Annotated in this window: 82 protein-coding genes, 1 tRNA gene and 3 pseudogenes (1 of these 86 running past the window's edge); 44 read left to right on the forward strand and 42 right to left on the reverse strand. The window is 41.3% G+C overall.

Annotation, left to right across the window (positions count from 1 at the left end; genetic code table 11):
- Positions 1 to 95 precede the first annotated feature (95 nt).
- Entirely contained in the window at positions 96 to 911 is an 816-nt protein-coding gene (locus V7K45_RS31250; RefSeq protein ID WP_335009615.1) for an aliphatic sulfonate ABC transporter substrate-binding protein, read from the forward strand.
- A gap of 243 nt (positions 912 to 1,154) precedes the next feature.
- Here the strand turns inward: V7K45_RS31250 and V7K45_RS31255 are convergent, their stop codons facing one another.
- Positions 1,155 to 4,211, reverse strand: a complete 3,057-nt coding sequence (locus tag V7K45_RS31255) for a hybrid sensor histidine kinase/response regulator (RefSeq protein WP_335009617.1) — start codon at positions 4,209 to 4,211, stop codon at positions 1,155 to 1,157.
- Between the two features lie 496 nt (positions 4,212 to 4,707).
- Here V7K45_RS31255 and V7K45_RS31260 point away from each other — a divergent pair, with 496 nt between their 5' ends.
- Together V7K45_RS31260 and V7K45_RS31265 are read left to right on the forward strand one after the other, a co-directional pair.
- Entirely contained in the window at positions 4,708 to 5,001 is a 294-nt protein-coding gene (locus tag V7K45_RS31260) for a hypothetical protein (protein ID WP_335009619.1), read from the forward strand.
- A gap of 189 nt (positions 5,002 to 5,190) precedes the next feature.
- Complete coding sequence (locus V7K45_RS31265) at positions 5,191 to 7,389, forward strand: CHASE2 domain-containing protein (protein WP_335009849.1); 2,199 nt, start codon at positions 5,191 to 5,193, stop codon at positions 7,387 to 7,389.
- A gap of 232 nt (positions 7,390 to 7,621) precedes the next feature.
- Here the strand turns inward: V7K45_RS31265 and V7K45_RS31270 are convergent, their stop codons facing one another.
- The 4 genes from V7K45_RS31270 to V7K45_RS31285 form a co-directional block, all read right to left on the reverse strand.
- Complete coding sequence (locus V7K45_RS31270; RefSeq protein WP_335009621.1) at positions 7,622 to 8,368, reverse strand: hypothetical protein; 747 nt, start codon at positions 8,366 to 8,368, stop codon at positions 7,622 to 7,624.
- Positions 8,369 to 9,138: 770 nt separating this feature from the next.
- Entirely contained in the window at positions 9,139 to 10,122 is a 984-nt protein-coding gene (locus V7K45_RS31275; RefSeq protein WP_335009623.1) for an RNA polymerase sigma factor, RpoD/SigA family, read from the reverse strand.
- A 741-nt stretch (positions 10,123 to 10,863) separates the two neighbouring features.
- A complete protein-coding gene (locus tag V7K45_RS31280) occupies positions 10,864 to 12,594 on the reverse strand; it encodes an ATP-binding protein (protein ID WP_335009851.1) in 1,731 nt (576 codons plus the stop codon).
- 109 nt (positions 12,595 to 12,703) lie between these two features.
- Positions 12,704 to 13,498: a glutathione S-transferase family protein gene (locus V7K45_RS31285; RefSeq protein WP_335009625.1), complete on the reverse strand. Its 795-nt coding sequence runs from the start codon at positions 13,496 to 13,498 to the stop codon at positions 12,704 to 12,706.
- A gap of 873 nt (positions 13,499 to 14,371) precedes the next feature.
- Here V7K45_RS31285 and V7K45_RS31290 point away from each other — a divergent pair.
- On the forward strand, positions 14,372 to 15,196 hold the full coding sequence (locus tag V7K45_RS31290) for a fasciclin domain-containing protein (protein ID WP_335009627.1): 825 nt from the start codon (positions 14,372 to 14,374) through the stop codon (positions 15,194 to 15,196).
- A gap of 76 nt (positions 15,197 to 15,272) precedes the next feature.
- Here V7K45_RS31290 and V7K45_RS31295 read toward each other — a convergent pair whose 3' ends face one another.
- Both V7K45_RS31295 and hemL read right to left on the reverse strand, forming a co-directional pair.
- A complete protein-coding gene (locus V7K45_RS31295; RefSeq protein ID WP_335009629.1) occupies positions 15,273 to 16,193 on the reverse strand; it encodes a polysaccharide deacetylase family protein in 921 nt (306 codons plus the stop codon).
- An 851-nt stretch (positions 16,194 to 17,044) separates the two neighbouring features.
- Positions 17,045 to 18,343: a glutamate-1-semialdehyde 2,1-aminomutase gene (hemL, locus tag V7K45_RS31300; RefSeq protein WP_335009631.1), complete on the reverse strand. Its 1,299-nt coding sequence runs from the start codon at positions 18,341 to 18,343 to the stop codon at positions 17,045 to 17,047.
- 228 nt (positions 18,344 to 18,571) lie between these two features.
- Between hemL and hisIE the strand changes: the two genes are divergently transcribed.
- Positions 18,572 to 19,222 carry a bifunctional phosphoribosyl-AMP cyclohydrolase/phosphoribosyl-ATP diphosphatase HisIE gene (gene hisIE, locus V7K45_RS31305; RefSeq protein ID WP_335009633.1) on the forward strand — a complete coding sequence of 217 codons (651 nt, stop codon included), beginning with the start codon at positions 18,572 to 18,574 and terminating at the stop codon, positions 19,220 to 19,222.
- 18 nt (positions 19,223 to 19,240) lie between these two features.
- Here hisIE and V7K45_RS31310 read toward each other — a convergent pair whose 3' ends face one another.
- Complete coding sequence (locus V7K45_RS31310; RefSeq protein ID WP_335009635.1) at positions 19,241 to 20,500, reverse strand: MFS transporter; 1,260 nt, start codon at positions 20,498 to 20,500, stop codon at positions 19,241 to 19,243.
- A gap of 486 nt (positions 20,501 to 20,986) precedes the next feature.
- Between V7K45_RS31310 and V7K45_RS31315 the strand changes: the two are divergent.
- Positions 20,987 to 21,178 (forward strand): annotated as a pseudogene (locus V7K45_RS31315) (DUF2811 domain-containing protein); the annotation flags it as partial.
- A gap of 667 nt (positions 21,179 to 21,845) precedes the next feature.
- Here the strand turns inward: V7K45_RS31315 and V7K45_RS31320 are convergent.
- Positions 21,846 to 22,565, reverse strand: coding sequence for a response regulator transcription factor (locus V7K45_RS31320; RefSeq protein WP_094348795.1), 720 nt, complete (start codon positions 22,563 to 22,565; stop codon positions 21,846 to 21,848).
- Positions 22,566 to 23,213: 648 nt separating this feature from the next.
- Here V7K45_RS31320 and V7K45_RS31325 point away from each other — a divergent pair.
- Complete coding sequence (locus V7K45_RS31325) at positions 23,214 to 23,840, forward strand: CPP1-like family protein (RefSeq protein WP_335009637.1); 627 nt, start codon at positions 23,214 to 23,216, stop codon at positions 23,838 to 23,840.
- 154 nt (positions 23,841 to 23,994) lie between these two features.
- Here V7K45_RS31325 and V7K45_RS31330 read toward each other — a convergent pair whose 3' ends face one another.
- The 12 genes from V7K45_RS31330 to V7K45_RS31385 all read right to left on the reverse strand — a co-directional run bounded on the left by V7K45_RS31330 (position 23,995) and on the right by V7K45_RS31385 (position 36,218).
- On the reverse strand, positions 23,995 to 24,687 hold the full coding sequence (locus V7K45_RS31330) for an HAD family hydrolase (protein ID WP_335009639.1): 693 nt from the start codon (positions 24,685 to 24,687) through the stop codon (positions 23,995 to 23,997).
- 119 nt (positions 24,688 to 24,806) lie between these two features.
- Positions 24,807 to 25,865, reverse strand: a complete 1,059-nt coding sequence (gene hppD, locus V7K45_RS31335; RefSeq protein ID WP_335009641.1) for a 4-hydroxyphenylpyruvate dioxygenase — start codon at positions 25,863 to 25,865, stop codon at positions 24,807 to 24,809.
- Between the two features lie 106 nt (positions 25,866 to 25,971).
- Positions 25,972 to 26,676: an SDR family oxidoreductase gene (locus V7K45_RS31340; RefSeq protein WP_335009643.1), complete on the reverse strand. Its 705-nt coding sequence runs from the start codon at positions 26,674 to 26,676 to the stop codon at positions 25,972 to 25,974.
- 81 nt (positions 26,677 to 26,757) lie between these two features.
- The gene (locus V7K45_RS31345; protein ID WP_335009645.1) at positions 26,758 to 28,035 is read right to left on the reverse strand and encodes an IS1/IS1595 family N-terminal zinc-binding domain-containing protein; all 1,278 of its coding nucleotides are present in this window, start codon (positions 28,033 to 28,035) and stop codon (positions 26,758 to 26,760) included.
- Between the two features lie 186 nt (positions 28,036 to 28,221).
- A complete protein-coding gene (locus V7K45_RS31350) occupies positions 28,222 to 29,001 on the reverse strand; it encodes a phosphate ABC transporter ATP-binding protein (protein ID WP_335009647.1) in 780 nt (259 codons plus the stop codon).
- A gap of 419 nt (positions 29,002 to 29,420) precedes the next feature.
- A complete protein-coding gene (gene pstB / locus V7K45_RS31355; protein WP_322669961.1) occupies positions 29,421 to 30,200 on the reverse strand; it encodes a phosphate ABC transporter ATP-binding protein PstB in 780 nt (259 codons plus the stop codon).
- Between the two features lie 78 nt (positions 30,201 to 30,278).
- Complete coding sequence (gene pstA / locus V7K45_RS31360; RefSeq protein WP_335009650.1) at positions 30,279 to 31,160, reverse strand: phosphate ABC transporter permease PstA; 882 nt, start codon at positions 31,158 to 31,160, stop codon at positions 30,279 to 30,281.
- 77 nt (positions 31,161 to 31,237) lie between these two features.
- Complete coding sequence (gene pstC / locus V7K45_RS31365) at positions 31,238 to 32,212, reverse strand: phosphate ABC transporter permease subunit PstC (protein ID WP_335009652.1); 975 nt, start codon at positions 32,210 to 32,212, stop codon at positions 31,238 to 31,240.
- 177 nt (positions 32,213 to 32,389) lie between these two features.
- On the reverse strand, positions 32,390 to 33,433 hold the full coding sequence (gene pstS / locus V7K45_RS31370) for a phosphate ABC transporter substrate-binding protein PstS (protein ID WP_335009654.1): 1,044 nt from the start codon (positions 33,431 to 33,433) through the stop codon (positions 32,390 to 32,392).
- A 296-nt stretch (positions 33,434 to 33,729) separates the two neighbouring features.
- Positions 33,730 to 34,548 (reverse strand): DUF6745 domain-containing protein, encoded by an 819-nt coding sequence (locus tag V7K45_RS31375; RefSeq protein WP_335009656.1) that lies wholly within the window; start codon positions 34,546 to 34,548, stop codon positions 33,730 to 33,732.
- A 44-nt stretch (positions 34,549 to 34,592) separates the two neighbouring features.
- Positions 34,593 to 35,162, reverse strand: a complete 570-nt coding sequence (locus V7K45_RS31380) for a Uma2 family endonuclease (protein WP_335009658.1) — start codon at positions 35,160 to 35,162, stop codon at positions 34,593 to 34,595.
- A gap of 102 nt (positions 35,163 to 35,264) precedes the next feature.
- Entirely contained in the window at positions 35,265 to 36,218 is a 954-nt protein-coding gene (locus V7K45_RS31385) for a stage II sporulation protein M (protein WP_335009660.1), read from the reverse strand.
- Positions 36,219 to 36,298: 80 nt separating this feature from the next.
- On the opposite strand from V7K45_RS31385, the gene V7K45_RS31390 reads away from it, so the two are divergent.
- Positions 36,299 to 37,144, forward strand: a complete 846-nt coding sequence (locus tag V7K45_RS31390) for a hypothetical protein (protein WP_335009662.1) — start codon at positions 36,299 to 36,301, stop codon at positions 37,142 to 37,144.
- 45 nt (positions 37,145 to 37,189) lie between these two features.
- Positions 37,190 to 37,975: an RDD family protein gene (locus V7K45_RS31395; RefSeq protein ID WP_335009664.1), complete on the forward strand. Its 786-nt coding sequence runs from the start codon at positions 37,190 to 37,192 to the stop codon at positions 37,973 to 37,975.
- Between the two features lie 55 nt (positions 37,976 to 38,030).
- Here the strand turns inward: V7K45_RS31395 and V7K45_RS31400 are convergent, their stop codons facing one another.
- Positions 38,031 to 38,819, reverse strand: a complete 789-nt coding sequence (locus V7K45_RS31400; RefSeq protein ID WP_335009666.1) for a DUF1868 domain-containing protein — start codon at positions 38,817 to 38,819, stop codon at positions 38,031 to 38,033.
- Positions 38,820 to 39,054: 235 nt separating this feature from the next.
- Between V7K45_RS31400 and holA the strand changes: the two genes are divergently transcribed.
- On the forward strand, positions 39,055 to 40,044 hold the full coding sequence (gene holA, locus V7K45_RS31405) for a DNA polymerase III subunit delta (protein ID WP_335009668.1): 990 nt from the start codon (positions 39,055 to 39,057) through the stop codon (positions 40,042 to 40,044).
- 109 nt (positions 40,045 to 40,153) lie between these two features.
- The gene (locus tag V7K45_RS31410; protein ID WP_335009669.1) at positions 40,154 to 40,642 is read left to right on the forward strand and encodes a DUF4168 domain-containing protein; all 489 of its coding nucleotides are present in this window, start codon (positions 40,154 to 40,156) and stop codon (positions 40,640 to 40,642) included.
- Positions 40,643 to 41,155: 513 nt separating this feature from the next.
- On the opposite strand, the gene V7K45_RS31415 is transcribed toward V7K45_RS31410, so the two are convergent.
- The gene (locus tag V7K45_RS31415; protein ID WP_335009671.1) at positions 41,156 to 45,181 is read right to left on the reverse strand and encodes a PAS domain S-box protein; all 4,026 of its coding nucleotides are present in this window, start codon (positions 45,179 to 45,181) and stop codon (positions 41,156 to 41,158) included.
- A 186-nt stretch (positions 45,182 to 45,367) separates the two neighbouring features.
- Entirely contained in the window at positions 45,368 to 47,767 is a 2,400-nt protein-coding gene (locus V7K45_RS31420; RefSeq protein WP_335009673.1) for a glycoside hydrolase family 31 protein, read from the reverse strand.
- A gap of 478 nt (positions 47,768 to 48,245) precedes the next feature.
- Between V7K45_RS31420 and rsgA the strand changes: the two genes are divergently transcribed.
- Entirely contained in the window at positions 48,246 to 49,307 is a 1,062-nt protein-coding gene (rsgA, locus tag V7K45_RS31425) for a ribosome small subunit-dependent GTPase A (RefSeq protein ID WP_335009675.1), read from the forward strand.
- Positions 49,308 to 49,832: 525 nt separating this feature from the next.
- Here rsgA and V7K45_RS31430 read toward each other — a convergent pair.
- The 3 genes from V7K45_RS31430 to V7K45_RS31440 form a co-directional block, all read right to left on the reverse strand.
- The gene (locus V7K45_RS31430) at positions 49,833 to 50,840 is read right to left on the reverse strand and encodes an aldo/keto reductase (protein WP_335009677.1); all 1,008 of its coding nucleotides are present in this window, start codon (positions 50,838 to 50,840) and stop codon (positions 49,833 to 49,835) included.
- A gap of 390 nt (positions 50,841 to 51,230) precedes the next feature.
- Positions 51,231 to 52,289 (reverse strand): NAD(P)-dependent alcohol dehydrogenase, encoded by a 1,059-nt coding sequence (locus V7K45_RS31435; RefSeq protein ID WP_335009679.1) that lies wholly within the window; start codon positions 52,287 to 52,289, stop codon positions 51,231 to 51,233.
- A gap of 16 nt (positions 52,290 to 52,305) precedes the next feature.
- Entirely contained in the window at positions 52,306 to 52,716 is a 411-nt protein-coding gene (locus tag V7K45_RS31440; RefSeq protein WP_335009681.1) for a (R)-mandelonitrile lyase, read from the reverse strand.
- Between the two features lie 302 nt (positions 52,717 to 53,018).
- Here V7K45_RS31440 and V7K45_RS31445 point away from each other — a divergent pair, with 302 nt between their 5' ends.
- Together V7K45_RS31445 and nifH are read left to right on the forward strand one after the other, a co-directional pair.
- On the forward strand, positions 53,019 to 54,002 hold the full coding sequence (locus tag V7K45_RS31445; protein WP_335009853.1) for an AraC family transcriptional regulator: 984 nt from the start codon (positions 53,019 to 53,021) through the stop codon (positions 54,000 to 54,002).
- 1,235 nt (positions 54,003 to 55,237) lie between these two features.
- Positions 55,238 to 56,128, forward strand: coding sequence for a nitrogenase iron protein (nifH, locus tag V7K45_RS31450; RefSeq protein ID WP_335009683.1), 891 nt, complete (start codon positions 55,238 to 55,240; stop codon positions 56,126 to 56,128).
- A gap of 162 nt (positions 56,129 to 56,290) precedes the next feature.
- Here nifH and V7K45_RS31455 read toward each other — a convergent pair whose 3' ends face one another.
- Positions 56,291 to 56,587, reverse strand: coding sequence for a hypothetical protein (locus tag V7K45_RS31455; protein WP_322669940.1), 297 nt, complete (start codon positions 56,585 to 56,587; stop codon positions 56,291 to 56,293).
- A gap of 215 nt (positions 56,588 to 56,802) precedes the next feature.
- The gene (locus V7K45_RS31460) at positions 56,803 to 58,902 is read right to left on the reverse strand and encodes a TonB-dependent receptor plug domain-containing protein (protein ID WP_335009685.1); all 2,100 of its coding nucleotides are present in this window, start codon (positions 58,900 to 58,902) and stop codon (positions 56,803 to 56,805) included.
- 792 nt (positions 58,903 to 59,694) lie between these two features.
- On the opposite strand from V7K45_RS31460, the gene glgX reads away from it, so the two are divergent.
- Together glgX and V7K45_RS31470 are read left to right on the forward strand one after the other, a co-directional pair.
- Complete coding sequence (gene glgX, locus V7K45_RS31465) at positions 59,695 to 61,821, forward strand: glycogen debranching protein GlgX (protein WP_335009687.1); 2,127 nt, start codon at positions 59,695 to 59,697, stop codon at positions 61,819 to 61,821.
- A 139-nt stretch (positions 61,822 to 61,960) separates the two neighbouring features.
- A pseudogene (locus V7K45_RS31470) lies at positions 61,961 to 62,182 on the forward strand (Uma2 family endonuclease); the annotation flags it as partial.
- Between the two features lie 11 nt (positions 62,183 to 62,193).
- On the opposite strand, the gene V7K45_RS31475 reads toward V7K45_RS31470, so the two are convergent.
- Both V7K45_RS31475 and petJ read right to left on the reverse strand, forming a co-directional pair.
- Complete coding sequence (locus V7K45_RS31475; RefSeq protein ID WP_335009689.1) at positions 62,194 to 63,117, reverse strand: tetratricopeptide repeat protein; 924 nt, start codon at positions 63,115 to 63,117, stop codon at positions 62,194 to 62,196.
- A 176-nt stretch (positions 63,118 to 63,293) separates the two neighbouring features.
- Positions 63,294 to 63,629, reverse strand: coding sequence for a cytochrome c6 PetJ (petJ, locus tag V7K45_RS31480; protein ID WP_335009855.1), 336 nt, complete (start codon positions 63,627 to 63,629; stop codon positions 63,294 to 63,296).
- Between the two features lie 758 nt (positions 63,630 to 64,387).
- Between petJ and V7K45_RS31485 the strand changes: the two genes are divergently transcribed.
- Positions 64,388 to 70,012 (forward strand): trifunctional serine/threonine-protein kinase/ATP-binding protein/sensor histidine kinase, encoded by a 5,625-nt coding sequence (locus V7K45_RS31485; protein WP_335009691.1) that lies wholly within the window; start codon positions 64,388 to 64,390, stop codon positions 70,010 to 70,012.
- A gap of 194 nt (positions 70,013 to 70,206) precedes the next feature.
- Here V7K45_RS31485 and V7K45_RS31490 read toward each other — a convergent pair whose 3' ends face one another.
- Both V7K45_RS31490 and V7K45_RS31495 read right to left on the reverse strand, forming a co-directional pair.
- The gene (locus tag V7K45_RS31490; RefSeq protein ID WP_335009693.1) at positions 70,207 to 70,719 is read right to left on the reverse strand and encodes a GNAT family N-acetyltransferase; all 513 of its coding nucleotides are present in this window, start codon (positions 70,717 to 70,719) and stop codon (positions 70,207 to 70,209) included.
- Positions 70,720 to 70,882: 163 nt separating this feature from the next.
- Positions 70,883 to 72,055 carry an RpoD/SigA family RNA polymerase sigma factor gene (locus V7K45_RS31495; protein ID WP_335009695.1) on the reverse strand — a complete coding sequence of 391 codons (1,173 nt, stop codon included), beginning with the start codon at positions 72,053 to 72,055 and terminating at the stop codon, positions 70,883 to 70,885.
- A gap of 804 nt (positions 72,056 to 72,859) precedes the next feature.
- Here V7K45_RS31495 and priA point away from each other — a divergent pair.
- Positions 72,860 to 75,484: a primosomal protein N' gene (gene priA, locus V7K45_RS31500; RefSeq protein WP_335009697.1), complete on the forward strand. Its 2,625-nt coding sequence runs from the start codon at positions 72,860 to 72,862 to the stop codon at positions 75,482 to 75,484.
- Between the two features lie 833 nt (positions 75,485 to 76,317).
- A complete protein-coding gene (locus tag V7K45_RS31505; RefSeq protein ID WP_335009699.1) occupies positions 76,318 to 78,516 on the forward strand; it encodes an Ig-like domain-containing protein in 2,199 nt (732 codons plus the stop codon).
- Positions 78,517 to 78,875: 359 nt separating this feature from the next.
- Here the strand turns inward: V7K45_RS31505 and V7K45_RS31510 are convergent.
- A tRNA-Thr gene (locus V7K45_RS31510) sits at positions 78,876 to 78,947 on the reverse strand.
- A 366-nt stretch (positions 78,948 to 79,313) separates the two neighbouring features.
- On the opposite strand from V7K45_RS31510, the gene argF reads away from it, so the two are divergent.
- The 10 genes from argF (at position 79,314) to V7K45_RS31560 (ending at position 88,094) form a co-directional block, all read left to right on the forward strand.
- On the forward strand, positions 79,314 to 80,234 hold the full coding sequence (gene argF, locus V7K45_RS31515) for an ornithine carbamoyltransferase (protein ID WP_335009701.1): 921 nt from the start codon (positions 79,314 to 79,316) through the stop codon (positions 80,232 to 80,234).
- 209 nt (positions 80,235 to 80,443) lie between these two features.
- Entirely contained in the window at positions 80,444 to 81,049 is a 606-nt protein-coding gene (gene lexA / locus V7K45_RS31520) for a transcriptional repressor LexA (protein WP_335009703.1), read from the forward strand.
- A gap of 120 nt (positions 81,050 to 81,169) precedes the next feature.
- On the forward strand, positions 81,170 to 82,648 hold the full coding sequence (locus tag V7K45_RS31525) for a DNA phosphorothioation system restriction enzyme (RefSeq protein ID WP_335009705.1): 1,479 nt from the start codon (positions 81,170 to 81,172) through the stop codon (positions 82,646 to 82,648).
- A 337-nt stretch (positions 82,649 to 82,985) separates the two neighbouring features.
- Positions 82,986 to 83,159, forward strand: a complete 174-nt coding sequence (locus V7K45_RS31530; RefSeq protein ID WP_229556048.1) for a hypothetical protein — start codon at positions 82,986 to 82,988, stop codon at positions 83,157 to 83,159.
- Positions 83,156 to 85,228 carry an AAA family ATPase gene (locus V7K45_RS31535; RefSeq protein ID WP_335009709.1) on the forward strand — a complete coding sequence of 691 codons (2,073 nt, stop codon included), beginning with the start codon at positions 83,156 to 83,158 and terminating at the stop codon, positions 85,226 to 85,228. The genes V7K45_RS31530 and V7K45_RS31535 overlap by 4 nt, the downstream gene beginning before the upstream one ends.
- A gap of 12 nt (positions 85,229 to 85,240) precedes the next feature.
- A complete protein-coding gene (locus tag V7K45_RS31540; protein WP_335009711.1) occupies positions 85,241 to 85,810 on the forward strand; it encodes a Uma2 family endonuclease in 570 nt (189 codons plus the stop codon).
- 59 nt (positions 85,811 to 85,869) lie between these two features.
- Positions 85,870 to 86,106 (forward strand): hypothetical protein, encoded by a 237-nt coding sequence (locus V7K45_RS31545; RefSeq protein WP_335009713.1) that lies wholly within the window; start codon positions 85,870 to 85,872, stop codon positions 86,104 to 86,106.
- Positions 86,103 to 86,369, forward strand: a complete 267-nt coding sequence (locus V7K45_RS31550) for a type II toxin-antitoxin system RelE family toxin (RefSeq protein WP_335009715.1) — start codon at positions 86,103 to 86,105, stop codon at positions 86,367 to 86,369. Before V7K45_RS31545 ends, V7K45_RS31550 begins: the two co-directional genes overlap by 4 nt.
- A 200-nt stretch (positions 86,370 to 86,569) precedes the next feature.
- The gene (locus V7K45_RS31555) at positions 86,570 to 87,043 is read left to right on the forward strand and encodes a DNA phosphorothioation-associated protein 4 (protein WP_335009717.1); all 474 of its coding nucleotides are present in this window, start codon (positions 86,570 to 86,572) and stop codon (positions 87,041 to 87,043) included.
- Between the two features lie 73 nt (positions 87,044 to 87,116).
- Positions 87,117 to 88,094 (forward strand): HNH endonuclease, encoded by a 978-nt coding sequence (locus tag V7K45_RS31560; protein ID WP_335009719.1) that lies wholly within the window; start codon positions 87,117 to 87,119, stop codon positions 88,092 to 88,094.
- Here V7K45_RS31560 and V7K45_RS31565 read toward each other — a convergent pair whose 3' ends face one another.
- On the reverse strand, positions 88,095 to 89,693 hold the full coding sequence (locus tag V7K45_RS31565; protein WP_335009721.1) for a DGQHR domain-containing protein: 1,599 nt from the start codon (positions 89,691 to 89,693) through the stop codon (positions 88,095 to 88,097).
- 154 nt (positions 89,694 to 89,847) lie between these two features.
- Here V7K45_RS31565 and dndC point away from each other — a divergent pair, with 154 nt between their 5' ends.
- The 12 genes and pseudogenes from dndC (at position 89,848) to V7K45_RS31625 (ending at position 100,849) form a co-directional block, all read left to right on the forward strand.
- Positions 89,848 to 91,464 (forward strand): DNA phosphorothioation system sulfurtransferase DndC, encoded by a 1,617-nt coding sequence (gene dndC, locus V7K45_RS31570; protein WP_335009723.1) that lies wholly within the window; start codon positions 89,848 to 89,850, stop codon positions 91,462 to 91,464.
- Positions 91,465 to 91,539: 75 nt separating this feature from the next.
- On the forward strand, positions 91,540 to 92,160 hold the full coding sequence (locus V7K45_RS31575) for a Uma2 family endonuclease (RefSeq protein ID WP_335009725.1): 621 nt from the start codon (positions 91,540 to 91,542) through the stop codon (positions 92,158 to 92,160).
- A gap of 192 nt (positions 92,161 to 92,352) precedes the next feature.
- Positions 92,353 to 94,338 (forward strand): DNA sulfur modification protein DndD, encoded by a 1,986-nt coding sequence (gene dndD, locus V7K45_RS31580; RefSeq protein WP_335009727.1) that lies wholly within the window; start codon positions 92,353 to 92,355, stop codon positions 94,336 to 94,338.
- Positions 94,339 to 94,428: 90 nt separating this feature from the next.
- Positions 94,429 to 94,680, forward strand: coding sequence for a hypothetical protein (locus tag V7K45_RS31585; protein ID WP_335009729.1), 252 nt, complete (start codon positions 94,429 to 94,431; stop codon positions 94,678 to 94,680).
- A pseudogene (locus V7K45_RS31590) lies at positions 94,677 to 95,024 on the forward strand (type II toxin-antitoxin system PemK/MazF family toxin). Before V7K45_RS31585 ends, V7K45_RS31590 begins: the two are co-directional and overlap by 4 nt.
- Positions 95,025 to 95,054: 30 nt before the next feature.
- A complete protein-coding gene (gene dndE / locus V7K45_RS31595; RefSeq protein ID WP_335009731.1) occupies positions 95,055 to 95,441 on the forward strand; it encodes a DNA sulfur modification protein DndE in 387 nt (128 codons plus the stop codon).
- 51 nt (positions 95,442 to 95,492) lie between these two features.
- Positions 95,493 to 96,950 carry a DNA phosphorothioation-associated putative methyltransferase gene (locus tag V7K45_RS31600; protein ID WP_335009733.1) on the forward strand — a complete coding sequence of 486 codons (1,458 nt, stop codon included), beginning with the start codon at positions 95,493 to 95,495 and terminating at the stop codon, positions 96,948 to 96,950.
- A 277-nt stretch (positions 96,951 to 97,227) separates the two neighbouring features.
- Positions 97,228 to 98,529, forward strand: coding sequence for an AmpG family muropeptide MFS transporter (locus tag V7K45_RS31605; RefSeq protein ID WP_335009735.1), 1,302 nt, complete (start codon positions 97,228 to 97,230; stop codon positions 98,527 to 98,529).
- Positions 98,514 to 98,936: an ABC transporter permease gene (locus V7K45_RS31610; RefSeq protein WP_322665288.1), complete on the forward strand. Its 423-nt coding sequence runs from the start codon at positions 98,514 to 98,516 to the stop codon at positions 98,934 to 98,936. Before V7K45_RS31605 ends, V7K45_RS31610 begins: the two co-directional genes overlap by 16 nt.
- Before the next feature lie 200 nt (positions 98,937 to 99,136).
- Entirely contained in the window at positions 99,137 to 99,325 is a 189-nt protein-coding gene (locus V7K45_RS31615) for a hypothetical protein (protein ID WP_335009738.1), read from the forward strand.
- Between the two features lie 21 nt (positions 99,326 to 99,346).
- Positions 99,347 to 99,904 (forward strand): GNAT family N-acetyltransferase, encoded by a 558-nt coding sequence (locus tag V7K45_RS31620; RefSeq protein WP_335009740.1) that lies wholly within the window; start codon positions 99,347 to 99,349, stop codon positions 99,902 to 99,904.
- Between the two features lie 186 nt (positions 99,905 to 100,090).
- The gene (locus V7K45_RS31625) at positions 100,091 to 100,849 is read left to right on the forward strand and encodes a HEAT repeat domain-containing protein (protein ID WP_335009742.1); all 759 of its coding nucleotides are present in this window, start codon (positions 100,091 to 100,093) and stop codon (positions 100,847 to 100,849) included.
- Between the two features lie 260 nt (positions 100,850 to 101,109).
- Here V7K45_RS31625 and V7K45_RS31630 read toward each other — a convergent pair whose 3' ends face one another.
- The 7 genes from V7K45_RS31630 to V7K45_RS31660 all read right to left on the reverse strand — a co-directional run bounded on the left by V7K45_RS31630 (position 101,110) and on the right by V7K45_RS31660 (position 112,316).
- Positions 101,110 to 101,517, reverse strand: coding sequence for a phosphomannose isomerase type II C-terminal cupin domain (locus tag V7K45_RS31630; RefSeq protein WP_335009744.1), 408 nt, complete (start codon positions 101,515 to 101,517; stop codon positions 101,110 to 101,112).
- 174 nt (positions 101,518 to 101,691) lie between these two features.
- On the reverse strand, positions 101,692 to 103,035 hold the full coding sequence (locus V7K45_RS31635) for a PQQ-dependent sugar dehydrogenase (protein ID WP_335009857.1): 1,344 nt from the start codon (positions 103,033 to 103,035) through the stop codon (positions 101,692 to 101,694).
- A gap of 244 nt (positions 103,036 to 103,279) precedes the next feature.
- Complete coding sequence (locus V7K45_RS31640; protein ID WP_335009746.1) at positions 103,280 to 104,491, reverse strand: EAL domain-containing response regulator; 1,212 nt, start codon at positions 104,489 to 104,491, stop codon at positions 103,280 to 103,282.
- Positions 104,463 to 105,029 carry a hypothetical protein gene (locus V7K45_RS31645; protein ID WP_335009748.1) on the reverse strand — a complete coding sequence of 189 codons (567 nt, stop codon included), beginning with the start codon at positions 105,027 to 105,029 and terminating at the stop codon, positions 104,463 to 104,465. Before V7K45_RS31645 ends, V7K45_RS31640 begins: the two co-directional genes overlap by 29 nt.
- Positions 105,030 to 105,923: 894 nt before the next feature.
- The gene (locus tag V7K45_RS31650) at positions 105,924 to 108,743 is read right to left on the reverse strand and encodes a family 10 glycosylhydrolase (protein WP_442942087.1); all 2,820 of its coding nucleotides are present in this window, start codon (positions 108,741 to 108,743) and stop codon (positions 105,924 to 105,926) included.
- A 1,079-nt stretch (positions 108,744 to 109,822) separates the two neighbouring features.
- A complete protein-coding gene (locus tag V7K45_RS31655; RefSeq protein ID WP_335009750.1) occupies positions 109,823 to 111,148 on the reverse strand; it encodes a TIGR03279 family radical SAM protein in 1,326 nt (441 codons plus the stop codon).
- 343 nt (positions 111,149 to 111,491) lie between these two features.
- Positions 111,492 to 112,316 (reverse strand): undecaprenyl-diphosphate phosphatase, encoded by an 825-nt coding sequence (locus V7K45_RS31660; RefSeq protein ID WP_335009752.1) that lies wholly within the window; start codon positions 112,314 to 112,316, stop codon positions 111,492 to 111,494.
- 568 nt (positions 112,317 to 112,884) lie between these two features.
- Here V7K45_RS31660 and V7K45_RS31665 point away from each other — a divergent pair.
- The 3 genes from V7K45_RS31665 to nadB all read left to right on the forward strand — a co-directional run.
- Positions 112,885 to 113,664 (forward strand): DUF3120 domain-containing protein, encoded by a 780-nt coding sequence (locus tag V7K45_RS31665; RefSeq protein WP_335009754.1) that lies wholly within the window; start codon positions 112,885 to 112,887, stop codon positions 113,662 to 113,664.
- Between the two features lie 568 nt (positions 113,665 to 114,232).
- Positions 114,233 to 114,661, forward strand: a complete 429-nt coding sequence (psbU, locus tag V7K45_RS31670; RefSeq protein ID WP_292715556.1) for a photosystem II complex extrinsic protein PsbU — start codon at positions 114,233 to 114,235, stop codon at positions 114,659 to 114,661.
- A gap of 204 nt (positions 114,662 to 114,865) precedes the next feature.
- On the forward strand, positions 114,866 to 115,343 hold the beginning of the coding sequence (gene nadB / locus V7K45_RS31675) for an L-aspartate oxidase (protein ID WP_335009756.1). It continues 1,199 nt past the right edge of the window; only the first 478 of its 1,677 coding nucleotides appear in the window; the start codon lies at positions 114,866 to 114,868; the stop codon falls past the right edge of the window.

Genomic DNA, 115,343 nt, shown 5'->3' on the forward strand with positions numbered 1-115,343 from the left:
CACGCTCTAGTTTCAGAGGCAGGTCTTTTTCCATAATTGTGATACTCCACCTCCGATGTCACACTTGTCAATACCTCCTGACCTGAATCCTTACGGTGAATTGGGTTGGGCCATTTGCAGCAGGGCCGCAATTGATAAAAGCGTTGAATGAAGGTAAGGTGGATATCGGTAATGTCGGAGAGACACCTCCAATATTTGACCAAGCTGCACGCCCAGGCCTCATCCCTGAAGTTGTCTATCTTACTGGACGCACGCCCACGGATGGTACAAGCCAAGGTATTGTGGTGAAAGCTAATTCTCCCATTAAGAAAGTAGCGGATCTTAAAGGTAAGAAAATTGCTTTTCAGGTAGGGTCGAATGCACAGTATTTACTAGCAAAAGCGTTGCAAGAGGTAGGGTTAAAAATTAGCGATATTCAAATCGTTGCTTCGACTCCAACTGAAGCCCGCGATGCCTTTCTTCAAGGCAAGGCTGACGCCTGGGTGGGTGGCGATCCCCTTTTAGCTGCTGTGGAAAATACTACCCCGATTCGGAATCTGAGAAATGGAAAAGGAATTAACATTATCAACGGGTTTTATATTGGCAGACGTGCATTTGTCACCCAAAATCTGCAATTTGTGCGAGTGGTTTTAGAGGAAGCAGAGAAGGTAGGAGAAGCGCTTGAAAAAAACCCAAGCGATTATGCCAAAATTTTAGTTGATGAACAGAAATTAGATCCAGCAGTTGCACTAAAGGTGGCAAGCCGTCGTACTTATAAATTGAAAAAAATTACACCTGCGCTCATTGGCCTACAGCAGGGCGTTGCTGATTTCTATTTTGATCAAAAAGTTATCTCGCGTAAGATTGATATCAAACAAGGGATTCTTTCTGAGCTACAATATAAAGCAAGCATATCTGATAATATCAAGTAACGGTAAACAGGTAGAAGCAGGTTTATTCAGCTATTAACTTAGCTAGCTATTACACTGTAGCGGAAGTTTGCCTAACTTCAACAAGGGGCTTAACAAGTTGCTAAACTAACTTGTTAAGCCTATTGTCTGGTTAAGTAAAAACCGAACAAAGAACAAGCGATCGCAAATATTCTTACAGATATGATTTAAAACTGACAATTAGTTTTAACTGTATCAAGTAATGGCGAACAGGTAGAGGCAGGTTTATTCAGCGATTAAGTTAGCGATCGCATCTACTAACTCGCTTGGCTCTACTGGTTTGGCTATATGCTTGTTAAATCCAGCTTTTAGAACCTGTTGAGCATTCATTTCTCCAGCATAGGCGGTAAGTGCGATCGCGCGAATTTTTCCTCCCTGCTCTGGTGGCAATGTTCTCAACTGTCGCATGAACATACATCCATCCACTTCTGGCATCCCAATATCGCTTAAAAGTATATCTGGCAAGGATTGGGCTAAAGTAGCTAGGGCTTCATTGGCTGATGTTACTGCTGTCACATTTGCCCCATACTGCTCTAGTAAGAAGACAATAAATTCTCGCGTATCTGTATCATCATCCACTACTAAAATTTTGACATCATTCAAATTTGAAGATGGCTCAGAATTGCTACTGTCTTGTTTAATCTCTAATTGATTTTGGATTAACGGTAGTCTTACAGTGAAAGTTGCCCCCCGATCTTCGCCCTCACTTTCTACTTGGACTGTCCCGCCATGCAGTTCGACTAAGTGACGGACGATCGCTAATCCTAACCCCAATCCACCAAATTTTCTGGTGGTGCTGCTGTTCTCTTGGCGAAAATATTCAAACACGTAAGGCAGAAAATTGGGGTCGATACCTTTCCCTGTATCGCTGACTTGAATCAGTGCTGAGTTATGAGTGCTAGGTGCTGAGTTGGAATTTGATTTAGGACATGATGATAGTCGAATATCAACCCGTCCGCCTTCTGGTGTAAATTTAACCGCATTTGAGAGCAAGTTCCAAACGATTTGCTGCAATCGGTTGGAGTCTCCCAAAACTTGCCCCAAATTTGGTTCTAGACTAATGTGCATCTCAATTGATTTAGCTTCTGCCGATAGCCGCACTGTCTCCATTGCTGCCGAAATCACAGATGTCAGATCGACTGGGTAAATATTCAAGCTGATTTTACCTTGTAAAATTCGGGAGATATCCAGTAAGTCTTCAATCAGTTGAGCCTGTAATTTGGCATTTCGCTCAATAGTCTTCAGCGCTTGAGGAATTGTCTTTTCATCCAGTTTTTTGGTTTGGAGAAGCTTTGACCAACCTAAAATTGGGTTGAGTGGCGATCGCAATTCATGAGAAAGTACTGCCAGAAACTCATCTTTTATCCGGTTGGCATTTTCTGCTGCTCTCCGGGCGGTTTGTTCTGCCTCGTATAGACGGGCACGTTCCATCGCTTGAGCGCACTGCTGTGCTAGTGCCAGCATAAAGGCTCGATCGTCTTGATTAAACTTCTGAATTTCGGTAAAAGCAAGAGACATTCCACCAATAGCTCGTCCTTCGATGAGCAATGGAATCGAAATCCAAGCGCCGTAGTTGGACTGAGCATACTCCTTGGCAAGATTTGAGTAACGAGCAATCCTTGTTTCGGTTGGCTCTTCCCAAATAGGCTGCTTAGTTCTTACTGCTTCTGCCAGTGGCGCGGATGCATTAATCGAGAATCGACGCCATGAATCTACTATCTGTTGCTCGCCAACAGTGCGGATAAGTTCTAATTCAGTGCCGCTTTGAGTCAGTAGTGCGACAAAAACAGAACTAGCTCCCAAAGCTGCCATACCTTGCTCGACAATTACTTCAGCAACCTGTGTCGGAGTTAAAGATTCAGAAAGGGCGGCAGTAATTGCTTGCAGACGGGTAATGCGAGATGCTGCGTGTAAGGCCGCTTGTTGAGATTGCTGTGCTTCTCTGTAGAGTCCGGCATTATCAACAGCGATCGCTGCTCGGCTAGCTAACTCCTCAGCTAACATCAGGCTTTTGGTATCGTAGAAACGACCTGAAGAAGAGACCAAAGTCATTGCTCCCAGCACGCGTCCCCGAAGAATTAACGGTACAATCATCCCAGATGTTGGATTTAATTCTTGCAAGATTTGGAAGTGACTGGCGTTGTGGGTTAACCGTTGGAGCTGTTCCTCAGAAATAAAATGAGTAATTTGTGATTTGCCCGTCCGTATTACCTTCGCAACACCTGCTGTTTGTGCCAAATCAGGCGGATAATTTTGTAACTGTTCTACCAATTCTTGTTTCTCTGGATTAGCATGGGCTGTTGCAACCCGACGGACTAATTGATTGTCACAAATAATATCAACTAAGCACCAATCAGCGATTTCCGGCACTGCTAAACGTGCCAAACCTGCTAGGGTTATTTCGTAGTCCAATGATGCAGCCAAAATCCCACTAGCCTCAGCTAAGAAACGCTGCTCCTCTTCCACCTGTTTGCGCTTAGTAATATCTCGCGAAGACGCTTGCATCTCTAAAATTTCTTGAGTTTGGCGATCGCGAATAGCTCGAATAGTTGCTTCTAACCAGATATAATGCCCGTCTTTGTGACGAGCGCGGTGAGTAACGGTATAAATATCTGGTAAATCGGCATTCACTGGGTAATTCTTGGCAATCTCTGCCAAATCCTCTGTGTGAACTAACTCCTGGCTGTGATGACCGACTAGTTCTTCTGGTTGATACCCCAATACTGTGTAACAAGCTGGTGAAATATATAGAAGAGTTCCATCTACTGTGTGGCGGGAAATAATATCAGTTGAATTCTCAGCCAGCAGCCGAAAACATGCCTCACTCTCGCGCAATTTAGCCTCTGCCTGTTTGCGATCGGTAATATCGACGCACATTCCCACCCATTCGCGGATTTCGCCTGTTTCGTCGAGTATCGGCACACCGCGTATATTCATATAACGGTATTCGCCATCATGCCGTAGAACACGATACTCAGCAACTGCAACACTGCGTGTAGGAAACGCCTGTTGCCAAATTTCCACCATCGATGAACGATCTTCTGGGTGCAGTGCCTCAATCCAACCCCATCCTTTATATTGTTCGGGACTTTGCCCTGTGAACCCCTGCCAAGTTGGAATATCATCAACAACATTGCCCCAAGGAGCTGCCCTCCAGACAATGGATGCGCTGGCTTCTGCCAGTGAACGGTAGCGTGCTTCACTATCGCGCAGCGCAACTTGCTGTTGGCTCAAATATTGCTGCAAATCAGTAACCTCTTGAGCTTTCAGGTTCTCACTCATTTTAAAAGTATTTGGCTAAAAGCGACTCACTGGGTTCTCCCATCTGCTGTAATAGTATATTTTGATTTTTCTCATGCAATATAGCAGATGCTATGGCTCTAACTGCACCCATCTAAGGTTATAGAGGTTGTCAAGAAAAGGCAGGGGATCAGAGGGTAAGAACCCGGATTTCTCACGAATAGTGTAGGCAGAGAGGGAAGAGGAGTGTGGGGAGTGAGGGGAGAAAGATTTCTTCCCCATCCTCCCACCCTTCCCACACCTCCCACACCCCTTGGATTTCTCTCTTGTGAGAAATCCAGGAAGAAGATCGCCTAATAGGGGCGGGACTTGTACCGAAAATCATTTTTTTCCTCTGCCCCTCTGCTCCTCTGCTCCTTTGCCCCTCTGCCCCTCTGCTCCTCTGCTTTCTTGTAAGTTGGTGATTATGTATTACATCTACTATTATGCAAGCTATTTAAGCTAGTAATAGAATTGTTTCAATTCAGGGGATAAGAATATGAAGGTTTGGCTTGCTTGCTTTTTGGTGCTGTTTGCCTTAGCGGAACTGTTTGACTGGTTGCAAGAATTTAATCTGCCATTACCTATCTATATTTTGGGTGGCGCTTTTTTAGCTGTTGCTTCTAACTATGATAAAATTGTTGGTTCCTATTTTGATGATTCAAGCATTGAAGCATCACTTGAACAACCTCAGTTAGATTCACTAACTCCATCTACTAATCCGATTTCTTTCCCAATTAGCAGTTCTGTTGAAGATATTCAAACATCTCAAACATCTCCAACAGATGATTAAGGCTTGTCTGATTCTATGGTTGACGCTGGGCGTAAGCTTGCTTTCAAAGTAGGAATACGTCAAAGCCTCTAACTAACAAGTAAATTGTTACATTAATAGGAGCTTTAGGTTAATTAGCTTTAACCTAGATTCCCAAATTTGACTTCTGCGCCTACAACATCTACCCAATTAGGCTACCGCCTCAACGCCGTGATTAGTGGACTATTAGAAAAACTCCGCGTACCTTTTGTCAAAGTTCAGGATTCCCGTGAAACTTCTAAGAGCAAAAGTTGGCTACAAATTATTTTTGTTACCAGTATAGGAGTCACCGCCTTTATCTGGGGAGTTCGTGAACTCAAATGGTTACAGCCTTGGGAGTTAAGAGTTTACGATCAGATGTTGCGATCGCGTCCATTAGAAGCACCCGATCGGCGGATTTTGCTAGTAAAAATTACTGATAACGATCTCAAACGCGAGAAATGGCCTCTATCAGATCGGACAATCAATCAGCTATTAAAGAAAATAGAGTCTTATCAACCGCGAATTGTTGGTTTATATCTTTTCCGACCGGAAGACAATAATTTGGCGGCTAATTTCCAAAATCAAGATAACATTGTCACTACCTGTTTATTCAGCAGTTTGGGTAGAGATGAAATTCCCCCGCCGCCGAATGTCCCTATAGATAATGTCGGGTTTAGCGATGTGATTGCTGACAATGAAAACGACCAAAGTCTCCGCCGCACTTTATTATTTGCCAACTCTACAGACAAGAAATGTACAACACAATTTGCATTTGGTGCATTAATTGCAATTAATTATCTAGAAAAACAAGGTATTGAATACGATTTCACTAAAAAAGGAGATTTTATATTAGGTAAAATCCTGTTCCGGCGTTTACAACCTAATTCTGGTGGCTACCAACACTTGGATGCACAGGGCTATCAAATATTATTAAATTACCGTCACCCCAACAGCCTCGCCGACCAAGTAACCCTCACAGATGTTCTTAGCGATCGAGTCAACCCCAGTTTATTCAAAGACCGTTTGGTAATTATTGGTACTACAGCGACTAATATCCCTCCAGGTGGCTTTTATACGCCCTACAGCGCTTTACCAGATCAACCAGCTAGAATGCCTGCTCTATTGATTCATGCACAGATAGCAAGTCAATTCATCAGTACAGTGTTAGATGGGCGACCCTTGATTTGGTATTGGCCAAACTGGGTGGAACTTATTTGGATATGGGGCTGGTCGCTATTAGGTGGTGTTTTAGCATTACGGTGGCAAAATCCGCTGCTTTTGCTAGTGGTGGTAGGGATAACTCTATTTGGCTTAGTAGTAATCTGCGTTGCCTTGTTTTTGCAAGCTGGATGGGTGCCGTTAATCCCTCCTGCTCTTGCGTTGGCGATTAGTAGTATTTGTGTCATTACTTATACCAACTACCAAAATCAGCAGCAAACTCAGGTGATTATTCTGCAAGTTGAAAAACAACAAGAAGCGATCGCCCAATTAAATGTACTCTTAGAAGATAAAACAGCAATTCCCGACTCGTCTGTTGACTTTCCTCCCCCAGTTGATTCACCAGAAATAAAATCAGGTGATTTGCTTTTGAGTGGACGCTACAAAATCTCTCAAACTCTCGGTGCAGGTGGATTTGGTCGGACTTATTTAGCACAGGATACTCAACGACCCGGTAATCCTACTTGTGTAGTTAAAAAGTTAATGCCAGCCCGTCAAGATACACGATTTTTGCAAGTCGCTCGCAGGTTGTTTCGTAGTGAAGCTGAAATTTTAGAAATTTTGGGTAAACATCATCAGATTCCTGAACTGCTTGCTTATTTTGAAGATAATCAAGAATTTTATTTAATCCAACAATATATTGAGGGACATACCCTAAGTGAAGAATTACCACCCGTACAAAATGTGCAAAACGAATCATTTGTGATGGAAATGCTCAAACAAGTTTTAGAAGTTCTAGAATTTGTTCATCAACATCGAGTGATTCATCGGGATCTCAAACCGACTAATATTATTAGATGCGCTCAAAATAATCAGCTAGTATTGATTGACTTTGGTGCTGTCAAATTAATGCAACCGCCGAGTAGCGAGCAAACAGAATTAGCCACAGTAGCCATCGGGACGCGGGGTTATGCACCTCCAGAACAATTTGCCGGTCATCCCCGTTTATGCAGTGACATTTATGCTTTAGGAATGATTGCTATTCAAGCCATAACTGGAACACCACCGCAAGAACTCCATCCAGATCCAGAAACGGGGAATGTGATGTGGCGGCAAACAGTGCAAGTGAGTGAAGAATTAGCGGCAATTTTAGATAAAATGGTTTGCTATCATTTTAGCGATCGCTATCAATCAGCCACCGCAGTTTTACAAGATTTGAAACGGATGTAGCTCTGGCAATTCTAAATCGTGGCTACACATTAGACTTCTTGGCATGTGTCGGGAAAAGGGAAAGGGTAAAGGTTTTGTATTGTCCCTTTCCTTAACCTTTACCCTTTTCCCCAAGAATGCAAAAAGCACTTTTGCAAGAGGTCTATTACTTTCGTCCGCTCATACAAAAAATTAATGGTTTGCAATTCGCAGATACAGGTTTTATCTGTAATATCAAAAGTTTCTACTTGTATTAATTATTCATGCTATTCATTTTTGTCCCATATTGACCTTGTTTTTCTATAATCTGAGTCAAGATTTTGTGGCAATGACAGTCACTTCCACATTGATTTAATATGTCTTGTGGAGCAATGTTGCTAGAACCTAAAGCCAGAGAGATTTTTCCAGTACAAGTAAGCTTAAAATAGTCTCTTAAATTGCCTTGAGGAGGCAATTCGTTAATTTGATAATTTGTTAAAGATTCAATAAAGCCTAATACTCTTAAATGTCTCAATCGTTGCTCACAGGATTGTTCTTTTTTGTATGGAAACTGTCTTTGATCTTTTTCAGCATTAAATAAGTTTTCCAGAGTTGTTCGCTCTCCATCGTCTAACAGAGAGTCAAAAAACTTTCTCTGGTTTTCATCATCTTCTATTAAAGTTCCTAATAAGGCTAAAGCTTTTGATTCCTTTTGATTAGCCTCTATATTAGCTTTAATTTTACTATGTACTAGGTTAAGTTCTACTCCATTGCTACCAAATTGAAATTTTTCTATTCTTTCAAGAACTGAAGAGTTTAACAATAATATAATTGTTAAAAGTCCTACTTCTGTTGTCTCTAATCTCCTGCTTTTATCAACTCCTTTAAATGGAATAAAAATTAAGTAACCTAAAACCACAATACTTACGATCATCCTAGAGGCTAATGCCCATTTTTTAGCTAAGTTTCTGAGGTCGGGCTGAAAAGAATTTTTAATGTCTTCAACTATTTTCTGACTCATGCTACGTTTTAGATGAATATAATTAACTTTTCTTTGAGAGAAAGTAATTGCTGATAAGTAGGTTTAAAAAATAAATAGCTATTTACATCGAAAAATGACATAGCTTATACCATTTTGGATTTTAGACTTCGACTACGCTCAGTCGAACGATTTTAGATTTTGGATTGTGAAACATCCATTGGATAAGTGTTTCAGTTTTCCATCTGTCGCAATCATTTTTCAAATTGGTATTATTACCCTGTTATTATCTCTGGAATATTTGAAGATATTTACCTCAAATTATTGCAGAACTGATAACAGTTTACTTTTCATGCTATCTGAAAAACCTCTCTATAAATCTCTCTCTTCAAAGGAGAGAGACTTTGAATTTTTCCCCTTTCCGCATCGGGAAGGGAGTTAGGTTTTTCCAGATGACCTAAACCACAATGAGCAAGAAACTAACACCTATGTCTACATCCTGAATCTATAGTTTTTCGGAAACCTTCCCAGATTTCTGATTAACTGCCCAGTTAAAAATATTCGTAGGTTGGGTTGAGCGTAAACGTTACTCAACAAACCCCGCCAAATGTTGAGTTACTCTTCCCTTCGGGACGGTACGCGTAGCTTGCTTCCACGAAGTGGTACGGGAAGCAAGCTACATTCCTCAAACACGCATAGCGAATACCTGATTAACTGCGTTTCCTGATTTTCAGCAAAAAAAATCGCCCCCTGAATTCAGGAGGCGCATCACCAAGGTGGTGTAGAGACGCGAAACTTCGCGTCTCTTGTTTTTAGCTAGCAACGTACTCTTTGACATTGGCACGACGGCGACGCAGATGAGCCAAAGCTTGATGCTCTAACTGACGAACGCGTTCGCGGCTGAGATTCAATCTCTCACCCACTTTCGCCAATGACATTTCATTACCATCTTCTAAACCAAAGCGTAAAGCTACAACTTCTCGCTGTTGCGGGGTTAGTTCTGCTAGCAGGTTGTTCAAGTCTTGGCGTAAGAATTCCTGGTTGGTGTAATACTCTGGTGATGGGCCATCATCTTCGAGCATTTCTTGCAACTCAGTATCCTGGTTCTCGCCAACTCGCACATCCAAAGAAACTGGTTGACGAGCCATATTCAAGTACTCGCGAATCTGAGCAGGTTCTAGTTCCAGTGCTTTGGCAATTTCGGCTGGAGTCGGCGATCGCCCCAAGCTTTGAGCTAACTCGCGCTGCACTTTTTTGATTTTGTTCAGCTTCTCGGTAATGTGAATCGGTAAGCGAATAGTCCGACCTTGTTGAGCGATCGCCCGAGTAATTGCTTGGCGAATCCACCAGTAAGCGTAAGTCGAAAACTTATAACCCCTCATTGGGTCAAATTTCTCCACACCCCGCTCTAATCCTAGTGTTCCTTCCTGGATTAAATCCAGAAACTCCATATTTCGCTTTTGATACTTTTTAGCAATAGCAACAACCAAGCGCAAATTCGCTTCGATCATTTTTTGCTTTGCCCGCTTACCTTGCGCCACTGTTTGTTGCACATCGGTTTCCGATTGTTTAACGTGCTCGGCCCACTCTGAAATATCCGGTTCGCGTTGCAACTTCTTCGCCAAAGCTTCCTTGGCCTCGATCAGCGTCATCATTTGTTGCACTTGCTTCCCAAAGACAATTTCTTGTTCGCGGGTTAACAGTGGTACACGACCAATTTCTCGCAGATAGGTTCGCACCATATCAGCCGTGAATTTGGTGTTGAGGTTTTCCGTTTGGGTATTGACAGTAGGCATTGGTGCGATGTCCTCTACTTCGTAAAGATAATGTATGTTTTATTACTAAAATGGATGGGGAAAAGTAGTACATCTATCATGAAATATCGGGAGCTACCAAAAGAAATTAATTAATTGATACAGCCGTTCTGAAAACGGTAAGCCCCCAATTCTAGGTTCCTCTACCTTCCCTAAATTTTCAATCTTTTATAAGCACGCTGGTTATTTTTGAGAATTATTCTCTTGGACAGTTACTAACACCGAGTGGTAAATCCGAAGTCGGTATGAGTTCTACTTAACTTATAATACGATAAATCAGGCAAATAGTAAACTATCTTAAGATAAAACCTATTATTATAATTCAAAAGCAGCCGTTATAGAAAAAAAATTTAAATTTCCTTGAAATTACTGACTATATCTATAGTGACGCCAAAAACCCCTCTTCTGTTGCCAAAAACTAGCCGGATAACCGAACTTAATTTGCTGTGACAATGGAGGGATGTCACGAATTAGTCATTGGTCATTGGTCACTTGTACTGAGTTTCGACACAACGACTGCGCTCAGTGCATCGCTGCGCGGTAATCAAGCGACTTGTACTGAGCGTAGTCGAAGTAAGTCGAGATTCAACTACCGCGTAGTCATTAGCGGAGCGTCTCCAAGAGTTGTATTAGTCATTTGCAAAGGACATAGACGCACCAGCGGCTACTCTACGAGAACGCCAAAGGCGAACTTGCAGGGTAGGACAACTGACAAATGACAATCTAAAATCCAAGGTCAGCTTTAGCTAGTTCCGCAGCGGCGAATACTTCTGCGTCAGGTTTTTCTTCCCAAGCTGGCTCACCAATTTCTGCGTAAAAAGTTGCGTCGTAAGGACGGGTACGTACTACTACAGGCATGGGAACGGCGTGACCCAAAATTAAAGCTTGTTGCTTCGAGTCTAGCTTTGCCAATACCGATCGCAGTCCGCTACCACCAGATACACCTGTAAAAATCGCGTCTATATCTTTTTCATCATTCAGCAAAGCGGTAATGCGAGTCCCAATTTGGGACATGACTTCATTATCTATGCCTGATGGACGTTGATCGACTACCAAAAGTGTGACAAAATATTTCCGGAGTTCGCGGGCAATAGTCCCAAAGATAGTACTTTGGACGATAGCCGGGTCTAGGAAACGGTGCGCCTCTTCAATGGTAATCATTAATGGCGTGGGGCGATCGCTAGGGTTTTTGCTTTGCAGGAATTTATCTGCTTTCTTGACGTAATGCTCGTGAATACGTCGGGTGATCATATTCGTCACCAACATATAAGAGAGCATATTAGACTGGGAACCAAATTCTATCACAACATTCTTCCCAGCTTCCAGACATTGCACAATTTTACTAATGTAATTTTGGGGGCAAACTGCTCGCATATACTTCAAGCTATCCATCCGCAAAAGTTTGCGCTGCAATGCCATAATCGAGCCTTTGTGTCCGCGCTTCTCCTCGCAGAACATCTCGATTTCTTCGTTAGTCATATTCAGCAACTGGACAATCCAAGACTTGCCAAACTCGCTATACAGAATATTGGCGTTATCTAAAGCTGCGTCAGAGAGTCCTAAATCTCGGCTACATAACTTAATATCTTCAACTTCTATTTGCTCATAACTCAAATAAAGTTCTTGAGCATCACGCACACCCCGACGCTTTGTCGATTCTGGATCGAGGGTGTAAACTTCCACTTTACTAGGAAAAAGTTGCTTTAAACCTTTAACCGTATTAACGTTCTTACCTTCTGCAACGGCTTCCCAGCCATACTCAGAGTGCATATCAAAAATCAAGTTTACTGCCGCATTTTTACGGATAACGCCAGCTAAAAGTAGCCGAGTTAGAAAGGATTTCCCAGTACCAGATTTCCCAAAGACCCCATTACTCCGTTCTACAAAGCGATTCAAATCGATACAAACGGGTACATCCATATCCAAAGGTTTGCCAATGGAAAAGTTGCGCCTTTGGGGGTCATCTTCCCAACCAAATACCCGGCGAAAATCGTCAACACTTGCTTCGTAAACTTGACTAAAGTGGCTAGGAATTGTTTTCACTGGCAACAATTCTATCGTCGTGCTGGTTTGTGGGATAAATGAAGCTAAACCCGTCACCGATGGGAGGAAAGGATTGGCCGATTTGCCATTTGTTGGGGAGAAAGATTCTTCAGTTTCGGGAGTGAACATCAACATCGGCGCGAGGTTGATAGTACCATAAGTACCACTTCCGGCTAAGACATCTCGTAAAAAAGTGTCTTCCCAATTGGGGGGATTAGCAATAATTCGGGCATTAGCAGCTCCCAATGCTACATCTGTCAGCATACAAAAAAAACGCGATCGCATCCCTTGTACAACAAGAAATTTACCCACCCGCATATCTTCTACAGAAATGTCAGGATGCAATCGGACTTCTAAACCTTCAGTTAGAGAACCTTGAATGACCGAACCTAATGGCTGTGCCGAATTCATCTGATTAGTCATTTGTCATTTGTCATTTGTCATGGTCATTGGTCATTGGTCATTGGTCATTTGTTTTTCTTCTCCATCTCCTATGCCCAATTCCCCATGTCCAAATTATCTAATCAATCTGAATCGAGGTTGGCGCACTTCCCGTTGATGGAGTGGTACTAATTAACGGTTTGCGGAATTGGGCATAAAGGCGATCGCGCCAGGTGAAGAATGGTTCATAATCTATATTCTCGGCAAAGATTGGCAATCCTTTACCTCTGATAGAAGCTGGTAAATCTAGATAGGGGCCACGGGGGAACTTGAGTAATATCGATAAGCCAGCCACCGCTAAGTCAGCCAAAGTTGGCTCATCTCCTGTTAAATAAGGACTATCTGCCAATAATAACGTTAAGGCTTCCAAGTCTTGTTTTAAAGATGCGATCGCTGACTGTATCACATCTGGGCTGTAACCTACGCCAAAACCCAATACTGACAGTAAGTCGCTAGGTACTCCTTGAACCAGACTTTTAAATATATCTGGTGTTGAGGTGGGTAATAAAGACTTACGGAAATTTTGATCTTGACTTACGGCTGCAAATAGTGCTTTGCGACCTTTGATGCCTATGGACTCATCAGCCCATTCTTCTATTAATAAAGTTAAACCCCGTTGTTTAGGATCTTGCGGTATTATGGGGCGATCGGGATACTCTAAGTCTAAATACTTAGCTATTTCCGTAGAATCCGCAATATATTTATTACGATCTTTTAGTACAGGCACTTGTCTTTGACCAGTCAGCCGGAACAGTTCCACTTGTCCAATCCCAGGCGTGACCTCTATTTTACGGTAATCTAGTCCTTTAAAATCTAGAATTAGGCGCACTTTCTCTGAGTATTGAGAGAGTTCCCATTGGTATAATTCCAGCATGTGTTCTATCTCTTGTAACTGGTCAACTTATTAACTTTACAATTGTATCTTTAGTTTAAGTAATTTTTATTGGTTTTAGTTGGTTAGCTGTCTATTTAATTGACATTAAGGTTTAATCGATGCCTGATTTTTGGCGAAATTATCAATTTAAAAAAATATTGTTTTCTGATTGATTAAAATATCAAATAACTAAGTAATTTAATTCAGCATATATAGGACTCGTATTTGATTTTTGAAAAAAACTCAGTACAATTTTATTCCTTCTTCCCTGTTCCTGCGCTGCACTGAGCTTGTCGAAGTGTCCCCTCCCTACGCAAAGGATTTCTCCTAATCAAAGCAGATTCCTATATATAAATAGACATAACCCCTCATTCGTGGGTCTTCAACAGTTACTGCAATTTTTGTCAGCGTTAGCCTAAGTTAAAAGATTTCGGTAATTAATTTCTGTGCTTTTGCTGAATAATCAATGGTTAATTCTGAAATATAGCTTTCTTCTCTATGTAATTCAAGATTTATGAATCAACTATTAATTTACGTACACTTTTGTATATAAATTGTCTTTTAAGTATAATCTTTCTCGAAGCTCATCGTAACTCATAACTTGTAGGGGTGAGATTTTCACACTTTCTGAGAATTTACTTTACACCGAGTGGAATTTTTTTATTTTGGCGCGATCGAGAAAATTTGCTCAATTTACATGAAATATATGGTAGATATATTTCATACCTATCAGCGTGAATCGAGGTTAAATATTTTACCTCACTAGCACAAACTCTTCTAGAGAAAAATCTTACTTCCCTCTTGAGTTAGATTTTGTGCATAGCAAAATGTTATAAATCTTTATGTAATGTGTGGACAAAAAAAACAAAATTTATGAAGACAAATTACAGCAAATTTCTGACCACGTTGGCAGGCATAGCAGGATTTACTAGTTTCAGCGTCCTCATTACTTTACCATCTGATGCGAAAGAGGTACTAAATCCTAACCCCAGTATTTTCAACGAAGCTCCTTATAACCAAGGTCAACGCCTTCAAGCAAACACTCAATACGCACCTACTGAAGCCGTTTCCCAAATCGAAAAGGGCAATACCAAACGCAAACCAGTAGCACAGAAAAGTGGTGGAACTGTAAATCCCAGACCAAGTATTTTCAACGAGCCTCCTTATAACCGTGGTGGTGGTAGTGTTACCCCTAGTGAACCTACACCCATCACCCCAAGTACTCAACCCACTGAGACACCGACCACAACTCCACCAAAACCAGGGGCAAGTAGCAATCAAGGCAAAAACTTGTTAGCCTTGGCAGAGTCAAACGCTTCCTTTACCACGTTGACTAAGGCTTTGAAAGCAGCAGGATTAAGCGCAACTTTGCAAGGCAAAGATAACTTAACTATTTTTGCACCCACAGATGCAGCTTTTGCTAAGTTACCAGCAGATGCTTTGCAAGAATTATTAAAGCCAGATAACAAAGAAGTATTGCTCAAGATTTTAACTTACCATGTTGTGGCTGGTAAGGTATTGTCTACTGATTTAAAATCTGGCGAAGTTAAAAGCCTCGAAGGTGGCGCAATTAACGTTAAAGTCGATCCTGCTACCGGGGTAACTGTCAATGATGCTAAAGTGACACAAGCAGATATCACAGGTAGCAACGGCGTAATCCACGCAATCGATCAGGTGATTTTACCTCCTGACTTGTAGTTGTAAGGTATCAGCACAACTGGCAACATAACTAAATTGGCATAAAGTATTAATACGTTAAAATTCCGTTCAGATGTTAGTTTTGGACGGTTTTTTTGTTTGCAGTTAGCTTTTTATCTTTATCTTGCATTTCTAAAAGTTCAGGAATAGTAACAAACCTATAACCCTGTTTCCGAAAGTTGGCAATAATTTCTGGTAAAGCTTGCACAGTTTTAGAGCGATTACCACCACCATCATGCATTAGCACAATTCCACCTGGCTTGGCCCTCCTAAACACATTATTAATTAATTTTGGTACAGCCGGACGTGAGTAGTCTACAGAGTCAGATGACCAGAGAATGATGGCATATTTGCTATTTCTAGCGTAACTAGCCACCCCATTGTGCATGATTCCCCCTGGTGGTCGAAATAAATTTGTTTTAATCCCTGTCACTTGATAAATCAAGTCTGCTGTGTGGTCAATTTCATAGGCCGCTGCTTGTGGATTCAAGAATTGATACCAATGATGCCAAGTGTGATTACCAATTACGTGACCCTCAGCAATCTCCCGTTTGACTAAGCCTGGATAATTCTTTACGTTTTGCCCAATGAGAAAAAATGTCCCTTTAATTTGATTTTTTTTGAGAATATCTAGCACTTGCCCGGTACTTTCAGGCCATGGCCCATCATCAAAGGTGAGCGCAATTACTTTCTGTTCGGGAGTCAATTTTGCCGCATCAACTATTGCTCCTTGAAAACGTAGTGGCACAGTATATGAAAAACCTTTTATTTGTACTTGTTGCTGCCAACTTCTAAGCATCGTCGCTTTGAGTTCTTCAATCTGCTGCTGAATTCCAACTTTGCTTGGTTGATTGTTTACATTTATATTCTCTGTACTTTGAGCATTAGAGGAGCTTGACTTAATAAGCATCATCGTGCTGACACTCACACTCCCACTCAAGACAAGCAACGTAACTAATATTTTTTGCAGACCAAAAAATGACTTATTGTCGTCCACTTCATAGCTCCTCAAGGTTGAACCATCTTTTTTTCACAATACTTATGGCAGCTTTTTCTACTCTGTAAGCCTTGCCATACAAGCTACAGTTATGACTGTTATATTTTTTAAAGTTAGCTCCAACCCTGACTCTAAAAAAATACTTTATACCATTTTGGATTTTAGACTTCGACTACGCTCAGTCGAACGATTTTAGATTTTGGATTGTGAAACATTCATTGGATAAGTGTTTCAGTTTCCCATCTGTCGCAATCATTTTTCAAATTGGTATTACCCGATGGATAATTTAATATCTATAAGCACAACCCTCACTATAAAGGTGAGAACCTGCTTACGCATTAATTTTTGTAATCTATAGGGTATGAGTGAATTTCGAGAACTGTAAAAGGCAAGTAAAATAATTAATTTGTAATTAAGTTAAGTTTTGCAACGGAGAGCCAGACAAGAGCTACAAAACTTGACACTTCTTAGTTGCGAGGGACTTAACCCCCTAATAATTTATTAATCCTGCCTCATTAACTATGAATCTTAATGTAGGCTAAATATTGCATATTCTATTGACGAAGCCATTGCGAAATGATGACGAAGATGTGACCTTTCTTGAGTAATAACGGTAGAGAGCAAATCTGTTAAAAAATTTCTTCTATCCCCAGCAGCGTCAGAGGATTGAACACTATTAACTGCTGGAAATTCTGTAAATAATGCTTTTCAAGTGAGTCCGAAAATTCCGCATGCTTGTTTCTGTCTGAAAAAAGGGACTTCCTATAAATCATCCATTTTGTGGGGCAAGATGCCCACCCCACAAGAGTTAACAGGATACTTTTATTTGGAAATCCCTTATCCTTAAAAGGTTACAGACTAGACATTACATCCCGTGCAACAGTTAAAGTCTGCTCAATGTCTTCTTCTGTGTGAGCAAAAGATGTAAACCCAGCTTCAAATTGAGAGGGTGCTAAGTAAACACCGCGCTCTAACATCCCGCGATGGAAGCGTCCGAATTTGGCTGTATCAGACTTTTTCGCATCTTCGTAGTTATGAACTGGGCCGGCGGTAAAGAATAAGCCGAACATGGCGCTGATTTGACCCCCGCAAGCTGCATGACCAGTTTCTTTGGCAATTTGCAGCAAACCATCTGCTAGCTTTTTAGTAATCCGCTCAAGAGACTCGTAAGTACCTGGCTTTTGCAGCAATTCTAAAGTTTTAATACCAGCAGTCATCGCCAAGGGATTACCAGAAAGAGTCCCAGCTTGATATACGGGGCCGGCGGGCGCAACCATTGACATAATATCTCGACGACCACCATAAGCCCCTACTGGCAAACCACCACCAATCACCTTACCCAAAGTTGTTAAATCGGGAGTGACGCCAAATTTTTCTTGAGCGCCACCGTAAGCAATGCGGAAGCCTGTCATCACTTCGTCAAATACCAACAACGCTCCATACTCGTAAGTGAGTTCCCGTAACCCTTCTAGGAAGCCAGCATCAGGGGCGATAAATCCAGCATTGCCGACGACTGGCTCAAGAATGACGCCGGCAATCTCGTCGCGGTTTTCTTCAAATAAAGCTTTGACTGCTTCTAGGTCATTGAAAGGTGCGGTTAGAGTAGTGCTAGTTGCTGCTTTAGTTACTCCTGGTGAGTCTGGTAAGCCAAGTGTGGCAACACCAGAACCCGCCTTTACTAGAAACGCATCGGCGTGTCCGTGGTAGCAACCTTCAAATTTGATGATTTTCTCCCGGTTGGTGAAAGCCCGCATCAGCCGCAAAACTCCCATACAGGCTTCAGTTCCAGAGTTGACAAATCTGACCATTTCAATGCTAGGAACGGCATCAATGACCATTTCTGCCAAAACATTTTCTAGGACTGAGGGAGCGCCGAAACTGGTGCCTTTTTCTAAAGCTTCATGCAACGCTGCAATTACTTCTGGATGAGCATGACCACAAATAGCTGGGCCCCAAGTGCCTACATAGTCTATGTATTTATTGCCATCTACATCCCAAATATACGCGCCTTTGACACGATCAAAAACGATGGGTTGTCCACCCACAGATTTAAAGGCACGAACTGGAGAACTGACTCCTCCGGGCATGAGATTTTGAGCAGCGGCGAAGACTTCTTGTGATTTTGTTGTTTTAATTGTGGTATTTACCAAAGTTCTCTCCTAACAGTGGGCAATAAAACGCTCTATCTTAGAATAGGGTCAAACACTGCTTAGAATTTCTATCCTATAAAATTAGCGGAACCAAAAAAATAACATTATGTTATGCAAGTCCAATGAAGGCTTGACTTTAGATATTTAATTCAAAAAATATATCGGCTGCCCTATTTTGAATGGTATCGTGAATCCATAAATTATTCTCATTAGAGCAAACTAGCTGGTATGTCTTCTAACGATTCGCGATCGCTGCATTACACCATCCCGGTTGAGAAAATTCGCTACGATGAACGGGGTCTGGTGCCTGCAATTGTCCAAGACTATCTAGATGGTACTGTCCTGATGATGGCGTGGATGAATCAGGAGTCGTTACAAAAAACTTTAGAAACTGAAGAAACTTGGTTTTGGAGCCGTTCTCGGCAAGAATTGTGGCACAAGGGGGCGACTTCTGGGCATATTCAAAAAGTGCAGAGTATCCGTTATGACTGCGATAGTGATGCGCTGCTTATCGGGGTAGAGCAATTAGGAGATGTTGCTTGCCATACTGGAGAGCGCAGTTGTTTTCACCAAATAGAAGGAAAAATTGCCTCTCCTCCAGGTGATACATTGTCGCAATTGTTTCAAATAATATGCGATCGCCGTGATAATCCTACTGAAAGTTCTTACACTTGTAAACTATTCGCAGGTGGCGATAACAAAATTTTAAAAAAGATTGGTGAGGAAACCGCCGAGGTGGTAATGGCTTTTAAGGATGATGAAGCAGATGCGATCGCAGGTGAAGTGGCTGATTTGCTATATCATACTTTGGTTGCCTTAGCTCACCATCAAGTTGATTTAAAATCGGTATATCGCAAGTTGCAAGAACGTCGGCAATAGAGTAAAAAACAGATCGCTTTAATCAGCCAAAATTCGATTCAGGTATTGTAAAATTGCCACAGCGATCGCTACGCTCAAGATGAAGCCTAGCCAGTAAGTATTGGTAATAATTTGTGGTCGATCTAATGCCCATCCACCCAAGGGATGACCAATAAAAGAGCCAACAGCCCAACACAAAGCGTTGATGGAGAAATAAACGCCGCGTTGATTTTCTGGGGCTAACTCTGTCACTAAAGAGGCCGCAGATGGGGTATAAGAAACAATCGCTACAGCAAATACTCCCAATGCTAATGTTACCCAAAGCAGATGATGAGATGAGACTGTCCCGCTAACCCAAATTAGGCCGAAACCAATTGCCCAGAAAATGGCAGAAACAGTAAGCGCCAGTGTGTGAGAGCAGCGTTTTAAAATGCTGGTGACAGGCAACTGACAAATAATTGCGAACACCAGATGCCAAGCAAATAGTCCGCTAATGGTAGTTTCAGTAAATCCATTGGCAGTACTTTTGACAAGGACAAAGTTTTTGAAGTAAAGCGGTAGGGTGCTGTGGATTTGAGAAATATAGATTGTAAAGAATATATTAACTGCTATGTAGACCAGGAAACGCCAATCTTTTAATACTGCTATCCAAGCAGCAAAAAGTTCTATTTTTTCAGATTCCTCTATTTGCTGTTGTTCCGTTTCATTAATCCCTACATAGACAACTCCAAAAAATGCCATAAAAGATATGGCATCAATCACAAATAGCCATCGATAATTCCCAATTATCGCGATCAAAAACCCAGCCAGCACAATTCCGATCGCTAACCCCAGATTATCAGCTAGTCTGGCGATCGCAAAAGTTTCCCGGCGATTGTCAATTTGGCTAGCGTCAGCAACCACAGCTTCAGCCGCAGGCCAATAGAAACCTATCCCTAAACCGCTAATCAAGCTACCGATTACCAAAGAAGTGAAATTATCGGTTGCAGCTAAAACTAGAGAAGCAATTGCTGAAATCGCCGTCGCTAGCAACAAAGTGCGGCGGCGTCCCCAATATTCAGAATCAGCCAAAGAACCACCCGCAATCCGCCCTGCGATGCCGGAAATCGAGGCGCTACCCAAGGCTACCCCAACACTGGTTGCAGATAAACCAAGTTGATTGACAAAAAAGATGGGGGCGTAAAACAAGGTAAAGCCGGTACCAACTTCTGAGAGAAATCTACCAATTGCGAAAATCCAGACCTGGGGATGTATCGAGGGCAACCACGATGATAAATGAGATTGAGAAGCTAATTTCATGAGTTTAAATGTCATAGTTTGATGACATTTTTGTAATTCTTATCATTGGTTACTATTTTCCTCACTCATTCCACAGGGTTTCCACAGGGATTTTAGCAGTTTTCCACAGGTGCTATACGAGCTAATAGGCTTCTTGCTGTCTTACTGGGGATTGTTGATTACAAGTAGCAAAGAAGTTTAAGGACTGAGTTTTTGTGAAGTAAAGTAACAAAAAAATGCCTTAAATGCTTATTCTGTCGTTCGCATTTATTTTTTATACCATCATTTTTAACATTTCGCAGCATTGACAAACCCACCCCCTCTTGGCGCACAATGATGCGGCTTGCTTTTATAATCCTGTTCAACCACTGCTATCAAATTTGTAAAATATATTACTATTAGATGTAAGTGCAGATTGTCGGGATAGCGAAAGAGCGTGTAAAGCCCTAAACACCTTTACCGCAAGCAACTTGTCCCTCTTGATTATCCTCATAGGAGGAAAATCTCATGAAATCAACGGTTAGCATCTTTACAGAAATTCCTGAAACACTCCACGAATCATTAAAAAACTACTTAGAAACCCATCCCGATTGGGATGAAAACAGAGTATTGACGGCGGCACTATCATTGTTTTTACTCCAAAATGGAGATAGCGATCGCCGTGCTGCACGAGTCTATCTGGAAACTTTGTTCCACCACTCCTCAGTAGAAATGCCCTGTACCGACTCACCAGCAACAGCTAATTTACTAGACACCCCATAGGTACTGGTATGAAGGGCGTTATTCCCCTATTAATGGGGCACGGCATACCGTGCCCCATTAACGGGATCTTAAGCTAATAGCGATCGGCAATATTACAATAAAAAAGATCGGTAGATTCCGATCCATAAAAAAGTTCTAATAGTTTCTCTTAATTATTGCCAAAACTAGTTGGTAATAGGGCGGACTTTACCTTTGTTCTCAGTCTCAGACTGGGAATACCTATTTTGAGGCTATCGCCTCCCTGACTTACAGCAGCCCAATGAGCAGCATTTCCAGACATAGGCTAGAAATGGGGTTTCAAAAGGACTTTAGCTTAAGTTGGCTACCAATGCACAGCTATTTACCTTATGAACTCTAATCTCAGCACCGTTATATCTACCAAAACGGTAACATACCAAGAATTTTTTTCCAGTGGACTCTCTCCCCTGTCCACTATCTTAAATAGATAGATAAATAAATATCTCAAATCACTGTTTGGCGTGTATTTGAGGAATATCTACTTATTTTGATTATCTAAATTTGTCTGTTACTAAAGTTAAGAAAATTCACCAACCACTACCCCAATAGTCAACAGTCAAGAGTTAAAAAACTCTAGACTATAAACTTAGGACTTGGCTTCCAAATGCTGGGGATGAGCAGGAGATTCAAATTTATAGCCTACGCCACGTACAGTTTGAATTAATGCTGGCTGACTAGCATCAATTTCAATCTTCTTGCGAATTTGGCCGATATGAACATCTACAACCCGCTGGTCGCCGACATATTCATAATCCCACACCTCTTGGATTAGCTCCGCCCGGCGCCAAACTCGACCTGGATGACTAGCTAAAAAATGCAACAAGTCAAATTCCAGAGCAGTTAAAGGTACTGCTTGGTTATTAAGTGCTACCTCCCGTCGCACTGGATCGATCATAAGTTTTTCAAATACCAAGCGTTTCTGCTCGGCCGTAGTTATCACTCGCTGACGCCTCAAAATAGCTCCAACTCTGACTTCTAGCTCTCCTAGTCCAAAAGGCTTGGTGAGATAGTCGTCAGCACCTTTAGCAAAGCCGCGAATTTTATCAGCTTCGTCAGCACGGCTAGTCAACATCAAAACAAAAACACCATTACGACTTTGCATCTCTTGGCAGAGGTTAAACCCTGTGACATCTGGTAAATTCACATCTAGAATCACCAAATCAGGGTTAAATTGCTCAAATAGATTTAAGGCTGTCTTTCCGTCTTCGGCAGCCTCCACCTGATAGTTCTGTTTAATCAAAAAGCGTTGGATTAAATTCCGAACCGCAGGGTCGTCGTCAACTACAAGAATCTTGGCGGGAGCCATGACCATTACTTTGCACAAAAATTCGTAAGATTAACAAGAGAGTTGCGTAAAAACGCAGTTGCCACTTTAGGACTAACTAAGAATCTACATGGCTACGGTATAACAATCCCGATCGCTCAAAAATAAATACTGTAATCAGGATTGTAGGCAATTAGAAGGCGAAACTTCTGTTAGCCAACAGTATATAAGCGCTCTGACTTTAACTGCAACCGTTCTTGATAGCAAGACACCTTCTCGATCCCAGTTAGGTGGTAACTTAAAACGTTTCAATTTTAAATCGATATGTGGATATATACCACCAGCGATTATTCAGTATAATTAAAAAAAACTATTTTAGGGCACAGTAAGTTGCCAAATTTGAAATATTAAAGTTGATTTTTTCATAAAAACCATGACTTTTAGGTACTCTCCGTTCAAATTCTAGATTAGAGCCAGAATTAGACAACGACATGAGGGTATACACGGAGTTATAGCGATATGTTAAAGTGACTATAGTTGAAATTACAAAGTCGATCAAACTAACCCGTGCTACTATCCTGGTAGGGCATATAAATAGATCGAGACTTTAGTTTCGATCAAAATAAAACCTAAAGCTGTTTTTTTTCGATAAAAGACTGCCGCTGATTGAGGCTGAAGTAACAAACTCCCATGAGCGATCAAAATCCCTACGAAAAACTTGGGGTATCAGAAGAGGCTAGCTTCGATGAAATTCAGGATGCTCGTAATCGCCTATTCGAGCAACATAATGGCGACGCCAAGCATTTAGAAGTGATTGAGGCGGCTTACGATGCGATTTTAATGGATCGCTTACGGATGCGCCAGGAAGGTAAAATCAAAGTCCCTGAGCGGATACGGTTTCCAGAGTTGCGAGTGCAATCGCCTCCTAAAGAAAGTCCAACCCCTCGCGAGCAGTCACCCGCATGGCTGCAACGGATGCTGGATCAGCCAACGCCTGCGGATATACTCTTACCAGGAGCTTGGTTTCTCGGTTTGAGTTCTATTAGCCTGTTCTATCCAGAGGGAGGCGATCAGGTTTTGCAGTTAGCATTGGTGGTTGGCGTAGGCACTAGTATTTACTTTCTTAATCGCAAGGAAGGCAAATTTGGCCGAGCAGTTTTGTTCACCCTGGTCAGTTTAATAATTGGCCTAATCGTTGGGGGACTAGTTGCTAGTTGGCTCTTACCACAAATATCATTTATCACTCTGGAAACGAATCAGTTCTCTACTGTAGTGACGTTTATATTGTTGTGGTTAGTTAGTAGTTTTCTACGTTAAACCACTGCCGTAAGCAGGTTTCTATAAAGAAGACATGGTTTATGTGTGTTCTTCTAAGATAAAAAAGTCAGGAGTCAGAATAGCTATTCTGACTCCTATTTTAATTTGCAGCTCGAATGTTGATTAATTGAATATGTTGCACGTACAGAGCCTTTTAGACAAGGTGTTTAGCTTTTAGAACTAAATCTACAGCAGCGCTAAAATCCTGAACAATTAAGTCGGGGTGGTAAAGTTCTAGTTGGGTGCGATCGCGAATCCCGGATTCTACAGCCATCACCTTAACCCCATAATTTTTAGCTGCGGTGATGTCGGCTTCCGTATCGCCTACCATCCAGGTATCAGCAGCCGGAGGGAGTTCTTTTAATGCCCTAGCCATTAACAAGGGCTTATCTTCAATATCGCGAGTTTTAACGTAGTCGTTACTCAGACAATAACAACGATTTTCTGGGAAAAATTGGCCTAAATCATGTTTTTTAAAGGCATAATCTAGTTCTCGAACTCGGCGCATGGTCATAACTGCCAAATCAATTCCAGCTTGTTGTATTTTTAACAGTGCATCCACAGCACCAGGCGCGAGGGTGTCATAGTCAAAGTAGGGTTCTGTATGCACAGTTTGTCGTCGCAGTTGGGCAAATTCTTGGGCTTGAGCTTCGTCTAACCCGGAATTTAAGGCGATTTGTTTTTCGGGAACACGCGATCGCTTTAACTGCCAAAATTCCGCTTTCGGAAGTTCTTGCACTACTTGGTTTGGGCGACGGGTTTTATCTAAGCAAAATTGATAAACGCGGTAGTACCGTTCAGAAACATCAATAATTGGGCCGTCGAAGTCAGTAATAAGTCTTAGCATCGGCGGTAAAAGTTAATTTTTATTAAGTTTATCTCAGATGTATAGCTATTTTTTGAGGGTATCAAGTCTAGCTAAAGGTTTTTTTGTAAACTCTTTTTAAGAAAGTATCGACAATGACCTCATTGCAAAGTACCGCGTTTAATTTGTTCGCTTTCAATGGCTTCAAATAAGGCGCGAAAGTTACCTTCGCCAAAACCTTGAGCTTGGAAACGGCGTTCAATAAACTCAAAGAAAAATGTCGGCTGTTCAAATATTGGCTGGGTGAAAATTTGTAGTAATAAGGGTGCGGTATTTCCTCCTTCTACGAGAGTATCTTCTTGCCAGTCCACCAGTATTTCCTGTTTAGCGATCGCTTCTAGTTCTAGAGGTGATAGCGTGATTCCTGGTCGCTGTTTTAGCTGCGAGTAGTAGGTTTGCGGAACCGAGAGTAAGGATAAACCACTGGCACGAAATTTAGCGATCGCATTCACAAGATTAGTCGTCCGCAAGGCAATATGTTGAATTCCTGGCCCCCGATTGACATCTAGGAATTCCTGAATTTGAGAATTCTTGGAAGCAGGTTCATTAATTGGCAATTGGACGCTACCGTTGCGCGAAACCATCACCTGGCTGTGTAAAGCAGAGTGATTGGTTTTAATTTTAAATGCCTGCTGGGGTTGAAAATCTAGAATTTTTTCGTACCAAGCCACAGCACGATCCAATTCACCAACTGCTACGTTTAGCACTACGTGATCTATGGCGGTAAAAGTGTTGTCATTAGTCATTTGTCCTTTCTCAAAAACCGATGACCTTTCTATCAATGTATGAGTCAGTCCACCCCAAGCGGCAATTTTGCCACACTTGAGGGATGCCGTACCTATTTGGCGTTCCTGAATAGGTTTTAGGATTGTAGCACCGTGTTTTTGAGCTAGTGCGATCGCGCCTTCGACATCTTCGACAGCAAAAGCGACATCTGCCACACCAGGTGGATATTGACGCAGAAATTCAGCTACTGGACTTGTAGGCAACAGGGGTGAAGATAGAAAAAAGCAGACACTACCATTTTTCACCACTTCTGTACAAGTATGAAATGAACTGATGCGATGATCGGTTACTGCTTGAAAACCAAGATGGCGTACAAACCAATCTCGCCACACTTTGGCGTCTTCTACATAGAAATGAACGCGATCAATTTTCATAGGTATTGAAAATCAAGCATAACAGTTTATATATCTGTAAATTTTGCCTTTTTTGCTAGATTTTCACGTCCTTCCTAAGCAATAATTATGTACACGTACTCCCCCTTTAAAAGAACAGATGACTGTCAGGTTGAATATTAATTTCCATTGGTACAGCTTGCGGTTCGGCAGAAAGAGCAAAGAAAATCGCATTGGCAGCAGTTTCAGGACTAAGCATTTTTTTTCGATCTACTTTTAGGTTGACGTTATCCCAAAAAGGAGAATCTACCCCACCAAAGTAGAATAGCGTGAACTTGATACCAAAACGCTTGAGTTCCTCTGCCATGCACTTGCTAAAACCGACAACACCAAACTTAGAAGCCGAATAAGCCGCTGCCATCCCCATCGAATGCTTACCCAGAATTCCTACTACATTACAAATGTGACCAGACTTGCGCTTTTGCATTTCTTCCGCAGCCGCTTGAGTGGTGTAAAAGCTACCTTTTAAGTTGACATCTAACATCTTGTCTAAATCAGCGGGTTCCAGGCTGTTGTAGGACTTGAGTATACCAGCACCAGCTGCATTCACTAAAATATCAATTTGACCAAACTCAGCAATGGTCTTTTCTATCAAAGTATCTACCTGTTGGGGGTCAGTAATATCGGTGGGAACAGTCAAAACTTGTCCTGGTAAATCAGCAGCCAATGTGGTTAAACGAACTGTATCTCTCGCAGCTAGTACCAACCGGACTCCAGTAGGCGCAAGTTTTTGCGTTAAAGCTGAACCAATACCACCAGTAGCACCGACAATAACAACAACTTTATCCTGCATTGTATTATTTACATTTATTTACATGTTTTTACATAATACAGAATTACAGGCTCAGGTTGTGCGTAAACATTTAAAAAGTATCTATTGGGAGAGTAGCGGCATTACTTCATATTCCTTGCCATTCATTTTTAATGTAAATGTGGAAGATAATTCTAAATACTTGGTAAAAGTGGAACCTAACTTTAATTTTTTAATAATTGAATTAGGAGATTCTCCGGTTATTTTACGTAACTCTGAGCCTAGTTTAGATACAGATAATTTAGTTTGGGGAGACTTAATTTGTATATCTTGAATGATTTTTAAGAGTAATTTATCTAATGTTTTTTCATTAGTAATTTCCACAAAATCTTCTTCTAGAATAGATTGTACAGATAAATTATCTATAATAGGGAGAATTTCCTCCATTTCTGTTTGCTTGGGATGAGATTTATTAGTAATATTGGATCTTTCTTGAAATAGACTTGCAATAGTTGTTAACCTGTGTAATCGAGTATTAATTGAGTCTTGTTCATTTTTAATTAAATCTTGAATTTGCTCAACCACTTTTTCCAAAGATGGAACTTCTGTTGCCATTGCTAAAGAATAATGAGTTAATTTGCCAGTATTCCGGTTTTCTATATGCAAAGTTTGCCCTTGTCTACGTACCCAAGAGACAATTAATCCTTGGTTTTGGAGTTCATTGCAAAGGTGAATTAAAATTCCATCGCTAGAACAGACTAATATTTCTTTAACTGTTGAATAAAAACGTACAATACAAGCACCGAAAGCGATCATTTTTGCATCAGCACTATCCTTACCCTCTGGTACATGGACAAGTTGATAGCCACGGTTATATAGTTCAATATCTTGCTTTCCAATACTTGGATTTTTCCAGTTGGCAAATGCCATTTTAAACTGGAGGGGGTACTTGCAGATACTAGCTAAAAATAATTCCGAATTAATATCTAGTTTTAAGTTCTCTGCATCCAAAAGTAGAAGCGATATCCCTGTTTCTAATTGATCTTTTATTTCAGCTTTTTGTTGAATTTTTTGGATAAATTGGCTGAAAGCAGCAGATTCTAACCAACTAGGCGATAATATCGTTTGCAGCAGTTGTTCAGCTAATGTCAAACTAAAAGAGTTAAGGCTTTTCTCTGTGATTTTTTCTTCGGGTAGGTTTTTTACTAAAGAAAGTTCCGTCGTTTCGGCTGTAGATACTTTAGTATGTCCGTTACTGTTAGCAAGTAAGTCAGTTTCTAAGGAACGAGAGAATGCAGGTTCTAGGAATTGTTTACCACAATTTTTGCAGAGGTAATTCTGCTTGTCATTCCGACGACCATTTTTACGATATGAAGTAGATTCGCACCGGGGACATTTCATTTTATGATTTAGGTGGTCTAGAGCAAATACTTGTCTTTAAATATATAGTATAAAAACATACTGTCAATATCAGATTGCATTGCCTAACCCTAGAAAAATTGAAAGCAAGCGGAAATTCAATCTAATCCCTCATTTCCGCTTGCACTATGTATTAACCCTCTGAATAGCTAGAATTTAAGAAACGCTTCAACCGACGCGAGCGAAAACATAGTCGCGGGTGCGAGAATCGACAGGGTTAGTAAAGATTTTATTGGTAGTACCAAATTCAACCATTTGAGTAATACGATTTTCATTACTATGAAAGAAAGCCGTAAAATCAGATAGGCGAGTAACTTGCTGCATATTGTGAGTAACAATCACAATTGTCAACTCAGAACGCAAGTTATGGATCAAATTCTCGATTTTCATACTACCCATAGGATCGAGACCTGAACAAGGCTCATCCATCAAAAGAACATTCGGCTTGACCGCTAAAGCACGAGCAATACATAATCTTTGCTGTTGACCACCAGAAAGCTCTAAAGCAGATTTATGCAGCTTATTTTTCACTTCATCCCAAAGTTCGGCAGCTTTGATGGCAGATTCAACAATTCCATCTAATTCTACTTTCGGATGCCATCCAATTAACTTCACCCCATAAGCAACATTATCGTAAACGCTCATGGGAAATAGATTTGGTTTGGGAAAAACCATGCTAACTTGGCGACGTAAGCGATTGATGTTAACGCGACGCTCATAAATACTCTGCCCAAAAAATTCTACTCTTCCTTCAACTCTTACTTCTGCCTCTAATTCACTCATGCGATTTAACGATTTAAGAAAAGTAGACTTCCCACAACCACTAGAACCAATAATTGCCGTGACTTGGTTTTGGTAAATATCCATTGACACGCCTTCAACTATCTTTTGAGTGTCGTAAGAGAAGCTGAAGTTTTTGACTCTGATGGCTGGAATTAGTTTACTCATATTCCTAAAACGTGTGAAACAAAACTTGATTAAGTAAAATAGTACAAATCAGCAATGCTGTTTCACTATGTTACTGCCAAAATGAGATATTCATGGAAATTACGTACCTATACAGCAAATAAAGTGTTATTAAATATTTGTATCAAGATTGTGTTCTAAAGTTTATCGTTTACAGACTTTTTATACCCATCTTTTGCACCTTGACCTATATACCATCCTTGCTTATGAAAAAGGATTAGGTTTAGTTCGATTTAAAATATCTATGTAGAAATCAAGACATGAATATCATATATCTTCATGGATAGTGAGGAGTTATTTTTTTATAAAGATAAATTAGTAAATTTTTTAAATTACATTTTATGAGTATCTTTTACTGCAAGCTAGATCGACAAAATTAATAAGTCACGCTTGAAAGTATCTTAACCGAAACGCCCTGAAATGTAGTCGCGGGTGCGAGGATCGAGTGGGTTGTTAAAGATTTGCTCTGTAGCGCCAAATTCAACCATTTGACCAATCCGACTTTCATCGGTGCTAAAGAAAGCCGTAAAATCAGAAACGCGAGCGGCTTGCTGCATATTATGAGTAACGATCGCAATTGTCAACTCAGACTGTAAACTGTGGAGTAGTTCCTCAACTTTCATGGTGGCAATGGGGTCAAGAGCCGAGCAAGGTTCATCCATCAGCAGAACTTTCGGCTTGACTGCTAAAGCACGGGCAATACATAATCTTTGTTGCTGACCACCAGAAAGCCCTAAAGCTGATTTATCGAGCTTATCTTTGACTTCATCCCAAAGAGCAGCGCTGTGAAGTGCAGATTCGACAATTTCATCTAATTCTAATTTTGAATGCCTACCTGCTATTCTCATCCCGTAGGCAACATTTTCGTAAATGCTTATCCCAAAAGGATTCGGTTTTTGAAACACCATACCAATTTGGCGGCGTAACCGATTGATGTTGACACGACGATCGTAAATATTCTGACCAAAAAATTCTACATCTCCTTCAACTTTGACAGGCCCTTCTAATTCGCTAATGCGATTAAGAATTTTGATGAAGGTAGATTTTCCACAACCACTAGGACCAATAATTGCGGTTACTTGGTTCTGATAAATATCTATCGACACCTTTTCAATAGCTTTTGTTGTCCCGTAGTAAAAACTGATGTTTTTAACTTTGATAGCTGGAATTAGGTTACTCATGCTTGCCCAAAGTGCGAAATAAAAATTTATAAAAACAGAATTCAGGAGTAAGGATTCAGAATTCAGTATGAATATGCTTCAATTTCTTTTTCTCTGCCTAATAACTAAGCGAGAGAGAATACTGACAGATAAAATTAAGCTGAGTAGAACTATAGAAGTAGTCCATACCAATTGACTTTTTTGTGGATCGGGGTCGTTATAAAGGTTAAAAATCAATACTGGTAAAGAAGCTGTAGGACTTAACAATCCTTCTGACCAATCTAAACTAAATAAAGCAGTAAAAATTAAGGGTGCTGTTTCACCAGCCGCACGAGCTACAGCTAATAAAATACCTGTAGTAATTCCGGGGATTGCAGTAGTTACAACAATGCGAAAAGTAGTTTGGAAGCGAGTTCCACCTAAAGCAGCGGAGGCAAGGCGTTGAGATGTGGGAATCAGTTTTAAGGATTCTTCTGTTGTCAGTATAATTACAGGTAGCATAATCACGGCTAAAGCAAAACCACCTGCGATCGCACTAAATCCTTTAGTTACCAAAACTATCACACCATAAGCAAACACGCCGACAACAATTGAAGGCACGCCTGTCAGAATACTAGTAACAAAACGAACGATACTAGCAACTGGGTTAGTTTGACCAAATTCTGCTAAGAAAATTCCTGTCATGATACCTGTGGGAATGCTGAAAATAGCACCAATTGCCACCATGATTATGGTTCCCAAGATGGCATTGCCAAAGCCATTATCAATAACTGCTTTGACAAACATTTCTGATTTCAGTCCAGATATTCCTCGGATAAAAATTTCCCACAAAATTGATAATAAAGGAATGAGTACTAGACCTGTAAGACCAAAAGCGATCGCACTCATTGTATAGGTAAATATTACTCGCTTTCTTGGCAGAGGACTGCATAATTCTGCCGCCAAAGACTCATCTTTTTCTGACTGAATGTAACCACTCATAAGTTTGACAAAGTTTGATTGATAATTGTCTTTTTACACTGAGATATTTATAGAGATTTCAAAGCGATATAGTGTTTTTAATTTTTCCTGCCAACCCACTTTACCAAGATGACAGCGCCAATATTTACAGCTAAAGTCAACCCAAACAAAATCAATGCTAAATAGCTTAAAGCACCTATATGCAAACCCGGTTCAGCTTCAGCAAATTCATTAGCTAATACAGAGGGAATTGTATAAGCTGGATCGAGTAAAGAAGCGCTAATTTGAGCAGAGTTACCAATCACCATAGTGACGGCCATTGTTTCACCCAAAGCACGTCCTAAAGCAAGCATTGCTGCACTTACTATTCCAGAAAATCCAGATGGTAGCAAGACTCGAAAAATGGTTTCCCAACGAGTGCCACCCAAAGCCATAGATGCAGTACGTAATTCTTTAGGGATAGCCATTAAGACATCACGACTAATTGCTGCCATTGTGGGCAAAATCATGATGGCGAGGATAATTCCAGCAGTCAACATATTAGTCCCAGAAGGATCTTCTGTATTAAACAGTGGTATCCATTTAAAAGTACTAGCTAACCACTTTTGTAAAGGTTCTAGAACTGGAATAAAGACAAAAATCGCCCATAAACCAATAATGACACTGGGAATTGCAGCAATTAATTCAACAACAAATGCTAGGGTGATTCGCAGCGATGAAGGTAAGAAATTTTCACTTGTGACTAAGGCTACTGCAATTCCCACTGGGACAGCAAATAAAATAGCGATCGCACTACTGACCAAAGTTCCATAAATATAGGGTAATGCACCAAAAATTTGATTACCTGTATCCCAATCTTGTCCCCACAAAAACCCCATTCCAAACTGCTTAATGGCTGGTAGAGCTTCGTGTAAAATTACCCAACTCATCAAAAATAGTACTGCAACGGTAATCACAGCAAAAAAGTATACTAGCCGTGTAAAACCTTGGTCAAACCAAAAATTTGTGCCGCTGGTAGCGGTTAGATTGAAATTTTCATCGCCTAGATTTGAATCATCTGATAAATTTGCCATTACAAATCAGTAAAATAGATTTTTTATGACTGGTAGAGCGAGTTATTAACTCAGTCTATTAGAGGAAGTAATAAAATAATCCCCCTAAACCTCTTAAAAGGGGGATATATTCAAAGCACTCTTCCCTTTTTAAGGGAATTGGGGAATCTCTTTTGCGTAATTTCTAAAAATTACAAATTAAGGCTTGATAGAGCTATTCACTGTCTGAAGCACTCGATTTGCTACATCAGATGGAATTTTGGTGTAATTAAGATCGTCGTTATACTGTTGGCCGTCTTTCAATACCCAATTAATCCATTTCTTAATTGCATCAGCTTTAGCAGCATTAGCATACTGTTTGTAAACCATCATCCAAGTAAGACCGACAATGGGATAACCTTGTCCTGGATCTCCTATAAAAACGCGGTAGTTGTCTGGAAACGTGACAGTTGATAAAGCTGCATTTGCAGATTCTAAAGAAGGAGCAACAAATTCTCCGTTCTTATTTTGTACCAATGCTGATTTCAGCTTATTTTGGACAGCGTAGCTATATTCAACATAACCAATAGAACCAGGAGTACGAGCTACTATAGCAGCTACGCCTGGATTGCCTTTGCCTTTAAGGACATTTGGCAGATTCCATTTTGGAGCAGTGTTAGTTCCAACTCTGCCTTTAAAATAACCGCTGATGGCACTCAAGTGATTCGTAAAAATGAAAGTTGTACCGCTACCATCAGCACGAACAGCAAATTTAATTGTTTGATTTGGTAGATTAGCACCTGGATTATCAGCTTTAATTTTCGCGTCATTCCATTTGGTAATTTGACCTGAATAAATTGCTGGTAGTGTAGCGCGGGATAATTTAAGATCGTTAACGCCTGGAAGATTGTAAACAACAGAAACAGCACCGCCTGCTGTAGGTACTAAGATTGCACCATTCTTGACTTTAGCAATTTCATCATCTTTCATTGCAGCATCACTACCACCAAAGTCAACGGTTCCAGCGATGACTTGACGAATACCGCCACCACTACCAATTGCTTGGTAATTAATTTTTAAGTCTGGATATTTTTTCTTCACTTCACGAGCATAGCGTTCGTAAAGCGGAGCCGGAAAAGTTGCTCCTGCACCATTGAGAGTTTCAGCTTGTGCGATCGCACCAAAAAATGGACTAAGTGCAACAGAAGTTGTCACCATTGAAGTAGCAACAACACGATTCAATATGGCGGTCGAAAAAATCATATTACCTCTGATTAAAGGAATATTTTACTGCTGTTATTCCAGTCTTAAGTAGGCTACATTTTTTATGGTTAAATCTTATTTAACAATTGATAAGTAATAAATTAAGATATGTTTAAATATTAAGTTTAAGGATTTTATATTATTTATTTTGATTGACTAAATTATTTGATTAAAAATTAATAAAAATTTTGATTTAAATAATTAAAATTTAGTAAATCATGCAATTTAAAAATTTTCACTTCAGTAAAAAAGAGATAAACACAGATGTTTATCGGTGAGTCCCTGAAATTGCAAATCTAAACAGACTCAGGATCTTGCCCCTGATAATATCGCTCTTCTTGAGAAGGATGTCTTCCGTGGTAAGCATAAACACTATAGCCATCAGCAAATTGAAAAGCAGGTTCCCCTTCAGCATGAAGTATATTGTCTTCGTCAAAAGACAACTTACAAGGGCGATCGCAGACTATACAAACCTTTTCAAATTGGAATATAAAACCACAATGTTGCATCAACTCTTGAACTACATTCCATTTTTTCTTGTCGTGTTGAATGTTAAGAACTGAGATACAAAAATCTAACATACAACCCAAAATTGCCCGTTCTGCTGGTCTAGTCAGGTTATTTGTAAAGTATGAAATATCAGTAAATTCAAGTTCAAGCTTGTCGAGATCGGTAATTAGTTGATGTTCAAGACATCTCCCTGTATATGGAAAGTATGAAACTAGTGGATGACTATGAGTTGAGTAGTACGGATATTCAGGGTGTTGAACTTGGTTCCGCAATCTGATAAAGAGATGCTCGTCAAGTTGTTGCATTATTCCATGTAGAAGGTGATCTACTACTCTTTTAAGGAATTTGATGTGGATATCGCGCCCTAGATATACCTTAAAGTTCTCAATAGTAAGAATCTTCTTAATTGCCGTCATCGGACTGCTATAGAATAATATCTCAGGTTCAGGATAATCACTCACCGCATAAGCAGCTTTGATTATTGCTGCGACTTGTTCTTGCTCAATTGATTTAGTTGATATTTGTATCGATCGCCACTTATCTCTATAGATAGGAAGCATTGCCTCTTGTTCATCAGATAGTTCGGTGATGATGCGTTTTGGCATATTTTCAGTGACAAAATAGTAAGTTAGCTCGAACGAAATATTTATTACACAATCACCTTTAACCACCCAAAAATATCACCTACTGTCAACTGTAACCCCTGACAGAACTCTGGCATCGGTAAAACAGACTCAATTTCCTCAAAAGGTAAAGGTTGTTGTCCCACAGGATAAGCAGCAATGAATCGCTCATCAGGGTCAATTAACCAACCCATTTGAGTTCCGTGATTGAGAGCGTGTAAGATTTTTTTTGTAACTTTTGTATGGCTTTGTTCGGGGGAGAGAATTTCGATTATCCAGTCGGGTGCTAGAGTAAATGTATTGGCAATATCACCATTTTCGTCTACAGGAAGCCTTGCCCAAGAGAATACAGCGACATCGGGAACTATAGAGCGTCCTGCAAAAGTGCAACGTAATTCTGGAAAAGCCCAACCCATTTTTTGGACTTTGATAACAGAATTGATTGTCGGACAGAGTTCTCCTTGAATAGTGCTATGTTTTCCTTGAGGCATAGGTTTTGGAATAATTTGACCGTCGATGTATTCGCAATAAGGTTTAGTTTCTGGTAGGGCGAGAAACTCTTCTAGGGTCAATATTTTATTTGATGTTTGTACCATGATCATCCTAATTTCAACTTATGATGATTGTTTTACATAGTTAGTATTTACCTTATTCTAAAATATTTTTTAAATTTAGCAATTAGCTGCCATCTAAATATTTCATGCTTTCTTGCGGCTACAATACATTACCAAAAGTATAAATAATCCTATTCCTGCCAAATATTTAATTGCATCGGGTACATTAGGATTAGGGGAGAAAAAGCCTTCGATCGCACCAGCAATAATTAACATGGGTACAATTCCAAATACTAGCTGCACCGCTTGATATCCATAGAATTTCAGTGCATCTCCACGGCGATATTTACCAGGAAATAAAATTGCTCTTGCTAATAAAAATCCCGCACCCCCAGCAAAAAAGATCGCCGGTAATTCTAAGGAACCATGCGGAAATACAAAGGCCCAAAAAGGATAAGCCAGATTATTTTGACCGACTAAAGTACTAACAGCGCCAATTAATAAACCATTAAATACCATCAAATAGGCTGTGTATGCTCCACCTGTCATCCCACCGGCGACAGCGCCAAAAGACACCGACAAATTATTGATTGCGATCCCGCTGGATGCCAGAGGTTCAACGCCGACAATTGAACCCATCCATAATTTATGCTCATCTCGCACTTTGGTAATCAAGCTTTCAGGTACAATCAAAGGCATAAAACTGGGGTTTTGCCAGGAATACCACCAAGCCACTAGTGCGCCTAATAGAAACAGCGCCGTTGCCGCAGCAATATATACAAATGTTTTCTGGACTACAGATGGTAATCCCCAACGATAAAATTCTAGGATTGCCTGCCATTCTTGTCGCCGCGAACCTTGGTAAATCTGCGTGTAAGCACGAGTTGTTAAAGATTGTAAACTTTGGATTAAAGTATTGCCGATTTGCTGAGTGCGGGCACGTGCCAAATCTGCTGCTACAGAACGATACAAACTCGCTAACTCTCTAATTTCTGCTGCCCGTAAGGACTTTAACCCTTTTTTTTCTATCTGCCTTAACAGGGCATCCAAACGCTGCCAATTCGGTTCTCGTCGCGCAATCCAACGTTGAATATTCATGAATTTTGGGAACACTGAGTTTAACTTAGCTTAAGATAGCCTCAAATTCATCTCCGTAATTTCAAGGCAAATTTAGCATTATGTCTGAAAACTTTGGATCTTCCGGTCAGATACAACCACTGAGTATTGGTAACGTTGTCAGTGCTGCGGTAAAGTTGTATCGTTCTCATTTGAAGACTTATCTTAATCTAGCTGCGATCGCACACTTGTGGGTTCTAGTTCCTGTGTATGGTTGGGCAAAATATGCAGCCATTTCTGGACTAATTTCACGCTTGGCTTTTGGAGAATTGATTTACCAGCCTGAAGGTGTTCAAACTGCCAGAAGCCATATTAATCCACGTCTTTGGTCATTTTTAAGAGTTGCTTTCCAAGTAGGTATATCTTTACTGATAATTTATATTGGATTAGCGATCGTGGGCGGTGTGCTAGGTGCGTTGATCGGAGGAGTATTAGGAGGGATATTTGGCGTTAGTACAGGTATTACAGCCATAATTATAGGAGGAATTGTAACGGTAGTTCTTGTGCTGTTAGGACTAACCTGGTTCTACTCCCGTTGGATAGTAGCTGAAGTGCCCTTAGCAGTTGAGGAAAATATCAATGGTGGCGAAAGTCTTGCCAGAAGTTGGGAGTTAACTAAAGCCTCAGTATTTCGCATTCAAGGCATTGTTTTAGTTGGTTTTATCGTTACATTGCCGTTGGTGTTTGTATTAAACTATATACCTAGCTTATTCCTAATCAGGCTTGAGCCTGGTACTGCTATTTACTCGATTGTTAATCTTATTTCTGTAATTGGAAGCTTGATCGGTGGAGTTTTAGTCATGCCATTTTGGCAAGCACTAAAAGCTGTTTTATACTTGGACTTGCGTAGTCGGCGTGAAGGTCTAGGTTTGCAATTACGAGAACCTCCCTCGCAAGATTTTCGTTAACTCAACATCTTAATCCAACTCTATTAATTTTGAATTAGTTAAAATATGCGCTTTTTTAATCGCATCACATTCCAGACTCCAGAAAGTGTAGAGTTGGAATTCACTCTAGCGGGAATCGGTAATCGAGCTTTGGCACTCCTGATTGACTATACAGTGTTGGGTGTAACTTTGCTTCTGTTTGTCCTTACTTGGAGTGTCTTCTCAACACAGCTGTTAAATTTTGTTGAATATTATTTTAAAAATTTAATAAGTTTAGATATTTGGTTGTTAGCAATTTTCTTCATTATCGCCTTTGCAATTTACATCGGCTATTTTGTATTTTTTGAAACCTTATGGTTTGGGGAAACTCCTGGTAAACGGTTTGCTAAAATTCGTGTAGTTCGAGATGATGGTAGACTCATCGGGTTACAACAGGCAACGCTACGTGCTTTACTGCGACCCTTTGATGAAACTTTATTTATTGGCGCTTTTTTAATTATGTTGGGTAGCCGCGAAAAGCGCTTAGGTGATTTGGCTGCTGGCACAATTGTCATTCAAGCCCAAACACCGACTGCATCTGCAAGATTGACAATTTCAGAACAAGCAAAAGGACTTCATGAACAGTTAATCGAAATTGCTGATTTATCGCAATTGATGCCAGATGATTTTGCTGTTATTCGTGAGTATTTACTGCGGCGTGGTGCAATGTCGTTAAAGGCAAGAGCATCACTATCTCTAAAGCTAGCCGAGCAAGTTAAAGCTATTATTAATTTAGAAAAATTGCCAGAAGCTGTTACGCCTGATGTATTTTTAGAAGCAATTTACCTCGGTTATCAACAACCGAAATTTTAAGCTAATTAAGAAGGAGTAGTCAGTAAGTGCAAACTACTGACTACTAACTAATTACTTAAAAATCTAAAATCGGCCAGTCTGGTTCACGATAATAGTGTGTCATGTTGTCAAACTTTCGTAATTCAACACGATCGATCAAAAATTCCGGCAAATTCAACAGCCATTCTTCATTCAATTGAGAAAGCATAGTGCTGAAGTTTGTGCGATCTAAGTCAGATGGAACCTCCCCAAAATAGGCTAATGTAACATGGGCTGTGAAGTGATAATGCTGCTCAATACCCAAGGCAATTAACTTGGGATTTTGATAAATTGTTCGGCGAAATTGAATAATTTCCTCGTAACAGCGTTCATCTTGGGGGACTAAACAAATGGCTACAGCTCTTGGCATCAGTATTAGTCCCAGCATTTGCCATTTAATTGGATGACTCCTGTTTGTCATCAATTGTTGATATTTTTGAAATATTTCAGCTAAACAAGAGTGTAACTCCTCGTCAAATTTAGAATTTTTTTCGTAGGCATCAAGGTAAGCATTGTCCCAAATCAAATCCGCTAAAGTCAGATGGAAGCTAGCAGGAGGTACAGGTACAATCAAATTACGGTTTACAGGCAACTGCAAAAGTTCCTGTTGATAAGTTTGTAATTTGGCATAGAAAGCAGAGTTGTGTGATTCTTCTTCTGCTGGCGGGGTAATTAGCGTATAGCCAGGAAAGGATGCCGCTTGTCTCAACCCAGAATTTAGCTGAAATTTAGAAGATTCCTGAATATGCTGGGCTTGGGATCTGTAGGCTTCTGGCAGCGTCAGTCTTGCTAACCGATTTAAGTAAGTTTGATAGTTGTCGTCCAATCTTCATAGCCTCACGCTCTCACTTGATAGATTTTAGGGAAAATTACCTTGATTAAGAGAATGATTTCAAAAGTATTTAATTTTTGGGAGGAGATGAGGGAGACAGGGGGACAAGGGAACAAGGGGACAAGGGGATAAGGGGGGTAAACAAAACTCTTAACTCCTAACTCTTAACTCAGCACTCAGCACTCAGCACTCCTAATGCCCCATTCTCCATCTACTAAGAGGTTTATCTATGCCAATCTATGTTTACTGGGGTGAAGATGATTTTGCGATGGAAAAGACGATCGCACTTTTGCGCGATCGCGTCCTAGATCCCCAATGGACAAGTTTTAATTACACTGCATTCTCCCCAGATCGGGCTGATGCTGCTATCCAGGCGTTAAATCAGGTGATGACGCCTACTTTTGGCGCTGGTGGGCGCTTGGTATGGCTGATAAACACTACTCTATGTCAGCACTGTCCAGAGAATGTGTTAGCAGAATTAGGGCGATCGCTAAGAGTCATTCCCGAAAACTCATTTTTATTGCTCACCAGCCGCAATAAGCCAGATGAACGCCTCAAATCCACGAAATTGTTAAAACAGTTTGCTACCGAATTCCGAGAATTTCCTCTCATCCCACCTTGGAAAACAGAATTACTGGTGCAATCTGTTAATCAAGCAGCTCAGATAGTGGGCGTGAAACTGACTGCCAATACTGCCCATTTATTGGCAGAAGCGGTAGGGAATGATACACGGCTTCTTTACAATGAGTTAGAGAAATTACGGCTATATGTCCAAGATAGCAATCGGCCTTTAGACACAGATACTGTTACGAAGTTAGTAAGAAATACTACTCAAAATAGCTTACAATTAGCAGCAGCAATCAGAACAGGAGATACAGCTAAAGCTTTGACAACACTGGCAGATTTGAACAATGCTTCCGAGCCGGGGTTACGGATAGTTGCAACACTGATTGGACAATTTCGCACCTGGCTGTGGGTGAAGATTATGATAGAAAGTGGGGAACGGAATCAACAAGCGATCGCTATTGCCGCTGACATCGGTAATCCTAAACGAATTTACTTCTTACAGCAAGAAATTAAGCTGCTTTCTGTGCAACAGTTAATCTTTTGCTTACCCCTACTGCTGGAATTAGAGGTTAGCCTTAAACAAGGAGCATCAGAATTGTCAACACTCCAGACTAAAGTCATCGAACTTTGTCAAGTATGCCGAGGAAATTGACAATCAAATATAAAAGCTCGAACTATTGAGTAGTTCCTGGAACTTCCAACTCTGAAAATAATTCAAAGTTCTTATAATATCCCTGATGTAGTTTCGTGTCATACACTATATGAAGAAAATTTCTGATTTATTTTTCCGAACTAGCCGAAAGCGAACCCTGTCGCGATCGTTATTTTTCGGTGCGATCGCTACTGTGAGTCTTATTTCTAACGGTTTTTCATTAAGTTCTAAAGCTAACGCTCAAACTCCAGCACCAATAGTTAATAATACTGAAATCGACAGTTACGCTCAAGCCGTGCTAGCAATGGAGCCAGCCCGTCAAAATGCTTTTGAAGAAATTAAAAAACTTATTGGTAATGGAGAGATTCCCCAGATTGTCTGCAACGATTCTAATAGCATAAATGGTCTTCCAAAGAAGGCTCAAGATATTGCAGTCAACTACTGTAACCACGCTCAAAAAATTGTCGAAGATAATGGTTTAAAATTTGAACAGTTCAACAAAATTACTATAGAACTACAAAATAATACTATCTTAAAAAGGCAGGTTTACAATACGCTCTTACGCCTGCAACAACCTCAACCTCCTGAATCTCGTTAAGTAGAAGGGCTACTTAAATCCAAGCACGTAGTATGTAAGTGGCTAAGTACTATGGCAATCATACTAATTATTCGGACATTATCGCAGTCCTATTTGATTTATGAAAAATATAAATAAGGCAACGAACCGCTTTCTCTAGGAGACACTATGTTAATGCGTAGTGTCTCCTAGAGAAGGATGCAAAGGGAAGAAAGAGATATATAATTTTCACAAATGATTTAGGACTGCTACATATAAAAAATTTTGAGATTAGAAAAAAAGCTCGTAAAACATAGGGGAAAATTTAATTCATATTCCCCAATGCCCCATTTCTAAGTCCGTCCTAATACTGTTCGGTTAAGGCAAGAGACGCGATGAATCGCCGTCTCTACAATAGACCTCTTGGCATTTGTGCTTTTTGCATTCTTGGGGAAAAGGGTAAAGGTTAAAGGGGAAGGGGACAATACAGAACCTTTTCCCTTTAACCCTTCCCCTTTTCCCGACAAATGCCAAGAAGTCTACTGATGTCGCTGACTAAACAGAGGGGGGCGGAGGCAGAGGGGCAAAAGAGCCGAGGTGGGCATTCTTCAGAAGTGGTAGTTTGACGGTAAACGTCGCTCCTTGTTCTTTACCTGGGCTATCTGCGCGGACAGTACCGCCATGTAATTCTACTAAATGACGGACGATCGCTAATCCTAGTCCTAATCCACCATAGATTCTAGTGCTAGAACTATCAGCTTGACGAAAGCGATCGAAAACATAAGGAAGAAAATCAGGACTGATACCAATGCCTGTATCAATCACTTGAATTTGGGCATATTTATCCGTTGTCTGTTGTTTTTCTTGTCCACTAACCACTGACAATCGCAACTCTACTCTTCCGCCAACGGGTGTAAATTTGATGGCATTGGATAGCAGATTCCAGATGATTTGTTGCAAGCGTTCGAAATCGCCGGAAACTAAATATTGAGAATTTTCACTCGGCTTGCTGTCCTCTGAATGTTGATTGGTTTGGAATTGTGCTGCTGGAAATTCGAGATTTTCGTGATTAACTCCTAATTCCCAATCGGAATTTGGCATTACTTTTGAGGAAATTAGGGAAAATCTCAAATCGATTTCCTTGGATTGGGCGGCTAAACTAACAGTCTTAATGGCTGACTCAATGATGGGAACCAAATTACAAGTACGGACATCGAGGTGTAACTTGCCTCTAACCATCCGCGATATATCCAGTAAGTCTTCAATTAGCTGGGTTTGCGCCTTGGCATTGCGCTCAATTGTCTCCGTTGCTCTAGCCATTTGGGTATCACTGAGCTTGCTTCGTTGCAGTAATTGCGCCCAGCCAAGGATGGCATTGAGGGGCGATCGCAATTCGTGGGATAATATTCCTAGAAACTCATCCTTCATCCGGTTGGCTTCTTGTAACTGCTCAGTTTGTTGTTGTAAAGAAGCAATTAAACTAGCCCGTTCCATTGCGATCGCTATTTGGTCGCATACTGCTTGCATCATCCCTTTTTGATTGTCGGTGAAGCTTAACCGAGTGCGGCTGCCAAAAGAAAGAGTACCCAACAACCGTCCTTGGGCAATTAAGGGATATGCATAATAAGCAGTAATATCTAAAGAACGAATCAATTCTGTTTTCGGGTCAATTGATTGCTGCACATTCTCTAGAGCAATTGCACAACGCTCCTGGGCGACAGTCCCACAAACTGCTTCAGCAAATTCCAAGGACTCGATTTGGTTTGCTATCTCCTGGGAAATGCCACTGTAAGACTCTAGCCGCATTACCTGAGAGTTATCCTTAACCAAATAGTTAAAGTAAATATCTAAACCAATTTGGTCTCTTAGTTTTTGGTAGACGCTATCTATTAGTACTACTGGTTGCTGACTCGATAGTAAATCGTTGGCTGTGTCAAATAGTAGCTTTAGCCTTTTGTAACTTAATGAGAGGGCTTTTTGTGCATCCTTGAGGTTGCTGATTTCTTGGAACACTAAGATACAAGTAGCCGGATGACCGTGCATTGCTGGCAAGGTATCGGCAAATACTAGTAGAGAGCGCACACCAGCCGGAGTATGCCAGTCTACCTCCAATCCATTCAGGCGTTCGCCACGGGCAACCCGCACTCCTGGCATCAGTTCATTGGGGATGCGATCGCCAGCGGCATCTGTATAGTAGTAAACTCTGTGATAATCTTCGGCGGGTATACCTTTGGGAAATTCGCCCCCAGCTAATTCGTCAGCAGAGCGATTGGCAAAAGTTACCCGCGCCGTTCCTGGTTCAATAAACAGCAACGGTCTTGGCATCAGATTTAACACATCTTCTAGCCATTTTTGCTGATTTAGGAGTACTTCTTCTGCCTGTTTGCGCTCCGTAATATCTAAAAATGCACCAACGCTTCCTCTGGTTTTACCCTCTTCGTCAAACAGGGGTGCAACGTACTCCAACAAGTTGACGATTTTGCCATTTTCATGGACGACATCGAGTTCACAATTGAGAACCTCGACACCATGAGCAGCAGAATACTGCATTGGGAGTTCTTCTGTTGAAAGTTCCCTTTCCTGGCGGTAGATTTTAAAGCTTGTCGGTTTTTCGTCCAAGGGAACGGTAAGGGAAGCATTTGTATTTGACGATATCCCCAACTGCTTGGCAAAAGCAGGGTTGACCTTAATATTTTGGCATTTTGGATCTTCGGCAATGCCTATTCCAATCGGAATTACCTCCAACAAAGTTTGTAATTCAGTAATGCGGCGCTGTAGATCCCTGTTTAGCTGTAAGATTTGTTCCTGGGTCTGCTTTTGCTCGCTGATGTCGCGAGTCACAGTTGCTAAGGCAATTGGCTGACCTGTTTTGTTATCTATAACAGTGAAGACGTTGTAATCAACTGGTATCGGCTGACCTGTTTGGAGATGCCGGAAGCAGAATTCTCCCTGCCAGCGCCCTTCTGATAGTACAGTCGGCAGTATATATTTTTGAAAATAGGCTTTGTCTTTGGGCATGAAGTAATCTAATACTGCTTTTTGCCTCACTTCATTAAGGTTGGCAAACCCTACCAACTTTTGACCTGCATCATTTATGTAGAGTAATTGACCTTCAAGGGTGGCAATGCCGATAAAGTCAGAGCTATTTTCTACCAGCAATGCTAATTTTTGTTGTTCTGCTTCTGCTTGTTTGCGTTCGCTCAAATCGAGGATAAAGGCTACTGACTCTTCGCGGTTTTCTCCTAGCAGCACGTAACCAACTAAAACCGGGATACGGCTACCATCCTTGCGAATAAATTCTTTCTCGTAGGGCGTACAAGCAGCGTTGGTATTTCCTTGTGCTTCAGCGATACCTTGCTCGTCCAAGTATAAATACTCTGGTGGTGTGATATTACGCCAACTTAACTTACCAGCTACCAAATCCTCCCGCGCATAACCAATCATCCTCAAGAATTCGTCGTTTGCCTGCTGGATACCGCCATACACATCGCTAAAGAGAATACCGATGACGTTAGCATCTACAAAACTCCCTAGTTTAGCTTCGTAGGTTCTCAGTGCTTCTTGGGCAAGGTCGCGTTGATAACTGAGGCGTTCAATAACCCTGGCACTTTGCCAAATCAAAATAGTAAAAATTACAATCACAACGATCGCAAACACCGATACTGCAAATGCCGGATCGTATTGTCCTGCCCGTTGACCTTCAACAATTATCCATCCCAATATAAAAGGTACTGCGATCGCGGCAACTAGTAAACGACGTGCAAGTAAGCCGCCGTAACTATCACTTGTAACTACCCTCATTAAGCCATGTTCTGCCCGCGCCCACAGAATACCTATACTTAGTAAGAGGAACAACACCGCTGTGTGTAACGCCATTGATGTTGTATAAGGGGCGAGTCCGTAGAGAACTTTCACTTGGTAGGCATAGCCCATCAGCGCCTGAAAGGAAATTAAAGTAGCAATCAGAGCAATAATTTGGGCATACCAATAACTGCGGTGGCTTTTTAGATGAATCTGAATCTGTAGGGCAACACTGACCAGGATAAAGTTCAGTGCTGTATTCACCCCCATTCGCCCCGGATGCGATGTCGCCATACTAGTTTGCAAATCACGAAACACCAGTTCGTCAATACCGAGATTCCAGCCGAACAGATATTGACCAAGGGTGAGCGCTGCAATTGTTGTGACAGCTATTGCACAGACCTGAGAGATTAGAAGAGTAGGGAAATGGGTAAATAATTTTGAATTTTGAATTTTGAATTTTGAATTGTTTCCCCCTGCTCTCCGGTCACTGAGCGTAGCCGTTGGCGCAGCTTCTCGTAGAGAAGTGCTGCTCCCCTGCTCTTCTTTGAAAAATAGCCACAGTGACATACCACTCAACACAAAACATAACGCCGTGTTGACTTTCATCGTGGCAGGACTACCAGGGAAGCCGCGCTTAAGAACTTCAATGCCAAGACACCAGCCAACTAATACCAAGCTACCAACAAAAACAGCGATCGCACTTGCGACTCTTGCCACAAGTGCATTTGTAGAGATTTTAAATCTATCTTGCAGTCGCAAGCGGTTAACATTTAACATTGAGTGTTCTCTAACCGCATCTATCTAGCGTGGTAAACTTACGTATTTCTTACGAGCTAATCATTGATGTTCTTTGTATTGTAGGTTACACTTTAGCTAGTTTTTCATCTACCTCTATGCATATTTTTTCTTGCATAATTTAAAGTAGGAAATAATGGTGGCTCAAAAACCACCTTTACCAGTATTTCAGAATTGTAGGCTATGTGGCTTACCGTCATCTTGAAACCGTTGCTCTCCAACACCAACAAGTTCTACAATCACTTCGCGTGTTGGAGGTGTCCACTTTCCAACTCTTGCTGCAATTTCGACTACTGTTTGGCTTGCCTGAGTAAATACACGGATGTTTGTTATTGAGTGGTTATTATCTTGATACTTGCTTGTCTGTCCATCATCTTCAAATAACTGATATTCGTTGTTACCAGCCCATATTCGTAACCGAATCTGGTCGAGTGGCGATTCATCAACGTATTGGCTAACAGGTTGCATAGGAACGATCGCACCGCTACGGACATACAGTGGCATTCTTTCTAATGGTGCATGAGCAAGAATGTGAATCGGGCCTTCATAGCGATCGCCACTCCACCAATCATACCAAGTGCCAGCGGGTAAGTAGACAGCTCGATGCTCAACTCCAGGGCGGTAAATTGGTGCAGCCATCAGCGATGCACCTAGTAATACTTGATCGTAGAGGCTATAGGTTTTCGGATCGTTGGGGAAGTGGTATAATAGTGGTCTTAAAATCGGTGCGCCCGTTGTTGCCGCTTCCCAGAAAAGACTATAAATGTAGGGAAGTAATTGGTAACGTAGATTAATGTATTCTCGGCAGATATTTTCAACGCGATCGCCAAATACCCAAGGTTCATGACGAGCAGTAGACATTGCCGAGTGACCGCGCATCAATGGGTAAAGCATTCCTACCTGCATCCACCGAGCGAATAATTCAGCAGTGGCGTTACCAGCAAATCCGCCAATATCGCAACCCACAAACCCCACACCCGAAAGTCCCATATTACAAAGCATCGGCAGAGACATTTCTAAATGCTCCCACAACGATTGGTTATCCCCCATCCACACAGAAGACCAGCGTTGCACACCAGCATAACCCGATCGCGTTAACACAAATGATCGCTCTGAACTTCGATGCCGTTGCAACCCTTCATAGCAAGCTTTAGCCATCATCAACCCATACAAATTATGCACTTCCGTATGATTAGACGTAGATAAATTCTCCCCTGCTCCTCTGCTCCCCTGCTCCTCGGTCACTGAGCGTAGCCGAAGTGCTGCTCCCCTTCCCCCCTGCGGCGCATCTAGAGGAAACCAAATCTTTTCCCCATCATCGCCGAAAGGGCGATCGTTTATGGCAGGTTCATTCATATCATTCCAAATTCCTGCTACACCAATATCAGTTAGGCTTTTGTGTAAATCAGCCCACCAGTTACTCACATCAGGACGTAAAAAATCAGGAAAAACAGCTTTCTCAGGCCAGACGTAGCCGTGGAACAACGTACCATCAGCTTTACGCACGAAATAGTCGTTTTCTATGCCTTGGTCAAAAACATGATAATTACCTTCTGGTTCATACTTCACACCAGGATCGATAATTGTGACTGTTTTGAAACCATCCTCTGCTAAATCACTAATCAGTTTTGCCGCATTGGGGAAACGTTGAGGACTCCAAGTAAACACTCGATAGCCCCGCATATAATCAATATCTAAGTGAATCACATCGCAGGGAATCCGGCGTTGACGAAATTCCTTTGCTAGTTCCCGCACAACGGTTTCTGATTCGTAACTCCAACGGCATTGATGATAACCTAGCGCCCATTTCGGCGGTAATGGCATTCTTCCAGTTAGCTGAGTGTAAGTCTCCAGGATTTGGGCTGGTTCAGGGCCGTAGATAATGTAATAATCCAATTCACCGCCACGAGTTTCCATCTTCCAAATACCTGGTTGTTCAGCACCGATATCGAACTGACTCCAAAAAGTGGTGTTGAAAAAGATGCCATAGCTTACCTGCGGACGCAAAGCCATAAAAAATGGAATTGCCTGGTACATTTCATCAGTCAGTGAATCATAATCTAAGGCATCCGTTGTCCAGTTAGTTTTTACTTCGCTGAGTTTATCCAGAAAGCCTGTACGTTCGCCAAAGCCATAGAAATGTTCGTCGGCTGCAATTTCCTTCCACCCGGCAACTGCGCCCATCCGCCAACCTATCCCCATCTCTGCATCTTGAGCAAAGGGACGATTAGCTTTGTCAAAACAGGTGATGCGACATTTTTCCCGCTGAACGCACACACGAATATATTCTGTTTCAATTTCGACCGTTGCTTCAGTTTCCCGCACTGCAAAAGGTGTTATTGACCATTCTGAATCATCCAACGTCACTGCCCAAGAGCGACGAGGCATAAATTCTCCAGTTTGTGCGAAACGCACGCGGATTAAATTCGGAGTAAGTATGCTGATGGTAAGGCGTGAGTCGCCACAGTCAAAATTAACAATATTATTTTCCCAGCTTACAGCTTTTACATTGCTAACAGTTGTCCAAGGTTGGTTTGTGGTGGGTAGTTTTCCGAAATATTGCGGCATATCAGTTATTTAGCAGGTAAACACTTATCCGCATTCATGATTACAGAGATACTCAGCCTCAAACTCTTTCTTTTGCTAGAAGTTGGTGAAAGATCAGCAGATATTTTTTACCAAGATTATTTTTATAATGTGCAAACTTGTGCATTGGTATTGCAAGACGCGATAAATCGTGTCTCTACATCAGGGTTCAAACCGGATAATTTAAACGAATTTTCTGGAATAAGCTAATGTAGTAATGGAGATTATTTACTGTAGTACAGAAGGAGGACGAACTATGACTGAGTTGCTAGCAGTCCGGGTTACTTTGACCATCCCAACTCAAAGAACGCAAGGCGCAGAGATTCTGTTCAGTCCTCTTTTCTACAGGAATGAAAACTAGAATTCACAGACATTCTGGTGCGGAGAGTTCTCCTGCATAGAAATGTCTTCCTCTGTGGAACCTTGTGCAAAACAAGTAGCACACATCGAGGAAACATCAATGAATTTGGATTATTTAGGCTGGAGTGACTTTTTTGCTCGCAGCTTTGAACCCTATCGCTTACAAGGATTTAGCGTTGGTAGGGTTGCTATTGAATACAGAAATACTTACACCCTCTATAGTGAACAAGGGGAACTTTCAGCAGAAGTTTCAGGTAAATTGCGGCATCGTGCTTCTCAACCACAAGATTTTCCCGCCGTTGGAGATTGGGTTGTGATTAGTGTCAGAGAATCTGAAGGACGAGCCACTATCAACGAGATTTTACCCAGGAAAAGCAAATTTTCTCGCAAGACGGTGGGTAGTAAAACAGAAGAGCAAATTGTTGCAGCGAATATTGATACAGTCTTTTTAGTCTCAGGGCTGGATGGCGATTTTAACCCAAGAAGAGTAGAGCGTTATCTGATTCTGGCTTGGGAAAGTGGTGCAAATCCGGTAATTGTGTTAAACAAAGCAGATTTATGCAATTCTCTAGAAGAGTATTTAATACAAGTAGAAGCAGTTGCTTTGGGTGTACCAATTGCAGTTTTAAGTGCCACCAATCATCAAGGATTGGATGCCTTAAAACCTTACTTGCAACCAGGACAAACAGTTGCTTTGTTGGGGTCTTCTGGTGTTGGTAAATCCACCATCACCAACCAACTGCAAGGTGCATCTGTGCAAGTTGTGCAACCAGTACGGCAAGGTGATGACCGAGGTAGACACACAACAACTAATCGTGAGTTGATTTTGCTCTCTACTGGCGGATTAATTATTGATACTCCAGGAATGCGGGAAATCCAAATTTGGGCAGGTGATGAAGGTTTGCAAGAAACTTTTGCAGACATCGAAACCTTGGCGCAAGAATGCCATTTCCGCAATTGTCAGCATAATAACGAACCGGGTTGTGTCGTGCAGCAGGCTTTGACTGACGGAGAACTTGATTATTCCAGGTTTCTTAGCTACCAAAAGTTACAAAAAGAACTCGACTACCTGACCCGCAAACAAGACCAGAGGGCGCAATTAGCTGAGAAAGAAAGATGGAAGAAGATTCATAAATCTATGCGAAATCATCACAAGCGTTAGTTGCACAGGTGTCAGTACAGAATGGCACTAAGAAAAGGTAAATATGTCGAGGCAGTGAGGGGGTAGCATTTCTCTACGAGACGCTGCGCGTAGCTTGCTTCCACGTTCGCGCAGCGTGCCGTAGGCAAGTGGTACGGCTACACTAGTAGTTCGCCAAGTGAACTTGGCGGGGTAAAGGGGAAGGGGGAAGGGGGAAAGGGTTTAAATCCCTTACCCTTTTCCCTTTCCCCTTTCCCCAGTCCTCACTTAGCATTTTTGGGTTGGCAGACTACTAGACTTCTTGGCATTTGTCGGGAAAAGGGGAAGGGGAAAAAGTTCTGTATTGTCCCCTTCCCCTTTAACCTTTACCCTTTTCCCTCTCTTGCAAAAAGCACTTTTGCAAGAGGTCTACTCTGTTACCGAGGAGCAGAGGAGCAAACAAGAGGATGGGGAACTTTTGAGTAAAGTGCTTTGTTACAAACTCTTTCCCCTCTGCTCCTCTGGAACCCTTACGCTGCCTACTATACGGCTTAACTTAGTGTTGGTTCAACGACCGGTCATTTGCTCCAGTTTTTCGGGATACCGAGCGCCTTGCACCGCGATCTTGGAGGCGGCGGCATCGATGTCACGCAGATCGTCGGGCGTGAGTTCGACTGAGACTGCCCCGATGTTTTCGTCCAAGCGATGCAACTTCGTGGTGCCTGGAATCGGAACAATCCAGGGCTTCTGTGCCAGCAGCCAGGCGATCGCAATTTGAGCCGGGGTCGCCTGCTTCTGTTCGGCAATGCTGTCAAGCAGATTAATCAGAGCTTGATTTGCCTTGAGAGCCTCCTTAGTGAAGCGAGGCAGGGTGCTGCGGAAATCGGAACTGTCGAAGGTTGTGCTTTCGTCCATCTTGCCAGTGAGAAAGCCCTTGCCCAAAGGGCTGTACGGGACAAAGCCGATTCCGAGTTCCTCCAGGGTCGGTATCACTTCCTTTTCAGGAGTCCTCGTCCACAGCGAGTATTCGCTCTGGAGAGCCGCGATGGGCTGAACGGCGTGGGCGCGACGGATCGTTTGCACTCCTGCTTCCGAGAGTCCAAAGTGCTTCACCTTACCCTCCTGAATCAGTTCCTTCACTGCTCCTGCCACATCTTCAATCGGCACATTCGGATCAACCCGGTGCTGATAAAGCAAGTCGATTGTTTCGACCTTGAGTCGCTTGAGCGAAGCCTCAACGACTTCCTTAATATGCTCCGGTCGGCTATTCAATCCGGGTGAACCCTTCATCCCACGGGGATCGGAATTCGGACTGATGTCGAACCCGAATTTGGTGGCAATCACCACTTGGTCGCGGAAGGGAGCGAGGGCTTCACCCACAAGCTCTTCGTTTAGGAACGGGCCATAGACCTCGGCGGTGTCAAAGAATGTAATGCCGCGATCGACGGCAGCCCGAAGCAGAGCGGTCATCTCTTGCGTATCTTTGGGCGGGCCATAAGAAAAGCTCATTCCCATACAGCCAAGCCCGATCGCCGACACTTCCAGATTGCTGTTTCCAAGTTTTCTTTTTTGCATGATTTCTCCTTTAAGGGCAGTTCAAAGCCCTGTTCTAGAATGTTCGCCGGATGGTTAAAGCTTCCATCCAATACTTGTCGGTTAAGGGGAAAAGGGAAAGAAAAAATCTTTAACCTTTACCCTTTAACCTTTTCCCCAAACCCAATGCTGAGTTAAAAATGCAAAAACCGAGCAGTATTGAGCTTCCATCCACCTTTCTACGGTGTAGCTTGAGGCATTAAAAATTAGAACGATCGCTCCTGTTACCCCAGCGAGGGCAGAGATAGAAGATGTAGAGCAGCACGAACAGCCAGGGTAAGACCAGCGCAATCACAGTGGCGATCGCATAAACCATCGGCCCTTGCCAAGTTCACGCTTGTGCATGGTTACTCCTTCTAAAGGCTGACTCAGTTATTCAGATTTCAGAGATGCCATATCAATTACAAAGCGATATTTCACATCGGACTTGAGCAGGCGATCGTAAGCTTCGTTGACTTTTTGAATGGGGATGACTTCAACATCGGCAGTGATGTTATGTTCGCCGCAAAAATCGAGCATTTCCTGGGTTTCAGGGATGCCGCCAATGCTGGAGCCGGAGAGACTGCGGCGGGCCACGATCAAGCTGAATGCTGCAACATCCAGGGGCTTTTCGGGCGCACCGACTAGGGTGATGTTGCCATCGAGGCGGAGCAGGTTGAGATAGGCGTTAATGTCGTGTTTGGCAGAGACGGTATCGAGAATAAAATCGAAGCTACCAGCGTGCTTCTGCATCTCGTCAGCATTGCGGGAGACGACCACTTCGTCGGCACCGAGACGAAGCGCATCTTCAGTCTTGTCAGGCGAGGTGGTGAAGACGACGGTATGGGCACCGAAGGCATGGGCAAACTTCACGCCCATGTGACCTAACCCGCCAAGACCGATCACACCAACCTTCTTGCCCTTGGTGATGCCCCAGTGACGCAGAGGCGAATAGGTTGTGATCCCAGCACAAAGGAGCGGTGCAACCCCAGCGAGATCGAGGTTGTCTGGAACTCGCAGAACGAAGCGTTCATCGACAACGATGCTATCGGAGTAGCCGCCATAAGTGACGCCTCCAAGGTGCTTATCCGGAGAGTTGTAGGTGAGGGTCATGTTCGGACAGAACTGCTCGAGACCCACTTTGCAATGAGGACAGGTTCCATCTGAATCAACTAAGCAACCGACTGCGGCGAGGTCGCCAGGCTTGTACTTGGTGACTGCCGAGCCAACCTCAGTGACCCGTCCAACAATCTCATGACCGGGAACGATTGGGTAGGTCGTGGACATGAAATCGCTCCACTCGTTACGCACTGCATGAAGATCGGAGTGGCAGACGCCACAGAAGAGAATTTCGATCTGTACGTCACGATCGGTTGGATTACGCCGCTTGATGGTGTCGCGGGCTAATGGTGATGTTGCACTAACTGCGGAATAAGCTTTCGTATTGTACATGAATTGATGGATGCTCCTAGTTGTTTACATTTGGTGTCTGGTACTGCTCGTCACTGACCTTTTCCAGCCAGTCCACGGGCTTGCCGTCGAGCCATTCCTGAATGGCGATGTGCGTCATTGCTGTGGTTGCCGTAGCGCCATGCCAATGCTTCTCACCCGGCTCGAACCAGACCACATCCCCCGGACGAATTTGCTCGATCGCTCCGCCCCAACGTTGTACGAAACCGCAACCAGCCGTGACAATTAGGGTTTGTCCTAACGGGTGGGTGTGCCATGCAGTTCGGGCACCCGGCTCGAAGGTGACACTGGCACCAGACGTGCGGGCTGGCTCGTGTGCCTCAAACAGGGGGTCAATGCGTACAGTGCCGGTAAAATACTCGGCTGGCCCTTTGCCGGAAGGCTGTGAGCCACTTTTTTTGATATCCATTTCTTAATTCCTTCATTTGATGCCATTTCGGTGGCTGTCCCAATCGTAGAAATTGAGCATTTATCGCTTCTCTATAAATAGGGATGGATTTTTTACAAAGCAAGGTTAGCCTTGATGCTGTTTTGGTTGTCAGTAGGCGAGTCTCTTACCCAATCAAAACTGAGTTTTTTCTTGAATAAAAATCCAGACGCTTGCAAGAAGCCGGAATCGATTTTTATTGCTTTAGTTCAATCTTAGGCATTTTGGAGGACAAGTAATAAAACAATCGTCTAAGATTGTTGTACAATCCTGCAAATTTAGAAATGAACGCTGCCAAAACGAGTGAAAAGTCCGATATCGATTTAATGAAAGACCCGCAGGCAAAGCGCGAGGCAGACAGAGCGCAAGCTAACAGAGACGAACTGAAAGAGCGGATTGCCCAGGCTATTGGTCATGATGGGACGATTGAGCCGCTCAAAGGTTTGCACTTCAATCGATCCTCCTCGCCTTCGGAATGCGTTCATAGTGTCTCTATCCCTGCCTTTTGTGCGATCGCTCAGGGCAGCAAAGAAGTTCTTTTGGGTAGCGATCGCTATCAGTACGACCCGATGCATTATTTGCTTGCTACGGTCGAACTACCAATTGTCAGCCAAATTCTGGAAGCGTCCAAGGCACAACCATACTTGAGCCTTCGCCTCGATCTTGACCCCACCCTCGTTAGCTCAGTGATGGTCGAGGCAGGGTATCCCTCATCCCGCAGCCGTGCTGATGTGAAAGCGATTGATGTAAGTCCGTTGAATGCAAATCTGTTGGACGCTGTGGTGCGGCTTGTCAGGCTTTTAGATTCCCCTGCTGAAGCTCATGTTCTCGCACCACTGATTAAGCGGGAAATCATTTACCGACTCCTGATGGGAGAGCAAGGTAATCGGCTCCGTCATATTGCAGTTCTGGGTGGCTACACTTACCACATCGCCAGAGCCGTCGAGCGACTTCGTAAAGACTTTAACGAGCCGATCAAGATTGAAAGCATCGCCCGAGAGCTGGGAATGAGTGTATCGGGCTTCCACCATCACTTCAAGTCTGTCACTGCCATGAGTCCCTTGCAGTACCAAAAGCAACTGCGCCTCCAGGAGGCTCGCCGTCTGATGCTGGGGGAGAAGCTTGATGCTACCAGTGCTGCCTACCGAGTGGGTTATGACGATGCCTCGCATTTTAACCGGGAGTATAAGCGGCTTTTTGGTGCGCCACCGATGCGCGATGTGGAGCGGCTGCGAGAAGCTGCTAGGGAGACTGCTAGTTCAATATGATGACAAAATTTTTGACTGCAAAAATAAGAATTTCTGTTTTCTTTTTCAAACATTAGTTTTAAATACTTTTATCAAATTTCTAAAAGTATCTAATTGCACATATCGGCTATGATAAATAATTTCATTAACTAGCTACTAGCGAGGGTGTAACCTATGACTATTAAAGGTTCTAAGGATAATCTTCTATTAAATAGATAAATAATTTGAGATTCGGCAAATTAATTAGTGGGATGTATGTTATGGTTTTTATAGGAATCAAACAAGTGAAAACACAAAAAGACTTCAAGACAAGTTTGAGGCAAGCTCAAGAAAGTTTTTTTGCTCTGGTAAGTCCCCTTCAATTAGCTACATCTTTTTTTAACGAAAATCTAAAACTAGATTGAGTAGGATAGTAGCCTTTGTAACAACTTGAAGTCAATCAAAATTTATCTGGGTACGAGCCAATAAGAGTTGGCTAACCTAGCTAGAGCATTACCCGCTAAAGGCATTACTCTTGGAGTCTGGGAAGAAAGACTCTTAGTACAGCCTGACAATTCAATAGAAATACAGAATATTTACTAACTTTGTTTTGCGGAAGTAAACGTTTTCAACCGCAAACTAAGTTGAAGCAGTTGCTGACTTTTGGAACGAAAACTTCAAGCAGAATGGTGTCTTTCCATAATTTCTAGGAATTTAGCCATACTGTCAAAAGTCGCCAAGATATTATCTCAGCCGGAGTATCAGATGTTGTCTGTGCAGGTATTATATTACTGCACTGGTAGCTACCACTTTTAGGCTGGAATTTATCTTGCTGCATCAATCACGAAACGAGAAGCGCTATAGATTTTCTTGGTTACTTGACATCAGCAAAATCACACAAGTTGTAACAACCATTTAAGAGTGGATTGCAATTTGGTTGGTTGTGTGGTTCAAGGAACAAATCTGCGTTCATTTGAATTCCTGCTGCAACCACTCTTGAGGCTTGAGCAACCATTTGGGATTCGTTACAACAACTGATAATGCTGAAGTCATAGTTTCAAAGGCTTCGTTATTAAGAGATTAGATTTATCTATCTCTTAAGCCATCATTTCGTGGGTAAATATGTTCTGATTTTAAATGTTTTTGCCAGGATGCGATGTGTAGCAACAAGCCGCTATGCGTCAACGCCAATAGGCTCTACTTCCCTACGACGCCAAGGGTAAAAAACTACATCAAGCTTACGATTCATCAACTAAATCATTGTAGGAAACACAACCATGACTGACGAAAAGATTAGACAAATAGCTTTCTATGGTAAAGGCGGTATTGGTAAATCTACCACTTCTCAAAATACCCTTGCAGCAATGGCTGAAATGGGTCAGCGCGTCCTGATTGTCGGTTGCGACCCCAAAGCTGACTCTACCCGTTTGATGCTACACAGTAAAGCTCAAACAAGTGTTCTTCAATTGGCTGCTGAACGCGGTGCTGTAGAAGATATTGAACTCGAAGAAGTAATGCTGACCGGTTTCCGCGATGTACGTTGTGTAGAGTCTGGTGGTCCTGAACCTGGTGTGGGTTGCGCTGGTCGTGGTATTATCACCGCTATCAACTTCTTGGAAGAAAACGGTGCTTACAAAGATGTTGATTTTGTAAGTTACGACGTTTTGGGTGACGTTGTGTGCGGTGGTTTCGCTATGCCTATCCGTGAAGGTAAGGCACAAGAAATCTACATCGTTACCTCTGGTGAAATGATGGCGATGTATGCAGCTAACAACATCGCTCGTGGTGTTCTCAAATATGCTCATACTGGCGGTGTGCGCTTGGGTGGTTTGATTTGTAACAGCCGTAACGTTGACCGGGAAATCGACCTAATCGAAACCCTGGCAAAACGTTTGAACACCCAAATGATTCACTACGTACCTCGTGACAACATTGTGCAACACGCAGAATTGCGCCGCATGACTGTTAACGAGTATGCACCTGACAGCAACCAAGCTAACGAATATCGGACATTAGGTACAAAGATCATCAACAACAAGAATCTGACTGTCCCCACACCTATCGAGATGGAAGAGTTAGAAGAATTGTTGATTGAATTCGGTATCCTTGAAAGCGACGAAAATACCGCAATGCTAGTTGGCAAAAGTGCTACTGAAGCACCTGTTTAAAGTATTGCTAAGTAAATAATGGTTTAGGGTGGGCTGCTGCCCACCTTTTTCCCAATGTTTGCATTTCTTTGTTTGAATCCTTAATAGAAATATATAGCGAGTAATCATTTTTAACCAGAAGTGGGTAAAAGATTTGTTAGCAACAATGACAGCTATACATCCCTACTCCCAAGTGGAAACATCTCGCAACAAATTAGGAATTTCTCCTTGAGATAAGGGAAACTCTAGTAAAGTTTCTCTAATACCCAAATATCCTGATTCAGCAAACGATAAAAGCATTCGTGAAAGCGCTAGCCAAACCTCCGGTTCGTATTCCCAATCACGATAACGTGAAGCTTGACCAGCTATTGAACGTAATGCCCAAAAATAAGAGTTTCTCACCACCGAACCACCCTTTTTAAACTCTGGTAAATCTTCGTGGTGGATAAAAAGTATTTTATTTTCAATTTTGGCTCTCATAACAATTTTAGATTTTAGATTAAAAGTAAATTTTAAGTAGGGTCATAATGGCTTTAGCTTAACGCACTGTGTTGTACGGTGGTGCGTCGCCTTTACTAAAAAAATGCTGTCAAACCTAACATTTTATCCTTATAGGAAAGTGAGGTTTTCCAAATCATGTGACAAGACATAAGAATGTAGAGACTTGGCAACGATAAAATCTCTACATTGAATACCTAAAAATTGGCGGTTAAACCCACACGAAAAGTAAATCCAGGGCTATATATGCGATTAACTCGCTCATATTGCTCACCCAGTAGATTTTCTAAGTAAACTGTTAGTCCTAAATTGCTAGTTAGAGGTATACGCCCGCTCAAATCTAAATTCACGAAAGATGGTGCAAAATCTGTAGGCTTGTCAGTAGAGTTAGCGAAGATGGATCTGCGAGCGCCACTATTGTAGGTAACATACAAGTTAGCCTGCCAACCTGAATTTTGATAACCCACACCAGTTTGCAGTACAGAGTAGGGAATCAAACCTAACTGCAAACCTTTCTCTGTCCCTGTTTTTATTTGGGCATCTGTATAAGTATAGTTGAGGAAAGTTGACCAGCCAGCCGCAATTTTTAATTGCAATGCAGCCTCTAAACCATTGGTATCTACTAATCCAATGTTTGTCCATTTTCCAGCGATAACTCCCAAGCGATCGCCTATACTACTACCAAAGTAAGTAAACTGTCCAATCAGATTTTCTGAAAAACTAACATCTACTCCCACAGTCCAAGTTGAGCCAATTTCTGGCCTTAAATCAGGATTAGGTGCCCAACCATGAACTGTATCATAAACATACAACTGATCCAACCCAGGATTGCGTTGTCCCCCTGCCCAACTTCCACGCACTGCTACTATTGGTGTGACTGCATAACGTAAACCAACACTAGGGTTAAGATAATTTCCAAATTGGCTGTCAAAGCTTTGTCTTAGCCCTAAATCTATCAGAAAATTATCGCTAATATTCCAAGTGTTGACAGCAAATAAAGCTGTATTGAACAAACTTCGATCTTCCTTTTCGTTTTCGGCAATCCTAGTAGGATCTGTACTCAAAACATCACCGATCAAATCGGTGTTTTTTAAATCTAATCCCCAACGCAATTTATTATTGGCAGCAATTTTCCACTCATGATCGACTCTGGCTGTGAGTTGTTGTGTATCTAAAGACCCTCTACGATAAAATGATGCTCCTGTAGGGCCGTAAGTGCTGAAATAATCTTGGTTATAACCAATTGAGGTTGTGAGGTTAGAGCTTTCGCCATTACCTAGTCGAGTTTTCCAAGATAAGCCAACATTTAAACCATCGTGGTCTAACCTATCTCTTTGCAGAGGAAACCCAAAATAAATTAAGCCACGACGACTGCTGAGTGCAGTAACATCTAAATTCAAAGAATTTTTCCGATCTAAATCTAGTCCAATGCTACCAAAGTATGTACTTGTAGCTGTATCTGCATTCGATAAAAATCCCTGTTCGTCACGATTGGCTGCACCTACAGGGACGCGGTAACGGTTATCTGTAAAGAATCTTTCAAAGCTAAAGTTGTACTTGACCTTATCAGATGAACCACCATAAGTCACTTGTTGATTATTTAAATTCAATGAGCCGAATTCTGCACTAGCACTGAATTTAGGTTTGCCATAACCTTCTTTGGTGATGATATTGACAACTCCTCCAAAGGCTGAGGAACCAAATAAAGCGGAGGCGGTGCCGCTATATAATTCCACTCGTTCAATCGCCTCTACAGGAATACTATTTAAATCAGTTCCACCATGATAAATATTGACATTAGTGTTAATTTGTCTACCATCAATCAGAAATACAGACTGATTAATTGAGGCTCCCCGATAGTATGTACCTGTGTGAATATCTGCCCCATGACCTACATCATTGATTGCAAAACCAGGCATTCTTTTCAAGATATCGGCTAAACTTGCAGCACCCTGCTTTTTAATTTCTTCTCGATCGATTACGTAAGTTGGAGTAGATTGGGGTAGGTTGTCTGGTTCTGCGATCGCTTCTATAGAAATGTCTGCATCATCGCTCGGAGTTTGCTCTGTTTCTGGTTGAGTTTCTTCTGGATTAACTTCAATCGGTACAGATTGTTGAGATAATAATTCGGCATTAGTGACCGGTAACTCAATTTCACTCAAACTCGGAATATCTGAAATAACTTCGGTTGATTTATTAGTATTTCTCTGCTCAATTTCACTCTCAACCGCATAACTAGGAGACGCTATCAGTAAACTCGGTAAAGCAACTGTTAGCAACAAAAAATCCTTTTTCACGTTCTCTTTCACACCAAGTAAAAACAGTCACTACGTAGCATTGTTGCTGTAATAGTAAAATCGTGTCAAAAGACACGCTGTCATATTTCTACAGAGCGGATGAGACTGTTTGTCAATTTACTATGTGTTAAACTCTAGAGCGATCGCATTTAAATAATCTAGAAGGGGATTTGACCTAGATGATTTGGAGCCATGTAAACAGCCACCTTGCGGAAAACTGTGGCAACAGTGAGAGTTTAAAACCCTTACTTTTTAGCGTTAACGCATCCTAACGCAAGCATCGCTTTACTAGACTTCTTGCATAAGTCGGGAAAAGGGGAAAGGGGAAGGGGAAAAGGTTCTGCAAAAGTCCCTTTCCCCTTTAACCTTTACCCTTTTCCCCCTCTTGCAAAAAGCACTTTTGCAAGAGGTCTACTGAAGCAGATTGCGCGGCGTGTCGCAAACAGCGCAGTTTTCCTTCAGTCTGTTAAGTAGGTCGGTGTGAATATTTATCGTTTGGATGAGGCAGGAGGCAGGAGGTAGAAGGCAGGGAGAAAGAGGGTTTGAGTCTATTTAATTTTTATTAACATAGTTTGGTTTTTCCACATCGTTCTACTTCCCCTCTACATTAATTTTCTAACTTAAGGAATAGAGATTTTATTACTAATGATAGAGTAAACAATATTATTTTTAAGTTAAATTTTAATGTTATTGATTCTAAAGAATTATTAGTAACTCTTAGATTTTAACTAATTATTCAAAAAAGTTGAAATCAATAATATTTGTCGAAAAACTAATATTCAAGATTTACTTATGTATGTAGCTTTATGGCCGGGAAATGTATATCCTTTAGGCGCAACTTGGGATGGAAAAGGGACAAACTTTGCTTTATTTTCGGAAAATGCAACAGGGGTAGAGCTTTGTTTATTTGATAGCGATGACGAAGAAATTCGTATACCCTTAACAGAAAAAAACAATTTTGTTTGGCATGGTTACTTACCAGGAGTTGGCCCAGGTCAAAAGTATGGGTTTAGAGTGCATGGGATGTGGGCACCAGAAGTAGGTCATCGATTTAATTCAAATAAACTATTAATTGATCCTTATGCTAAGGCAATTGACGGTGAATTTAGTAACGATCCAGCTGTCTTTGGCTACTCTCTAGACGCTGAGGAAAAAGACTTAGTTTTTTCGGAACTAGATGATGCCAAAATAATGCCCAAGTCTGTTGTGGTCGATCAATCTTTTGATTGGGAAGGCGATCAACTGCTTGCTACGCCTTGGTATAGAACTGTTATTTATGAAACTCACGTCAAAGGTTTTACTAAACTACATCCAGATATTCCAGAAGAATTGCGCGGCACTTATGCTGGATTGGCACATCCGGCTGCAATTCAACACTTACTGCAATTAGGAATTACGGCAGTTGAGTTGATGCCAGTACATCATTTTCTATCTCATCCGGGACATTTAGAAGATAAAGGATTAAGCAATTACTGGGGCTACGATTCCATCAACTATTTTGCTCCCTATTCTAGTTACAGTGCTAGTGGAACTGTGGGAGAACAAGTTACTGAATTCAAGCAAATGGTCAAAGCACTACATTTTGCCGGAATTGAAGTGATCTTAGATGTAGTCTACAACCACACTGGCGAAGGAAATCATTTCGGGCCAACGCTATCTTTGCGAGGTATTGATAATTCTGTATATTATCGTTTGGTAAAGGACGATCCTCGCTACTACATGGACTTTACAGGCTGCGGTAACTCTCTGAATGTGCGTCATGCTCAAGTTCTGAAGTTAATCATGGATAGCCTGCGCTATTGGGTAACAGAAATGCATGTAGATGGCTTCCGCTTTGATTTAGCCTCAGCGCTGGCGCGGGAATTATATGAAGTAGATAACCTATCAGCTTTCTTTGATATTATTCATCAAGACCCAATCTTGGCAGATGTGAAGCTGATTGCTGAACCTTGGGACTTAGGAGAAGGAGGCTATCAAGTCGGGAACTTTCCACTGCGTTGGTCTGAGTGGAATGGTAGATATCGGGATACAGTCAGAGATTTTTGGCGTGGTGTAGATGATAGTTTAGGACAATTTGCCTACTGTTTTACCGGTAGCCCTGACCTCTATCAAACAAACGGGCGCAACCCAAATGCAAGTATTAATTTTATAACTGCTCATGATGGTTTCACGTTAAATGATTTGGTCAGCTATAACGAAAAGCATAATGAGGCAAACGGGGAAGATAATAGAGATGGTGAAAGCCATAATAGATCCTGGAATTGTGGTGTAGAAGGCGAAACCGACGATCCAGAAGTAATGCGTTTGCGCGAACGGCAACGACGAAACTTTTTAGCAACCCTAATGCTATCTCAAGGTGTCCCAATGCTATTAGAGGGGGATGAAATTGGCTGTAGTCAAAAGGGAAATAATAATGTTTACTGCCAAGACAATGAGATTTCTTGGCGACATTGGGATTTGCATAAAGCGAACTCGGATTTACTAGACTTTACACGCGAACTAATTAATTTTCGCCATCAGCATCCAGTATTCAGGCGACGTAAGTGGTTTCAAGGCCGCCCCATTCACGGTTTAGGTATTAATGATATTGCTTGGTTTAATTCTGATGGCAGTGAAATGACTGAGCAGCAGTGGCTAGTTAGTTATGCCAAAGTAATGGAGATTTTTTTGAATGGGCAGGGAATTGCTACTCCAGGCGATCGCGGTGAGCGGATTATCGATGAAAGTTTTCTGCTATTTTTTAACGCTCACTACGAGTTAATTGACTTTGCTTTGCCCCATGAATTTCAAGATAAGGTATGGGAGATAGTAATTGACACTAATGAACCTCGCTTTTTAGACCGAGGAAAATTAGTTTCAGGTTCTCAAACTTTACCAGTCACAGATCGCTCTCTGATGGTATTACGCCTTCTTAGTTAGCAATAACAAAAGAAAAAGAGACTTAACCTTATAGAAAAATATATTTTTCTATAAGGTTACTATAATGCTTCAACGATTTCAGCAATATAAAGAATTTCAATCAATAAATCATTGATGTCTTCAAATAATTGATTATTTATACTGGATTGTAGACTATGCTGCTTTAGGCGGTAGGCAATTTATTGGCAACCCTAAACAACCAACTATCTCGCTTTACACCTTAATTGAGGGAGAATACCAAGTCAGCCAGTTTCAAGGTAGCGATGCCTGCGGCGGTAAACTACGCATTATCTCACCTCTTTTCCCAGAATTAAACTTAACCGTCGAACAGATTTTTCAAGCTGGTGGATACCCTGTATAGTTATTACAGTGTTAGAAAAGAGCGATTTCCGTTACAGACGAAATTTGTTGTCGCAGATTCTTCAGTAAATCTAGAGTTTTTTCATAAGCAACTTTTTTTCCTTGCTGTCCATAGTACTCAGATGCTTTTTGTAAATCAGATATAGCTCCTAAATGATATCCTAAGCGATACTGAGCTACTCCCCGATTAACGTAAGCCTGTGCATTACTGGGGTTAAGTCTGATGACTTGAGAAAAATCACGCACTGCACCAAAGTCATCTCCGTTTCGTCCGCAAGCACAACCCCGGTTAAAGTACGCTCTATAATCGTTAGCATTGAGGCGAATTGCTAGATTAAAGTCGAGCATCGCAGTTTGAATATCTTGCAAGACAAAATGCGCTAAACCTCGGTCATTATAGATATCTGCAAGCAGTAAGCTGCTGATTCGAGGAATTTGAGTTAGGGCTAAATTAAAGTCAAGAATTGCCTCCGAGTCTTTCCCATCACCAGCACGGGCTAGCCCTCGGTTGTAGTAAGCTCGAAAATCCGATGGTTTAAGTGCGATCGCTTGATTATGATCGACAATGGCAGCAGAATAATCCCCTTGTCTGTAGTGTGCTACTCCCCGGTTTAGATAAGCCTCGAAGTTATCCGGTGCAAAATTTATGGCTTGAGTACAATCTGCGATCGCTTGATGGTAATCTTGTAGTTGGAGATAAGCAAGACAGCGATCGCTATAAGCGACAGCCAAATCTTTTTTAAGTTCAATCGCCTGGTTGAAATTCTCTATTGCTTCCTGATAATCACCGCGCCGCATCTTATCTACACCCAACTCTAAGAAATCACCCGCTGTAATTTGGGTAATTAAAATGGGTAAAGAATGTGCAGATAAAGTCAAAAAAGTGAGAGGTAAAGCAATAATTATACTGAAAAATAATTGCCAGAAATTACTCATAATACCAAATGAGGATAGGTAGTACTGTTTGATATTTTTGGGGCAGTCTTTTTATAAAGATTATTAATCCAAAATCCTAAATTGGTATATGCATCCTGTTTGATAATTGCGGCAACTCTAAAATTAGCGGGACATAAAGCCCCGCAAATTGCTAATTTTTGAAGTTAGATTTTAGTCTACTTCCAACCATTATCTGCTTGTGAAAGCACATAAGCCGCTACATCTTCAATTTGATTAGATTTCAACCGTTTGCCGAAAGCGGGCATGGCATTTTTACCTTTTGTAACCTGGGAAATAATCGCCTCTGCTGAGTACAAACCATTCTTTTGCAAAGCTTCCTTCTTCAGGTTTTTGTCAGCTTGAACCAGATTCTTCCCTCCTGCGTGACAAGAGGCACAATTGGCACTAAATACTTTAGCTCCACTAGCAGTATCTGCTGCCAAAGCTGGACTACTGAAGGCAAATGTGAAGATTGCTATGCCTAACAGCATGACTGTAATAACTTTTTTCATTTCGTGTTCTCTCTGCAATAATGGCTTATTCGGTGCAATATCCTCCATAATTGTGAGTTGAGCCGCTGCCATAGTCAAATGACAAGCTGTCAAACTTCGCCCAAAAATTTTTTAACTTTTGCTTAATAAAAATTTTTAATTACGTCTGCAATTTCATCATGAAGAATTCTGCGTTGATTCACCGCTCCATGATTAAGATATCCACAACCAACTGCCACTTCCAATAGTTTGTAGTAAGTGTTTTTAAAACTTCCCGATGTGATAATAGAGATTATCAACCTGGGTTTATTTAAGTATATTTAATAATACTTAAATGCTGAAAAAACTGATGTTTTACGTATTGATATCACAAAATTATAGTTATGAGAATTTAGTAAACTCTACTGATTACCATAAAACTACCGCAAGAACCCAAATTTATTTTTGTGCAGATGCCTTAGAGGATGTTTAAAAAGTCGTAAAGTATACCAGAAAACCCTCTCCAAACCTTTCCCCATTGGCGTCAGCCTGTTGTCAGACAAGCAAAGAGAGGCTTTGAAACTCCCATTTATTTGTAGGGAATGGGGTAGGGAGGTTAGGTTTCCGAGGCTTTGAAGTAACCAAAAATACTTGTAAAACATCCTCTGAGATTAATGGGATAGATTCAAGTATAGTCGGTTGATTTAGCTCGATCGGGTTTCTCAATTTTTTACTAATGAATTGTGATAATTCGAGTTAATTAGGGAAAAATAAACTCAGGTTATCCAATAGCAACTTTTATGCTAGAGAATCGAGTCGATGTTCCCGGCTATCGAATTGGTGAGAGAATTTACATCAGCAGTCGCACTCTGGTTTACCGAGCTTTGCGAGAGATCGATCAAACTGCTGTTGCGATCAAACTTCTTACAAGTTCTTATCCCAGTCTGATTGAGTTGGCTCAATTCAAAAATCAGTACACAATTACGAAAATCTTAAATGTTCCTGGGGTTGTTCGGATCTATAGCCTGGAAAATTGTCATAATCGACCCGCCCTGATCTTAGAAGACTTTGGCGGAATTTCTTTGAAGGAGTATGCTGACACTTGGAGACAGGGATTCAGAAATGTAGCAAGTCAGGAAAATATCTCACGCTTTTGTCCTGAGTTTTTGAGCGAGTTTTTACAGATTGCGATCGCACTTGCTGATATCCTGGCCGATCTCTACCATCACCAAATTATCCACAAGGATATCAAACCCGCCAATATCCTGATAAATCCGACTACAAAGGAGGTCAAACTCATTGACTTTAGCATTGCTTCACTGCTACCAAGAGTTAACCAACTTTCAACCAGCCCGACTGTTTTAGAAGGAACCCTCGCCTATATCTCCCCCGAACAAACCGGACGAATGAATCGGGGAATTGATTACCGCACTGACTTCTATTCTCTGGGAGTCACTTTCTATGAACTATTAACTGGGCGATTACCATTTCAATCCGATGATTTGATGGAATTGGTGCATTGTCACATAGCGAAACAACCACCACTTTTAGGGAATAGAGAAGAGATTCCCTCAATTCTCTGTGATATCGTTATGAAACTGATGGCGAAGAATGCTGAAGACCGCTATCAGAATGCATTAGGGCTAAAGCACGATTTGCAAATTTGTTTGGATCAATTGCAGGAAAGTGGAAATATTATCCCGTTTCAGCTAGGGCACAGGGACGTTTGCGATCGCTTTACAATTCCCGAAAAACTCTATGGCCGGGAAGCAGAAGTGGCAATGCTACTAGCAACCTTTGAACGGGTGCGCCAGGGAACTTCTGAAATCATCCTGGTGGCAGGTTCCTCTGGCATTGGAAAAACGGCAATTGTCAACGAAATTCACAAACCGATCGCCCGTCAGCGCGGATACTTTATCAAGGGCAAATTCGATCAATTTAATCGTAATATTCCCTTTTTTGCTTTGGTGCAAGCATTCCGAGACTTAATAGCACAACTGCTGACAGAGAGTGATGCTCAAATTGACCAGTGGAAGACCCAAATTTTATCTACATTGGGTGAAAGTGGTCAAGTGATTATTGAGGTGATTCCAGAACTCGAACGAATCATTGGCAAACAGCCCTCTGTCCCAGAATTATCGGGTACTGCTGTCCAAAGCCGCTTCAATTTGCTATTTCAGAAATTCATTCAAGTATTTACAACCCAAGAGCATCCCCTGGTCATTTTCCTCGATGATTTACAGTGGGCAGACTTGGCTTCTTTAAAACTGATGCATCTGTTGATGAGTGAAGCCAATAACTCTTATTTGCTAGTGATTGGAGCATATCGAGATAATGAGGTTTCTTCTGCACATCCCTTGATGTTGACCATTGAGGAGATGCGTCAAGAGGCGATTACAGTTAGCAGTATTGTCCTTTCTGCCCTCACCCAAACCGACCTGAATCAACTGATTGCAGATACGCTGAAATATTCAGCAGAACAAGCAACTGCGATCGCCAATCTGGTGTATCAAAAGACCAAAGGTAATCCATTTTTCACTAACCAGTTTCTCAAATCGCTGCATGAAGATGGACTAATCGCCTTTGCCAGCAAAACAGGCGATTGGCAGTGCAATCTTGCTCAAATCCGGGCGCTTTCTTTTACAGAAGATATTGTGGAGTTTGTGGTGCTGCAACTCCAAAAATTGCGATCGCAGACTCAGGATGTTCTCAAACTGGCTGCCTGTATTGGCAATCAGTTTGATTTAGAAACCCTATCGGTTGTCTATGAAAAATCTCCAGCCCAAACCGCAGCAGATTTGTGGCCAGCTCTCAAGGATGGATTAATTTTGCCCAGTGGTGAAGGATATACATTCTTTCAGGATGAGTCATTTGTCATAGATGATTTGACAAATGACCGCGAATCGATAACTATTACCTACAAATTTCTCCACGATCGCATTCAACAAGCTGCTTATTCACTAATTCCGGCGAATCGGAAACCAGCAACTCACCTGAAGATTGGTCAATTGCTGTTGAGTAATACCCCGGAAACTGAGCAAGAATTGCTGATTTTTGAAATTGTCAACCAATTGAATCTTGGTAGAGAACTGATCGCATCTGTGCCCGATCGCGATCGACTGGCACAACTTAACCTGCTGGCAGGAAAAAAAGCTAAATCCGCTACATCTTACCAGGTAGCAATTGAGTATTTAATTACCGGGATTCGTTTATTGAGATCCGACTGTTGGCACACTCAGTATGAATTGGCTCTAGCATTGCACGAATCAGCCACCGAGGCTGCTTACCTTTGTGGGGCCCATGAACAGATGGAGCAATTGGCTCAAACAGTAATGCAGCAAGCCAAAACTCCACTAGATCAAATCAGCATTTACGAAACCAAAATCCAGGCGTATACAACTCAAAATAATGTACTGGGCGCGATCGCGATCGCTCGCCAGGGAATGAGTCTGTTCGGCGTGGTTTTTCCCGAAACATCCACACCCGAACATATTCAGCAAGCCCTTCAGGAAACTGCTGCCTTAATTAACGGACGTGATATTGCTTCCTTGGTTGACTTACCCCTGATGACGGCAAAAGACAAGCTGGCTGTTAACCGAATTGTGGCAAACGTTGCTCCAGCCGTTTATACCGCCGAGCCAAATCTGTTTCCCCTAGTCATCCTGTCACAAGTCAAAGCATCAATTCAGTATGGCAATGCTCCATTTTCTGCCTTATGTTATGCCGCCTATGGCATTCTATTAAACGGAATTCTCCAAGATATTGAAAAAGCCTATCTCTTTGGCAACCTGGCTTTGGCACTAACTGACAAATTTAATATTAGCGACATTAAACCTAATGTGTTTTATGTTACAGGTGCTTTTATCACTTATTTGAAGTCTCCACTACAAAAATCTTTACAGCTGATACTGGAGGGCTACAAGATTGCTCTGGAAACTAAAAATGTATACTATGTTGCCTTCAATACGAAAGACATCTGTCAGTATTCTTATTTTTTGGGACGAGAACTGAAATCTTTAGAAGAAGATATCCGGGCTTACTGTCATGTTTTGGAAAATTTTAGGCAAGACATGGTTCTCAACTACTGCCGTGTCTTTTGGCAAACAGTTTTGAATTTGCTCGGCAAGGCTGAAAATCCCTGTATCTTAACAGGTGAGGTACTTGATGAAGCAAAATTTTTGACTCAAATGCTGAATGCGAATGACTTGATGGGGCCTCACTACTTCTGGCTACACAAGTTAATTCTCTGTTATTTGTTTGAAAACATCTCGCAAGCAGTGGAAACAGCTACTCAAGCTAGAGTTTATCTAGTTGCAGGCACGGGCTATGCTACTGTGCAGATGTTTTATTTTTATGATTCACTGACGGCTCTGGCAGAGTATTCTACAGCTACAGCTGCTCGCCGAGAAATATTACTGGAGCGGGTGACAGAAAACCAGGAAAAAATGAAGACATGGGCGCACCACGCACCCATGAATTATTTGCACAAATTTGAACTAGTGAAAGCCGAAGAATGCCGAGTGTTGGGACTGATGGCGCAGGCAGTGGATCTTTACGATCGCGCGATCGCTGGGGCAAAAGTCAATGGATATATTCAAGAAGAAGCCCTCGCCAATGAATTGGCTGCCCGATTTTACTTGGAATGGAACAGAGAAGCGTTGGCGTACCACTTTGTAGAAGCAAGCTACGCGCACCCTCCAGGAAAGTCCACAGAAGGTATCGCTCAAATTTATCTGATGAATGCCTATTACAGTTACCTAAAATGGGGAGCTGTAGCCAAAGTCAAACAGTTGGAGAGCCAATACCCTCAATTCTTGGCTACGAGCCTTCAGGAGCAAGAAAATGCTTTTGCAGACCCTAGCCTCACCACTACAATCGGATTCACACACACTAGTTCCAGTGGGACTGAAGCGTTAGATTTAGTAACGGCGATCAAAGCCTCTCATGCACTGGCTGGAGAAATTGAGTTAGAAAAGCTGTTGACAACCCTGATGCAGGTTGTGAGCGAAAACGCCGGGGCTGAAAAATCAGTACTCTTACTGCTTCAAGAGGATAATTGGGTGGTTGCAGCTCAGAGAAGCAGCAAAGCGATCGTCGAAGAGGAGCGATATCTACCACAGGCTATGCCTTTGCATGAAAGCCTTGGGGGAAATCTGCACTCATTGCCTCTTTCAGCCAGTCAGGATGTTCCTAAAACGGTGGTGTACTATGTATCGCGTACTTTTGAAACCTTAGTGCTAGATGATGCCCGCAAAGAAACCACCTTTGCCAACGATCCCTACATTATTCAATGGCAACCTAAAAGCTTGCTATGTACGCCTATTCACAATCGCGGTCAGATCGTTGGCATCCTATACTTAGAAAACAGTTTGACGACTGGAGCCTTTACCCAAAACCGTCTTGAAGTTTTGCGGCTGCTTACAGCACAAGCTGCTATCTCGCTGCAAAATGCCATGTTGTATAACAATCTCGCTGTAGCAAAAGCCCAACTAGAGGATTACAGTCATACCTTGGAGCAAAAGGTAGAGCAGAGAACTTTTGAGTTGAATGATAAAAATCAGCATCTCTCGGAAACTTTAGAACAACTGCAACACACCCAAAGCCAACTAATTCAAACTGAAAAAATGTCTTCATTGGGGCAAATGGTGGCAGGTATCGCCCACGAAATTAACAACCCGATTAACTTTATCTATGGCAACGTCACCTATACCAATGAATATTGTCAAAATTTGCTGCACTTGGTCGATCTGTATCAACACTACTATCCTCAACCATTTGCTGAGATTCAAGAAGAACTAGAAGCCATAGATTTAAACTTCCTCAAATCTGACCTCCAAAAATTACTGCAATCAATGAAAGTAGGAGCAGATCGCATCCGCCAGATTGTTCTTTCTCTCCGCAATTTCTCGCGTCTGGATGAGGCTGAAATGAAAACTGTCAATCTTCATGAAGGTATTGACAGCACCTTGTTAATTTTACAGCACCGTATAGAAGAAAAAACATACCGCCCCGCAATTAATGTAATTAAGGAATATGCCCAACTGCCTGAAGTAAATTGCTACGCTAGTCAGATAAATCAAGTATTTATGAATATTCTTAGCAATGCTATTGATGCCTTAGATTCATTATTCACAACTGAACATACACAAACAAAAATCCCCACCATTGAAATTCGTACCAAAATGACTGAAGCTGATACAATAACCATCCAAATTGCAGATAATGGGTCTGGTATGTCTGAAAAGGTGAAGCAGCATTTATTTGACCCATTTTTTACAACAAAACCTATTGGCACAGGAACAGGCTTAGGATTATCGATTAGCTACTCGATTGTAGAAAAGCATCGGGGACGAATAAGTGTAATATCGGAGCTAGGAAAAGGAGCAGAATTTTCCCTCTCTATACCGTTAAATTCAGTAAAGTGAAAAGTTCTATAATTAGGGTTAGGGCGTCAAGGTAAGAGCATCTCAATCAGGCTTGACCTTTTTTTAATTAAAAATTAAAAGTTAAGAATAATAATTTTTAATTAATTTTGGGTACAAGCCCCCACTGATAGCGCAGCGTTAGCAATTTTGCGTTCGCTTTTAGCGTCTCGTAGAGAGCGTCTTGTAATTTTTACTTAATAATTCCCTGATAAAAATTTAACAGACCCTAACTGAGTAAGCGCATCTTCTGTAACACGACAAATTCGCCAATCATCTAATATAGAGGCTCCCATACTACGGTAAAATGCTTGGGCTGACTCGTTCCAATCCAAGACACTCCACTCTAATCGCCCACAATCACGTTCTACAGCTATCTGAGCCACTTTAGTCAGGAGAGCCTTACCAATACCTTGCCTGCGATATTCTGGTAACACAAATAAATCTTCTAGATAAATTCCTGGCTTAGTCAGAAATGTTGAATAATTATGAAAAAATAGCGCAAAACCGACAGATTTACCCGCAGATTCTGCTAATATTGCCTCTACATACCTCCGCGAACCAAATAAATGCTCCTGAAGTGCTAGAGCATTGCCAGTAACAGCGTGAGATAATTTTTCATATTCTGCAAGTCCCTCAATTAATTTAAACAATACGCTGCAATCGTTTGCTTGGGCAAAACGCACAATCAAATTGGTATCCGAAGTCATTAGTCTATAGTCCATAGTTTATAGTCCATAGTCTATAGGCAACTGGGCAATTTTTTTTGAGTATTGACTAAATAAGGGCCGAAAAAAGCTACAAAACGCCCGATTTTTGCGAATTGCAAAGCTAATTAAGTTACAGATTGCATCTCTATCTTGAGCAATGTAATTAAATCAACCAACCTTTTAAGCGTTTGGCTATGTGAGGACGGCGCAATTTCCGCATGGCTTTGCTTTGAATTTGACGCACTCGCTCGCGAGAAAGATTGAACATATTGCCAACCTCTTCTAAGGTGCAGGGTTCGCTGCTTGTCAAACCATAACGCAGAGAAATCACATCTTTCTCTCGTGGAGTTAATACATCACCCAAGACTTCCCAAATCTCCTGACGCATCATGTTTTCATTCATTTTTGCTTCTGGAGACAAGTTATCTTCATCTTCTAGCAAATCCATCAATTCCGTGTCTTCTTCTTTACCGACGCGGTGGTTGAGAGAAAGTGCTTGTCGCCGTAGCTGTTGTAGCTGGCGTAATTGTTGCACGCTAATCTCTAAATATTCTGCCATTTCTCCTTCGGTAGGATTACGACAGAGTTTTTGTTTGAGTTCCCGTTGAGCTTTTTTTAGCTTGTTCAGCTTTTCAACAATATGAATCGGTAGTCGAATTGTTCGCGCATCGTTAGCGATCGCTCTGGTAATCGCTTGTCTAATCCACCAATAGGCGTAAGTAGAAAACTTATATCCTTTATCGGGATCGAACTTTTCTGTAGCGCGATTTAAACCCATTGCTCCTTCCTGAATTAAATCCAGAAAAGGCACTCCCCGATTCAAATATCGTTTAGCAATAGAAACTACCAATCTCAAGTTCGAGCGAATCATTTTGCGTTTCGCTACTCTCCCTTGATACAAGCGATTTTCTAGTTGCTTTTCCGTCATTCCTAGCTCGGAAGCCACTTCTAGTTTGCTGGGTTCATGTTCCAGCTTTAACTCTAAAGCCGCTTGTATTTCTCTAAATTCCTCTAGAAACCTGACTCGCCGCGCTAACTCTACTTCTTCATCAGCTTTTAAAAGCGGATAACGCGCCATTTCTTTAAAAAATGCGCCGACAGCATCATCATGTTCGGTTTTGTTATATCCCGAAGGACGAGCCGCCGCCATGTCATCTCCATCGCGTTCGTCTGATTCCAGATTTTCTACTACAATTGGAGATTCTTCTTCTGCCACTGCATTTAAACTATCGAGCGATGGTTCTTCGATATCAGCAGCATTCTCCAGTATTTCCATTGTTCCCAATTCAACAATATTCATATTTTCCTTTAGGGATTGTTGCTTTGTTTGGTACATAATTCATTTACACCTACTCGTTTGAGGCTTGGTAGTTTTCCCTAATGGACGATGCACCCGTAAAGAATAGCGAAATATAGGCTGATGCTAATTTGTCTACAGAAATAAAAATCGGCATCTACCTAGTATCTATATGTTACAGTTATATACAACCTATAACGAAACTGACCTTAGCACCCAATAAAGCTTTTTCTTAGATTCCCAACAGATATATTCTTCATTTTTTTCTGAATTATCAAATATGTCAAACCCCCTCAAACTTTCTCAACCTTAACAAATATAAAAATTCCAGCTAATCATCTAAATTTCTTAAACTTTCATATATTTTTCTAAATATTTATAATGTTTTAGGCGCTGGAGTCCACTGTATAAAAGGAAGACCTACTAATGGGTTGACGCATTCCTGATTTGATTTCCAGTTACCTATACGCTCCAAATTATTAGAGTAAGAGCTTAATTTTGATCCGATCTTACTTTGTATAAAAGCATCTCATATACAGAAAGGGTTGAATATCTACCGATAGGCGGAAAAAGGCTACTCCATATTTAGTAGATAGAGCAACTGTTGCAGCAATAGCCGACATGCTTTTATTTGTATAGTGGGCACCAAATATTTATTGCATATATAGTTGATACGAATTTGTCTAGTAGATTACATAAGAGGAAAATTATCAAGTATTATGAAGAATAACAGTATTGAGAAATACCATTTGAATTTAAGAAAGCGAAAAACTAAAGTTTAGTTAGCTAGGTTGATTTTGACCAGCTATATGAGGAAAATATTTAATTATAAAATCAGCAAGTATGTATATTAATGACATAAATTTATCTTCTTTAGCGGTGAGTGAATCGAGTGAATCATATCAGTCAGGTAAAACTGTTAATCGGTGGGTTGAAGTGTTGGTAGACTGTCCAGGAAGTACAGGACTATTTACTTATCGATTACCAGCCCAGTTAGAAATAAAACCAGGGGATATTTTGAGCGTGCCATTTGGGGCGCAACAATTAGGAGCGATCGCGATTCGATTACTGGCACAACCAAATATCGATTTACCACCAGAAAAAATCCGGGAAGTAGAAGATATAGTCAGCGTTGGATTTTTCCCAAGTGCTTATTGGGAATTACTCAACCGAGTTGCTGCATATTACTATACGCCACTGATTCAAGTAATCCGGGTTGCTCTGCCGCCAGGTTTGCTGGGGCGATCGCAGCGTCGTATCCGCCTAGTTGCAGGGAGAGAGGCAGGGGGGCAGAGGGGCAGAGGAGCGGGGGGGAGTGGTTATTTGCTGGGATCTGCCGATCCTTTGGCTTTTTTGACTCCGACTGCGCGGCAAGTTTGGGAACTTTTGCAAGGACAGCCGGCGGGGGACTACAGTTTTATTTACTTGCAACAAAAAGTCAAATCTGCTTATCGGGGAATTCGGGAGTTGTTGCGATTTGGTTTAGTAGAAAGCTACTTAGAACCACCACGACTGACTCGACCAAAGTTGCAAAAAGCAGTTACGCTCACAGGTACAATTGACCAAGAGTTAACTACTCGCCAACGAGAGATTTTAGAAGTGCTGCGGCGACATGGTGGGGAGTTGTGGCAAAATGAATTGTTGCAAATTTGCAATGCTAGTTCCTCTATTATCAAGACGTTGGCACAAAAGGGTTACATCGTTGTTGAAGAACGGGAAGTATTGCGAACTGAACAAGGCCCAACTTTAATAGGTGATGGTGCTAAATCCTTAACTGCTGCTCAAGCTAGCGCTTTAGAGACAATCCAGACATTAGATGAATTTGCTCAAGTTTTATTGCATGGGGTGACAGGTTCAGGAAAAACCGAAGTATATTTGCAAGCGATCGCACCTCTCCTCAATCAAGGTAAATCTGCTCTGGTTTTAGTCCCAGAAATTGGACTTACACCCCAGTTAACCGATCGTTTTCGCGCTCGTTTTGGTAATAAAGTCAGCGTCTATCACAGCGCCCTTTCAGACGGCGAACGTTATGACACTTGGCGACAAATGCTCACCGGAGAACCCCAAGTTGTCATTGGGACTCGTAGCGCTGTCTTCGCCCCTTTGCCCAATTTGGGTTTAATTATTTTAGATGAAGAACACGATAGCAGCTTTAAACAAGATTCCCCTACACCCACCTACCACGCTCGTACTGTTGCCCTGTGGCGAGCCGAATTAGAAAATTGCCCCTTGGTGCTGGGTTCAGCTACGCCTTCGTTGGAAACTTGGGTAAGCGTGAGGAGGCAGGGGAGCAGAGGGGCAGGGGAGCAGGGGAGCAGGGGAGCAGGGGGAGAATTCCTGACTCCTGACTCCTCACTCTCAACTCCTCACTCAGCACTCAGCACTCATTACTTAAGTTTGCCTGAGCGGATCAACTCCCGCCCTTTACCGCCGGTGGAAATTGTCGATATGCGGCAAGAGTTACAGCAGGGAAATCGTTCTATATTTAGTAGATCGCTGCAAGCAGCTTTAGAAGAGTTGCAAGAAAGAAAACAACAGGGAATTTTATTTATCCATCGCCGGGGACACAGTACTTTTGTATCTTGCCGCAGTTGTGGATATGTGTTGGAATGTCCGCACTGTGATGTGTCATTGGCGTATCACCACACTGAAGAAAAAGCGCCGGAATTATTGCGGTGTCATTATTGTAACTATGCGCGATCTCACCCCAAATTTTGCCCTGATTGTAGTTCCCCTTATCTGAAATTTTTCGGTAGCGGTACTCAACGAGTAACGCAGGAACTAGCGCGACAGTTCCCAGAGTTGCGTTTGATTCGTTTTGATAGCGATACCACTCGCAATAAAGGCTCCCATCGTACCCTACTGACTCAATTTGCCAACGGCGAAGCAGATTTATTAGTCGGTACGCAAATGCTCACCAAAGGTTTGGATTTACCACAGGTGACACTTGTGGGTGTTGTCGCCGCTGATGGATTACTAAATTTATCAGATTATCGCGCCAGCGAACGAGCGTTTCAAACCTTGACTCAAGTCGCTGGACGTGCCGGTAGAGGTGAAGATCCCGGTAGAGTGATTGTGCAGACTTATACTACAGAGCATCAGGTAATTGCAGCAGTGCGATCGCATGATTATCAATCTTTCTCTCAAGCTGAATTGGAACAACGCCAAGCACTCAATTATCCCCCTTATGGGCGGTTAATTTTGTTGCGTTTAAGTAGTCTCGACCCGATTCAAGTACAAAATACGGCGCAAGTTATTGCTACAGCCTTGAGTACAGAAGAAGAATTTGAAATATTAGGGCCAGCACCAGCGAGTATTTTACGGGTAGCTAATCGTTATCGTTGGCAGATATTAATTAAATTTGCCCCCGATGCCTTACCGCGATTACCAGATTGGGAAGAAGTGCGATCGCTTTGTCCTTCGTCTGTAAGTTTAACTATTGATGTAGACCCGTTAAATATTATGTGATCGTTATGCGATCGTAAATTACTACCCCATCCAGTTGCGCACTTATAATAAATAAAGCTGATTTACTTGGTAATTGAGTTAATCTCTGCATAATCCACCCTCAGATAGATGAGTGAATTAGAATATCATCTTATTACAAAGGTAAGTATAGATATTGAAAATTTTTTCATGTTCTGCTGATTACTTAATAATAAAATATCTCCATCTTCATGTTGGGTTTCACTATTGTTAAACACAACATAAATATGGATAAAATGTTGGATTTTGTTGTTCAAACGTTACTTGCTTGGTTGTCGGGAAACCCCCAGATGTTTGCGGTAGCATCTTTAAGAGTTGCTGTGCCATCGGCGTACCCTTACAGAGAAGCAAGCTACGCCTAGCGTCTCCCTTTGGGAGAAGAGAAGGCTTTACGCTGCACTATCGCCCTTACTGGCTCCCCAAAGTACAGATATTATAAACATTCAACTTAACGTGATATTACTCGTATATTAACAGCACAAATGAAAATGAACTCTGCCAGCATCAATTTAAGGTTGGCTTATAGTAATAATTTTGAAGATTTATTGCTTTTTACGTAATCATACTTTGGCAAGTTGAGGCATTAGAAAGTTCCCTTATAATTCTCTTAAAAAAAGTTCAGTATTTATGTAATTTCAAGTATTTACTCAATATTTTTTATACAGTTTAGATAAATGGGTTCCTTAAAACTTGCGGTCATTACGTTCGTTTCTAGCCAGTGAAGGATTGCCAAGAATAATCATTGCAGATACTTGGCCAATGTTAATGGACTACTCACCTATCAACTACGAACACAACGGCAAGGCATACTATCTATGATTTACAAGATAAAACCCAAAATACTGGTATTAGCAATTGTTCAAGGGATTGCTTTTCAACCAAATAATGCTCCTGTACCATCTGGGTATATTAAAGATATCGGTCAAGCCTACAATGATACTAGAGGTTTTGGTTGGGTGCGTGAAGATAGCTTAGGCAATAGTACACCCACTCCCCTTGATATCCAACTCAATACACGCGATCGCAACCAAAGTGCCATCGATCGACGACTAAATAGACTGATTCATCTGCAATATCCTCTTAGCAGTTCGGGGCCAGGAGTCAAGATACCTGCGGCTTGGGAATATGCCCTATCTAATGGTTCCTACAATGTGACTGTTAGCGTCGGTGATGCTATTAATGCTGTAAATAGTAAGCACCAGATCAATATAGAAGGGATGGCTGCTATTTCTGGCTTTGTACCAACGGCAACCAAAAAGTTTGCTGCAATTACCCGAATTGTTAATGTTGCCGATGGCAAGCTCACAATTGATGCTAAAGGTGGTACGAATACTAAGCTCAACTATATTGCGATCGCACCAGGTAATCGTCCCTCGATCAGAACGACCAATCCCAATGATGGTCAGACAAACGTGTCGCCAGATATCTCGATTACAGCAGACCTAAATCTACCCAATAGTGGGATTGCGGTTAATACTATTTCCGCCTCAACCATCAAGCTGATCGATAGCACTACTAATACACAAGTCAATGCCAATTACAACACTTCCGGTGGTGGAGATGTGATTGTAGTGTCTCCGATAAATCGTCTCAAGAACAATACCAAATATTTGTTACAAGTCACTGACGGGGTTAAAGATAGCAATGGTGTTGCATTCTTACCATATAGCATCAGTTTCACAACAGGCACCTTTGTGAAACCAGTCAGCAAGATTACTTTCGAGCAAATCTCATTAGCGAATGTACCTATCAAACCTTACACCACAGTATTGATTGGGCCTGACAATAAACTCTATGCTGCTACCTTATTAGGTGAGATTTTGCGTTTCCCGATCAATGCTGATGGTACTCTGGGTACGCCACAAACCATTTCCTCATTGCAGACTGCAAATGGTGGTAATCGAACGATTGTTGGTATGCACTTCGATCCCTCATCAACAAATGCTAACAACCTAATTCTCTGGGTAACAAATAACTACTACTGGAATACAACTGTTGATGCGCCAGAGTGGAGTGGTAAAATTACTTGTTTAAGCGGCACCAATCTAGAGACAGTAAAAGACTATGTGATTGATTTACCGCGATCGAGCCGGGATCATCTAACCAATAGCATTGAATTTAAGCCCAATGAGCCAAACGTGCTCTATGTGTTGCAGGGTAGTAATAGTAGTACGGGCGCACCAAACACTGCCTGGAGTAATCGTCCTGAGCAGTTGTTAACTGCTGCTGTATTACGAGTAGACCTGTCCAAAATTAACTCACCTCCTTTAAGCGTTAAGACGGAGGATGGAGGTACTTATAACCCCTTTAATCCAGGCGCACCTGTAACTATCTTTGCTAGTGGTATACGTAATGCCTACGATCTGGTTTGGCATACTAATGGTCAGTTGTATGTGCCAACGAATGGTTCGGCTGCTGGTGGGAATACGCCAAATACACCTATCCCTCTACCTCTTACCTGTCAAAACCGGATTGATAAAGCTACTAATGGGGCATATACTAGTCCATCTGTGCCTGCTCTTAGCAGTCTAGGCACGCAGCGAGACTTTCTGTTTCGGGTTGTTAAAAATGGTTATTATGGTCATCCCAATCCGAAGCGTTGTGAGTGGGTGTTGAGTGGAGGAAATCCTACAGCCGGTACAGATCCAGTTCAGATAAGTGAATATCCCGTTGGTACTCTACCTGACCGGAATTGGAAGGGTATTGCCTTCGATTTCGGAGAGCATATTTCACCTAATGGCATTATTGAATATCGTAGTCATGTTTTAGGTGGTCAGCTGCAAGGCAAACTGCTGGTGACACGCTTCAGTTCAGGGAAGGACATCATTGTGCTAACACCAGGTGACGCAAACTTGGATATTATAAATTCCCAAACGGGTATTAGTGGTTTCACAGGTTTTAATCCAAGTCCATTGGATTTGGTTGAAAATCCCACGAATGGGAATATCTACGTGGCGCAACTCAGTCAAGAGACGGGCATGGGCAAAATTACACTTCTGCGTCCACTTAATTAATATCAGTACCAAGCGATCGCATCAATTCATGCTTGTAGTTGGGAAGGGTTTTTACTGAAACGCGAGCATTCATGTTTGCATTTACTCTCCAACAAGCATTTATCTCATTAGTTAATTTTTCTACTTTTATAGTTCGTTCCTAATTACGGTTGTATTCTAACGCAACCGTAAACTTTTTATGTGCATTTATCTAAATCACCGATTACGCAGCATCCAGAATTTTATAACCCGCAACTTGGTTTATTATGTTAATACTTATATTCCAAACAATTCGGCCACACTAATTTTGTGCGAAAACTTCGCATAATTCAATTGAGTCCAAAAAACAGACCCAAAACATTAGTTTGCGAATGTCTAAAAGCCAGCAGCGGGATTTGAACTCGCGACCTTCCGATTACAAGTCGGATGCACTACCACTGTGCTATGCTGGCAAGTCTGACGATTACTCTTAATTAGCAACCACGATTTATTATTGTACCATAATCCATTTATTTGTCTAGCTGTAAATTCTAAAAAATATCTGCTTCATCCTAAATTAGGCTAAAAGACCAGAAATTTTAGCAATATCGATGCTTTTTTCGGCTTCAATGGTTGTTCTGGCGTTGCCATTGTGATGAACCAGAAACAATCAGGCATTCTGAATCACTGATAAAGTTGATAAATTAATATTTATAGCAAAAGCTAACTCAAATCCTGGGCTAAACCCAAAAATACCTGGCCAGTTCTAAAATTGTATTTTCTTGGCACGGTTGAATAAAGGAACAGAAATATATAATTATTTTTTACAGATTACAAGCATGGCAGCATTGCTCGGACGAGATTTATTAAGTCTAGCGGACATCACTTCTACTGAACTTCAAGAACTCCTGCAATTGGCAACTCAACTTAAATCACAGCAGTTGAAGTTGCAGTGTAATAAAGTTTTGGGGTTGTTGTTCTCCAAAGCTTCAACTCGCACGCGGGTAAGTTTTACTGTGGCGATGTACCAACTTGGTGGACAGGTAATCGATCTCAATCCTAATGTCACTCAAGTTAGTCGTGGAGAACCTTTGCAGGATACGGCGCGGGTGTTAGATCGATATTTGGATATTTTGGCAATTCGTACTTTTGCCCAGCAAGATTTAGAAACTTTTGCTCACTATGCCAAAATTCCAGTGATTAATGCGCTTACCGATGCGGAACATCCTTGTCAGGTATTAGCGGATTTATTGACGATTCAGGAAACCTTTAACACCCTTGCTGGGTTAACTTTGACCTACGTGGGCGATGGTAATAATATGGCTAATTCTCTGATGTTGGGCTGTGCTTTGGTGGGGATGAATGTTAGAATTGCTACTCCTAGCGGATACGAGCCAGATTCTCAGATTGTAGAACAAGCAAAAGCGATCGCTAATAACAAAACGGAAGTCCTTGTCACTCACGATCCAGAATTAGCTGCTAAGGGAGCTGCTGTACTTTACACTGATGTTTGGGCGAGTATGGGTCAAGAAACAGAAGCAGACAATCGGATGCCAATTTTCCAGCCTTACCAAATTTCAGAGCAGCTATTAAGCCTTGCTGACCCAGAGGCAATTGTTTTACACTGCTTACCAGCCCATCGTGGTGAAGAAATTACTGAAGCAGTTATTGAAGGTTCTCAATCACGAGTTTGGGAACAAGCAGAAAATCGCCTGCACGCCCAAAAAGCTTTGCTTGCTAGTATTTTAGGAGCAGAGTAAAGAATAGGGCACAGGGTATAGGGTATAGTTTTCTTGCTTATAACCTGTACCCTCTAACCTGTAACCTGTAATATTATTATTTGTCAAAAGGCAAAAGAGAAAAAAATAATATTGCTTTTGCCTTTGATATTTTTACTTTTCTCTTGTTATGGGGAGTTTTTTGTAGTACTAATGTTCTAGAGACATTTATAATTACTTCCCGCAAATTTATGGAACGTCTAACGGAAGCTCAACAAGAACTTTACGAATGGTTGGCAGAATACATCCGATCGCACCAGCATTCGCCTTCAATTCGGCAAATGATGCAAGCGATGAACTTGAAGTCACCAGCGCCAATTCAAAGCCGTTTAGAACATTTACGCACTAAAGGATATATAGAATGGACTGAAGGACAAGCGCGAACAATTCGGATTTTGCGTCCTATTAAGCAAGGTGTACCAATTTTAGGCACGATCGCTGCTGGTGGTTTAATAGAACCGTTTACTGATGCTGTAGATCATTTAGACTTTTCTAATTTCGATTTACCTCCCCAAACATACGCTTTGCGAGTAGCTGGCGATAGCATGATTGAAGATTTAATTACTGATGGTGACGTGGTATTTCTGCGTCCAGTAGCAGAACCAAATCATTTAAAAAATGGTACTATCGTCGCCGCCAGAGTTGATGGATTTGGTACAACATTAAAACGTTTTTATCGCCAAGGCGATCGCGTTACCCTCAAACCAGCAAATCCTAAGTACAATCCCATTGAAGTCAGTGCTATGCAAGTACAGGTGCAAGGTTCCCTGATTGGTGTTTGGCGCGGTTACAACTGAGTAATGGGGAATGGGGAATAGGGGATAGGAAGTACATGGGGGATAACCAATGCCCAATGCCCAATGCCCAATGCCCAATGCCCATTAATTAGGGTTCGTTACCATCTTTGTACTTAATATATGTACCTGACGAAAAATTCAGTGCAGCAACTGCCCACTTTCCGATTGAAATTACCGTTTGCAAGGGAAAGTAAGGGCAGTTATTACACTCCGCAACCACTACCAGGATGCCCAAGAATGCCTGTGTCTCTGCAATTGCGGCAATATCAGCGACAAGCGATCGCTAGCTGGTTTAGCAACAATGGCAGAGGGACGCTGAAAATGGCTACTGGTAGTGGTAAAACGATTACCGCACTAGCGATCGCTTGTGAATTGTACCAACAGATTAATTTACAAGTTTTATTGGTGGTGTGTCCCTATCGCCATCTCGTTACTCAATGGGCGCGAGAATGTGAAAAATTTAATTTGCAGCCTATTTTAGCTTTTGAGAATTTACGCACTTGGCAAAGTCAACTGTCTACGCAAATTTATAATCTGCGTTCTGGTTCTCAACGGTTTGTTACTGTAATTACTACGAACTCTACTTTAATTGGAGATGGTTTTCAATCTCAACTCAAATATTTTCCCCCCAAAACTTTAATTATTGGAGATGAAGCGCATAATTTAGGCGCACCCAAGCTAGAAGAAAGTTTGCCGCGCAGTGTGGGGTTAAGACTGGCTTTATCTGCTACACCGGAGAGGTATTTTGATGATTTTGGTACGCAATCTTTATTTGATTATTTTGGCCCAGTTCTCCAGCCAGAGTTTACTTTGAGGGATGCGATCGCTCAAGGTGCTTTAGTACATTATCTCTATTATCCGGTGCTAGTAGAGTTAACTGAAGCTGAAAGTATTGCCTATTTAAAGTTAACCAAAAGAATTGGGCGATCGCTACTTTACCGAGATCGAGAAAATGGCGAAGCGGGATTTGAAGATAATGAAGATTTAAAACCGTTGTTGATGCAAAGAGCAAGATTAATTGGTGCAGCAGAAAATAAATTAACCGCCTTGCATGAATTAATGACAACTCGCCGCGAAACTACTCACACTCTTTTTTATTGCAGCGATGGTTCCCAAGATGCGGGACAACGTTCATCCCTACGCCAACTTAAAGCTGTTGCTAAAATTCTAGGAGTGGATTTGGGGTACAAGGTAAGCACCTATACGGCTCAAACAACTTTACAAGAAAGGGAAATATTACGTCATCAATTTGAAAGCGGAGAATTGCAAGGTTTAGTCGCAATTCGTTGTTTAGATGAAGGCGTCGATATTCCAGCAATTCAAACTGCGGTAATTTTATCAAGTTCTGGTAATCCCCGCCAATTTATTCAGCGACGGGGGCGAGTTTTACGTCCTCATCCAGCTAAGGAACGCGCCACTATATTTGACATGATTGTTTTGCCACCAGATTTAGATAGAGAAACGATAGAAGTTGAGCGTAATTTATTAAAAAAGGAATTGCGTCGCTTTGTGGAGTTTGCTGATTTGGCTGATAATGCTGGTGAAGCAAGAATGAAGTTACTTGATTTACAAAAACGATATGGTTTATTAGATATTTGATAATGAATCAGAGAATAGTTGTATTTTTTTGTAAAAACTTTCAAGTTTTGAAAAAAGAAGCATTAAGTATGAAATAATAAAATTATGAGTTAGATAATAATGGGATGTAAGTGGATTTAAAAATTTCACTTACATCCCATTATGATCTAGATTGTTAATATTAATAATAACAGAAGACAATTCAATAATAAAGTCATTTTTCAAATAAAATTATAAATTTGAAAAATGAAAAAATAGTTTTGGCAAAATTAAAGATAACGCTAACAGTGGCTTTACGGAGGTAAATGCAGGACTAGAGAAAGTTAAAATATAGAAAAACTATATTTCCAAACCGAAGATGTCACAAGGTGCGAATATCGATGATGTGCAAGAGCCAATAAACAGCGCTCCGCCGGAGGTACGGCGAATTATTGAGCGGGTATGGAAGCTGGAAAAAGGCAGACTAGATAAGAAGATTAACAGCCATATAAATGATAATATTTTGGACATTATTAAAGAAGAGGTGCGATGAAGCTGACTTCGATTAAGCTATGCAACTTTCGCTCCTTTTATGGTACGACACCAGAGATGCTTCTGGCTGGTGGAGATGTTCAGAACACAACGATTATTCATGGTAATAATGGCTCTGGAAAAACCAGTTTACTAAATGCCTTTACTTGGGTATTATATGAAAAATTTAGTGCAGCGTTTGCATCGATAGAACAGTTAGTAAATAAGCGTGCGATCGCAGAAACTCAAAAAGGTCAAGCTGTAGAATGTTGGGTTGAGATTGGCTGGGAACATGAAGGTAAACGCTATCGAGTTAAACGCGCCTGTCGGGGTTATAAAAACGAAGGTGATTTTGACGCTGGCAAAACTCAATTAACCATGTGGGTTGGTGCGGATGATGGCAAATGGAATATCCCAACTCAGCAACCAGACGATATAATTAATCAAATTTTACCCGCTACTTTACATCAATATTTTTTCTTTGACGGCGAACGAATTGAAGAAATAGTCCGTTCTGACAAAAAAGCTGAAATTGCCGAAGCTACAAAAATCTTCTTGGGTGTGGAAGTAATCAACCGTTCCATCAGACATTTAGGAGATGCTAAAAAAACTTTAGAAAATGAGTTAAAAGCTATCGGTGATTCTGAAACTAAGCAACTATTACGACAGCAAGAAAAGATAGAACGCGAGCGTGAACGTATTACCAAACGGCAAACTGAAATTAAAGAAGAGTTAGAATATCAACAAACTTTTAAAAAAGAGACAAGTAACCGTTTGCGAGAACTGAGTGCTGCTAAGGAATTGCAAGAAAGATGGCAGGATTTAGAATCACAGAAAGCAGCAAATCAGGAAGAATATAAAAAAACCAAAGAAGCGCTGAAAAAAGTTATTTCTGCGCGGGGTTATACAGTTTTACTCTCAGAAACTACATCCCAGTTTCGAGGAATTATCAATGATTTGAAGCAGCGCGGCGAGTTGACATCAGGAATTTCACGAGAATTTGTGAATGATTTACTCAATTCTCAGCGCTGTATTTGTGGCGCAGAATTACACGAGGGTAATCATTCTCATACTCATGTGAGTACCTGGTTAAATAAAGCCGGTTCCTCGGCGGTGGAAGAAACTGCAATTCGGATGAGCGCACAAGTAGATGAAATTGATAAGCAAGCCATAGGTTTTTGGGAAGAAGTTGATAGAGAACAAGCCAGAATTAATCAATTGAGGCAAAGCATATCTCAAATTGAAGGAGACTTAGACAATATTCAAGAACGGTTACGAAAAGATGCCAATGAAGAAATTAGCAGTTTACAAAAACGGTTAGATGAAATTGAAAGTAAAATTGATGAATTGAATCGAGAACAGGGTGCAAATCAGCAGCAAATTGCTCAACTCACAACTGAGATTGAAAGTTTAAATAAACAAATTGCCAAGCAAAAGCTGAATGAAGACAAGCAAACTCTAGCACAGCGACGAATTAATGCCGCTCAAGATGCAATCGAACGGTTAACGGAAGTTAGAAATCGTCAAGAACAACAGTTTCGCCTGCAACTAGAAAAGCGAGTGCAAGAAATATTTACGGAGATTTCTGTAACTCCATATATTCCTAAAATTAGTGAAAAATATGAACTGACATTAGTAGAAAACACTACAGGCATAGAAGCACCCGTTGCAGCGTCCACGGGAGAGAATCAAATTCTCAGTTTATCCTTTATTGCCAGCATCATTGACAAAGTACGGGAATGGAGTGAGAAACGAAAAATGATGATGATTCCCGATAGTAGTACTTTCCTAATTGTGATGGATTCACCCTTCGGTAGTTTGGATGAGAATTCGCGGCGACACATTGCGAAGACAATTCCCCAATTAGCGAATCAGTTGATAGTTTTAGTTACTAAGACTCAGTGGCGGGGTGAAGTTGAAGCAGAAATTACACAGAGAATTGGTAGAGAATATGTGCTTACGTATTATTCATCTAAGCCTGATTGCGAACAAGATTATATTGAGTTGGGTGGAGAAAGATATCCTTTGGTGAAACAAAGTCCGAATGACTATGAATATACTGAAATTATCGCAGTTGAACGTCATATCTAAAGGATAAAGTATATGGTTGCGAATCCAGACGGAAAGTATATGACTCCCCAGGAATACCTGGAATGGGAAGAACACCAAGATATTAAATACGAATATATCAATGGTGAAGCCTTTGCCATGACTGGGGGGACAATTCCTCATACTAGTATTGCCTTAAACTTAGCTTCGGCATTAAAAAGTCACCTTCGAAGAAGTTCCTGTCGGGCTTTTATGGCAGATGCAAAAGTAGGAGTGACTGAGAACGGGCCGTTTCACTACCCGGATGTTGTCGTGAGTTGTGATGAAAGAGATAGACAAGCTATTAAATTTCTTCAGTATCCTTGTCTAATTGTCGAAGTTCTCTCCCCCAGTACAGAAGCTTACGACAGAGGTCGTAAATTTATTCAGTACCGCCGTATCAAAACTTTACAAGAATATGTTCTTATTGATGCTGAAAAAATTAGTTTAGATTGCTTTCGTATCAATGACAAAGGGATTTGGGAGTTACATCCTTATGAAGAAGGGGATGAGGTTAATTTAACTAGCGTTAATTTTAACTTTCCGATTTCTTTAGTTTATGAAGATGTTCAGTTTCCAACTTGAGTTTAGGGAAAACTAGAGACAGTGGCAGAAAAAGTAAACCCACGCTCGGATGATTAAAAATGAAAGCACACGAAAGAGAACAGTTAATTAAAGATATCAACGTAATGCTACATCAAGCTTATGACAGTACTTTACTTGAAATTCACGCACTCTTAAAAAGAATCGATGATGTAGACGATGAAGAAGACTTAAAAGCCATTAAAGAAGCTAGGGAAGATATACGCATTAATGGCACTGTGTCTTGGGATGAAATTCAAAACGAAATAAGGAACGAAATAAACAAGGATGTTGCGTGAGTTACGAAGTTAAATTTTCAAGGGGTGCGAAAAAGCAGTTTAGGAAACTACCTATAGACGTACAACAACGCATACAAACTAAAATCAATGACTTGGCAATAGAACCGCGTCCAAACGGGGTAAAAAAATTACAAGCTGATGATAATTCATATCGTATTCGAGTAGGAGATTATCGAGTTGTTTATGAAATAGATGATGATGTTTTAATAGTTACTGTAATTAAAATAGGACATCGTAGCGAGATTTATAAAGATGAAAATTAGGGGAGTGGGTAAATCGGTGCGATCGCTAATTTTGGTAAAATAGTTATGCTTATACTGAACCCATAGTACCAAGATAGATTATGTTAGTGGATAATTTGTTTGTTTAGCGATCGCCCACATACTAGTATAAAATAATGTGTTAATAATTACTATTACTTTTGACTTTCGGTTAAAATAGCAACAATGTAGATATTAAAACAATGGCTGAAACTGGCAGAATCAGGGTTGCTAAAGATAAAGCTGAGTTAGTTAAGGATTTAACATCTTCAGATGGTGGAACAGGGCCTTTTAATACTTTTGCTGATGTCATTGTATTTGCAGCAGCTTTGGGTGCAAAACATAAAAGGCGGGTGGCTTTAGGAGAGATTTCTAAAAGGGAACCGTCGCCAATACCCCAAGAACAGTTTATAGTCAGGGGATATAATACGGTAATAAATTTAATAGCAATTGCTGAAACTCAAGATATAAAAGTTTTATCTCTCGAAGAAGGAAACAATAACGAAAAACGTAATTATATTTTTGAAGAATATGCCAATGCTGGACTTGAAATATTACAAGCAGAAATGCGGGGGGCAGTAGATTATTCTGAAAGAATTTTATTGATTCTCAGTTATGAAAGGTTTCAAGATAACTCTCAAGAAGAGGATTTTGATTTAAGCAAGTTTGTTTCATAAGACCCCATCAATCCACACTTAATAATTACCAGCAGATTGAGAAAATACTTGTGATTTATATAAAAATGAAATAATGAGTAAAGCACAACAGCCAGCACATCAGCGAACCTTAGTTTATTATTGTGAATGTTTCTCTAATATTAAGGTATATAAAAGTCCGAAAAAGGGTGATGCTCTTAATAAACCCATATTACTTTTATCTATAATTGACTTAATTACACAAGATTTAATAACAGATAATCGTATCACAATATCAGATGAATTGATTGATACTTTCAAGAAGTATTGGGAAGTACTTGCTTCTAGTAATTTTAAAGGAAGTGATTTTGCCCTTCCTTTTTTTCATCTAAAAAATGATCAGGGTAAATTTTGGCATCTTAAGTATAGTTTGGAATATGATGGTGGTCGTCCGCAAACAATTCCCAAACTCAAGGAAGATGTTGACTATGCATATCTGGATGATGAACTATTTAATTTCATTCAAGATGAAATTTCTAAGCAAATATTAATTGATGCACTTATTTCAGCTTGGGTACCATCTGAAGATAATACGATAGAAAGCTTTTTAAACATTAACCAAAATTTTGAATATGTACCTTTACAAATAGACAAAACTATTGAGTTTAGTAATTTAGATCCTAATCCTAGATGGAAATTTAAAAAAGCACTAATTAGAAATGCTTTTTTCAGGAAAGCCATTATAAGTATTTATGATTACAAATGTGCTTTTTGTGGACTTAAAGTAACTAAATCTGTAACTCAAAACATCGTTGAAGGCGCACATATAAAGCCATTCTCACAATTCTATGACAGTAGAATTCATAATGGAATAGCACTGTGTAAAAACCATCATTGGGCATTTGATAGGGGTTGGTTTGCTGTAGATGAACAATACAAAATTATAGTTAGTAATGATTTGGAAGAAGCATCTCCCCATGCTAAACCTATGAAAGATTTTCATGGTGAAACAATACTTCTACCAAATACAGAGCAACATTTTCCAGAACAGGAAGCGCTGCAATGGCATCGCCAGAATATATTTCAAGCATAATTACAGGATAGGTGGAAGTCCTACAGCTTTCGGTTCAACAAACTCCCCATCAAAACCTATTGTTTTATTTTCAACAGTCCTAGCATCAGCCAAAGCTTTACGAAGTTCAGCACGTTCCATCTGTTCCTGAATTCCACCCAGGATGTAAATCAATAACTTCGCCGCCAAATCTCGCCCAGCAACCTGCACTCGCTTTTTATTTGGGTCATATAAAACCCCATACCAGAGAGATTGGGGATATTCCATACCACTAAAACCACCTTGCTGGTCAAACTTCCGCAGTTTCTTAAAAATATCTACGAGGGAAAAACCTTTTTTAAAAACCAAAATTCCCAAAGCTTGCGCTAATGCAACTTGGGCAACTGGACGGAAAAGCATATTTCCTTCACCTCCATCTTTCTCAAAGCTGAAGCGCCGTAAAGCAGGTGTATCCTCGTGTTCTAAAATTTTATAACTAGAAAGACTAGCCAAAGAATCAAATAGCTTTTTAAATTCCTCAATTCCCTGCTCAATTTCTTCATCCTCTGGACGCATGGGAATTAAACCTTTTTCGAAAGGTTTCCAGTGAGGAAACTTATGAACTAAATATCGCTCAGACATATCTTGCAGAGCTTGCAAAGTTGTCAAAACTGTAGAATTGGAAGCCACTGTTGCACTATTCCAATTGACGCGGGGATTGCGCTCTTGTAGTTGTTCTAATAGTGGATGTGTAACTGCAATTTTTCTAGCAACGATCGCAAAACCATCATCCTCATTCAACTGCGTTAGCTGACCTTTAGTCAAGGGTGCAGCCATCAGGTTGACATGAACAAAAATCGACCTCACTCTCCGCCTCGCCTCGGTGCGAGTTTCCCCAGCCGCTACCGCACAGATGAACTCAATACCAATTTTCTCCTTGGGTAAATTTTGCAAGTAAGCAAGGTCTACTTGGTACTTTTCTATCAAATCATTGACTGTAATAAAACTGTCATCAGCACCTTTATCTTTTTTATAGCGCTGGAGTTTACGAGTTTTGATTAACTCCATCAACCCCTGAACCCCCATTAATCTGTGTTGCCCATCTAGTGCATAAATGGTTACATCATCCTCAGAAATATTTAGCAGACCTACCTTACCGTCTTTATCTAGAGGTATAAAATCAGTCGTAGACTTGGTGGCGCGTCCTTCACTATCCCACTCAGCAGCTTTGGGATTGTCCACCCACGGTTGATTAATTACTACTAGCACCGGTGGAAACTTATGGTTGTGTCGAGCCGCTAAATACTGCACTAGCGGCGCTTGACGTGACCAATCAAGGGGACGCTGTTGAATTTCATCAATGCTATCCGCGTCAATCTCGACATTATCAGTCTGAGGATTATACTTTTTTTGAAACAGAGGTAAGCCAGAGGCAAAGTGAACCCGACCTGCAAACCATTCCAGGGTAACAGAGCTAACATAAGCCTCAGTACCACCCATTTCGGTTTTTTGAACGAGAATCTGATCTTTTCTTCCTAAAAACTTCTCCAAGAGTAAAGCTAGTACCTGTTTTTCCTTGTTCTCCCGTTCTAGGTACTCTCTAGCGATGTCAGCCGTTGGGTCAGATGCACTATCTTTCATGTTAAATTTTAAAAACAGAATAAGATTATGTCGTTTAATTATCCAAAAAACTGGATATAAGTAGTAAAGTTTTTAAAAACTTTTTTCAACGTATTTTGTAAATTTTGTCTGTGTAGCCCGAATATTAAGCCAGTGTTTCCAGAGAGAAGGAGAAATGACTACAGCACAACAACCAGAAAATAAAATTCAGCAAACACGTACTGTAGCAGAGTTAGTGGACTATATCCAAGCTCTCAGCACTGAAATTCAAGAATTGTATTGTTTAGATGAGATACCTTGGGTGGTGGGCTATTCGGGCGGCAAAGATAGTACTGCTACCTTACAGCTTATCTGGAATGCGATCGCAGCACTCCCCCAGGAAAAGAGAACTAAAACAATCCATGTTATTACAACTGACACGCTGGTAGAAAACCCTGTAGTCTCTGTTTGGGTACGTAACTCTTTAGAACAGATGAAAGTTGCTGCTAAAGAGCAAGAAATGCCAATTGAACCCCATTTACTTTATCCTGCAATTAAGGATACCTTTTGGGTAAACTTAATTGGAAAAGGCTACCCAGCGCCGCGAAACAGATTTAGATGGTGTACTGAACGCCTTAAAATTCAACCATCTGACAGCTTTATCCGTGCAGTTATTAGGTCTAGTGGTGAAGTAATTCTTGTCTTAGGTACGCGTAAGGCTGAAAGTACAAAACGCGCCGCGACGATGGCTAAACATAGAGAATCGCGGGTACGCGATCACATAAATACTAATCCCAACCGACCTAACTCATTGATTTATCTTCCTATTGAAGATTGGCGTACTGATGAAGTTTGGATTTACTTAAATCAGTGGCAAAATCCTTGGAAGTATAGCAATAAAGACTTATTTATTATGTATCGAGGTGCAACAGCCGATAATGAATGTCCGCTAGTTGTTGATACTTCTACTCCTAGCTGTGGTGATTCTCGATTTGGCTGCTGGGTTTGCACGATCGTTAGTAAGGATAAATCGATGGAAGCGATGATCCAAAATGATGAAGAAAAAGAATGGATGCAGCCTCTATTGGATATTCGCAATGAATTAGATATTAAAGAAGACTGGGACAAAAGAGACTTTAGAAGAATTTGGGGAGATGTCCAATTATTTGAACGCGATAAAGATGGGGAAAAAACTGTTGTACCAATACCTGGGCCTTACACCAAATATTGGCGGGAACATTGGCTCAGACGATTATTAGAAGCGCAAACAAAAACTCGTCGTACAGCGCCAGAAAATATGCGCGATATTACCCTAATTACTCTAGAAGAAATGAGCGAAATCCGCCGCATTTGGCTAGAAGAAAAACACGAATTTGATGATAGCTTACCCCGGATTTATCAAGAAGTGACAGGCGAAGAATTTCAAGATCCCCGTCCCGGTGCTGACTATAGCCTACTAGGTCGTGATGAATGGATAGTATTAGAAGAAATCTGTGAAGGTGATGCGATGCACTTGGAACTCATGGCGAAATTGTTAGACACAGAACGCCAGTATCGCAAAAAGACTCGTCGCGTAGGGATATACGAAACCCTAGAAAAATGTTTTAATACAAGTTCCCGTTCTCCAGAAGACGCGATTAAAAATGCTCGTTTGAAACGCGAATTAAGCGAAGCAGTTAGTCAAGGTGATGTTGCCAAAGTCAAGCAGATGACTTTGGGTGATGTTGCAGCAATCAATGAAGTCGATGAAGGTGAAAGCGATGAACAGGTAACTTGGGCAAGTATGAAATTTAAAAAGGAGAACTCAGAATAATAGAAGACGGGAGTTAACCAAACTACTTAAAGAACGCTTGACAAAGTTGGGTTATTTTAAAACAAGCGAGGTTCTATGATTCAAGCCATACACAAATTAGTAACTTTTGAAGATTTTGCAGCTTGGCGGCCTGAGGGTGGGAGATACGAATTACACGATGGCGTGATTGTTGAAATGGCACAACCAGTGGGAGAGCATGAGGATGTCGTTGGTTTTTTGGCACTAAATATATCTATCGAAATTGGGCGACAAAAACTTCCTTATTTCATTCCAAAAACTGTATTAGTCAAGCCATTTGAAGGTGAATCAGCTTATTCACCAGACATCTTAATAATCAATCGACCAAATTTAGTGAATGAGCCTTTATGGAAAAAAGAATCAACTGTATCTCACGCTACATCTATTCCTTTAGTTATTGAAGTTGTTAGTACTAATTGGCGAGATGATTACTACAAAAAATTAGCTGATTATGAAGCTATAGGTATTCCCGAATATTGGATTATAGATTATGCGGCTATAGGTGCTAGGAAGTTTATTGGCAATCCTAAGCTGCCTACTATATCCATTTATCAATTAATTGATGGTGAGTACCAAGTTACTCAATTTAAAGGCGATACCCATATTGTCTCGCCTACTTTCCCAGAATTGAATTTAACCGCCGAACAGATTTTTCAAGCTGGAGGTGTGCAAATCTAGCCACACTTACCAACATCAAGACAGATAAAATCGCATTTCTTGAGAGTTAGTGATGATATTATCTATATTTCATAGACAATATTTTTATCAATGTGTCAGACAAAATCATCTAATTAATATTATCTGATTCCTTTCATCACAAACTTTTTGCTTCTGCGATCGCTGTCGAACTCATGTTAATCTTAAAAATCAATGATATTTCTTGAACTCGTTCTACAAAACTTTGGCCCCTACAGTGGAAAGCAGGTAATTAATCTTAACCCAAAAATTGATGAGGAAAACTCACACCCAATTATCCTCTTAGGTGGGATGAATGGCGGCGGAAAAACTACCCTTATGGATGCCATTCGTCTCGCCCTTTATGGCCCCCGTGCCCAATGTTCTACCCGTGGTAATTTAAGTTATAGCGATTTTCTCAATCAATGTGTTAACAACAAAATAGATCCAGTTGCAGACACCCGGATTGAATTACTTTTTGAACATATTGAAAATGATAAACCAATAAAATACCGTGTTGTCCGTAGTTGGACAAAAAACCCTAAAGACGGTAAAGATACATTAGGTATTTTAGGCGACAGTGATACATGGCCTGATGCTTTAGTTAATATTTGGGATGAATATATTGAAAATCTCCTACCATTAGGTATTTCTAATTTGTTTCTTTTTGATGGTGAACAGGTTAAAGAACTCGCAGAACAGGAAATACCACCACCAGTTGTAGTAGATGCAATTCGCGGACTTTTAGGACTAGAGTTAGCAGATCGTTTAGCAGTTGATTTAGATATTTTAGTTAATCGTAAACTTAAAGAAGTTGGTAATAGTAAAGATTTAGCTAACTTAGAGGAAATTGAAACTAGGTTAACCCAACAGCAAGAAGATTATCAAACAACAGAAGAGAAAGTAGAAACTCTCAAAAATCAGGTAGAAGAGTTAGAACAAAAGCAACAAGAAGCCTTTGATAAATTCATTTCTGAAGGTGGGAAGATTGCAGCCGAACGCAATCAATTAGAACTACAACAGAATACAAAAACTGCGGAAATTGAACAAGTCCGTCAATTGATGTGTGAATTGGCGGCTGATGTTTTACCACTGGCATTAATTCCCAATCTGCTTAATCAGGTGCAAGCACAGGGAGAAAAAGAATTTCGCCATCAACAGGTACAAATTTCTAAAGATTTGTTAATTGAACGAGATCGGCGTTTACTCAGTTGGCTAAATAAAGTAGAAATTTCTCCGATACAAGTTGAAAAAATCCAATCATTTTTAAGCCAAGATGTGGATAGTTTATATGCAAAGACTCTCCAGACAGAAGCACCTTGGTTATTAGCTGATGATGAAACTTTAAGTCAGCTAGATAATCTTATATATCACTTACAAAATTCTAAACTTTCTGCAAAAGAGAAATTAGCTGTTCTCAAAAATAAAGAAGAGGAAATTCATACTTTAGAAAGACAAGTGCAAACAGCAGCAGCACCAGAAGATTATACAAAGCTGCGTCAAGCACTAGAAGCGGCACAAAATCAAGTTGTTGAAGCTAAAGCAAATTACGAAACAATCCGCCGCCGTTTAGCCGAATTAGAAACTATTATTGCCAAGTCAAAAAAGGAATTAAGTGATTATACTGTAGAAAATATTAAGCATAAAAATAGCGAACATATTATTACCTCTGCGGCTAAAGTTCAAAACACACTCAAGATTTTTCGTGAAAAATTAACCTTGAGAAAGCTCAATAAATTAGAGGAAGAAGTTAAAAATTGCTTCCTTTATCTCCTCCATAAATCAGACTTAGTGCATCGCATCACTATTGATACTAAGACTTTTAGCCTTTTGCTTTACGATTTAAATGGTAAACCTGTACCGAAACATCGCCTCTCTGCTGGCGAAAAACAACTACTTGCGATCGCATTCCTCTGGGGTTTAGCCAAAGTCTCTGGACACCGCCTACCAGTAGCCATCGATACGCCATTAGGTAGACTAGACTCCTCTCACCGCAGTAACTTAGTTGAACGTTACTTTCCATCCGCCAGTCATCAAGTAATTTTGTTATCTACGGATACTGAGATTGGCAAAAAAGAAGTAGAAACACTGCGAGAAAATGAAGCGATCGCCCGCGAATATCTCCTCAAATATGACTCCTCCACCCGCCAAACTACTATACAACCAGGATATTTTTGGTAGTAGATATTGTTAAAAAATTGAGCGATTCGCAATTTTTTGAAGCCTACATCTTTAAAATATATCTAACGGACTTTGGAAAAGGGATCAATTATGAACTCACCACATTTAATAAAAATAGAACACGATCTACGTGTTTTGTCATTAGAAGAATTAGAATGGCTGTTAGAACGTATCGAAAAGCAAGTTCAAGAAAAAAAGCAAATATTAAATAAATTCAATGATGTTAAAGATATGAATGAACAACTAGTTGCAATGGCTAGTGATTTAGATATACAAACAGAAATTACCACTACTAATAATGAATTTAGTATTACGGAAATGGATGGTTTAGAAAAGCTGTGAGCATCGAGAGAGGACAAATTTATTTTGTCAATCTTAATCCAGTGCTGGGTCGAGAACAGGCAGGAACAAGACCAGTTTTAGTTTTATCTATAGACGCTATCAATCAATTACCTTTGGTTGTGACTGTAATTGTCGGTACGAAATGAACAAATATTAAACGTGATTATCCAACTAATATACGAGTATCACCAGGTGACAGTGGATTGCTTATAGAAACAGTATTCTTGTCTTTTCAAATTCGTTCTTTAGATCCAAATCGCTTTCCTGCTGATCCATCTGGCAAACTTTCTGACTCCAAGATGCTTGAAGTTGAAACTGCGGTTCGCTACTGTTTGGGTTTATGAGCGAAAATTATCTCAATTTTTAGGAAGATTATGGAATCCCCAATCGAAAGAATTAAACTTTCCCAAACAGCCAAAGACCAACTTACCAAACTTAAGCGCAGCACTAAAATCGACCAATGGAATATCCTATGCCGTTGGGCATTTTGTCGTTCCCTTGCAGAAGCAACCGCACCCTCCCCCGTCCCAATCCCCCAAGATAGCAACGTCGAAATGAGTTGGCGCGTCTTTGGCGGCGAAATGTCTGATATACTCCTCCTCGCCCTCAAGCAACGCTGTCATAATGACGGTTTTCCCACCGACAAAGAAACCCTCGCCACCCAATTCCGCTTACATTTGCATCGCGGTATTGGTTATTTAGCAGGCGATCCAAATATCAAGAAAATTGAAGATTTAATTGAACTGGCGGTTAAAAATTGAAAGGATATTAGTTGACTGTTAACTATTCACTGTTAACTGACAAATAATATTATGCCTGAAGCGCTAGAAATTGAGCGTCATAGAGCTGCGATCGCTCGCACTGACATCTCTCGCCCTGTGCGATTGGCAATAGAATGGACAATCCTGAATCCAGACACCACTTTTTTTGACTACGGTTGCGGCTACGGTGGCGATGTTCAGCGAGTAAAAAACTTAGGCTACACCAGCGCAGGCTGGGACCCTTACTACTATCCCGATGTACCACGCATCCCTGCCGATGTGGTCAACTTGGGCTATGTCCTCAACGTCATTGAAGACTCAGAAGAACGCCGTCAAAGCCTGATCCAAGCTTGGGAACTCACCGGGAAAGTTTTAATTGTCGCAGCTCAAATCCTGATTAACGCACCCAGCAAAACCCAACTTGCCTACAATGATGGCATTGTGACGCGCCGCAATACTTTTCAGAAATATTACGAACAACAAGAACTCAAAACTTATATTGATGAAGTCTTAAATGTCGATGCAGTACCGATCGCACTAGGCGTTTACTTTGTTTTTCGAGATGAGGCGGAAAAAGAAAGTTACAAAGCTATCCGCTTCTTTTCTGCGACTTCTACACCGCGAGTCCGTATCCCCACTAAGCGGTTTGAAGACTATCAAGAACAGCTACAACCATTAATGGCTTTTTTTACCAAGCGCGGTAGACTACCTGTGAAAGGCGAATTGGAAAATGAACAAGAATTACTCAGCGAATTTGGTAACTTCCGCCGTGCCTTTGGTGTAGTTTTGCAAGCTACTGATGAGGCTGAATGGGATGCGATCGCTTATCGTCGTTCTCTCGATATCCAAGTTTATCTCGCTCTCACACACTTTGATAAACGCCCTGCATGGCAAAAGCTAGCGCCAGAAATGCGTCACGATATCAAAGCTTTTTTTAGCAGCTACGAGGAAGCGTGCCTTGTAGCCGACCAAAAGCTTTTCAGCTTGGGTAAACCTGGGGTAATTCAAACTGCGTGCGAAAAAAGCAAAATTGGTAAACATACACGCGGTGCGCTTTACGTCCATGTTTCCGCACTAGCAGCACTCGATCCCGTACTACGAATTTGTGAAGGTTGTGCTAGCCGTACCATTGGGCGTGTAGATGAAGCTACATTAATCAAATATCACACTGATAAGCCACAAATATCCTATCTGTCTTACCCGGAATTCGATACCGATCCCCACCCCGCGTTAAAAGCCAGCATCGGTATTGATTTAAAAACCCTATTCGTCACTCACCGAGACTACGAAACTAGGGCAAATCCGCCGATTTTGCACCGAAAGGAAACATTTGTTACCAGCAACTACCCACGCTACGAAGAATTTGCTAAACTCACCCAACAAGAACAGGAATTAGGATTACTCAATAGTAAAAGCGACATCGGTACTCGTGAAGGTTGGAAAAAATGCCTTGCTGCCCACAGAGTCGAAATCAGAGGGCATCAGGTTTATTCGATTAAGGAAAATTAAGGAATAATCACAATGTTAGAGCATTGCTGATATGTATCTTAAATAGACCTCTTGCAAAAGTGCTTTTTGCAAGAGGGGGAAAAGGGTAAAGGTTAAAGGGGAAAGGGACTTTTGCAGAACCTTTTCCCCTTCCCCTTTCCCCTTTTCCCCTTTTCCCGACTTATGCAAGAAGTCTAATAAAGAAAATCTTAGCAGGTTTGTGTGCTTACACGAAGTTAGACAGCAGCTATGGCAAGATAACTGCAATTCAATTAAATAAAAAGGAATCTTCAAGATTGTGCAAGTAAATAAATCGCTGCTACGAATTTTTAGCAGCCGGAAGATGGGAGCTTTGTTATTTCTTGGCTTCTCATCAGGGTTGCCGTTATATTTAACCAGTCAGACATTACAAGCTTGGTTGACCAAAGAAGGGATTAGCTTGGCAGCGATCGCCGCTTTTAGTTTAGTAAAGCTGCCCTATTCTTTAAAATTTCTCTGGTCGCCTTTACTAGATAGATTTGTACCGCCTTTTTTGGGGCGACGTAGAGGTTGGCTGGTAATTACACAAGTAGCATTACTGTTAAGTATAGCTGTAATGGCTCTACAACACCCATCCCAAGGGCTACAACCTTTAATAATTGCTGCTGTGGCCGTTGCCTTTTTTAGCGCCAGCCAAGACATTTTAGTTGATGCTTACCGCACTGATGTCGTGGAAGTAGAAGAAAGAGGCGCTGGAGCATCAATTTACTTATTGGGTTATCGCATTGCCATTCTAGTAACCGGTTATGTAACCCTATTTTTGGCAGATAGGATGCCTTGGCAAGCTGTTTACTTATTGATGTCGCTGTTGATGCTCGTGGGCTTAGTAAGTTCTATTTTTGCACCAGAGCCAGTCCTACGCGATCGCCCACCTCAGACTTTATCCGCCGCCGTCAAATTACCCTTCATTGAATTTTTCCAGCGTCATGGGTCGCTACAAGGACTTTTAATCTTGGTATTCATTGTGATTTACAAGTTGGGGGATTCTTTGCTAAAGAATGTATCTACCCCATTTTTGTTAGATAAAGGTTTACATTTCACTCAAACCGATATCGCATTTCCTGGTGCGCTGGGAATTTTCGCCACCATTGTTGGCACCTTGGCAGCAGGAGCAATCATGACCAAAATAGGTGTTAATCGTTCGCTGTGGATATTCGCCATATTGCAAGCTGTCGGCAACTTGGCTTTCTTTGCGTTAGCAGTAGTAGGTAAAAACTTCTATCTAATGTTAGCTGCCGTTAATATAGAACAATTTTGTGCTGGTTTAGAAACTGCTGCTTTTGTAGCATTTTTGATGAGTCTTTGTAACCAAAGCTTTTCAGCTACACAGTACGCCTTACTTTCGAGTTTGCAGGCTTTTAGTAGAGATATTCTTACGGCTCCAGCAGGTACATGGGCACAAACCACAGGCTGGTCTACATTCTTTCTACTGACAGCAATAGCTGCTTTGCCGGGATTATTATTATTGCCATTCTTTGCCCCTTGGAATTCAAAGCCAGTGGTAGTATTATCCAGACCAGGACTTGACGACGAAGAAGAGGATATATGGGGAATCAAGTAGTTATTGCTGTCGGCACATTTATTCTCTTACTGACTGGTTTATTACTTGGCTATGTTCTCTCGCAGTTAGTTCTAGGATTTCTAGCATTTAACCTCCTAACTTTTTTTGGAACACTCAGCCTAATTTTAATTTTTGGTACACTTTATTACGTTTTATTTTGGCAATTGCGGAGAGAGCAGTCCCGGCCATCAACTCCATCAACTATCAATCAAGGGATACCAACCCAGGTAGAGGAGGGTTTATCTGATAGCTATCTCAAAAACAGGCTAATCGCGAAATTATCCGGTGACACTGCCGCAGCCGAACGGTTAATTGAACAGGCAAAGGAAACTTATCCTGGGATGCCGGAGAATTGGTATTGCGAAAGAGTGCTTGATGACTTGGAAAGCGATCGCCAGAGGGAGTAGAGGAGCAGGGGAGGCAGGGGAGCAGGGGAGCAGAGGAGAAATCAATTCAAAATTCACGCATTCAAACATTTTAGAACTTCTGCCTCCTCTTTCTCAATGCCCAATTCCTATGCACAGAAAATTGCTAAAATAAATCAAGAATACTTCACAAATCTTCAGCTAGGTTCTCATAAAAGTTCCTAGCTTCTTGCAATTAAAATATGGCTATTTTTCGTCAATACATCGCTCCACTGCTTGTAGTATTAGTATTTGTTTTTGCCCTAGTGGCAGTCAGCGCCCGGATATTTTTACCGTCCGATATGGCAGCACCCGCACCAATTGAAGAGGTGGGAGTAAGTTCTCAATCTACTCCAAGCGATTTATCACCAGCAGCACATAACGCCAGCTAGCTAAATCAATAAATATCAGCAGTGCCTGAGCAAATACTACCTGGATACATTATTCGACGCGGCTCCCTTTTGGAGCGATCGCTGCTGCTCAAATTCATGCAGCGAACTTACCAGGATCTCTTTCCCAACGAGGATTTTTCCCACCTAGAGCAAACAGTTAAGCAATACTTTTCTAGCGATACACCCTTGTGGTGGGTAGAAGAGGAGGGGGAGCAGGGGAGCAGGGGAGCAGGGGAGCAGGGGAGGAATAAAGAATCTCTCTCCTCTGCCCCTCTGCCTCTCTGCCCCTCTGCCCCCCATCCCCCTATCGCTTGCCTCTGGGTGGGCAATGCTATAGATCAAGTACATGGGAACCGTCATGCTCACATCTTTATCCTCTACGTTGTACCAGAACATCGGCGACGGGGTATTGGTACAGCTTTAATGCAATATGTGGAAAATTGGGCTATTCAAAGAGGCGATCGCCAGATTGGACTGCAAGTGTTTCAATCTAACAAACCCGCATTGAATCTTTACAATCAGTTAGGTTATCAAACCCAATCCCTATGGATGGTAAAATTCCTGAGTGCAGAAAAATAAACTCAAGGATAGCGATAATATACTGTAACGTCTGAGTTATAGAGGTTCTCGTTTGGATAAAACTCAACGAGAAAGAAGGATAAATGTATAAAAACCCAACTAATATATATAAATATAAAGATAAAGCTTTAACTTCTTGGCGCGGGGGATTATGTGTCGATCCCTTTTCGGGATTGAAATCAAATTATGTATGACGAAGACGATCTAAGCCTACTTGATATTGAGGAGGAGCTAGAAAGCCCCTTAGATAAAATAGAGCCGCTAACTGCCGAATCAGTTGTGGCAAAGCCCGATCCAGAAGTGATGCTAGCCTTGCTGGAAAATCCCCAGCCTCAGCAAAGAATGTTAGCGGCACGTGCTTTTTGTGATATTGAAGATGCGCGTGCTACCCCCCATCTGATTCGCTTATTAACTGATACCTGTCCCTTAGTCCGAGTAAGTGCAGCTTATGGCCTCGGACGCAATCCCAGTTTAGAAGCAGTAAGTCCGTTAATTGCTCAACTAAACAATGATTGGAATGGCTATGTACGTAAAGGTGTTGTTTGGGCTTTAGGAAACTGTCGCGATCGCCGTTCTTTAGCACCTTTAGCAAACGCTCTCAGAACCGACATTTCCGCAGTGCGTTTGTGGGCTGCTAGTGCCTTAGCACAGATGGCAGAAGTCGGTTATGAAGCAGTGATAGGGGCAATACCACCATTAATCGAAGCCTTAGTCCAAGATCCCGTGGCAGCAGTGCGGAGTAATAGTGCTTGGGCAATCGGTCAACTATGCCGCGAATTGCCTTCTAATGTAGTTTATGCCACAGCGATCGATGCCTTAATTCAAGCCTTTGCTGAAGATCAAGATTTGGGAGTCCGAGAAGACGCCAAAGCCTCACTATTAGGAGTGGGCGATCCCCGTGGCTTGCAGCTAATTGAAACCCTGGAACAAGAAGGGTGGTTTTGATGATTGGGCATTGGGCAAAACAGTTTTGAGTGCTGAGTTAGGAGTTAGGAGTAGCTCTTTCAAGGTGACAAATGAACATACGTTGTTTCAGCGCTACCATCTTGAATCCTCTACTCAGATTTTGGGCTTTCTGAAAGTTGAAATAACCAATCTTCGTTCCAAATTTCACCACCTTGAAAGGGCTAGAGTTAGGAGTTTTCTTTTGCCTGCTCCCCTGCCCCTCTGCCCTTCTGCTCCCCTGCTCCTCTGCTCCCCTGCCCTTACTGTCCTTCAGCTACAGGTTTGACTAAATTTAAGTCATAAGGGCGCTCAGTATCATCCTCACCCAAATATTCACCATTTTGAATTTCCAGAATAACTAGCGGAATATGCCCAGGATTATCTACTTTATGTAGTGTTGCAGCCGGGACATAAGTTGATTCGTTTCGATTCAGTAATATTTCCGCATCGCCACAAGTCACCTTTGCCACGCCGGAAACTACAACCCAATGTTCATTGCGGTGATAATGAATTTGTGGTTTAATGCCGTGCCTGGGCTTGATTTCCACACGACTAATTCTATAGGTTTCTCCCTCCTCGATTACCTCTACCTCACCCCAATATCGTGTACCTGAATGTGGAGACAATTCGTTGATATTTGACTGAGTATTATTTTCATTAAGAGTCATAATTAATTTCTCAACCAGATAAGTATTAGTATTTATCAGTAATTTACCGTAAACGAGATAAACCTGGGTAGGGAGATGCAGTCACAACGTCTCTATTGATGACAACTGCTCTAACTTTACTTGAGGCAACAGATTCTATCCGTGAATTTTTAAATGTTTGAATACGTGAATTGTTTACTCCCCCGTATACTGAATCCGATAAATCCGATTATTGGCTTCTTCTGTTAGTAGTAAACTGCCATCTGGTAATACGAGTAAACCTACAGGCCGTCCCCAAGTGGTTGGTACAGAAGGATTTAGCAAAAATCCTGTGAGAAAGTCTTCGTAGTAGCCAAGCGATCGCCCTTTAGCATCAAAGGGAACAAATACAATTTTATAACCAGTGCCGCGATCGCGGTTCCAAGAACCACGAAAAGCCGCAAAAGCACCATTCTGGTATTTTTTTGGAAACGTTTTACCATCATAAAACTGCAAACCCAATGCTGCGGAGTGCGCCTGGAACAGTACATCTGGCGTTTGGGTACGGGCTACTAAGTCGGGGCGTTTACTTTTGTCACCCGTCTTCTGGCGCGGATCGAGGTTGTTTGGTGTTAGATAAGCATAGGGCCAGCCGTAAAATCCCCCCTGTTTAACGCGTGTCAGATAGTCTGGAACCAAATCATCGCCAATTCCATCCCGTTCGTTAATAGTGGCATAAAGTTCCTTAGTTACAGGATGAAAGTCTAAACCAACAGGGTTACGCAAGCCGGAAGCGAAAGTTTGCTGCTGGGAACCATCTAAATTCATCACCTGTATCGAAGCCCGTGGTAGGGGTTCTTCATCTACATTGGTTCCTGAACCAACTGAAATATATAATTTATTGCGATCGGGTGAGACAACAACATTGCGCGTCCAATGGTTGTTATAACCTTGAGCGGGCAAATCGGCAATTTTTTCCCCCTTACCTGTAATCTTGTTTTGATCTTGAGTGTAGGGAAAACGCACTACGGCATCTGTATTTCCCAGAAAAAAGGAATTATCTGCAAAAGCCATCCCAAACGGTCTATTGAGTCCGTTGTCACTACTAGCAAATGTTTCTCGAACATCAGCTACACCATCGCCGTTGCTGTCACGCAACAAACGAATACGATTTTGACCGGTTTCAGTCACTAAAACATCACCACTGGGGGTTAAAGCTAGCCAGCGTGGAGCATCTAAACCTTCGGCAAAAACGTTTACTGTGAAGCCTGGTGGTACGCGCAGCACCGGATTTTCGGGAATGGGCACAACCTCAGGCCGCTTCGAGGCGCTTTCGGTTGCAAAGGGTGCTGGTAAATTCTTCAGATTGATTCGGATGGGTGTAGGTGAAAGTGCTTCAGTACGGACAATATTTTTTGGCTGTGTAGGATTCGGTGTCAGTTGGGCAGAAGGTACAGATTTTTGAGGTGTAGGATTATCTGAGTTAGCGCGAGTCTGATTACAGGCTGCTGCCAAAGTCATCAAAAAAACTGGCAGCAAAAAACGCGCAAGAACTTTCATGGTGGTAGACACGATACACAATATTCCTACTCTAGACTTGAGGCTTAATCATTGTCGCCAGTCAAAAGTTTGATTTTTCTTAGTTAATCAACCTATTAACAATTCAAAAATAAAGTACTAGTACCGCAAGGCGGAGGTCAAAAGTCAAAAGTATTATGGAATAGTCTTTTTAGAGATTTTAAATGGTTGCTCTATTTACGTCGTGGCGTACTAGTGACTAAATTCTATTCCCAATGCCCAATATTTACACATACAAACATTTGTTAGTGAACAAAAATTCTTCAAATTCTGCTGCTGGTAAGGGACGACTAAATAGAAAACCTTGCATAGAATTACAGTTGTGTTGGCGTAAAAAACCTAGTTCTGCTTCTGTCTCTACACCTTCGGCTACTACATCTAAATTGAGATTATGAGCCATCTGAATTAATGCCTTAGCGATGGCTGACTTTTGCGAATCATTAGCAACATTATGGATAAAATAACGATCTATTTTTAATGTATTAATTGGTAAGTTTTTCAGATAAATCAAAGAGGAATAACCCGTACCAAAATCATCGATCGCAATTTTTACACCCAAGGATTGCAATTTGGTCATAGTAGCGATCGCACTATTGACATCTTGCATAATCATACTTTCTGTGAGTTCTAGTTCTAGACCATCTGGTTCTAGATTATTCACAGATATAAAATTAACTACATTATGAATAAAGTCTGGCTGATTAAATTCAATTGCTGACAGATTTACAGCAACAATCAAGGAATTAATTCCAGCATCACGCCAGCTTTTAATTTGTTGGCATACCCTTTTTAATACCCATTTCCCAATCGGAACAATTAAACCTGTAGACTCTGCTAACGGAATAAATTCTGTTGGATAAATCATCCCTAATTCTGGACTTTGCCAGCGCAATAAACTTTCAGCACCTACTATTTTTCCCGATGTTATATCGACTATTGGTTGATAATAGATTTCAAATTCTTGGAAATTATGTTGTTTTATAGCTCGGTGTAAACTAATTTCTAACAACTGCATTTTTGGAGATAAGTTATTAATCACAGTCTGAGCAGATAAATACCTTTTTAAAGTAGCGTATTTTTCCAACCTGTTCATGATGGCACTTAATAACTCAGATCGAGTGAATGGCTTAGTTATATAGTCATCTGCACCCATATCCATACCTTGACGGAAGTCAGATTTGGCAGATTTGGCAGTGAGAAAAATGAAGGGAATTGTTGCCGTAGATGGTTCTTGACGTAATGCTGTTAGCACGCCATAACCGTCAAGTTCTGGCATCATCATATCACAAAGAATTAAATCAGGAACTTCGGAGATAGCCAAATTTACCCCGATTCTGCCATTAGCCGCAGCAATAGTTTCAAAATCTTCAGCTTCTAGCAAATCTAAAATGTTTTCCCGGACTGCTTCCTCATCTTCTATTATTAATATTTTGGGCATAAATTACCTCACTTTTATATTTTATAAGTTCGCGACACCATCCAGCAATACCTATTACAAAGAGCAGGAACTTTGTAATAACTATTTCAACTTTGTAGATATCTCCACATTTTTTTAAAATTGCCATTTTTAATCTAGCATCTAGTATATTAACATCATTGCTAGCTTGATAAAATGATTTAAGAAGATATACTATATCTTTTTGGCAAATACAAATTTGCCAATTTTTAATTTCAAATACAGTTTGTTTATCTTGACTAAGTGAATTCAACTTGAAAGTGCTATTATCAGAGAAAGATTTAATATAAATTGAAAACAAGTTAGTCAAGATGTATGCCAAAAGTTTTTCATCGATGCAGCAGGTTAAAAATTTATATTGACTAGTGAAAAAAATCAAGCGCCAATAGCCCAGATTCATCTGTATTTGTTCTGGCAATTGTCGGCTATGTTCAAACGAATTGAAGGATTTTGCTCTATACTCTAATTTCCCCACTTCTAACTGACCGATAATCAAGACATCATTCAACATTTCAGTCATGATTATGTGATATTTGAGCATATTCGTCTGGATGACCCTATTAGACTTACGGTAAAAGTCCAAATCTTCCTCATAAACTTCAATGAAGTGAGTGTATTTGCCTGTCGTAGCTTTACGTACTATAGCGCGTGCTGGTAATCATTGGAACTTGAGCAATTGTCTCTTAATGAAAATCTGATGTTCTACCTCAAAGGAACCAATACTAACATTACCTCTAGTTTTCTCTGTTTCTTGTGGCAGTGTTTGATAGATACTTTCAGGAGTAATATTACCTTGGTTATCTACAACTAGCAGTAGTTACATCTGCTGGTATAACCGTGATAATACTGAGAGTATGCCCAAAAACTATGACACGTTCAATGTGATGACTAAGGTATACATAACTTCAAGAGTATTGGCTGTTTTCAAGCTAGTTCCAGAAGCTACAAACAGTACCATATCATGCTTGGTGAAGCACTCTACTATCTCTGAAGATGAAAAAACAAGAAACTTTTACCCCGTGCTACATCAGTGTATAAGCGTAGCCCGTTGTAGAAATAGGATCTACTCTAATAGTGATGTTTTTAACACAACCATCAGCAGCAAACAGTCAATTCTTAACTCTAAGCTTTGTAGCTTGATGATCTGAGGTAAAGCTTGCATAGATTTTAACGATAGCTATCATCAAATAATAGTTATCTAAAGCTGCTTGTCTAAGTATTTTCCAATATTTTGACGCTAAACAAGTAGGAATATTTGGGATACAAACACTACAAAAAGTGTGTTAAGAATTACAAACTAGCTTATATCTAGCTAGTTGGGTATTGAGCATTGGACATGGGGAAGAGGACAAGGGGAAAGACTTGTTGTAAGTTCTAACTTTTGTCACCTTGTCCCCAATTCTCCCCTGCCTCTTCACAAAGGACGCAACTGCACCCGCCGTTCGCCATAACGTAATAGCCTTTCTATAGTTACGAGCCGATTTTCCCAAACTTTGACTTGATAGGAATTCGACTTAATTTCTTGGCTCATCAGTACCCGAAATTGAGACTGGAACCGAGTTAGAGATGCTTTCGCCACGAGTAACTTACTAGCAGAAGGGGAAGCAGCAAGCTGATTTAAAGCACTGCGTAAAACTTCTGCCTGGTTGTTAAAATCTGAAATTTTCTGAGATGGCCTTTGTCGTTGGTCATTTTGGAAAACGAATTTCCATTCCCGTTGTAGCGCGGTGTAACGGATGGCGGCAGTTTGAAAAGGCTGACGGAGAGGAATCGGTTCACTTGTTGTAGATTGAATTCTACCTTGGGTGCTACTAAAGATTTTTTGGAGATCGTTGCTAAAATTCTCTGCTGCAAATAGTGCATAACCACTAACTGGCAAATCCCTTACCAATTGGAGTTGATCGAATGCCCCGATGGTTGGCAAAGAAAGTAAGCGAATTCCCGGCACCAACAAAGTAGCTCCTAATTGTTTAGAGGCAATCCAGGGTTGGGCCAGTCGTTGAAACCGAGAAGTATCGAGAGCATAAGTCATCGGAACAATTAAATCTACATCCCCCTGCCTTGCCCAAGTTTCCCAATTTTGTTGAATTTTTTGAATCCGCTCTTGTTCTGGCAAAGGAAAGACTGCAACCGACAAAATCAAATTCGGTTGCTTTTGTCGCAACTGCTGTGATACTTGGGCGACAAAGCTATCAACTTGCTCGGTGCGAAATTTTGTCCATTTTTGCCACAAATCTGCTTGGCTAGGAGAAATATTCACTGGATCTACACCAGTAAGTTTCTGAAATTGCGCTCTTGCAGCTTTCCCATAGCCATAAGTTCGACCTGCTGATGGGTCTTGGAAAGGATAGCGAATGTAGTCTAGCTGTAGACCATCCACCTTATATTTAGTGACAATTTCTTCATACAGCTTGAGCAAGTATTGCCGCACTTCGGGGTTGGCTGGATCGAAGAATGGCTTGCTCTGACCAACGGGAATCATGTTGCCTAGATTATCGTAGTTTGCCCAATCGGGATGAGCCGCTAGTACTGGCCCTGGATAATTAGGATTAAGGTTGAGAATTTCATTATGGCGTTGATTGCCAGCAGCAAAAGTCCAAACCCAAGCGTGTAATTCCATGTCTCGCTCATGGGCTAGTTTCACTGCTTCTTCCAGTGGGTTCCACCCACGAATTAATGGGTTTTGTTCTTTTGCGACTTGGCTCGGATAAATTGGATAGCCAGCGTTAACAGTTTCAAAAAAGACGGTATTAATCCCGGCTTGGGCGAGGCGATCGAAAATCTGTGCCAGTCCCGCCTTACTACCAGCGCGAACAATCGTTCCCCGATCTAACCAAACTGCGCGAATTTCTGGTTGAGCTAGTTTCCGATCGACAGGAAATTGCTGCCACAAAGTCGTTTTAGCGAGCAGCCACTGCTGACGAGCCAAAGCATAGTTTTTTTGAGCAATCAATTGGGGTAAATTTTTGGCAATCAACCTTGCTTGTGCTAAAGCTTGGTCTTTACTTATGGCTAGCGCCCCCAGTTTGGTTGAGGCTAATTGTATTGGCTGTTCTTTGACAGACTGGGGAGTATTCAAATGCCTAGAAAACTGTTTCCCCTCACCCTCAGATATTGTTTCGCCAACATTAGCCGCATCAGCTAACACCGCTAAATGAGCGCTTTCCACTCGACCAATCAGATTTTCTAGCTCTTGCTGGAGAGCGATCGCTTGGTTGCGATCGATCGGCTCGTTGGAGTTGGGTGCAACATCCAAACGCACCGCTTGTTCTAATTGGTCAATAGCCTCCTGAGAACTTGGGGGTTTGACCATAGGCAGCGATCTAGGTATGGGAGCAGTGGCAGTTTTAGGAGGAATGAATGAGGGAGATGAACTACCCCCCAGCCCCTCTGCCCCCCTGCCCCCCTGCCCCTCCGCCCCTCTGCCCCCCTGCACCGAGGGCGCAGCCGCCACAGTCGTAGAGCAGCTTTGGGAACCTCCTGCTATTTTTTTGGTGCGATTTGATGGCGCTAGTGCTGTCAAATAGTGATTGATAGTAGTTTTTAACCAGGCATTATCCAACTCGGCCGCGGAGGCTGTATCTGTTCCCCAGCGCCAGCCCAAAAAGGTGGAACGCTCAGTTGTCACGACTGCGGCGGGATTATCTTTGGAATTCCAAACAGCAGGAGATTCAGCGCTCATATCATTAGGAATCACAACGCCACCGCGCACTTTACCAAAGAGTCCAGTTTGGTTTGTCCATTCTGGGATCTTGGTTTTTGCAGCTTGAATCTGTTCTGTGTCACTAAGGCTGAATCCCCAATAACCTCCCAAGAGCGATCGCAATAACTGCCGTACTCCTGGCGATGACAAACTACCTACAGGCCCACTAGCAATCAAACGCCCTCCCTTACTCATCCATTCTTCTAGCGCGATCGCTTGAGTTGGTGTTAATGTCTCGACGTTTGGCAAAAACAATACGCGGCGATCGCCCCAATCTGCCCCACTCTTGACATCATTTAGGGAAATTACACAATATTTCACCCCTATTGTCTGTAAGCGATCGCTTATCCCTTTCCATTGATTTGCATTTTCTTGTCCATACACTACGCTCAATACGGGTTCTTCAGTCGCTGCCGTTACTGGTAAAATACTCAAAAAATTTAAAACTACAATTTCACAACTTAAAATAAATAATCTTCTAGCTTTTTTAATTTTTAAACTTATATCTTTTTGGTTTTCCTGATACTTCACCAGTGACTCCTTACTTCATTATTAATTAATTTAGTTATTAGTCAAAATTCATTAGTACAGAATATAGGACTCTAGCTTGATTCCTAGTAAGTTTACTGAGATTCTCACCCGGATTAAGTAAGCTAATCTTTTAATTTTTTAAAATAAAATATAATTCCTATAAGCTTTTCGTAGAAGTACTTAGTGAATGACCTTCATCAATCTAGCCTATCAAAACCAGTAAAAAATGCCAAGATGGATACTCAAATTGCCCAGGCGATTCTATAGAAATTGTTAGCTATTACATTGTGAATTTCATTCCATTGGTGACTAGCTTTTTAGAAAACTTTGTGTTTACCAATTCCAATAGGCTTTTGGGCAATTGCAGAGAGTTTTCACTTAAGCCTAAAAGACAAAATGCCACTTTTATTCTAATTATCTTTTTTTTAGGGTTTTCTGAGTTGAAAAAGTAATACTAGCGCATCTTAAAGCTCTCACCCTAAATCCCTCTCTCAAGCTTGAGAGAGGGACTTTGAAATTGGCTCGGCTCCCCTTCTCACAATTTTAGGAGAAGGGGTTGGCGAATGAAGGCAGATTTAATATTTGTGCAATACGTTTAATTAGTACTCTTGACGAGCGCCAGAATTAAAATAACAATAATTTCTCATGAGTTTGTCTATAAACTTTGAGATTGGGAGAAGACAATAATTTCAACAGTCGCAATTACAACCACCAAAATGTAAAAGGCAATTCGGTTCATATCAGCCAAAAATACTGATGTAAAGATGCAATTTATCGTGTCTATAAAGACCAATTCTCTACACCAATAACTCTTAGATCAATCCGATTGATTTCAAAGTAAACAAAATTTTTATGTTTAATTAAATTTATCATTTTTGGATTTAACATCCAAATGTTTGGATACAAAAAATTAGTTTGAGTTGAAAGGCTTGAAGTTATACCAATTCAAAAAATGTTTACGACAGATAAACCCACCTCTAAACCCTTTTCTTAACAAGAATAGAGGTCGGGGGTGAGATTTTGATATGTACTTCATCCACCTGGGAACTGCTATAGAGTAAAGACCTAACAAAAACAGTTTAAAGAATACAGGTGTTAATTAAATCTTCAACTCCTCCTACTGGTAAAATTTTTGTCTCCAGTTTGCAGGCTACTTCTTCAATACTCATATCATCTAAAAATACCAATTCACCATGTTTGAGCATTACATTTGGCAGTAAAATTCCGTCTCCCAAATCTTGCCCTTGTAAGTTCAACAGCAAATCATGACCAGTTAGTAATCCCGTGACAGTGATACTCTGTCCCCAATAATCACTACATAAAGCACGCATATTTACTTTTAATCCTTCAACAGAATTTAACCGTTTCAAGATAGGTTCAAAGGCGTTTTCTACTGCGTTGCCTACTACCCAAGTTAATTTTCTCTGAGGATAAACTTTTGGCGGTAGTAATTCTGTTGCCGCGGCTGCAAATTGCTTGATAAACAACTGAATTGAACCAACACCATTATCAATTTGGGGATACTCTTCATATTCAGATTCGCTCGGTAATTCCTCACCTGCAATCAAAAACCACTCATCAGCTAACCAAGCGACGTTAGAGGAAAACTTTTGGCGAAATTGTTGCGAGAGTATTCGCACTTGAGAAATCACTTCTTTCGCTTTTTCTCTGGTTACGGGTGTAAGTTCGTCTTCTGGAGGTCGAAACCTTGTCAATCCGACTGGCACAACTGCCACCGACGCCACCGTAGGCACTTCACCAGTATGAAAAGATGCTAAATCTTTTAGGGTTTGCTCCAGGTGTTCGCCATCATTTATACCAGGACAAACAACCACTTGAGCATGAATTTGTAGCCGTCTTTTTTGAAACCACTTGAGTTGTTGCAAGATTTGTCCCGCACGGGGATTTTTCAGCAGTCTAATTCTAACTTCCGGCTCCGTGGCATGAACAGAAACATACAACGGAGATAAGCGCATTTGTTCAATTCGCTGCCATTCTCTTTCTGGCAAATTGGTCAGGGTAAGATAAGAACCGTACAAAAAACTTAAGCGGTAATCGTCGTCTTTAAAGTACAAGCTAGTGCGCTTACCTGGTGGCTGTTGGTCGATAAAGCAAAATGGACAGCGATTATTGCACTGAATTAAGCCATCAAATAGGGCAGTTTCAAATTCTAGCCCCAAGTCTTGGTCGTAATCTTTTTCGATTTCCAGGCTATGAGTTTTACCAGTAGCGTCTAAAACTTCTAGTTCCAAGACTTCATCAGCACACAAAAACTGATAATCAATTAAATCGCGGGGACGTGTACCATTGATTGCAACGATCGCATCCCCAGCTTCAAAACCAATCTCTGCGGCTATTGAGTCTGGAAGAACCTTGGTAATTCGGGCAGGATGAATGGTAGTCATAGGGAATGGGGCATTGGGCATTGGGCATTATAGCGTTTCTCAGTTGAGTCTAATACACGCCTAACCCCCAATCCTTTCCCTACTAATGTTGGGGAGTAAAATTCAAAGCCTCTCTCCTATTAGGAGAGAGGTTTGGAGTGAGGTTAGATTAGACTTCTTGCATAAGTCGGGAAAAGGGGAAAGGGGAAGGGGAAAAGGTTCTGTATTATCCCTTTCCCCTTTAACCTTTACCCTTTTCCCCCTCTTGCAAAAAGCACTTTTGCAAGAGGTCTATTGTATTGTATACAAACGAGCGGTCGCTATAGTCATTTGCTTTGGACAAAGGACAAATGACTCATGACTATTATCCTTTCCAACCTGCTGCGATCGCTAGTAAGATTGCACTACCAAATGCTAATCTATACCATACGAAAATCAAAGTGTTTTTGGTTGCTAAGTATTTGATCAAAAATGCAATTGATAGGTAGGAAAAAATCAAGGTTGAAATAATTCCTACAATTAACAGTGCAACAATGTTATCTGGCAACTGGTGAGCTTGAAACAACTTGAATATTTTCAAGCTTTTGTACAGCGTCGCAATGGTAAGAGTTGGAAACCCTAACAAAAATGAGAATTTTGCTGCTGTAGCGCGTTCTAATCCTAAAAATAAGGCAGTTGTCAACGTCGAACCAGAACGAGAAACACCCGGAATCAAAGCAAGTGTTTGTCCCAATCCAACCAAAATACCATCCCGAATCTGCAATGACTCAAAGCCTCGCTTGCGAGTGCCAACTTTTTCTGCCAAAGCTAGTAAAAGTGCCATGATGATTGACATGATGCCAATAATTAATGCACTCTCAGGTAAAACATCTTTTAAAAGGAAGCCGAAAATTAAAGCGGGCAGTGTTCCGACTACAATACCGACAAGAATCTTCCATTCTTCGCGTTCCCAGTCTTTGGCTTTTAATGCTTCAATTCCACCTTTGGTAATACTATATATCAGCGACCAAAAATACCCCACAATTGCGATAACACTGCCAAATTGAATTGCGTCAACAAAATCTTTAGAACCTAGTTCTTTCCAACCAAATATCTTGGTAAAAATCAGAAGATGTGCAGTGCTGCTGATTGGCAAAAACTCTGTAATACCTTGAACAATACCTAAAATAAAAGCTTGAATAAACTCCATATACAATTAATACCTTTTTCGTGTTATAGAGATCGTGACGAACATTTTTTAGCCGATGATGTTGCTTTATATACTCTCTATTGCACCCAATATTGTAGAAAACTCAATTTTACCGATCGAAAACATCATCGAAGACGCTGACTATGTTCTTACACCCACCTCAATAAGTCAATGCAATTTGAGAAATTCATCAAATTTTAATATTTAGCAGACTCATAGCAGATCGCTTTTCACATCTCTGTAGTCCTTGAGTTACAAGTAACTACAGAGGAGTTCTGTACAGAGTAGAACTTGATATGGATTTGTCTAGCGCAGAATAGACTTCTTGCAAAAGTGGGGGTAAAGGGGAAAGGGAAGGGGTAAAGGGTAAATAAACTCAAAATCCTTTCCCTTTAACCTTTACCCTTTTCCCTCTCTTGCAAAAATACATTTTTGCAAGAGGTCTAATGTTTTGTTTGGTTTGCACCAGCGCTAGTGGAAATTTCAGTATAATTACAATGCCCCAGGGGGGGATTTGAAAATGTGATATCTTAAATAAAATAAAGTTTAGTAACAAATATTAAAAACTTTGATTAATAATACACTGTCTTCCTACAGCGCTTCTACCCCTTCTATTGATACTGAGTTGGATTTAGCTGATACTGGGCTGAAGGGTATCAAGCAATTGGAATCTACACTTTCCCTTTCTCCCTCTTTACCCTTATCTACTTCTGCCCGACAAACTTGGTTAGTGTTTGCAGCAGCGGTGTTTTTGGTAACAGTGCCAGTATTTATAGAAGCGCCTATCGTGCGATCGCTACCAAGTCTGAGTTTAGCGCTGACAGGATTTTGGGTGTGGCTCAGTTTTGCCTTAATGTCACGTCCTGCAACTTACGTCTGGGGAGATTTGCTCTTGGGGTTTAGCTGGAGTTGGTTAGCAGGAGCGATTTACTGGGGTTGGTTGCGTTGGGAACCTTTATGGCATCTGCCTGTGGAATTTATCGGTTTACCTTTTGCTTGCTGGTGTCTGGCGAAGAATTGGGGCAAGGTAGGTAACTGGTTTTATTTAGGTTCTTTACTCGGTACAGTTTTAACAGATGTATATTTTTATATAGTAGATTTGATGCCCTATTGGCGGCAAATCATGAGAGTAGATGCAGATTTAGTACCGCAAATCCTACAAAATGCTCTCATACAAGTACAAGCACCTTGGGGACAAACTTGGGCAATACTTTTCGCCGCAGTGCTACTAACAGTAGGAATTTCAGCTTTAGGTCGAAATCAAAGACACTGGTATGCCTTTGGTGGCGCAGTTTTAAGCACAATTTTGGTAGACAGCCTATTTTTGTTAGCTGCGATCGCAGCGTGAAGAAGGTAGGAGACACTATATGTTGCAATCAGCGTGTAGGCTTCTCTTACTAAAACTTTTCCCAGCCCAATCTACGGCACATCAAAAATGATGCTGTAGATGATTAATTAGTTAAGAAATATTACATAAAAATCGATCGGCATTAAGTCTTTTTTGGTAAGGTTTTCGATCTTAGGAATCGTAAGTTTGGTTTCTGCTTGAGAGGTAGAATCAGCCACCCCGAAAAGATTTCGTCTAGCAGAGAATGCTGCTGGAATCGTCGATGCAACGCTATTGCAGCCATGCAGGCACTCTTTCCACGATAAAAATTTTTGGCAAAAGTATAGTCAAACCCAGTAACGGTAAATATTGTGGATATTAATACGCTGTATATTAGTTTCTGATGACTGCTGTGTTGACTAAGCTATCAGCTTTTGTCCTTTGTCCTTTGTCCTTCGTCCTTGGCGCTCTCACGTAGAGGCATTAACGGCTTTCCGCAGGGAATGACTAATGACTAATGACTAATGACTAATAATTGTTGTTAGCTTAAAACTTTTATTTCTGTTTGATGGAAAGAGGTAGAAAAATCGTGAAAGGATTGGCGCGTTTATTAACAGTGTTTAGCTTGTTACTTAGTTGCTGGGGATGGTTGGGAACAACTCAGATAGCCCAAGCTGCTAGTTTCAACAGTTTTGCTTTTCCCCAAGTCCCAGTTCTGGCAATTGAGCGGCAGAATCGGGCAGACGCTAAACTAGGAACGGAATTTGGTAAAAAAATTGATTTGAATAATACCAACGTCCGAGCTTTTCAACAGTTTCCAGGGCTTTATCCCACCCTGGCTAAGAAAATCATCACCAATGCTCCCTATCAAAAGGTAGAGGATGTATTGGATCTTCCAGGATTGAGCGATCGCCAAAAACAAACCCTGCAAGCCAACCTCGATAAATTCACCGTGACAGAACTAGAGCCTGCCTTCAATGAAGGAGACGATCGCTTTAACAACGGTATCTACAGATAACTGAATTGCAGTTAATGTAGCAAATAGCAGCCCACTCCTGATTCTAGGGAGTGGGAGTATTTTATTAGAGATAAGGGGAATGAGGGAGATGAGGAAGACAAGGGAGACAAGGGAGACAAAGTAAAATAAAATCTTCCCCTGCTCCTCTGCCCCCCTGCTCCCCTGCTCCCCTACCCCTGCCCCCTGCTCCCCCTACCCATTACCTTGTCTCAGATAGATATTCCCAGCCAATTTGATGTCTTAGTAGTCGGTGCTGGTGCCGCTGGACTATACACAGCGCTGTGTCTGCCAGAATCCTTGCGAGTCGGCTTGATTACTAAAGAAACCGTTACTTTGTCCGCCAGTGATTGGGCACAAGGTGGCATTGCCGCAGCAATCGCCCCAGAAGATTCTCCCACGCTGCACATTGAAGATACGATCCAGGCGGGTGCAGGTTTATGCGATCGCACCGCTGTTGAATTTCTCGCCCAACACGCCCCTAGCTGTATTCAATCGCTAGTTAACTTGGGGGTAGCTTTTGACCGTCATGGTCAAGCCTTAGCTTTAACTTTGGAAGCCGCCCATTCTCGCCGCCGTGTTCTCCATGCTGCTGACACTACAGGCAGGGAGGTTACTACTACCCTCACCGCTCAAGTATTACGTCGTCAAAATATTCAAGTTATTCAGCAAGCTTTGGCTTTAA

Origin of the sequence: Nostoc sp. (genome assembly GCF_036917375.1) — a bacterium.
Lineage (GTDB): Bacteria > Cyanobacteriota > Cyanobacteriia > Cyanobacteriales > Nostocaceae > Nostoc.

What these genes read in the sequence shown, in the direction of transcription:
- V7K45_RS31255 (WP_335009617.1), bottom strand. Translation starts at nt 4,211, where the DNA reads ATGAGTGAGAACCTGAAAGCTCAAGAGGTTACTGATTTGCAGCAATAT.
- V7K45_RS31260 (WP_335009619.1), top strand. Translation starts at nt 4,708, where the DNA reads ATGAAGGTTTGGCTTGCTTGCTTTTTGGTGCTGTTTGCCTTAGCGGAA.
- V7K45_RS31270 (WP_335009621.1), bottom strand. Translation starts at nt 8,368, where the DNA reads ATGAGTCAGAAAATAGTTGAAGACATTAAAAATTCTTTTCAGCCCGAC.
- V7K45_RS31275 (WP_335009623.1), bottom strand. Translation starts at nt 10,122, where the DNA reads ATGCCTACTGTCAATACCCAAACGGAAAACCTCAACACCAAATTCACG.
- V7K45_RS31280 (WP_335009851.1), bottom strand. Translation starts at nt 12,594, where the DNA reads ATGAATTCGGCACAGCCATTAGGTTCGGTCATTCAAGGTTCTCTAACT.
- V7K45_RS31285 (WP_335009625.1), bottom strand. Translation starts at nt 13,498, where the DNA reads ATGCTGGAATTATACCAATGGGAACTCTCTCAATACTCAGAGAAAGTG.
- V7K45_RS31290 (WP_335009627.1), top strand. Translation starts at nt 14,372, where the DNA reads ATGAAGACAAATTACAGCAAATTTCTGACCACGTTGGCAGGCATAGCA.
- hisIE (WP_335009633.1), top strand. Translation starts at nt 18,572, where the DNA reads ATGTCTTCTAACGATTCGCGATCGCTGCATTACACCATCCCGGTTGAG.
- V7K45_RS31310 (WP_335009635.1), bottom strand. Translation starts at nt 20,500, where the DNA reads ATGAAATTAGCTTCTCAATCTCATTTATCATCGTGGTTGCCCTCGATA.
- V7K45_RS31320 (WP_094348795.1), bottom strand. Translation starts at nt 22,565, where the DNA reads ATGGCTCCCGCCAAGATTCTTGTAGTTGACGACGACCCTGCGGTTCGG.
- V7K45_RS31325 (WP_335009637.1), top strand. Translation starts at nt 23,214, where the DNA reads ATGAGCGATCAAAATCCCTACGAAAAACTTGGGGTATCAGAAGAGGCT.
- V7K45_RS31330 (WP_335009639.1), bottom strand. Translation starts at nt 24,687, where the DNA reads ATGCTAAGACTTATTACTGACTTCGACGGCCCAATTATTGATGTTTCT.
- hppD (WP_335009641.1), bottom strand. Translation starts at nt 25,865, where the DNA reads ATGAAAATTGATCGCGTTCATTTCTATGTAGAAGACGCCAAAGTGTGG.
- V7K45_RS31340 (WP_335009643.1), bottom strand. Translation starts at nt 26,676, where the DNA reads ATGCAGGATAAAGTTGTTGTTATTGTCGGTGCTACTGGTGGTATTGGT.
- V7K45_RS31345 (WP_335009645.1), bottom strand. Translation starts at nt 28,035, where the DNA reads ATGAAATGTCCCCGGTGCGAATCTACTTCATATCGTAAAAATGGTCGT.
- V7K45_RS31350 (WP_335009647.1), bottom strand. Translation starts at nt 29,001, where the DNA reads ATGAGTAAACTAATTCCAGCCATCAGAGTCAAAAACTTCAGCTTCTCT.
- pstB (WP_322669961.1), bottom strand. Translation starts at nt 30,200, where the DNA reads ATGAGTAACCTAATTCCAGCTATCAAAGTTAAAAACATCAGTTTTTAC.
- pstA (WP_335009650.1), bottom strand. Translation starts at nt 31,160, where the DNA reads ATGAGTGGTTACATTCAGTCAGAAAAAGATGAGTCTTTGGCGGCAGAA.
- pstC (WP_335009652.1), bottom strand. Translation starts at nt 32,212, where the DNA reads ATGGCAAATTTATCAGATGATTCAAATCTAGGCGATGAAAATTTCAAT.
- pstS (WP_335009654.1), bottom strand. Translation starts at nt 33,433, where the DNA reads ATGATTTTTTCGACCGCCATATTGAATCGTGTTGTTGCTACTTCAATG.
- V7K45_RS31375 (WP_335009656.1), bottom strand. Translation starts at nt 34,548, where the DNA reads ATGCCAAAACGCATCATCACCGAACTATCTGATGAACAAGAGGCAATG.
- V7K45_RS31380 (WP_335009658.1), bottom strand. Translation starts at nt 35,162, where the DNA reads ATGGTACAAACATCAAATAAAATATTGACCCTAGAAGAGTTTCTCGCC.
- V7K45_RS31385 (WP_335009660.1), bottom strand. Translation starts at nt 36,218, where the DNA reads ATGAATATTCAACGTTGGATTGCGCGACGAGAACCGAATTGGCAGCGT.
- V7K45_RS31390 (WP_335009662.1), top strand. Translation starts at nt 36,299, where the DNA reads ATGTCTGAAAACTTTGGATCTTCCGGTCAGATACAACCACTGAGTATT.
- V7K45_RS31395 (WP_335009664.1), top strand. Translation starts at nt 37,190, where the DNA reads ATGCGCTTTTTTAATCGCATCACATTCCAGACTCCAGAAAGTGTAGAG.
- holA (WP_335009668.1), top strand. Translation starts at nt 39,055, where the DNA reads ATGCCAATCTATGTTTACTGGGGTGAAGATGATTTTGCGATGGAAAAG.
- V7K45_RS31410 (WP_335009669.1), top strand. Translation starts at nt 40,154, where the DNA reads ATGAAGAAAATTTCTGATTTATTTTTCCGAACTAGCCGAAAGCGAACC.
- V7K45_RS31415 (WP_335009671.1), bottom strand. Translation starts at nt 45,181, where the DNA reads ATGTTAAATGTTAACCGCTTGCGACTGCAAGATAGATTTAAAATCTCT.
- V7K45_RS31420 (WP_335009673.1), bottom strand. Translation starts at nt 47,767, where the DNA reads ATGCCGCAATATTTCGGAAAACTACCCACCACAAACCAACCTTGGACA.
- rsgA (WP_335009675.1), top strand. Translation starts at nt 48,246, where the DNA reads ATGAATTTGGATTATTTAGGCTGGAGTGACTTTTTTGCTCGCAGCTTT.
- V7K45_RS31430 (WP_335009677.1), bottom strand. Translation starts at nt 50,840, where the DNA reads ATGCAAAAAAGAAAACTTGGAAACAGCAATCTGGAAGTGTCGGCGATC.
- V7K45_RS31435 (WP_335009679.1), bottom strand. Translation starts at nt 52,289, where the DNA reads ATGTACAATACGAAAGCTTATTCCGCAGTTAGTGCAACATCACCATTA.
- V7K45_RS31440 (WP_335009681.1), bottom strand. Translation starts at nt 52,716, where the DNA reads ATGGATATCAAAAAAAGTGGCTCACAGCCTTCCGGCAAAGGGCCAGCC.
- V7K45_RS31445 (WP_335009853.1), top strand. Translation starts at nt 53,019, where the DNA reads ATGAACGCTGCCAAAACGAGTGAAAAGTCCGATATCGATTTAATGAAA.
- nifH (WP_335009683.1), top strand. Translation starts at nt 55,238, where the DNA reads ATGACTGACGAAAAGATTAGACAAATAGCTTTCTATGGTAAAGGCGGT.
- V7K45_RS31455 (WP_322669940.1), bottom strand. Translation starts at nt 56,587, where the DNA reads ATGAGAGCCAAAATTGAAAATAAAATACTTTTTATCCACCACGAAGAT.
- glgX (WP_335009687.1), top strand. Translation starts at nt 59,695, where the DNA reads ATGTATGTAGCTTTATGGCCGGGAAATGTATATCCTTTAGGCGCAACT.
- V7K45_RS31475 (WP_335009689.1), bottom strand. Translation starts at nt 63,117, where the DNA reads ATGAGTAATTTCTGGCAATTATTTTTCAGTATAATTATTGCTTTACCT.
- petJ (WP_335009855.1), bottom strand. Translation starts at nt 63,629, where the DNA reads ATGAAAAAAGTTATTACAGTCATGCTGTTAGGCATAGCAATCTTCACA.
- V7K45_RS31485 (WP_335009691.1), top strand. Translation starts at nt 64,388, where the DNA reads ATGCTAGAGAATCGAGTCGATGTTCCCGGCTATCGAATTGGTGAGAGA.
- V7K45_RS31490 (WP_335009693.1), bottom strand. Translation starts at nt 70,719, where the DNA reads ATGACTTCGGATACCAATTTGATTGTGCGTTTTGCCCAAGCAAACGAT.
- V7K45_RS31495 (WP_335009695.1), bottom strand. Translation starts at nt 72,055, where the DNA reads ATGTACCAAACAAAGCAACAATCCCTAAAGGAAAATATGAATATTGTT.
- priA (WP_335009697.1), top strand. Translation starts at nt 72,860, where the DNA reads ATGTATATTAATGACATAAATTTATCTTCTTTAGCGGTGAGTGAATCG.
- V7K45_RS31505 (WP_335009699.1), top strand. Translation starts at nt 76,318, where the DNA reads ATGATTTACAAGATAAAACCCAAAATACTGGTATTAGCAATTGTTCAA.
- argF (WP_335009701.1), top strand. Translation starts at nt 79,314, where the DNA reads ATGGCAGCATTGCTCGGACGAGATTTATTAAGTCTAGCGGACATCACT.
- lexA (WP_335009703.1), top strand. Translation starts at nt 80,444, where the DNA reads ATGGAACGTCTAACGGAAGCTCAACAAGAACTTTACGAATGGTTGGCA.
- V7K45_RS31525 (WP_335009705.1), top strand. Translation starts at nt 81,170, where the DNA reads ATGTACCTGACGAAAAATTCAGTGCAGCAACTGCCCACTTTCCGATTG.
- V7K45_RS31530 (WP_229556048.1), top strand. Translation starts at nt 82,986, where the DNA reads ATGTCACAAGGTGCGAATATCGATGATGTGCAAGAGCCAATAAACAGC.
- V7K45_RS31535 (WP_335009709.1), top strand. Translation starts at nt 83,156, where the DNA reads ATGAAGCTGACTTCGATTAAGCTATGCAACTTTCGCTCCTTTTATGGT.
- V7K45_RS31540 (WP_335009711.1), top strand. Translation starts at nt 85,241, where the DNA reads ATGGTTGCGAATCCAGACGGAAAGTATATGACTCCCCAGGAATACCTG.
- V7K45_RS31545 (WP_335009713.1), top strand. Translation starts at nt 85,870, where the DNA reads ATGAAAGCACACGAAAGAGAACAGTTAATTAAAGATATCAACGTAATG.
- V7K45_RS31555 (WP_335009717.1), top strand. Translation starts at nt 86,570, where the DNA reads ATGGCTGAAACTGGCAGAATCAGGGTTGCTAAAGATAAAGCTGAGTTA.
- V7K45_RS31560 (WP_335009719.1), top strand. Translation starts at nt 87,117, where the DNA reads ATGAGTAAAGCACAACAGCCAGCACATCAGCGAACCTTAGTTTATTAT.
- V7K45_RS31565 (WP_335009721.1), bottom strand. Translation starts at nt 89,693, where the DNA reads ATGAAAGATAGTGCATCTGACCCAACGGCTGACATCGCTAGAGAGTAC.
- dndC (WP_335009723.1), top strand. Translation starts at nt 89,848, where the DNA reads ATGACTACAGCACAACAACCAGAAAATAAAATTCAGCAAACACGTACT.
- V7K45_RS31575 (WP_335009725.1), top strand. Translation starts at nt 91,540, where the DNA reads ATGATTCAAGCCATACACAAATTAGTAACTTTTGAAGATTTTGCAGCT.
- dndD (WP_335009727.1), top strand. Translation starts at nt 92,353, where the DNA reads ATGATATTTCTTGAACTCGTTCTACAAAACTTTGGCCCCTACAGTGGA.
- V7K45_RS31585 (WP_335009729.1), top strand. Translation starts at nt 94,429, where the DNA reads ATGAACTCACCACATTTAATAAAAATAGAACACGATCTACGTGTTTTG.
- dndE (WP_335009731.1), top strand. Translation starts at nt 95,055, where the DNA reads ATGGAATCCCCAATCGAAAGAATTAAACTTTCCCAAACAGCCAAAGAC.
- V7K45_RS31600 (WP_335009733.1), top strand. Translation starts at nt 95,493, where the DNA reads ATGCCTGAAGCGCTAGAAATTGAGCGTCATAGAGCTGCGATCGCTCGC.
- V7K45_RS31610 (WP_322665288.1), top strand. Translation starts at nt 98,514, where the DNA reads ATGGGGAATCAAGTAGTTATTGCTGTCGGCACATTTATTCTCTTACTG.
- V7K45_RS31615 (WP_335009738.1), top strand. Translation starts at nt 99,137, where the DNA reads ATGGCTATTTTTCGTCAATACATCGCTCCACTGCTTGTAGTATTAGTA.
- V7K45_RS31625 (WP_335009742.1), top strand. Translation starts at nt 100,091, where the DNA reads ATGTATGACGAAGACGATCTAAGCCTACTTGATATTGAGGAGGAGCTA.
- V7K45_RS31630 (WP_335009744.1), bottom strand. Translation starts at nt 101,517, where the DNA reads ATGACTCTTAATGAAAATAATACTCAGTCAAATATCAACGAATTGTCT.
- V7K45_RS31635 (WP_335009857.1), bottom strand. Translation starts at nt 103,035, where the DNA reads ATGAAAGTTCTTGCGCGTTTTTTGCTGCCAGTTTTTTTGATGACTTTG.
- V7K45_RS31640 (WP_335009746.1), bottom strand. Translation starts at nt 104,491, where the DNA reads ATGCCCAAAATATTAATAATAGAAGATGAGGAAGCAGTCCGGGAAAAC.
- V7K45_RS31645 (WP_335009748.1), bottom strand. Translation starts at nt 105,029, where the DNA reads ATGACTGAAATGTTGAATGATGTCTTGATTATCGGTCAGTTAGAAGTG.
- V7K45_RS31655 (WP_335009750.1), bottom strand. Translation starts at nt 111,148, where the DNA reads ATGACTACCATTCATCCTGCCCGAATTACCAAGGTTCTTCCAGACTCA.
- V7K45_RS31660 (WP_335009752.1), bottom strand. Translation starts at nt 112,316, where the DNA reads ATGGAGTTTATTCAAGCTTTTATTTTAGGTATTGTTCAAGGTATTACA.